The organism is Pseudomonas poae RE*1-1-14, from assembly GCF_000336465.1.
Taxonomy (GTDB): Bacteria; Pseudomonadota; Gammaproteobacteria; order Pseudomonadales; family Pseudomonadaceae; genus Aquipseudomonas; species Aquipseudomonas poae.
In genome coordinates, this window is sequence record NC_020209.1 from 4757481 (window position 1) to 4871614 (window position 114134).

Annotated in this window: 106 protein-coding genes and 1 pseudogene (2 of these 107 cut by a window edge); 52 read left to right on the top strand and 55 right to left on the bottom strand. The window is 58.9% G+C overall.

The genetic code is table 11. The annotated features are described in order from the left end of the window. The 13 genes from H045_RS20970 to rpmH form a co-directional block, all read right to left on the bottom strand. Positions 1-255, bottom strand: partial view of a F0F1 ATP synthase subunit B gene (locus tag H045_RS20970; protein ID WP_003177066.1) — the 5' portion only. The gene continues 216 nt to the left of window position 1, outside the view; only the first 255 of its 471 coding nucleotides appear in the window; the start codon lies at positions 253-255; its stop codon lies off the left edge, out of view. Between the two features lie 56 nt (positions 256-311). Then, complete coding sequence (atpE, locus tag H045_RS20975; protein WP_002555987.1) at positions 312-569, bottom strand: F0F1 ATP synthase subunit C; 258 nt, start codon at positions 567-569, stop codon at positions 312-314. A 133-nt stretch (positions 570-702) separates the two neighbouring features. Then, positions 703-1572 (bottom strand): F0F1 ATP synthase subunit A, encoded by an 870-nt coding sequence (atpB, locus tag H045_RS20980; RefSeq protein ID WP_015373362.1) that lies wholly within the window; start codon positions 1570-1572, stop codon positions 703-705. Positions 1573-1588: 16 nt separating this feature from the next. Then, positions 1589-1996, bottom strand: a complete 408-nt coding sequence (locus tag H045_RS20985; protein WP_003177069.1) for a F0F1 ATP synthase subunit I — start codon at positions 1994-1996, stop codon at positions 1589-1591. Between the two features lie 148 nt (positions 1997-2144). Further along, positions 2145-3017 carry a ParB/RepB/Spo0J family partition protein gene (locus H045_RS20990; protein WP_003233574.1) on the bottom strand — a complete coding sequence of 291 codons (873 nt, stop codon included), beginning with the start codon at positions 3015-3017 and terminating at the stop codon, positions 2145-2147. A gap of 9 nt (positions 3018-3026) precedes the next feature. Next, a complete protein-coding gene (locus tag H045_RS20995) occupies positions 3027-3824 on the bottom strand; it encodes a ParA family protein (RefSeq protein WP_015373363.1) in 798 nt (265 codons plus the stop codon). 18 nt (positions 3825-3842) lie between these two features. Further along, a complete protein-coding gene (gene rsmG / locus H045_RS21000; protein WP_015373364.1) occupies positions 3843-4487 on the bottom strand; it encodes a 16S rRNA (guanine(527)-N(7))-methyltransferase RsmG in 645 nt (214 codons plus the stop codon). Further along, positions 4484-6376: a tRNA uridine-5-carboxymethylaminomethyl(34) synthesis enzyme MnmG gene (mnmG, locus tag H045_RS21005; RefSeq protein WP_003233580.1), complete on the bottom strand. Its 1893-nt coding sequence runs from the start codon at positions 6374-6376 to the stop codon at positions 4484-4486. Before mnmG ends, rsmG begins: the two co-directional genes overlap by 4 nt. Before the next feature lie 550 nt (positions 6377-6926). After that, positions 6927-8297, bottom strand: coding sequence for a tRNA uridine-5-carboxymethylaminomethyl(34) synthesis GTPase MnmE (mnmE, locus tag H045_RS21010; protein ID WP_003233582.1), 1371 nt, complete (start codon positions 8295-8297; stop codon positions 6927-6929). Positions 8298-8376: 79 nt separating this feature from the next. Then, complete coding sequence (gene yidC, locus H045_RS21015) at positions 8377-10059, bottom strand: membrane protein insertase YidC (protein ID WP_015373365.1); 1683 nt, start codon at positions 10057-10059, stop codon at positions 8377-8379. A 2-nt stretch (positions 10060-10061) separates the two neighbouring features. Then, a complete protein-coding gene (gene yidD / locus H045_RS24780; RefSeq protein WP_003233592.1) occupies positions 10062-10307 on the bottom strand; it encodes a membrane protein insertion efficiency factor YidD in 246 nt (81 codons plus the stop codon). Beyond that, a complete protein-coding gene (gene rnpA, locus H045_RS24785) occupies positions 10300-10701 on the bottom strand; it encodes a ribonuclease P protein component (protein WP_197675632.1) in 402 nt (133 codons plus the stop codon). The genes yidD and rnpA overlap by 8 nt, the downstream gene beginning before the upstream one ends. A 16-nt stretch (positions 10702-10717) precedes the next feature. Continuing rightward, positions 10718-10852 (bottom strand): 50S ribosomal protein L34, encoded by a 135-nt coding sequence (rpmH, locus tag H045_RS24790; protein ID WP_003213577.1) that lies wholly within the window; start codon positions 10850-10852, stop codon positions 10718-10720. Positions 10853-11437: 585 nt separating this feature from the next. Between rpmH and dnaA the strand changes: the two genes are divergently transcribed. The 7 genes from dnaA (at position 11438) to H045_RS21055 (ending at position 24737) form a co-directional block, all read left to right on the top strand. Continuing rightward, positions 11438-12958, top strand: a complete 1521-nt coding sequence (gene dnaA / locus H045_RS21025; protein WP_003233596.1) for a chromosomal replication initiator protein DnaA — start codon at positions 11438-11440, stop codon at positions 12956-12958. A gap of 38 nt (positions 12959-12996) precedes the next feature. Then, positions 12997-14100: a DNA polymerase III subunit beta gene (gene dnaN / locus H045_RS21030; RefSeq protein ID WP_003233598.1), complete on the top strand. Its 1104-nt coding sequence runs from the start codon at positions 12997-12999 to the stop codon at positions 14098-14100. A gap of 20 nt (positions 14101-14120) precedes the next feature. Further along, positions 14121-15224 (top strand): DNA replication/repair protein RecF, encoded by a 1104-nt coding sequence (recF, locus tag H045_RS21035; RefSeq protein WP_015373366.1) that lies wholly within the window; start codon positions 14121-14123, stop codon positions 15222-15224. 4 nt (positions 15225-15228) lie between these two features. After that, positions 15229-17646 carry a DNA topoisomerase (ATP-hydrolyzing) subunit B gene (gene gyrB / locus H045_RS21040; RefSeq protein ID WP_003233602.1) on the top strand — a complete coding sequence of 806 codons (2418 nt, stop codon included), beginning with the start codon at positions 15229-15231 and terminating at the stop codon, positions 17644-17646. Between the two features lie 314 nt (positions 17647-17960). Next, positions 17961-20225 carry a type I restriction-modification system subunit M gene (locus tag H045_RS21045; protein WP_015373367.1) on the top strand — a complete coding sequence of 755 codons (2265 nt, stop codon included), beginning with the start codon at positions 17961-17963 and terminating at the stop codon, positions 20223-20225. Further along, a complete protein-coding gene (locus H045_RS24795) occupies positions 20222-21367 on the top strand; it encodes a restriction endonuclease subunit S (protein WP_015373368.1) in 1146 nt (381 codons plus the stop codon). Before H045_RS21045 ends, H045_RS24795 begins: the two co-directional genes overlap by 4 nt. A gap of 25 nt (positions 21368-21392) precedes the next feature. Further along, a complete protein-coding gene (locus H045_RS21055; RefSeq protein WP_015373369.1) occupies positions 21393-24737 on the top strand; it encodes a type I restriction endonuclease subunit R in 3345 nt (1114 codons plus the stop codon). A 36-nt stretch (positions 24738-24773) separates the two neighbouring features. On the opposite strand, the gene H045_RS21060 is transcribed toward H045_RS21055, so the two are convergent. From H045_RS21060 to H045_RS25585, 4 genes and pseudogenes are all read right to left on the bottom strand, one after another. Continuing rightward, the gene (locus H045_RS21060; RefSeq protein WP_341844152.1) at positions 24774-27128 is read right to left on the bottom strand and encodes a S8 family peptidase; all 2355 of its coding nucleotides are present in this window, start codon (positions 27126-27128) and stop codon (positions 24774-24776) included. A 157-nt stretch (positions 27129-27285) separates the two neighbouring features. Next, the gene (locus tag H045_RS21065; protein ID WP_015373371.1) at positions 27286-28281 is read right to left on the bottom strand and encodes an AAA family ATPase; all 996 of its coding nucleotides are present in this window, start codon (positions 28279-28281) and stop codon (positions 27286-27288) included. Positions 28282-28426: 145 nt separating this feature from the next. Further along, positions 28427-28658, bottom strand: a pseudogene (locus tag H045_RS21070) (hypothetical protein). A 165-nt stretch (positions 28659-28823) separates the two neighbouring features. Then, a complete protein-coding gene (locus tag H045_RS25585) occupies positions 28824-29609 on the bottom strand; it encodes a hypothetical protein (RefSeq protein WP_244159684.1) in 786 nt (261 codons plus the stop codon). Positions 29610-29802: 193 nt separating this feature from the next. Here H045_RS25585 and H045_RS21080 point away from each other — a divergent pair, with 193 nt between their 5' ends. Next, positions 29803-29991, top strand: coding sequence for a hypothetical protein (locus H045_RS21080; protein ID WP_015373374.1), 189 nt, complete (start codon positions 29803-29805; stop codon positions 29989-29991). Positions 29992-30303: 312 nt separating this feature from the next. Here the strand turns inward: H045_RS21080 and H045_RS21085 are convergent, their stop codons facing one another. Further along, a complete protein-coding gene (locus H045_RS21085; RefSeq protein ID WP_157225371.1) occupies positions 30304-31221 on the bottom strand; it encodes a hypothetical protein in 918 nt (305 codons plus the stop codon). A 120-nt stretch (positions 31222-31341) separates the two neighbouring features. Here H045_RS21085 and H045_RS21090 point away from each other — a divergent pair, with 120 nt between their 5' ends. From H045_RS21090 to H045_RS21115, 6 genes are all read left to right on the top strand, one after another. Further along, complete coding sequence (locus tag H045_RS21090) at positions 31342-32058, top strand: TnsA endonuclease N-terminal domain-containing protein (protein WP_041931546.1); 717 nt, start codon at positions 31342-31344, stop codon at positions 32056-32058. After that, complete coding sequence (locus tag H045_RS21095; protein ID WP_015373377.1) at positions 32048-33979, top strand: Mu transposase C-terminal domain-containing protein; 1932 nt, start codon at positions 32048-32050, stop codon at positions 33977-33979. Before H045_RS21090 ends, H045_RS21095 begins: the two co-directional genes overlap by 11 nt. Further along, the gene (locus H045_RS21100; RefSeq protein ID WP_041931547.1) at positions 33976-34884 is read left to right on the top strand and encodes a TniB family NTP-binding protein; all 909 of its coding nucleotides are present in this window, start codon (positions 33976-33978) and stop codon (positions 34882-34884) included. Before H045_RS21095 ends, H045_RS21100 begins: the two co-directional genes overlap by 4 nt. Positions 34885-34896: 12 nt before the next feature. Next, entirely contained in the window at positions 34897-36819 is a 1923-nt protein-coding gene (locus H045_RS21105; protein WP_015373379.1) for a TniQ family protein, read from the top strand. Between the two features lie 85 nt (positions 36820-36904). Further along, on the top strand, positions 36905-37303 hold the full coding sequence (locus H045_RS21110) for a DUF6957 family protein (protein ID WP_015373380.1): 399 nt from the start codon (positions 36905-36907) through the stop codon (positions 37301-37303). Between the two features lie 46 nt (positions 37304-37349). Next, positions 37350-37703, top strand: a complete 354-nt coding sequence (locus H045_RS21115) for a hypothetical protein (protein WP_015373381.1) — start codon at positions 37350-37352, stop codon at positions 37701-37703. Between the two features lie 93 nt (positions 37704-37796). On the opposite strand, the gene H045_RS21120 is transcribed toward H045_RS21115, so the two are convergent. The 4 genes from H045_RS21120 to H045_RS21135 all read right to left on the bottom strand — a co-directional run bounded on the left by H045_RS21120 (position 37797) and on the right by H045_RS21135 (position 42526). Beyond that, entirely contained in the window at positions 37797-38768 is a 972-nt protein-coding gene (locus H045_RS21120) for a plasmid partitioning protein RepB C-terminal domain-containing protein (protein WP_015373382.1), read from the bottom strand. Further along, entirely contained in the window at positions 38768-39676 is a 909-nt protein-coding gene (locus H045_RS21125) for a plasmid partitioning protein RepB C-terminal domain-containing protein (RefSeq protein WP_015373383.1), read from the bottom strand. The genes H045_RS21120 and H045_RS21125 overlap by 1 nt, the downstream gene beginning before the upstream one ends. After that, positions 39673-41229, bottom strand: coding sequence for a recombinase family protein (locus H045_RS21130; protein WP_081602908.1), 1557 nt, complete (start codon positions 41227-41229; stop codon positions 39673-39675). The genes H045_RS21125 and H045_RS21130 overlap by 4 nt, the downstream gene beginning before the upstream one ends. Positions 41230-41803: 574 nt before the next feature. Next, a complete protein-coding gene (locus H045_RS21135) occupies positions 41804-42526 on the bottom strand; it encodes a response regulator transcription factor (RefSeq protein WP_003233604.1) in 723 nt (240 codons plus the stop codon). 372 nt (positions 42527-42898) lie between these two features. Between H045_RS21135 and H045_RS21140 the strand changes: the two genes are divergently transcribed. Continuing rightward, positions 42899-44524, top strand: coding sequence for a sensor histidine kinase (locus H045_RS21140; RefSeq protein WP_041931674.1), 1626 nt, complete (start codon positions 42899-42901; stop codon positions 44522-44524). A 178-nt stretch (positions 44525-44702) separates the two neighbouring features. On the opposite strand, the gene H045_RS21145 is transcribed toward H045_RS21140, so the two are convergent. The 4 genes from H045_RS21145 to glyQ form a co-directional block, all read right to left on the bottom strand. After that, positions 44703-45473 carry a lysophospholipid acyltransferase family protein gene (locus tag H045_RS21145; RefSeq protein WP_003233608.1) on the bottom strand — a complete coding sequence of 257 codons (771 nt, stop codon included), beginning with the start codon at positions 45471-45473 and terminating at the stop codon, positions 44703-44705. Positions 45474-45558: 85 nt separating this feature from the next. Next, a complete protein-coding gene (gmhB, locus tag H045_RS21150) occupies positions 45559-46098 on the bottom strand; it encodes a D-glycero-beta-D-manno-heptose 1,7-bisphosphate 7-phosphatase (RefSeq protein WP_199858469.1) in 540 nt (179 codons plus the stop codon). Continuing rightward, positions 46098-48152, bottom strand: coding sequence for a glycine--tRNA ligase subunit beta (gene glyS / locus H045_RS21155; RefSeq protein WP_003233612.1), 2055 nt, complete (start codon positions 48150-48152; stop codon positions 46098-46100). The genes gmhB and glyS overlap by 1 nt, the downstream gene beginning before the upstream one ends. Continuing rightward, complete coding sequence (glyQ, locus tag H045_RS21160) at positions 48149-49102, bottom strand: glycine--tRNA ligase subunit alpha (RefSeq protein WP_003187265.1); 954 nt, start codon at positions 49100-49102, stop codon at positions 48149-48151. Before glyQ ends, glyS begins: the two co-directional genes overlap by 4 nt. An 81-nt stretch (positions 49103-49183) precedes the next feature. Here glyQ and H045_RS21165 point away from each other — a divergent pair, with 81 nt between their 5' ends. Together H045_RS21165 and H045_RS21170 are read left to right on the top strand one after the other, a co-directional pair. After that, complete coding sequence (locus H045_RS21165; protein ID WP_003233614.1) at positions 49184-49741, top strand: DNA-3-methyladenine glycosylase I; 558 nt, start codon at positions 49184-49186, stop codon at positions 49739-49741. Between the two features lie 40 nt (positions 49742-49781). Continuing rightward, a complete protein-coding gene (locus tag H045_RS21170) occupies positions 49782-50669 on the top strand; it encodes a lysophospholipid acyltransferase (protein WP_003233616.1) in 888 nt (295 codons plus the stop codon). Positions 50670-50800: 131 nt separating this feature from the next. Here H045_RS21170 and H045_RS21175 read toward each other — a convergent pair whose 3' ends face one another. From H045_RS21175 to def, 5 genes are all read right to left on the bottom strand, one after another. Then, positions 50801-51112 carry a hypothetical protein gene (locus tag H045_RS21175; protein WP_003233618.1) on the bottom strand — a complete coding sequence of 104 codons (312 nt, stop codon included), beginning with the start codon at positions 51110-51112 and terminating at the stop codon, positions 50801-50803. An 18-nt stretch (positions 51113-51130) separates the two neighbouring features. Beyond that, the gene (trkA, locus tag H045_RS21180) at positions 51131-52504 is read right to left on the bottom strand and encodes a Trk system potassium transporter TrkA (RefSeq protein ID WP_003233620.1); all 1374 of its coding nucleotides are present in this window, start codon (positions 52502-52504) and stop codon (positions 51131-51133) included. A 22-nt stretch (positions 52505-52526) separates the two neighbouring features. Continuing rightward, complete coding sequence (gene rsmB, locus H045_RS21185; protein WP_015373386.1) at positions 52527-53837, bottom strand: 16S rRNA (cytosine(967)-C(5))-methyltransferase RsmB; 1311 nt, start codon at positions 53835-53837, stop codon at positions 52527-52529. Next, positions 53834-54787: a methionyl-tRNA formyltransferase gene (fmt, locus tag H045_RS21190; protein WP_003233624.1), complete on the bottom strand. Its 954-nt coding sequence runs from the start codon at positions 54785-54787 to the stop codon at positions 53834-53836. The genes rsmB and fmt overlap by 4 nt, the downstream gene beginning before the upstream one ends. Before the next feature lie 69 nt (positions 54788-54856). After that, on the bottom strand, positions 54857-55363 hold the full coding sequence (gene def / locus H045_RS21195; protein ID WP_003233625.1) for a peptide deformylase: 507 nt from the start codon (positions 55361-55363) through the stop codon (positions 54857-54859). Between the two features lie 135 nt (positions 55364-55498). On the opposite strand from def, the gene H045_RS21200 reads away from it, so the two are divergent. The 3 genes from H045_RS21200 (at position 55499) to tsaC (ending at position 58071) form a co-directional block, all read left to right on the top strand. Then, positions 55499-56278: a hypothetical protein gene (locus tag H045_RS21200; protein WP_015373387.1), complete on the top strand. Its 780-nt coding sequence runs from the start codon at positions 55499-55501 to the stop codon at positions 56276-56278. A gap of 59 nt (positions 56279-56337) precedes the next feature. Further along, a complete protein-coding gene (gene dprA / locus H045_RS21205; protein WP_015373388.1) occupies positions 56338-57441 on the top strand; it encodes a DNA-processing protein DprA in 1104 nt (367 codons plus the stop codon). A 72-nt stretch (positions 57442-57513) separates the two neighbouring features. Next, positions 57514-58071, top strand: coding sequence for an L-threonylcarbamoyladenylate synthase type 1 TsaC (tsaC, locus tag H045_RS21210; RefSeq protein WP_003233629.1), 558 nt, complete (start codon positions 57514-57516; stop codon positions 58069-58071). Between the two features lie 97 nt (positions 58072-58168). On the opposite strand, the gene H045_RS21215 is transcribed toward tsaC, so the two are convergent. Continuing rightward, positions 58169-59146, bottom strand: a complete 978-nt coding sequence (locus H045_RS21215; protein WP_015373389.1) for a quinone oxidoreductase family protein — start codon at positions 59144-59146, stop codon at positions 58169-58171. Between the two features lie 161 nt (positions 59147-59307). Between H045_RS21215 and hemF the strand changes: the two genes are divergently transcribed. Together hemF and aroE are read left to right on the top strand one after the other, a co-directional pair. After that, positions 59308-60240: an oxygen-dependent coproporphyrinogen oxidase gene (gene hemF, locus H045_RS21220; protein WP_015373390.1), complete on the top strand. Its 933-nt coding sequence runs from the start codon at positions 59308-59310 to the stop codon at positions 60238-60240. After that, positions 60240-61058 carry a shikimate dehydrogenase gene (aroE, locus tag H045_RS21225; protein ID WP_015373391.1) on the top strand — a complete coding sequence of 273 codons (819 nt, stop codon included), beginning with the start codon at positions 60240-60242 and terminating at the stop codon, positions 61056-61058. The genes hemF and aroE overlap by 1 nt, the downstream gene beginning before the upstream one ends. A 23-nt stretch (positions 61059-61081) precedes the next feature. Here aroE and H045_RS21230 read toward each other — a convergent pair whose 3' ends face one another. From H045_RS21230 to betC, 3 genes are all read right to left on the bottom strand, one after another. Further along, on the bottom strand, positions 61082-62650 hold the full coding sequence (locus H045_RS21230) for a SulP family inorganic anion transporter (protein ID WP_015373392.1): 1569 nt from the start codon (positions 62648-62650) through the stop codon (positions 61082-61084). A gap of 189 nt (positions 62651-62839) precedes the next feature. Beyond that, positions 62840-63754 carry a choline ABC transporter substrate-binding protein gene (choX, locus tag H045_RS21235; protein ID WP_015373393.1) on the bottom strand — a complete coding sequence of 305 codons (915 nt, stop codon included), beginning with the start codon at positions 63752-63754 and terminating at the stop codon, positions 62840-62842. 18 nt (positions 63755-63772) lie between these two features. Further along, positions 63773-65287: a choline-sulfatase gene (betC, locus tag H045_RS21240; protein WP_003233640.1), complete on the bottom strand. Its 1515-nt coding sequence runs from the start codon at positions 65285-65287 to the stop codon at positions 63773-63775. A gap of 103 nt (positions 65288-65390) precedes the next feature. Between betC and H045_RS21245 the strand changes: the two genes are divergently transcribed. The 6 genes from H045_RS21245 to H045_RS21270 all read left to right on the top strand — a co-directional run bounded on the left by H045_RS21245 (position 65391) and on the right by H045_RS21270 (position 71071). After that, positions 65391-66341, top strand: a complete 951-nt coding sequence (locus tag H045_RS21245; RefSeq protein WP_015373394.1) for a choline sulfate utilization transcriptional regulator — start codon at positions 65391-65393, stop codon at positions 66339-66341. Positions 66342-66372: 31 nt separating this feature from the next. Further along, positions 66373-66705 (top strand): DOPA 4,5-dioxygenase family protein, encoded by a 333-nt coding sequence (locus tag H045_RS21250; protein ID WP_003233643.1) that lies wholly within the window; start codon positions 66373-66375, stop codon positions 66703-66705. A 99-nt stretch (positions 66706-66804) separates the two neighbouring features. After that, positions 66805-67770, top strand: coding sequence for a 2-dehydro-3-deoxygalactonokinase (locus H045_RS21255; RefSeq protein ID WP_015373395.1), 966 nt, complete (start codon positions 66805-66807; stop codon positions 67768-67770). A 1-nt stretch (position 67771) separates the two neighbouring features. Continuing rightward, the gene (locus H045_RS21260; RefSeq protein ID WP_003233647.1) at positions 67772-68392 is read left to right on the top strand and encodes a 2-dehydro-3-deoxy-6-phosphogalactonate aldolase; all 621 of its coding nucleotides are present in this window, start codon (positions 67772-67774) and stop codon (positions 68390-68392) included. Between the two features lie 48 nt (positions 68393-68440). Further along, positions 68441-69589, top strand: a complete 1149-nt coding sequence (gene dgoD / locus H045_RS21265) for a galactonate dehydratase (RefSeq protein ID WP_003233648.1) — start codon at positions 68441-68443, stop codon at positions 69587-69589. 177 nt (positions 69590-69766) lie between these two features. Beyond that, on the top strand, positions 69767-71071 hold the full coding sequence (locus H045_RS21270) for an MFS transporter (RefSeq protein ID WP_015373396.1): 1305 nt from the start codon (positions 69767-69769) through the stop codon (positions 71069-71071). Positions 71072-71302: 231 nt separating this feature from the next. Here H045_RS21270 and H045_RS21275 read toward each other — a convergent pair whose 3' ends face one another. From H045_RS21275 to trpB, 3 genes are all read right to left on the bottom strand, one after another. After that, entirely contained in the window at positions 71303-71737 is a 435-nt protein-coding gene (locus tag H045_RS21275; RefSeq protein ID WP_003233651.1) for an anti-virulence regulator CigR family protein, read from the bottom strand. 135 nt (positions 71738-71872) lie between these two features. Further along, entirely contained in the window at positions 71873-72682 is an 810-nt protein-coding gene (gene trpA / locus H045_RS21280; RefSeq protein WP_015373397.1) for a tryptophan synthase subunit alpha, read from the bottom strand. Then, positions 72682-73908 carry a tryptophan synthase subunit beta gene (gene trpB, locus H045_RS21285; RefSeq protein WP_003233660.1) on the bottom strand — a complete coding sequence of 409 codons (1227 nt, stop codon included), beginning with the start codon at positions 73906-73908 and terminating at the stop codon, positions 72682-72684. The genes trpA and trpB overlap by 1 nt, the downstream gene beginning before the upstream one ends. Positions 73909-74018: 110 nt before the next feature. On the opposite strand from trpB, the gene H045_RS21290 reads away from it, so the two are divergent. Then, positions 74019-74918 (top strand): LysR family transcriptional regulator, encoded by a 900-nt coding sequence (locus H045_RS21290; RefSeq protein ID WP_015373398.1) that lies wholly within the window; start codon positions 74019-74021, stop codon positions 74916-74918. Here H045_RS21290 and H045_RS21295 read toward each other — a convergent pair. After that, positions 74915-75241: an ElaB/YgaM/YqjD family protein gene (locus H045_RS21295; RefSeq protein WP_003233664.1), complete on the bottom strand. Its 327-nt coding sequence runs from the start codon at positions 75239-75241 to the stop codon at positions 74915-74917. The genes H045_RS21290 and H045_RS21295 overlap by 4 nt on opposite strands. A gap of 157 nt (positions 75242-75398) precedes the next feature. Between H045_RS21295 and H045_RS21300 the strand changes: the two genes are divergently transcribed. Together H045_RS21300 and H045_RS21305 are read left to right on the top strand one after the other, a co-directional pair. Then, a complete protein-coding gene (locus tag H045_RS21300; RefSeq protein ID WP_003233668.1) occupies positions 75399-75611 on the top strand; it encodes a dodecin in 213 nt (70 codons plus the stop codon). A gap of 115 nt (positions 75612-75726) precedes the next feature. Further along, positions 75727-75951, top strand: a complete 225-nt coding sequence (locus H045_RS21305) for a DUF1161 domain-containing protein (RefSeq protein ID WP_003233670.1) — start codon at positions 75727-75729, stop codon at positions 75949-75951. 59 nt (positions 75952-76010) lie between these two features. On the opposite strand, the gene H045_RS21310 is transcribed toward H045_RS21305, so the two are convergent. After that, entirely contained in the window at positions 76011-77012 is a 1002-nt protein-coding gene (locus H045_RS21310) for an LLM class flavin-dependent oxidoreductase (protein ID WP_003233672.1), read from the bottom strand. Between the two features lie 217 nt (positions 77013-77229). On the opposite strand from H045_RS21310, the gene H045_RS21315 reads away from it, so the two are divergent. Together H045_RS21315 and H045_RS21320 are read left to right on the top strand one after the other, a co-directional pair. Next, a complete protein-coding gene (locus tag H045_RS21315) occupies positions 77230-77661 on the top strand; it encodes an OsmC family protein (RefSeq protein WP_003233675.1) in 432 nt (143 codons plus the stop codon). 162 nt (positions 77662-77823) lie between these two features. After that, entirely contained in the window at positions 77824-78063 is a 240-nt protein-coding gene (locus tag H045_RS21320; protein WP_003233678.1) for a DUF1161 domain-containing protein, read from the top strand. Here H045_RS21320 and H045_RS21325 read toward each other — a convergent pair whose 3' ends face one another. After that, on the bottom strand, positions 78064-78486 hold the full coding sequence (locus H045_RS21325) for a PA0061/PA0062 family lipoprotein (RefSeq protein ID WP_015373399.1): 423 nt from the start codon (positions 78484-78486) through the stop codon (positions 78064-78066). Positions 78487-78596: 110 nt separating this feature from the next. On the opposite strand from H045_RS21325, the gene H045_RS21330 reads away from it, so the two are divergent. Continuing rightward, complete coding sequence (locus H045_RS21330; protein ID WP_015373400.1) at positions 78597-79625, top strand: aminopeptidase; 1029 nt, start codon at positions 78597-78599, stop codon at positions 79623-79625. Positions 79626-79725: 100 nt separating this feature from the next. Here H045_RS21330 and H045_RS21335 read toward each other — a convergent pair whose 3' ends face one another. Both H045_RS21335 and H045_RS21340 read right to left on the bottom strand, forming a co-directional pair. Further along, positions 79726-80385, bottom strand: a complete 660-nt coding sequence (locus H045_RS21335; RefSeq protein WP_003233687.1) for an HAD family hydrolase — start codon at positions 80383-80385, stop codon at positions 79726-79728. Further along, positions 80382-80924: a gamma carbonic anhydrase family protein gene (locus H045_RS21340; protein ID WP_015373401.1), complete on the bottom strand. Its 543-nt coding sequence runs from the start codon at positions 80922-80924 to the stop codon at positions 80382-80384. The genes H045_RS21335 and H045_RS21340 overlap by 4 nt, the downstream gene beginning before the upstream one ends. Before the next feature lie 54 nt (positions 80925-80978). Here H045_RS21340 and prlC point away from each other — a divergent pair, with 54 nt between their 5' ends. The 8 genes from prlC to H045_RS21380 all read left to right on the top strand — a co-directional run bounded on the left by prlC (position 80979) and on the right by H045_RS21380 (position 91145). After that, positions 80979-83078 (top strand): oligopeptidase A, encoded by a 2100-nt coding sequence (gene prlC / locus H045_RS21345; RefSeq protein WP_208597730.1) that lies wholly within the window; start codon positions 80979-80981, stop codon positions 83076-83078. Next, positions 83075-83341 carry a YheV family putative zinc ribbon protein gene (locus H045_RS21350; protein WP_003233693.1) on the top strand — a complete coding sequence of 89 codons (267 nt, stop codon included), beginning with the start codon at positions 83075-83077 and terminating at the stop codon, positions 83339-83341. Before prlC ends, H045_RS21350 begins: the two co-directional genes overlap by 4 nt. 238 nt (positions 83342-83579) lie before the next feature. Further along, positions 83580-84332 (top strand): gluconate 2-dehydrogenase subunit 3 family protein, encoded by a 753-nt coding sequence (locus H045_RS21355; RefSeq protein ID WP_003233695.1) that lies wholly within the window; start codon positions 83580-83582, stop codon positions 84330-84332. A gap of 2 nt (positions 84333-84334) precedes the next feature. Further along, positions 84335-86119 (top strand): GMC family oxidoreductase, encoded by a 1785-nt coding sequence (locus H045_RS21360; RefSeq protein WP_015373403.1) that lies wholly within the window; start codon positions 84335-84337, stop codon positions 86117-86119. A 12-nt stretch (positions 86120-86131) separates the two neighbouring features. Next, positions 86132-87430, top strand: coding sequence for a c-type cytochrome (locus H045_RS21365; RefSeq protein WP_015373404.1), 1299 nt, complete (start codon positions 86132-86134; stop codon positions 87428-87430). Positions 87431-87500: 70 nt separating this feature from the next. Then, complete coding sequence (locus H045_RS21370; protein ID WP_003233701.1) at positions 87501-88559, top strand: PA0069 family radical SAM protein; 1059 nt, start codon at positions 87501-87503, stop codon at positions 88557-88559. 227 nt (positions 88560-88786) lie between these two features. Beyond that, positions 88787-89518 carry a carbonic anhydrase gene (locus H045_RS21375; RefSeq protein ID WP_003233703.1) on the top strand — a complete coding sequence of 244 codons (732 nt, stop codon included), beginning with the start codon at positions 88787-88789 and terminating at the stop codon, positions 89516-89518. A gap of 85 nt (positions 89519-89603) precedes the next feature. Beyond that, positions 89604-91145 carry a SulP family inorganic anion transporter gene (locus H045_RS21380; protein ID WP_003233705.1) on the top strand — a complete coding sequence of 514 codons (1542 nt, stop codon included), beginning with the start codon at positions 89604-89606 and terminating at the stop codon, positions 91143-91145. Positions 91146-91512: 367 nt separating this feature from the next. Here the strand turns inward: H045_RS21380 and H045_RS21385 are convergent, their stop codons facing one another. Further along, positions 91513-92772, bottom strand: coding sequence for an IS256 family transposase (locus H045_RS21385; RefSeq protein ID WP_015372597.1), 1260 nt, complete (start codon positions 92770-92772; stop codon positions 91513-91515). 97 nt (positions 92773-92869) lie between these two features. Beyond that, on the bottom strand, positions 92870-93517 hold the full coding sequence (locus H045_RS21390; RefSeq protein WP_003233708.1) for a hypothetical protein: 648 nt from the start codon (positions 93515-93517) through the stop codon (positions 92870-92872). A gap of 272 nt (positions 93518-93789) precedes the next feature. Between H045_RS21390 and H045_RS21395 the strand changes: the two genes are divergently transcribed. After that, positions 93790-94362: a cytochrome c oxidase assembly protein gene (locus H045_RS21395; RefSeq protein WP_015373405.1), complete on the top strand. Its 573-nt coding sequence runs from the start codon at positions 93790-93792 to the stop codon at positions 94360-94362. Between the two features lie 144 nt (positions 94363-94506). Beyond that, positions 94507-95142: an SCO family protein gene (locus H045_RS21400; RefSeq protein WP_015373406.1), complete on the top strand. Its 636-nt coding sequence runs from the start codon at positions 94507-94509 to the stop codon at positions 95140-95142. 145 nt (positions 95143-95287) lie between these two features. Here the strand turns inward: H045_RS21400 and H045_RS21405 are convergent, their stop codons facing one another. The 3 genes from H045_RS21405 to H045_RS21415 are packed head-to-tail and all read right to left on the bottom strand — an operon-like array spanning position 95288 to position 97791. Beyond that, entirely contained in the window at positions 95288-96058 is a 771-nt protein-coding gene (locus tag H045_RS21405; protein WP_003233715.1) for a MetQ/NlpA family ABC transporter substrate-binding protein, read from the bottom strand. 51 nt (positions 96059-96109) lie between these two features. After that, the gene (locus H045_RS21410) at positions 96110-96784 is read right to left on the bottom strand and encodes a methionine ABC transporter permease (RefSeq protein WP_015373407.1); all 675 of its coding nucleotides are present in this window, start codon (positions 96782-96784) and stop codon (positions 96110-96112) included. Then, positions 96784-97791, bottom strand: a complete 1008-nt coding sequence (locus H045_RS21415; protein WP_003233719.1) for a methionine ABC transporter ATP-binding protein — start codon at positions 97789-97791, stop codon at positions 96784-96786. Before H045_RS21415 ends, H045_RS21410 begins: the two co-directional genes overlap by 1 nt. Positions 97792-98056: 265 nt before the next feature. On the opposite strand from H045_RS21415, the gene katE reads away from it, so the two are divergent. Continuing rightward, positions 98057-100198 (top strand): catalase HPII, encoded by a 2142-nt coding sequence (gene katE, locus H045_RS21420; RefSeq protein WP_015373408.1) that lies wholly within the window; start codon positions 98057-98059, stop codon positions 100196-100198. 99 nt (positions 100199-100297) lie between these two features. Here the strand turns inward: katE and H045_RS21425 are convergent, their stop codons facing one another. The 4 genes from H045_RS21425 to zur are packed head-to-tail and all read right to left on the bottom strand — an operon-like array spanning position 100298 to position 103103. After that, on the bottom strand, positions 100298-101017 hold the full coding sequence (locus H045_RS21425; protein ID WP_015373409.1) for a PA5502 family lipoprotein: 720 nt from the start codon (positions 101015-101017) through the stop codon (positions 100298-100300). A 37-nt stretch (positions 101018-101054) separates the two neighbouring features. Next, the gene (gene znuB / locus H045_RS21430) at positions 101055-101843 is read right to left on the bottom strand and encodes a zinc ABC transporter permease subunit ZnuB (RefSeq protein WP_015373410.1); all 789 of its coding nucleotides are present in this window, start codon (positions 101841-101843) and stop codon (positions 101055-101057) included. After that, positions 101836-102621, bottom strand: coding sequence for a zinc ABC transporter ATP-binding protein ZnuC (gene znuC, locus H045_RS21435; protein WP_003233726.1), 786 nt, complete (start codon positions 102619-102621; stop codon positions 101836-101838). The genes znuB and znuC overlap by 8 nt, the downstream gene beginning before the upstream one ends. Beyond that, positions 102621-103103 (bottom strand): zinc uptake transcriptional repressor Zur, encoded by a 483-nt coding sequence (gene zur / locus H045_RS21440; protein WP_015373411.1) that lies wholly within the window; start codon positions 103101-103103, stop codon positions 102621-102623. Before zur ends, znuC begins: the two co-directional genes overlap by 1 nt. A 58-nt stretch (positions 103104-103161) precedes the next feature. Here zur and H045_RS21445 point away from each other — a divergent pair, with 58 nt between their 5' ends. Then, positions 103162-104091 carry a zinc ABC transporter substrate-binding protein ZnuA gene (locus tag H045_RS21445; protein ID WP_041931548.1) on the top strand — a complete coding sequence of 310 codons (930 nt, stop codon included), beginning with the start codon at positions 103162-103164 and terminating at the stop codon, positions 104089-104091. A gap of 127 nt (positions 104092-104218) precedes the next feature. On the opposite strand, the gene H045_RS21450 is transcribed toward H045_RS21445, so the two are convergent. Together H045_RS21450 and H045_RS21455 are read right to left on the bottom strand one after the other, a co-directional pair. Beyond that, a complete protein-coding gene (locus H045_RS21450) occupies positions 104219-105172 on the bottom strand; it encodes a homoserine kinase (protein WP_003233733.1) in 954 nt (317 codons plus the stop codon). 55 nt (positions 105173-105227) lie between these two features. Then, on the bottom strand, positions 105228-105518 hold the full coding sequence (locus H045_RS21455) for a DUF2782 domain-containing protein (RefSeq protein ID WP_003187366.1): 291 nt from the start codon (positions 105516-105518) through the stop codon (positions 105228-105230). Between the two features lie 74 nt (positions 105519-105592). Here H045_RS21455 and polA point away from each other — a divergent pair, with 74 nt between their 5' ends. Continuing rightward, entirely contained in the window at positions 105593-108376 is a 2784-nt protein-coding gene (gene polA, locus H045_RS21460; protein WP_015373413.1) for a DNA polymerase I, read from the top strand. A gap of 268 nt (positions 108377-108644) precedes the next feature. Here polA and yihA read toward each other — a convergent pair whose 3' ends face one another. Then, positions 108645-109286, bottom strand: a complete 642-nt coding sequence (gene yihA / locus H045_RS21465) for a ribosome biogenesis GTP-binding protein YihA/YsxC (RefSeq protein ID WP_015373414.1) — start codon at positions 109284-109286, stop codon at positions 108645-108647. 296 nt (positions 109287-109582) lie between these two features. Between yihA and H045_RS21470 the strand changes: the two genes are divergently transcribed. The 5 genes from H045_RS21470 to H045_RS21490 all read left to right on the top strand — a co-directional run. Beyond that, positions 109583-110194, top strand: a complete 612-nt coding sequence (locus H045_RS21470) for a c-type cytochrome (RefSeq protein WP_015373415.1) — start codon at positions 109583-109585, stop codon at positions 110192-110194. Between the two features lie 168 nt (positions 110195-110362). Then, positions 110363-110998 (top strand): thiol:disulfide interchange protein DsbA, encoded by a 636-nt coding sequence (gene dsbA / locus H045_RS21475; RefSeq protein ID WP_003233742.1) that lies wholly within the window; start codon positions 110363-110365, stop codon positions 110996-110998. Between the two features lie 10 nt (positions 110999-111008). After that, positions 111009-111887: an endonuclease/exonuclease/phosphatase family protein gene (locus H045_RS21480; RefSeq protein ID WP_003233744.1), complete on the top strand. Its 879-nt coding sequence runs from the start codon at positions 111009-111011 to the stop codon at positions 111885-111887. After that, the gene (locus H045_RS21485) at positions 111884-113887 is read left to right on the top strand and encodes a GGDEF domain-containing protein (RefSeq protein ID WP_015373416.1); all 2004 of its coding nucleotides are present in this window, start codon (positions 111884-111886) and stop codon (positions 113885-113887) included. Before H045_RS21480 ends, H045_RS21485 begins: the two co-directional genes overlap by 4 nt. A gap of 87 nt (positions 113888-113974) precedes the next feature. Further along, positions 113975-114134, top strand: partial view of an N-acetylmuramoyl-L-alanine amidase gene (locus H045_RS21490; protein WP_015373417.1) — the 5' end (the start) only. Its footprint extends 617 nt past the window's final position; 160 of the gene's 777 nt are visible here — the first part of the coding sequence; it begins with the start codon at positions 113975-113977; its stop codon lies beyond the right edge, outside the window.

The following is a 114134-nucleotide window of genomic DNA, read 5'->3' on the forward strand; positions in this document are numbered from 1 at the left end:
CTGGTTACCGCGCTTCTTGGCTTGCTCAATGATTTCAGCTGCCTGTGCTTTAGCTTCGCGCAGTTGATGACCCACTTTCTCTTGGGCCAACTCCAGGTCGCGAGCTGCACGGCTGGCAGCGTCCAAACCATCCGCGATCTTCTTCTGACGTTCGTGCAAAGCCGCGATGACCGGAGGCCACACGAACTTCATGCAAAACACTACAAAAATGAAGAACGCAACGGATTGGCCAATCAGGGTTGCATTAATGTTCACGCCAACACCTCGCTCATTCGTTGTCCATCACTCCAATCACTCGAAAAGTCGAGTGATCAGCCAGCGAGTTGACCAACGAAGGGGTTCGCGAAGGTGAAGAACAGAGCGATACCAACGCCGATCATGGTCACGGCGTCGAGCAGGCCGGCAACGATGAACATCTTAACTTGCAGCATTGGAACCATTTCTGGCTGACGCGCTGCGCCTTCCAGGAATTTGCCGCCCAGCAGGCCGAAACCAATGGCAGTACCCAGGGCGCCCAGGCCGATCAACAGTGCAACAGCGATAGCGGTTAGACCAACTACAGTTTCCATCTTTCCTCCCGACTTTTACGTCGTATGGTTTAGGTTTTTTAGATTTTAAAGCGGTAAAACAAATCGTTTCATAGCCCGTGGGGGCCACCTTCCCGTTTTACCGGGAAGGACATCAGACTGGCCGAGGCTGGTCTTAATGGTTCTCTTCGTGCGCCATCGACAGGTAGACGATGGTCAGCATCATGAAGATAAAGGCCTGCAGGGTAATGATCAGGATGTGGAACACAGCCCACGCCCACTGCAGAACGACGCCCAGGCCGCTAAGCCAGAGCAGACCACTGCCGAACATCACAGCGATCAGAATGAACACCAACTCGCCGGCATACATGTTGCCGAACAGTCGCAGCGCCAGGGAAATCGGCTTGGCGATCAGGGTGACGAATTCCAGCAGGAAGTTCACCGGGATCAGCAGGGCTTGAACGAAGATATTCTTGCTGCCGAACGGGTGCAGGGTCAGCTCGCCGATGAAGCCGCCGATGCCCTTGACCTTGATGCTATAGAAAATGATCAACGCGAACACCGACAGGGCCATGCCCAGGGTAGCGTTCGGGTCTGTGGTGGAAACGGCACGGAATGGAATGTGCGCATCACCGGAGATCAGGATGGCCAACTGAGGAATCCAGTCGACCGGAATCAGGTCGATGGCGTTCATCAGGAAGACCCAGACGAAGATGGTCAGCGCCAGCGGTGCAATCACCGGGCTACGGCCATGGAAGCTGTCTTTCACGCTGCCATCGACGAACTGGACCAATACTTCAACGAAGTTCTGCAAGGCACCTGGCTGACCGGAAGTCGCCTTTTTTGCCGCCATGCGGAAAATCAGGACAAAGATCAGACCCAGTGCGACAGACCAGCCGAGCGTATCGACGTGGAAAGCCCAGAAACCCATCTCTTTGGCTTCTGCTGCGGTGTGGGCGAAGCCCCAGCCGCCGTTGGGAAGCTGACCGAAGGTCAGGTTCTGCAAGTGGTGCTGGATATAGCCCGAAGCGGTTGTTTCTGCCATGGTTGCCTCAAACGCCCTAAGGTTTCGAAAGTCTTGTTTTCATTAGCAGGGGAGCGAACCAGCTGACCAGTTGGGTCAACACGAAGACGCCGAATACAGCCAGCGGCGCCAATGGCTTCACACCTGCAAAGGTCAGTGCGAACAGCACTGCCGTCAAAATCAGTTTGCCCGCCTCGCCGGCATAAAATGACCGGACGATAGCCTGGGCTGCTCGGGCGCCGGAAAACCGAAAGGCCCTGTGAGCAAAATACATATTGGGCAGCAAGGCTATCAGGCCTCCGCAAAGTCCTGAATACCCGGCTACGACTCCATGCCCATACCAAAGCGCCAATGCGGCGATCAGCAGGATGACAAATTGAGCCAATAAAACCGGAAAAACGGCCAAGCGATGGAACGGCAACGTGTTTGGCGTGCGGGTTTCCATCACTCTTGCTCCTCAATGGTCGGCTGCCGCAAATCAATAACTTGGCATAATTTGTGCCGACAAAATGCGCGCAGAGTATAGGGGCGGTTCTGCCCCTATTCAACTGCCGGGTAGTGATTTCCGATCACACGCTACATGAGTAAATGTTTCAGCGAATGTGGGCAAGGACACCTTGAAGCTCATCGAGCGAGTTATATCCGATAACCAATTGCCCTTTGCCCTTCTTGCCGTGTCGAATTTGTACCGCAGAGCCCAGGCGCTCGGCCAGGCGCTGCTCGAGCCGGGCGATATCCGGGTCGGCCTTGGGTGTTTCGACCGCTGCCGGCTTGCCGCTGAGCCACTGGCGAACCAGGGCTTCGGTCTGGCGCACAGTAAGGCCTCGTGCGACAACGTGTCGCGCCCCTTCAACCTGTTGATTTTCCGGTAAACCGAGCAAGGCACGGGCGTGGCCCATTTCCAGGTCGCCGTGGGACAACATGGTCTTGATCACTTCCGGCAGCGCAATCAGGCGCAACAGGTTGGACACGGTCACTCGGGATTTACCCACCGCCTCGGCCACTTGCTGCTGGGTCAGCTGGAATTCCTGCTGCAAACGCTGCAAGGCGATCGCCTCTTCAATCGGATTGAGGTCTTCACGCTGGATGTTCTCGATCAATGCCATGGCGATAGCGGTTTCATCCGGCACATCGCGCACCATCGCCGGGATGGTGTCCTTGCCGGCCTGCTGGCTGGCACGCCAGCGACGTTCGCCGGCGATGATTTCAAAGCGGCCACCACCAATCGGGCGCACCACAATCGGCTGCATCACGCCCTGGGCCTTGATCGAGTTCGCCAGTTCTTCCAGCGCCTGTGGGTCCATGTCGCGCCGTGGCTGATATTTGCCACGCTGGATCAGGTCCAGGGGCAGGTGCTGCAGCTCACGCTCGTCGGCCTGCACCGCTTGTTCTTCAAGCGATGTGACGGTCGGACCACTCAGGAGTGCATCCAGTCCACGTCCGAGACCTCGTTTCTTGACGGCCATGGGGATTCCTTAAGTTGGCTGGGCAGCAGCGGTGCGTGAGTTGCGGCGTTGACGGCGGACCATCTCGCCGGCCAACGCCAGATAAGCGATGGCACCGCGCGATGATTTGTCGTACGCCAGCGCCGGCATGCCGTAGCTCGGGGCTTCGGCCAAACGGATGTTACGTGGGATCACCGTGTCGTACAGCTGCTCGCCAAAGTGTTCCTTGAGCTGGGCAGACACATCGTTCATCAGGCTCAGGCGCGGGTCGAACATGGTGCGCAGCAGCCCTTCGATCTGAAGGTTCGGATTGAGCAGCTCAGCGATGCGCTTGATGTTATCCACAAGGTCGCTCAACCCTTCCAGCGCGTAGTACTCGCACTGCATGGGGATGATTACCCCGTCAGCTGCCACCAGCGCGTTGAGCGTGAGCATCGACAGCGACGGTGGGCAGTCGATCAGAATGTAATCGTAATTCTCACGAATCGGCGCCAGGGCACTGCGCAGACGGCTTTCCTTCATCTGCATTTCCAGCAGCACCACCTCCGCCGCTGTTAAATCGCGGTTGGCCGGCAGCAGTTGATAACCGCCATGCTCGGAATAGTGCATGGCCTGGGTCAGGTCGCACTCGCCGATCAGCAAGTCGTAGACCGAGTTTTCCAGGCCGTGTTTATCCACACCGCTACCCATGGTGGCGTTGCCCTGTGGATCGAGATCGATCAACAGCACGCGGCGCTTGGTCGCGACCAGCGATGCTGCGAGGTTGATGCAGGTGGTGGTCTTGCCCACGCCACCCTTCTGGTTCGCTATCGCGAATACCTTAGCCATTCTTGCTTGTGTTCCCAATCATGCCGTGCGGCGCAGTATCAGCAGATGGCGTTGGCCTTGGCAACCGGGTACGGCCAAGGCGTGTTCGCTATCGAGGTGGAAGTCCGCCGGCAATGCTAACAGCTCATCGCTTGGATGGACGCCCTTCATTGCCAGCCAGCGCGTATCGACGTCGCCCAGATGGCGGGTCCAGTTGCTGAAGTTCTCCATGCTGCTGAACGCCCGGGAAACAATTCCGTTGAATGGCTGTTCAGGCGTGAAGGCTTCGACGCGGCTGTGGATAACCTGGAGGTTGTCCAACTTGAGTTCAAGTTTGACCTGAGTGAGGAAGCGGGTCTTCTTGCCGTTGCTGTCCAGGCAGGTGACCTGCGACTCGGGAAACAGGATGGCCAGCGGAATGCCGGGCATGCCGCCGCCACTGCCTACGTCGAGCCAGCGTCCGTTTTCGATGAATGGCATCACGCTCAGACTGTCGAGCAAATGACGCGACACCATCTCGTCGGGATCACGTACCGCTGTGAGGTTGTACGCCTTATTCCATTTGATCAACAGGGCCAGGTAGCCCAGCAGCAAGTCGTGCTGGGCCTGGGTCAGGTCAACGCCCAACTGGCGTGCACCTGTGGATAACTCTTCGGCGTGTTGCGAGGTGACCAACGAACTCAAGCGCTTTGCTCCAACTGACGGCCCGCGCCGCGTTTTTTCAAATGAATCATCAACAGCGAAATGGCTGCCGGAGTGACACCAGGAATGCGTGACGCCTGCCCCAGGGTTTCCGGCCGAGTTATCCCCAACTTGCCCTGAATTTCCTTGGACAGCCCGGAAATCCCGGTGTAGTCGATATCCACAGGCAGTTTGGTGTTCTCGCTGGCGCGCAGGCGAGCGATTTCGTCCTGCTGGCGATCGATGTAGCCGGCGTACTTGGTCTTGATCTCGACCTGCTCGGCGACCTGCGGGTCTTCTGCGCCCTGGCCGGTCACTTCGACCAGGCCTGCGTAGTCAATTTCCGGACGCGACAGCAGGTTGAGCAAGTTGTACTCATGGGTCAGCGGCGTGCCGAATTTTTCGGCAATCGCATCGCCCTGCTCGGTGCCCGGGCGAACCCAGGTGCTTTTCAAACGTTGTTCTTCGAGCGCAATGCTTTCGCGTTTTTTGCAGAACGCGGCCCAACGCGCATCATCGACCAAGCCCAGCTCGCGGCCTTTTTCAGTCAGGCGCAGGTCTGCATTGTCTTCACGCAGGATCAGACGGTATTCAGCCCGGGAGGTGAACATCCGGTACGGTTCCTGAGTGCCCAGGGTAATCAGGTCGTCAACCAGCACACCGATATACGCCTCATCGCGACGCGGGCACCAGCTGTCCTTGCCTTGCGCACGCAGTGCCGCGTTGGTCCCGGCCAGCAAACCCTGGGCGCCGGCTTCTTCGTAACCGGTGGTGCCGTTGATTTGCCCAGCAAAAAAAAGACCGCCAATCACTTTGGTTTCCAAGCTGTATTTCAGGTCACGCGGGTCGAAGTAGTCGTACTCGATGGCGTAGCCCGGGCGCACGATGTGTGCGTTTTCCATGCCGCGAATCGACTGCACGATCTGGATTTGCACGTCGAACGGCAGGGAGGTGGAAATCCCGTTCGGGTACAGCTCGTGGGTGGTCAAGCCTTCGGGCTCGATGAAGACCTGGTGGCTTTCCTTGTCGGCAAAGCGGTGGATCTTGTCTTCGATCGACGGGCAATACCGCGGGCCGATGCCTTCGATCACGCCGGAGTACATCGGCGAGCGATCCAGGTTGGCCGCGATTATTTCGTGGGTGCGCGCATTGGTGTGAGTGATCCAGCAGCTCACCTGTTTCGGGTGCTGCGCCTTGGAACCCATGAACGACATCACCGGGATCGGGGTATCACCGGCCTGTTCTGTCATCACCGAAAAATCCACGGAACGCCCGTCGATACGCGGCGGGGTCCCGGTTTTCAGGCGACCGACACGCAGCGGCAATTCACGCAGACGTTTAGCCAGGGCAATCGAGGGCGGATCACCCGCGCGCCCACCGGAATAGTTCTGCATGCCGATGTGGATAAGTCCGCCAAGGAACGTGCCGGTGGTCAGTACCACCGATTCTGCGAAGAAACGCAGACCCATTTGGGTAACAACGCCTTTCACCACGTCCTGTTCGACGATCAGATCATCGGCCGCCTGTTGAAATATCCACAGGTTCGGCTGGTTTTCCAGGGTTTCACGTACTGCCGCCTTGTACAGGATGCGGTCAGCCTGCGCCCGGGTGGCACGCACCGCCGGGCCCTTGCGGCTGTTGAGCACGCGAAATTGAATACCACCCTTGTCGGTAGCCATGGCCATGACGCCGCCAAGGGCATCGATTTCCTTGACCAGATGGCTTTTGCCGATGCCGCCAATGGCGGGGTTGCAACTCATGGCACCGAGGGTTTCCACGTTGTGCGTGAGCAGCAGGGTTTTAACGCCCATGCGTGCTGACGCCAGTGCTGCCTCGGTACCGGCATGACCGCCGCCGATGACGATCACTTCAAAACGGGAAGGGAAATCCACCACGCACCTCGTGCCTGCTTATGTAGGTAATCAGGAATTGTTGGTTAAAAGAGTTTTCGAGCTTGGCGGCAAGTATAGGGACTTAGCCTTCCCTAAAGAACCCTTTGCACAAAATTCAACCAGCTGTGGATGAATCACGGACAATAGAAATTAAAAGAGAGAAATTTATTAAATCTTTGTTTTTATGTTTATTTCTACTGAGCCTGTTTTCTGTGGATAGATCGCTACAGACCTTTATTTACAATGTGTACAGCGATTCAAAAGTCTGTGGTCATGTACCAATGAGGCCCTTGGATAACTGGGCTAAGGCTGTGGATTAAACAGCAGGTTATCCACAGAGGGCTTTTTCATCAGCTTTTGAGGCCTGTTATCAACTGGGCACAGGGCCGGTTATTCACAGGGCTTAATCCACAGAAATGCACCTCGAAGCGCAAATAGCGCCCACGAAGATGCCGTGCTCATCGATAAAAAATTCAGATTTTGATAGGGCGTGCTCTGAAACGAGCGAAGCAGACAGGCGCGAATGGCCTGTCTGGAATCGGTGGACGGTTTATTTACCGATGCAAAAGCTGGAGAAGATCCGTCCGAGTAAGTCATCTGAGCTGAAGGCGCCGGTGATCTCACCCAACAGCTGCTGCGCTTGACGCAAGTCCTCCGCCAGCAGCTCACCGGCGCCTGCCAGGGTCAGCTGTGCCCGGCCGTGCTCCAACGCCGCGCTGGCATGGCGCAGCGCCTCCAGATGCCTGCGGCGCGCGCTGAAGCTGCTTTCCGAGGTCTGTTCGTAGCCCATGCAGGCTTTGAGGTGATCACGCAGCAGTTCCAGGCCAGCACCCGATGACTTTGCACTCAGGCTTATGGTGACGTGGCCATCCGCGCTGGTCTCCATTGCAATGGCTTCGCCCGTGAGATCCGCCTTGTTCCGGATCAAGGTGACTTTGGCCGGGTCCGGCCGTTGCTCGAGGAATTCGGGCCACAAGGCAAAAGGATCCACAGCCTCCGGTGCGGTGGCATCCACGACCAGCAACACGCGGTCCGCTTCGCCGATCGCCTTGAGCGCCCGTTCCACACCGATCTTTTCCACCTGGTCGTCGGTGTCGCGCAGCCCGGCAGTATCCACCACATGCAATGGCATCCCATCGATGTGGATATGTTCGCGCAGGATATCCCGTGTAGTACCGGCAATCTCGGTGACGATGGCAGCTTCACGCCCTGCGAGTGCATTGAGCAGGCTCGACTTACCGGCATTGGGACGCCCGGCAATAACCACCGTCATGCCGTCGCGCAGCAAGGCGCCCTGCCCGGCTTCGCGCAATACTGTGGATAACTCGTCACGCACTTTATCCAGCATCGCCAGAACGTGGCCGTCGGCAAGGAAGTCGATTTCTTCTTCAGGAAAATCAATCGCTGCCTCAACGTAGATACGCAGGCTGATCAGTTGCTCGGTCAAGTTATGCACACGCAGGGAGAAAGCGCCCTGCAGCGAGCGCAAGGCGTTCCGCGCAGCTTGTGCGGAACTGGCCTCTATCAGGTCGGCAATCGCTTCAGCCTGGGCCAGGTCAAGCTTGTCATTGAGAAATGCACGTTCGCTGAACTCGCCCGGGCGAGCCAGACGGCAACCCAGCTGCAGGCAACGTTGCAGCAGCATATCCAGTACCACCGGACCGCCATGTCCTTGCAGCTCCAGGACATCTTCACCGGTGAATGAGTTGGGCCCCGGGAAGTAGAGCGCCAGGCCTTCATCGAGGACGCTTTTGTCAGCGTCAAGAAACGGACCGTAATGGGCATAGCGCGGTTTCAGCTCGCGGCCACTGATTAGCTGCGCCGCCCTGCCGGCAAGCGGCCCGGAAATTCGAACGATACCGACACCGCCTCGACCTTGAGCGGTCGCAACGGCAGCGATGGTTTCACGAGGAGCGCTCATCAGCAGGTTCCAGGATAAAAATGACGGAAAGCAAAACGCCCCACTAGGGGGCGTCTTGAGTGGTTACCCACAGAGTAAATTACGCTTCGGCTTTTTTGGTAGCCGCTTCGATTTTACGAGTGATGTACCACTGTTGAGAGATCGACAACACGTTGTTGACCACCCAGTACAGCACCAGACCAGCCGGGAACCACAGGAAGAAGAAGGTGAAGATGATTGGCATCATTTTCATGACCTTGGCCTGCATCGGGTCCGGCGGTGTCGGGTTCAAGCGCTGCTGGATGAACATGGTCGCGCCCATGATGATCGGCAGGATAAAGAACGGGTCTTTGATCGACAGGTCGGTTATCCACAGTATGAACGGCGCCTGACGCATTTCGACGCTTTCCAGGAGCACCCAATACAGCGACAGGAATACTGGCATCTGCACAAGAATCGGCAAGCATCCACCCAGCGGGTTGATCTTCTCTTTCTTGTACAGCTCCATCATGGCCTGCGACATTTTCTGCCGGTCATCACCATGTTGCTCTTTCAGAGCAGCCAGCTTCGGCGCCACGGCACGCATGCGCGCCATCGACTTGTAGCTGGCGGCAGACAGAGGGAAGAAGATCCCTTTGATCAGCATGGTCAGGAAGATGATCGAGAAGCCCCAGTTACCCACAATGCTGTGGATATGTTGCAGCAGCCAGAAAATCGGCTGAGCAATGAACCACAGGATGCCGTAGTCCACCGTTAGTTCCAGACCTGGGGACAACTCTTTGAGCACAGCCTGGCTTTTCGGACCGGCGTACAGGGTAGCGCTGGTTTCAGCCTTGGCACCTGGCGCCACGGTCAACGCCGGGCCGGTAAAGCCGATGATGTAATTGCCCTGACTGTCCTTGCGCGTCTGAACCAGGTTGGCTTCAGCCTTGTTCGGGATCCAGGCGGTCACAAAGTAGTGTTGCAGCCAGGCTACCCAGCCACCCTGGACGTTTTCTTTCAGCGCGCCCTTGTCGATATCTTTCATCGACACTTTTTTGTACGGCTCACCACTTGTCCACAGGGCTGCGCCCAGGTATGTCGCGGTGCCGGTGGCGGTGCTGGAAGAAGGATCGGAGCTGCCATCACGCTTGAGCTGGGCAAACAGGTTGCCGGTCCACGGTTTGGCACTTTCGTTGTCGATCAGGTAAGTGACCTTCAAGTCATACAGACCGCGGGTAAAGCTGAAGCGCTTGATGTAGTTGACGCCGTCGAGGCTGAATTTCAGATCGACATTCAACTGATTCTGGCCATCGGCCAGTTGATAACTCTTCTGTTCGGTCGAATAAACCGGACGACCGGTAGCACGTGCATCCGGACCGTTGGTACCGGTCAGGCCGCTTTGTGCCAGATAGGTACGTTCACCACCGTTATCGAACAGTTGGAACGGCACTTCCGGATGGTCTTGGCGACGTGGATACAGCGGCAGTTTCAACTGCGCGATATCACCACCTTGTGGGTCGATAGCCAGGTCGAGCACATCCGTTTTCACGTGGATGAGGTCTTTGTTGGTGACCACTGGCGTTTCTAGAGGTGCGGCGGTCTCGCCATTCGCGCTGGGAACATCGGCACTCGCGGACGCATTGTTACCCAGCGGGGTGTCCGGAATAGCCGGCGCAGCCTGATTGGTAGCAACATTCTGAGTCGGCAGGGCAGCCTGGCCATAGTCCTGGTTCCACTTAAGGACCATGACGTAGGACACGATTGCCAGGGCGACGATCAGGATCGTGCGTTTAATATCCATGATTACTCGGCCATCGAAGAAGAACGGGAGGTAGGGATAGGTGGAACCGGGTCATAACCACCGGCATTCCACGGATGACAGCGACCTAAACGACGAAAGGTCAGCCAGCCACCGCGCAGAAGACCATGATTTTCTATGGCCTCTAACGCGTAGCAGGAACAACTGGGGTAGAAACGACAGTGGCTGGCCATCAGAGGACTAATGGCATAGCGGTAAAACTGGATCGGAACGATGGCCAGTTTACGCATCAAGGCTGTCTACCCCTACAGTTTCGACGACTGCTGGTGCTGGTTTGTGGGTACGCGCCAGACGCTTCCATAGCTTGCCGAAATGCTGAATCAATTCGGGGTTTTCTACATCCCCCAAGCCTTTGCGCGCGACGATAACAATATCCCAACCAACCAGAGTGTCCTGGTGGAGGCGAAACGATTCGCGCATCAGACGCTTGAGGCGATTGCGCTCAACGGAGAGCTTTACGCTCTTCTTGCCGATCACCAACCCGAGACGGGGATGATCAAGATCGTTGTTACGCGCAAGGAGCAGGAGATTTTTCCCCGGAACCTTGCCGGTGGGGGAGTCAAAGACTGCCTTGAAGTGCCGGGGGGTAAGCAGACGCTTTTCCCGACTGAAGTCCTGACTCACCACCAGTACCGGATTATCAAACTGCCAGACGCGCACGACCTTTGGCGCGACGACGCGACAGGACAGCACGGCCGTTCTTGGTAGCCATGCGAGCACGGAAGCCGTGAGTGCGGGCGCGTTTGATGGTGCTTGGTTGGAAAGTACGTTTCATGGCGTTGTTACCTGGTTCGTCCACAACGGGCCGGAATGGCCCCCGTTTTAAGAGACCGGCGATTCTAGAGAAAGCAAGGCTCTAGGTCAATTTCCAACCAGCTTTTCCTTTAATTAAATCTCGTCAGCCCGTTTGGGCTTTTCTGTGTGAGCGCCGTCGACGGGCAGTGGCATAGATATAAAAATAAAGAAGGAAGTTATTTAAAGCTTTTCTGTAAAGCTTATAAAAGCTAGACAGGCACTTGTCTGTGGATAAGTGCCCTAAAGCCATATTTCACCTGATGTACAGAGGATGACAACTACAGGGGAAAACGGTGTCCTTCCTGTGCTGCACTGTCGGATAAGCTGTGCGTGGAAAGCGCTTTTATCCACAGGACAGTTACCCACAGACTTTCGCCCCCACTTGTACAAGGGGCTCAGGGGCGCTTATCCACAGAGCTTATGCACAGACCATCTGTCGTCTTTTTTACCGATAAGACGTTGATTTTGGGTTGTCTGTGAGCAACCTACATGTGGATAAGTGGGCGGCTGGCCGCTACAATGGCTGCTGTTTTTGCCTCACCGGCTTTCAACTTAGGGGATATCCGTGTCAGTGGAACTTTGGCAGCAGTGCGTAGAGCTTTTGCGCGAAGAGCTGCCTGCCCAGCAATTCAACACCTGGATCCGTCCACTACAGGTCGAAGCCGAAGGCGACGAGTTGCGTGTCTATGCGCCTAATCGTTTTGTTCTCGACTGGGTCAACGAAAAGTACCTGGGCCGCGTACTCGAGCTGCTCGACGAACACGGCAACGGTATCGCGCCCGTGCTCTCCTTATTAATAGGCAGCAAACGCAGCTCCGTAGCGCGTGCTGCACCGAATGCTCCGCTTGCGGCGAGCGCCTCGCAGGCTCAGGCCGCCGCCGCTCCTGTTAATAACTCCCAGGCACCGGTTGCTCAGACGTCGTCAAAACCCGCGTCGCAGAAAAATGCGCCTGTAAATGAAGAGCCGTCTCGCGACAGCTTCGACCCAATGGCCGGCGCCGCGTCCCAGCAAGCCCCGGTACGCGCCGAACAGCGCACCGTGCAGGTCGAAGGTGCGCTCAAGCACACCAGTTACCTCAACCGTACCTTTACCTTCGAGAACTTCGTCGAAGGCAAGTCCAACCAACTGGCCCGCGCGGCCGCCTGGCAGGTCGCGGATAATCCCAAGCACGGCTACAACCCGCTCTTCCTGTATGGCGGCGTTGGCTTGGGTAAGACCCACTTGATGCATGCAGTGGGCAATCACCTGTTAAAGAAGAACCCGAATGCCAAGGTTGTGTACCTGCACTCGGAGCGCTTCGTGGCCGATATGGTCAAGGCCCTGCAGCTCAACGCAATCAACGAGTTCAAGCGTTTCTATCGCTCCGTTGATGCGTTGCTGATCGATGACATTCAATTTTTCGCGCGCAAGGAACGTTCACAGGAAGAGTTTTTCCACACCTTTAACGCCCTGCTCGAAGGCGGCCAGCAGGTTATCCTGACCAGCGACCGTTATCCGAAAGAGATCGAAGGTCTGGAAGAACGCTTGAAGTCGCGTTTCGGCTGGGGCCTGACCGTTGCGGTTGAGCCGCCGGAATTGGAAACCCGCGTGGCGATCCTGATGAAAAAGGCCGACCAGGCCAAAGTCGATCTGCCCCACGACGCGGCGTTCTTCATTGCCCAACGTATTCGCTCCAACGTGCGTGAGCTCGAAGGCGCGCTTAAGCGAGTCATTGCGCACTCGCACTTCATGGGCCGCGACATCACCATCGAGTTGATCCGCGAATCCCTGAAAGACTTGCTGGCACTGCAGGACAAACTGGTGAGTGTGGATAACATCCAGCGCACCGTGGCCGAATACTACAAAATTAAGATTTCCGACCTGCTGTCCAAGCGACGTTCGCGTTCTGTGGCGCGCCCGCGTCAGGTGGCCATGGCCCTCTCCAAGGAGTTGACCAACCACAGCCTCCCGGAAATTGGTGATGTGTTTGGCGGTCGCGACCACACGACCGTCCTGCACGCCTGCCGAAAGATCAATGAACTTAAGGAATCCGACGCGGATATTCGCGAGGACTACAAGAACCTGCTGCGCACGCTCACAACGTGATGTCACCAGCGCAGCTTATTAAGGCAAGGGACTAGACCATGCATTTCACCATTCAACGCGAAGCCCTGTTGAAACCCCTGCAACTGGTCGCAGGCGTCGTCGAGCGCCGACAGACCTTGCCGGTACTCTCCAACGTATTGCTGGTGGTCGAAGGCCAGCAACTGTCCCTGACGGGTACTGACCTTGAAGTCGAGCTGGTGGGACGCGTGCAGCTTGAAGAGCCTGCCGAACCTGGCGAGATCACCGTGCCCGCACGCAAGCTGATGGACATCTGCAAAAGCCTGCCGAACGATGCACTGATCGACATCAAGGTTGATGAGCAGAAGCTGGTGGTGAAGGCGGGCCGCAGCCGCTTTACCCTGTCGACGTTGCCAGCCAATGACTTCCCCACTGTGGAAGAAGGCCCGGGTTCGCTGACGTGCAGTCTGGAGCAGAGCAAACTGCGCCGCTTGATTGAACGCACCAGCTTCGCCATGGCTCAGCAGGATGTGCGTTACTACCTTAACGGCATGCTGCTGGAAGTATCGGAAGGCATCATCCGCGCCGTGGCCACCGACGGCCACCGTCTGGCAATGTGCTCGATGCGTGCCGATATCGGTCAGCCCGATCGCCACCAGGTCATCGTGCCGCGTAAAGGTATTCTGGAGCTGGCGCGCCTGCTGACTGAGCCGGACGGCAACGTCAGCATCGTCCTCGGTCAGCACCACATCCGCGCCACCACCGGCGAGTTCACCTTTACCTCCAAGCTGGTCGACGGCAAGTTCCCCGACTATGAGCGTGTACTGCCTAAGGGCGGTGACAAGCTGGTGCTCGGTGACCGTCAGGCCTTGCGTGAAGCATTCAGCCGCACAGCGATTCTGTCGAACGAGAAGTACCGCGGTATCCGTCTGCAATTGGCCAACGGTCAATTGAAGATCCAGGCCAACAACCCTGAGCAGGAAGAAGCGGAAGAAGAAGTGGGCGTAGATTACAACGGCGGTTCGCTCGAGATCGGTTTCAACGTGAGCTACCTGCTGGACGTGCTGGGTGTGATGACCACCGAACAGGTTCGCCTGATTCTTTCTGACTCCAACAGCAGCGCCCTGGTGCAAGAATCCGATAACGACGACTCGGCTTACGTTGTCATGCCGATGCGTCTGTAATCATGCTCAGCGCAAGCTAGATGTCCCTCAGTCGCGTCTCGGTCACCGCGGTGCGCAATCTGCACCCGGTGACCTTCTCTCCCTCCCCCCGCATCAATATCCTCCATGGCGCCAACGGCAGTGGCAAAACCAGCGTGCTGGAAGCCATTCACTTGCTGGGGCTTGCTCGATCCTTTCGCAGTGCTCGCCTGCTGCCGGTGATCCAATACGAGCAATTGGCGTGCACCGTATTTGGCCAGGTTGAATTGGCGGAAGGTGGACATAGCGCCTTGGGGATCTCCCGTGATCGCGGCGGCGACTTTCAGATTCGTATCGATGGACAGAATGCACGCAGTGCCGCGCAACTTGCGGAAATTCTGCCATTGCAATTGATCAACCCCGACAGCTTCCGCTTATTGGAAGGTGCACCAAAAATACGGCGACAGTTCCTCGACTGGGGAGTGTTCCACGTGGAACCACGTTTTATGGCTACGTGGCAGCGCCTGCAGAAGGCCCTGCGGCAGCGGAACTCATGGCTGCGGCATGGTACACTTGACGCCGCTTCGCAAGCGGCCTGGGACCGGGAACTGTGCCTCGCCAGCGACGAAATCGATGAATACCGCCGCGCCTATATCAAAGCCTTGAAACCAGTCTTTGAGCAAACCTTGAGTGAGTTGCTGGACCTCGAGGGGCTGACGCTGAGCTACTACCGTGGTTGGGACAAAGAGCGCGAGCTGAGTGCAGTGCTCGCAACCTCCCTACAACGTGATCAGCAAATTGGCCATACCCAGGCCGGCCCGCAACGCGCTGATTTGCGCCTTAGATTAGGCGCACATAATGCCGCAGATATCCTGTCGCGGGGTCAGCAGAAGTTGGTGGTGTGCGCACTGCGTATCGCTCAGGGGCACTTGGTCAGCCAAGCCCGACGCGGGCAGTGTATTTATCTGGTGGATGACTTGCCGTCCGAACTCGACGAGCAACACCGCCGCGCGCTATGCCGCTTGTTGGAAGACTTACGCTGCCAGGTGTTTATCACCTGTGTAGACCACGAATTATTGAGGGAAGGCTGGCAGACGGAAACGCCAGTCGCTTTGTTCCACGTGGAACAAGGCCGTATCACCCAGACCCACGACCATCGGGAGTGAAGGCATGAGCGAAGAAAGAACGTACGACTCGACCAGCATTAAAGTGCTGAAAGGTTTGGATGCCGTACGCAAACGTCCCGGTATGTACATTGGCGACACCGATGATGGCAGCGGTTTGCACCACATGGTGTTCGAGGTGGTCGACAACTCCATCGACGAAGCTCTGGCCGGTCACTGCGACGACATCAGCATCATCATCCACCCGGACGAATCCATCACCGTGCGTGACAACGGTCGCGGCATTCCGGTCGATGTTCACAAAGAAGAAGGCGTATCGGCAGCTGAAGTCATTATGACTGTGCTGCACGCCGGCGGTAAGTTCGACGACAACTCCTACAAGGTTTCAGGCGGTTTGCACGGTGTGGGTGTATCGGTCGTTAACGCCCTGTCCGAAGAACTGATCCTGACTGTTCGCCGTGCCGGCAAGATCTGGGAGCAGACCTACGTCCATGGTGTTCCTCAAGAACCGATGAAAATCGTTGGCGACAGTGAAACCACGGGCACGCAGATCCACTTCAAGCCGTCTGATGAAACCTTCAAAAATATCCATTTCAGCTGGGACATCCTGGCCAAGCGGATTCGTGAACTGTCTTTCCTGAACTCCGGTGTAGGTATCGTCCTCAAGGACGAGCGCAGCGGCAAGGAAGAGCTGTTCAAGTACGAAGGCGGCTTGCGTGCATTCGTTGAATACCTGAACACCAACAAGACTGCGGTCAACCAGGTGTTTCACTTCAACATTCAGCGTGAAGACGGCATCGGCGTTGAAATCGCCCTGCAGTGGAACGACAGCTTCAACGAGAACCTGTTGTGCTTTACCAACAACATTCCACAGCGCGATGGCGGTACTCACCTCGTGGGTTTCCGTTCCGCACTCACGCGTAACCTCAACAACTATATCGAAGCTGAAGGTTTGGCCAAGAAGCACAAAGTTGCCACCACCGGTGACGACGCGCGTGAAGGCCTGACCGCAATTATCTCGGTAAAAGTGCCGGACCCCAAGTTCAGCTCCCAAACCAAAGACAAGCTGGTGTCTTCCGAAGTGAAGACCGCCGTGGAACAGGAGATGGGCAAATACTTCTCCGACTTCCTGCTGGAAAATCCGAACGAAGCCAAGCTGGTTGTCGGCAAGATGATCGACGCTGCGCGTGCTCGTGAAGCGGCGCGTAAAGCCCGCGAGATGACCCGTCGCAAAGGCGCGCTGGATATCGCCGGTCTGCCCGGCAAACTGGCGGACTGCCAGGAGAAGGACCCTGCCCTCTCCGAACTGTATCTGGTGGAAGGTGACTCTGCTGGCGGTTCCGCCAAGCAGGGTCGTAACCGTCGTACCCAGGCCATCCTTCCGTTGAAGGGCAAGATCCTCAACGTTGAGAAGGCGCGCTTCGACAAGATGATTTCCTCGCAGGAAGTCGGCACCCTGATCACGGCGTTGGGTTGTGGTATCGGCCGCGACGAATACAACATCGACAAGCTGCGCTATCACAACATCATCATCATGACCGATGCTGACGTTGACGGTTCGCACATCCGTACCCTGCTGCTGACCTTCTTCTTCCGTCAGTTGCCTGAGCTGATCGAGCGCGGCTACATCTACATCGCTCAACCGCCGCTGTACAAGGTCAAGAAGGGCAAGCAAGAGCAATACATCAAAGACGACGACGCCATGGAAGAGTACATGACGCAGTCGGCCCTGGAAGATGCGAGCCTGCACCTGAACGACGAAGCACCGGGCATCTCGGGCGAGTCGTTGGAGCGCCTGGTTAACGACTTCCGCATGGTGATGAAGACGCTCAAGCGCTTGTCGCGCCTGTACCCTCAGGAGCTTACCGAGCACTTCATCTACCTGCCATCGATCAGCCTTGAACAGCTGGGTGACCACGCGCACATGCAGGCGTGGTTGGCACAGTACGAAGTTCGTCTGCGCACCGTCGAAAAGTCTGGCCTCGTGTACAAAGCCAGTTTGCGTGAAGACCGTGAACGTAACGTCTGGCTGCCGGAGGTGGAACTGATCTCCCACGGCCTGTCGAACTACGTCACCTTCAACCGCGACTTCTTCGGCAGTAATGACTACAAAACCGTAGTCACCCTGGGCGCGCAACTGAGCACCCTGCTGGACGATGGTGCGTACATTCAACGCGGCGAACGCAAGAAAGCGGTCAAGGAGTTCAAGGAAGCCCTGGACTGGTTGATGACTGAAAGCACCAAGCGTCACACCATCCAGCGCTATAAAGGTCTGGGCGAGATGAACCCTGACCAATTGTGGGAAACCACCATGGACCCGGCTCAGCGTCGCATGTTGCGCGTGACCATCGAAGACGCCATTGGCGCGGATCAGATCTTCAACACCCTGATGGGTGATGCGGTCGAGCCTCGTCGTGACTTCATCGAGAGCAATGCACTGGCGGTTTCTAACCTGGACTTCTGATCAGGTGTAGGTGGGCAAAGTTAACCGCCACTTCGGGCAAAGTTAAGCGGTTCGGCCTAAGATAATGGTCACCTCGGTTTAAAACAAAACCCCCGACAGTTGCAGATCTGTCGGGGGTTTTGCGTATTCAGCTGTGGAATTTCGCATAAAGGTTAAGTTATGAGCTGGCCCTGCAAACGCACATTTTGGCGACGCCACCTTGCTACAATCAACGCATCACATTCCTCTTCAAAGGGTGCGAGTGAAACTTTGAATCGCAGGTCAGCACCTGTGCATTCATCATGGCGAATTCGAAACAAGGCACGTGTTTGAATATGGATTATCAGGAACTCAAGCAGCTCGAATCCGATCTTTGGGAGGCTGCTGATCAGCTACGAGCGAACTCCAAGCTAACCGCCAGCGAATACTCGATGCCTGTGTTGGGGCTGATTTTTCTACGGCATGCTACGACTCGTTTTTATGCTTTGCTCGATGACGTGGAAAGCAGCATTCCGGCTCGGGCAACCGGCCAGTTGCGTGAAGACCGCATCAAATTGGGTTTTCAGGGTAAAGCGGCAATCTACCTGCCGGAAATCGCCCGCTACGAATATCTAGCTAGTTTGCCCGCCAGTGAAAACATTGCAGCAGCCATCCATGAAGCCATGCAGGCGATTGAAGATAGTGTCACCGACCTGGATGGCAACAGACTGCTGGCAGGTGCTCTACCCAAGAACTATCACGGGCTGGAGCGCGACCTACTACCTGACCTGATCAAGATTTTTAACCGCCCCGCCCTGCAAAATGCCAGTGGCGACGTGTTCGGGCGGATCTACGAATACTTCCTTAATCAGTTTGCTCAAAGCGGTGCTCAGGAAGGTGGTGAGTTCTTCACACCACCTAGCTTGGTGCGGATGATCGTCAACGTGATCGAGCCTGACCACGGTACCGTGCTTGATCCGGCATGTGGTTCGGCGGGCATGTTCGTGCAGACTGGCCACTTCATGGAGGAAGTGCGGCACAAGCTTACCCATGATGCGGACATCACTTTCTACGGTCAGGAGAAAGCCGAGGTCAACAGCAAGCTGGCGCGTTTGAACCTCGCGGTACATGGCCTGGAAGGTAAAATCCTGCTGGGCAACACCTTCTACGAAGATCAGCATCAGCTGGTTGGCCAGTGCGACTTTGTCATGGCTAACCCGCCATTCAACGTTGATGGCGTGCAGGTTGCAAAGATCAAGAGCCAGGTTGGCACTCTCGAAGACAAACCACCCAAGCGTTTGCCGTTTGGTTTACCTGGCACCGCTGGCAAGAGTCGAGGCAAGGACGCCAGCGAAACCATTTCGAATGGCAACAGCCTGTGGATTCAGTATTTTTACAGCTACCTGAATGCCTCTGGCCGGGCCGGATTTGTCATGGCAGCTAGTGCCTCGGATGCTGGTAATAAAGACAGAGACATCCGCCAGCAACTGGTGGAAACCGGCCATGTGGACGTGATGATGTCCATTGGCCCCAAGTTCTTCTATACCCGCAGTCTCCCTTGCTCTTTATGGTTTTACGACAAGAGCAAGCCAAAAGAACGCTTGGACAGTGTGCTGATGATTGATGCACGTAATGTCTACACTGTGGTCTCGGCGCGTTCCCATGTGTTCACTGAAGAACAGCTGAGTAACTTGTCGGCTATTACGTGGCTGTACCGTGGTCAGACCGAGCGATTTGTTGAGTTACTGGGCCATTACCAACAGCAGCTGGCTGAGCATCTGCAACAGTTGTCCGAGCGGGTTAGCGCTGACAATCAGCAGATCAGCTTTTTAGAGAAGGCCCTAAGCGATCTTGCCGACGCTACCTTGCAAACGACTCCTGTTGCCATTGCCCGTACCAAACTGGGTGAAGGCCATGAGTTGACGGATGAGCTATTGGCCAGTTTTCGCGATGAGTTGAAGCAGGTGCAGACGGAAAGCCATGCATGGCAACAGCTCATAGATAAGGCGCTGGCGGAGGCTAAGTCGTTATTGGGATATTTGCCTACCCTTGGAGACTTAACCGCTCGCAAAACAGCGCAAGGTAAGGCGGAAGCAGGTAACACCATTCTCAAGGCGGGCCTTGCCGCGCTTGAGACCCGTCACAAGACCTGGCTGAAACTGCTTGATATGGCGGACAAGCAACTGCGCAGCCGCCAATGGGCCTCTGCTGGCTACACCTTTGCCTACGAAGATTGCCGTGAAGTAAAAAAAGCCCTGCAACACCGCGATGTGAAGAAACGGGAGCAACCTACGGTGCGCGACCTGGCGGTTGAGGCTTTCAAGCGTGCCGGTTACTTTATCACTCAGGGACACTGGCTACTGAGCCGTTTTCCAGATGGCGTTTATGCAAACGTACCGGGTTTGTGCGCTGTGGTCAGCCGCGCGACCATCGCTGACAACGGTTACTCGCTGACGCCAGGGCGCTACGTGGGTGTGGCGCTTGGCGTTGAAGATGACGATGAAGGTGAGGCATTCCGAGAGCGGATGAAGGAAATCCACTCCGAGCTGGCGGAGTTGAACGACAAGGCAGCGGAGTTAGCTTCTCAGATTCAATGCGCACTCGCGGAGATGTGCGAATGAGCTGGAGCAGTTGCCAACTGGATGATTTGCTTTCATGTGTCATCGACTATAGGGGGAAAACACCCCCAAAAACGGATTCAGGCATACGACTAATTACCGCAAAGGTCATCAAGAAGGGGCGGGTCATCAACGATGGGGCGCAAGAGTATATTGACCCCTCGATGTATGGGGAGGTTATGCGACGGGGAGTGCCGGTCAAAAATGACATTTTAATCACTACGGAAGCTCCACTCGGGGAACTCGCCCTATGGAACTCCGAGGAGCAAATTGCACTCGCACAGCGTGTGATTCTGCTTCGTCCAGACCCTGATAAAATCGATCCGAACTATCTTTTTTATTATCTTCAATCTGCGGCTTTTCAAGCCCAGCTCCATGCAAATTCGACGGGCACAACTGTACCTGGGATTAAAAATCCTGTGCTGAGGTCGCTTTTTGTCAAGTACCCTCATAGGCTGGAAACTCAAAGAAAGATAGGCATTTTTTTGGCTAGATACGATGCTTTTATGGAAGCTAATCGTCGTCGTATTGCCTTGCTCGAAGAGTCGGCTCGCCTATTGTATCGAGAGTGGTTCATCAATCTACGCTTCCCAGGCTTTGAGCTAGTGAAACGTACCGAGGGAATTCCGGAGGGCTGGAGTCGAGAGCGTCTCGACTCGGCTTTGCTATTACAGCGTGGGTTCGATTTGCCGAATGGTGTAAGAAAGCCAGGTAGCATACCGATCTATGCATCGGCTGGGATCAACGGCTATCACTGTGAGGCAAAGGTTAAGGGCCCCGGTGTTGTGACGGGTCGAAGCGGAACACTAGGCCTGGTTCACTATGTACCCTGTGACTTTTGGCCTCTAAATACTTCCTTGTGGGTCAAAGAATTTCGTCGTGTCACGCCCCTCTTTGCCTATTTCATGTTATCGGAGATGAATTTGGCACAGTACAACTCTGGTGCATCGGTGCCATCGTTAGACCGGAAGGTTGTGCATCCCGTTGAGATACTAATCCCGCCGGGAAGAGTCATTGGGCAGTTTGATGAATATGTTGGGCCGCTATTTGAACAGGTAGAGTATTTGCGCGAGGCTAATCTGCAAGCCGCAGATGCTCGTGATGCGTTGTTACCTCAATTAATGTCAGGAGCGATCCGGGTCTAAAGCACCTGAGCAGGGAGAGTGCAGTATGGCCAAGGCCAGTTATTCGGAAGACAAGAATGTCCAGGAACCCGCCGCTAAATTGCTGGCTGAGGAGTTGGGGTGGCGTTCGGTTTATGCCATGGACGAAGTCCATGGTTTGCCATCTGATCCAAACTCCACGCTCGGGCGTAAGGATCGCAACGAGGTGGTGCTGGTTCGCGAACTGGACAAGGCCTTGGCCCGGCTTAACCCCAGGTTGTCGCCCGCAAAATTGGGAGAGGCACGTGAACTGCTGCTGGATGCCGACCCAACCAAGACCCTGCTGCAACACAACGAAGAAAAGTGGCGAATGTTGCGTGATGGCATAAGCCTCAAGGCACCCAGCGGTCGTCCCGAAGAAGACGTTCACGTAAAAGTCATCGAGTTCACCGAGGGTAAGCAGGACGAGAATGACTTTTTGGTGGTGCGCGAGCTTTGGGTCAAGAGCGGCCCCTATACCAAGCGCTGCGATCTGGTCGGCTTCGTCAACGGCCTGCCCTTGCTGTTTATTGAGCTGAAACGCCACGACAAAGGGTTGAAGGCGGCGTTCGACGAAAACTATATTGACTATCGCGGTCGACCTGACGACAGCCATCCCGGCACCATTCCTCTGCTATTTCACTACAACGCTCTAGTGATTGTTTCCAATGGCCTGGATGCGCGCTATGGCGGTATTACTAGCAGTTGGGATCACTTTTACCGCTGGAAGCGTTTGGCTGAGGAAGATGTCGACCCGGCCCCGAAACCGGACACGGCGCCACTCAAGCCTATTTTGCCGATTCTGTTGCGTGGCATGTGTGCAAAAAATCGTCTGCTGGATATCGTCGAGAACTACACACTATTCGACCATAGCGAAGAGCACACCGCCAAGGTGATTGCCCGCAACCACCAGTACCTTGGGGTGAATCGTGCCATCGACAATCTGCGCGAAGGCGGCCCGGCGGTTCTGGCCGGTAAGCTTGGCGTGTTCTGGCATACCCAGGGCAGCGGCAAGAGCTACTCGATGGTGTTCTTCTGCCAGAAGATTCATCGCAAGATGTCCTCCCGCTACACCTTCGTGCTGCTCACCGACCGTAAGGAACTGGATAATCAGATTTTCAGTACCTTTGTGGGCTGCGGCATTTCCACTAACAGCCGCGACAAAGCGGCTGGGGCTGAAGGTCTGGAGCGTTTGCTGAAAGATGAAAACCGCCGCTACGTCTTTAGCCTGATTCATAAGTTTCGGAATCGTGTGACTGAGCCCTGGTCGCAACGCGATGACATCATTGTGGTCTCCGATGAAGCTCACCGTACCCAGTACGGACGTCTGGCAACGCAAATGCGCATGGCCTTGTCGCGGGCCAAATTTATTGGTTTTACCGGTACACCGCTGATCGATGGGCAGGAGAAAAGTGAAACCGAGCGGGTCTTTGGTAGCTATGTCTCGGTTTATGACTTCCAGCGTGCCGTCGCCGATGGCGCCACCCTACCCCTCTATTACGAGAGCCGGGGTGAAAAGCTCCGCATTGTCGACGAGGAGCTGAACCGGCGAATTGAAGAGCGTATTGATCAAGCCCGCGATGATGGTGATTTGACGGAAGAGCAGGAAGAGAAGCTTTACCGCGAGCTGGCTCGTGATTACCCGGTGTTCACATCTGATACCCATCTAAATGATGTCGCCACTGATTTTGTCGAGCACTTCCACAAGCGCTGGCGATTGATGGAAGTACCACCAAGAGCTGGTCAACCGATCAAGTTTGGTGGCAATGCCAAGGCGCTGCTAGTCTGCATCGACAAGGTTACTTGCGTGAAGATGGCCATCCGCATCAAGAGCAAATGGGCCGAGAAGATCCAGGCGCTGGAGATCAAGTTGCAAGACGATCAGGCGCTGTTCAATGCCAAAGGTAAGCCCTTTTCCGAGGGGCTACGTCGCGATGCTGCGCTGATCGCGTGGATGCAGGCAACACAAATCCACCCAGTGTTCAGCTCAGACCAGAACGAAATCCAAGATTTCAGCCGGGAAGGAATCGAGGTTCAACCCTATCGGGAAGTCATCAACGGAGGCATTGATAGCCGCGATGTAGAGGAATGCTTCAAGGACGGTAAGCATCCATTCCGAGTCGCCATCGTCTGTGCGATGTGGTTGACCGGGTTTGACGTGAAGTCGCTGGCGACCCTGTATCTCGATAAACCCATGAAGGGTCATACCCTGATGCAGGCCATCGCTCGGGTTAACCGTGTAGCCGCACACAAGAAAAACGGCCTAATCATTGATTACAACGGCATGCTTAAAAGCCTGCGCAAGGCGCTAGCTGTCTATGGCCAAGGTGAACAGGGCAACGCTCAAAACGATGGCAATGATCCCTTGCTTGATGAAGAGCAAGCCCTTGTTGAGTACGCCGCAGCTATTTTAAAAGTCCGGGCTCACCTCACCAGTGCAGGCTTTGAGTTGGATGATCTGGTTCAGGCTGGAGAAGGTGAAGATCGCTGGCAAGCACTGCTGGATGCGCAGAATGCCCTTTCTGTTTCGGCTGAAATCAAGAAGACCTTCCAGGTACTTGCCGAGGATGTAGCCGACCGTTATCGCGGGCTGTTTCCACGGGACGAGCTGCGCCAATACGAGCCTCAAGAAAGCGCTATCGCAGCTATCTACAACATGCTGCAAAAGCCTAAGGGTAAAGTTGATGTCAGCTCAATTATGCAGGAACTACGTGGACTGGTGGATAACGCCCTTGATGTGGCGCACATCAACACTATCCGCGACACCCCGACCCAGCCTTACAACTTGTCCGGTATTAACTTTGAACGACTGCGGGCCGAGTTCTCCAAGTCGACTCAGCAGCAAACGGTAACCCTGAGTTTGCAGGAGCGGATTCAGGCACGTATCGAAATGATGCTGAGAAACAACCCGACACGCGTTGATCTGTATACGCGTTACATGGAGATCATTGAGGAATACAACCGCGACAAGGACAAAGCCGAAATTCAGAAAGTTTTTGATCAGTTGCTCCAGTTCCACGACTCATTAGATCAGGAGGAGCAACGTTACGTCCGAGAAGGTTTCTCTACCGAGAAAGAGCTTGCCGTATACGACCTGCTCTGCAAGGACAAGTCAGCGTTGACCAAGGGTGATATTGATATGGGCAAGCTCAAGAAGGTAGCCATGGATCTGCTGGCAACCGTTGGTGTTCGTCGGGCTGAGCTGGGCAATCTGCGTGATAAAGCATCGACTCAGGCACAGCTCAAGACCTCAATCATTGACCAGATGCTGAATGGAATGCCGAAGGAATTTTCCAACGAGGACATCGTGGCCCGAGCAGAAATGGTTTTTCGGTTCCTACAGCAAGGGTCAGTGGGGCAGGTATTGCACTGACAGTTTAACTACGAGAGCTCTCGTAGATCGTTGATCTCAGACTTGAATGATGTTTTCAGGCGCAATTTTAGCGGCCACAATATCGTATATATCTATGTCGACCTCTGGAGCCTTGATCGAGATAATCAGGGCGTAGCGTGCGGGGGTATCGTAACGCGCGAGGGACGCTCTCGTTTTCCACCATCCCAATGATGGATAAACGGCGAGATAGCCACGGCTTGCTAGCTCGGCAGCGGTACCTTTCCAAGTGTCTTGATGCAGAGAGCCACGATGCCGCTTTTGCTTACCCAAAGTCCATGCCGGGTCATTGTCTCTGTTGGATGTACCACTCTCGTCATCAAGTGCTGCGGCGTTGATCCTAGCTTTAAAACGAGCAATATCTTCGGTTGGACGCTTTACATCGAAACGGAGTCCATGTGACTCATAGCGATAGCGAGATCGACCACGTGAAGAGGGATTGGGTTCGATAAAGTAAGACAGTGTGACAGTCATCTCTACTGGGGTTGCCCCCAGGGCTTCCAGTTCGTCCTTTGGCCATGGCAATTCGTGGAGGTGCATCTCGCGCGGAGAAGGATCTTTCCCTTTCAGTTTTTTGAAGGGGTGCAGAGTGTCCTCGACCGCCAGGGTGAGCGAATTGGAGGCACTCCACATGGCTTTCCCAAGGCTGGGAACCCCAAATCCACAGTGCCTAACCAGGTGTTCGTAATCCTGCTTGGTTGGCGAGCGATCAACTGGAAGAAACATATTCTTCATTGCATCAGTCCACTCTGCTGAATGAACGATCAAGGCTCTGATACTTTCTGGCCAAAGCTGTGGATAGGTTGCCATCAGTTGCGCCGCCATTCGAGAACAAAGCGATGTTGCCGCGCTCGTTGCGGTTACCAAGGTGAGAGGTCTCTCAACAGGCAGGTGATGTGTCGTAAGCAATGACAACTCACCTGCTGTTGCGGGCCCCATGAGGTCATCGTGGATTAGGTTTCCGCCCTCGAAGAGGACGTCGGGCTTCAAGGGATAATAATTTACCCATGTTTGAGACGTGGTACTGAATGGGCTCAGCGCGCCCTGTTCGGCCACTGCATTCAGTCCATGTGGAAGTTCTACCAGATCAGTGAAAGCGCCTACCGTAAGTGCATTCCAGGACTGTGCCGGGTCACAAATGCCCATCAGGGTATTGCTTTCAGGGTAGGCAGCCCAATCAGTGGGATTTCGGATATTTCCTGCTGACACAACAAAAAGTCTAGGTGTGGCGCCCTGATCGTCTGCATCGGAGGCCAGCCGGTCAAGGGCCGATGACCACGATGAAGGGCGGCCTCGGTCTCGGCCATCAATAGTTGTAACCGCCATGCTGAACACACGTGCTCTAAAAGGAGCGGTTATTTCAGATCGAGCAACAGCTTCGACGGTATTGACACCATATTGCTTTTCGTCGCCAGTATTAGCGCCGTTGTACGGGAGTAGCTTTACCGACTCAAGACGATGTCCAATAACCAGCGGATCTGCTGAGCGAAGAGTGTTAGAGAGATCACCATAAAGGGCCAGTCCGGCCATGTTGGTTCCATGTCCATTACGATCATCTATACCCCAATCGGGTTCAATAGTATGAAGATCGAGAATGGTTAAAGCCGGAGCTAACAATGGGTGCCCATGGTTCACTCCGGTATCTATGATACAGACATGCGGGGCATTTTCTGGGGCAGCAAAGGTTGTTCTTTCCAGCAGTTCTTCAGCCCATTGATGTTGTTCTGCTGGGGTAAAAGAATCGAAAAAATCTGCCGTTTCCTTTGCCCTGCGTAGTTCGGCAATGCAATTGAGGGCCAGAACTGAACTTTGTAGCTGCGCTTTACTGCTCTGGATTAACAGGATTGTGCGTTCCGGAAACCTAAGCGCTCCATCCAATACTCGAATGCTGAGCATTTCAGCAACCATGGTAAAAGTCGCGACAGTGGCTTCACGGTTCTCTCTGACCGGTAACCATGCCTCCCACCAAATAAGCTCATCGTCATCTATCGGAAGGAGTTCGGGATCATCTGTCCAAAGTGCTTCGAGTTGAGCAACATGGATAGATTGGATTGTATTGATTAAAGCTTTGTGATCAAGACTTTGACCCTGAGCCCCTTTACGATCATTGAGGTATTCAACGATGACTTTTTCAAAATAATCAAGTTTTCCATCTGGGACGAAGACAGTTGCGAAACCCTGCCCTCCCTCTTCTTTATAATTGAGAAGTTCGATGCCTTTAGGTTTGTTAGCCAAGCTTTCAAAAGCTAATTTGACATCATTGAAGCTTTCAAACTGAATTCGGAGGCCAATTCCGTCTTGGATCCCCAGCGCCTGTTGCGCCTCTTTGGCTTGTTCGGCGATAGGCCTGAGCTGCTGAATTTGCCCCTGCAAGGCGTTGCCGTGCTGAGCTCGGTCTCGATCCGGGAGTGGCGCTTGCCTGACCGGAACCCGGTGTGATGTAAAGGGGTCTGTTGATGAGGTGTTTTTTGGGAATAGATGGGGGAGGTTGGCTCGGCGTTGATCCGTCATCGCGATACAGCTCTTTGAGTTAGGTTTCGATTACGAGGCTTTTGCTGATCAGCTTCCGCTCTTCCAACATCCGAAAGACATCCGCATCGGTGATTGATGCCCGGTCATGAATGATGGCGTCTTTAAGAGTGTCGTCAGCCGCACGAGAAATATCCGCATAGCTTAAGCCTTTGGCTTTTTCGGCAAGCTTCGTCCAAGACAATCGCTTGGGCTTGAAGCTGGCTAAACGGTTCTTGAGGACAGCGATGATTTGCTCTGCTTCGGGCAGTCCATATTGGATCATGTCATCAAAGCGGCGGAACAAGGCGTAATCCAGAATCTCAGGGTGATTCGTGGCCGCGATTACCAAGCTGTGCGATTGATCCTGTTCAAGCATCTGCAAGAAGCTGTTTAGTACGCGGCGGATCTCGCCAACATCGTTAGCCAATCCCCGTTGTGAGCCAATGGCATCGAACTCGTCGAAGAAATAGACACCACGTACCTCGGTAATGGCATCAAAGACTTGGCGAAGTTTAGCGGCGGTCTCACCCATGAATTTGGTGATCAAGGCATCCAACCGCACTACGAATAGAGGAACACCCAATTCACCGGCTAACGCTGAAGCAGTCAGGGTTTTGCCCGTCCCGGGTGGGCCGACCAAGAGTAGTTTTCGTCGTGGGGACAGCCCATGCGCCCGAATCTTCGCGTGGCTCTGCTGCTCTTTGATGATTCGGTGCAAGCGCATCGCAACCTGCTCGTCCAAGATCATGTCGGACAGTCGAGCTTGAGGGTAGGAGGCTTGGAGGAGACCAGCCAGTTCGCCACGAGGTTGGCTGATGGGAACTGTCTTATTGGCTATTTTCGACGATGGGCGAGCCTTCGCGGTATCGATGAGGGCTTTTAGTTCTTCGGCAAGTTTTCCATGGCCTAGCTTGGCCTCATGCGCTGCGACCTGCATAGCCACTGAGAAAAAGTGGCTGTCATCACCTGTGATATGTGATTTCAGCAGTGCTTTGAGCTGTTCTGCGCTTGCCATTATTTGACCTCATACAAGCCGAGCATTATAGGCATCATTAGCCGTCGCTTGCAGAAAACTAGCTTCATTTTAAAACCCTGCAGCAGGCACTCACTCAATCACCCTGTGACGCCGCTTCAGCTTTGAGTGTACCGGATAGGTGGGATTAGAGCTCGACCGTCAGGGTCTTGGATTCCCTGTCCCTCACAGAACCGCCCCACCGCCGTCAGTGAGCGCCACACCCGCACGGGTTCACGCCGCGAGCGCACCGGCAGCCACTTGCTGCCGAGCCGCAGTTCCAAGCGCCAGACCTCGCCCTCGCGCAGCACGCGAAACTCCCGGGCCGCCCCGGTCTCGACCAGCGTCTGCAACGTCTCCAGCTCGATGGCTCGTTTCATGTTGATCCCCTGCGCTCGCGTCCAACCAGTCCCCAGGGTATTGGTATAGCGCAGTCGCGGAGTCCGGCGACCAGATTGCCTATGCAGTATCACCAGATGGTGGTTCACGGTTGGGGGGTGATTGACCATAACGTTCAATTACGCGCAGCTCGAATCGTAGGGAGGTTATGAAGGGCCCTGCCGTTCCTGAGCCTTGCGAAAGGCTAAGGCCATGGTCGTGGTCGCTGGCGCGCGCTCAGTCGGTTTCTTCGGCTCACGCTGGACGTTGGGCCGGCGTGGACTGGACGGCTTAATCAACGAGGCGGTTCGCTTATCTGCAGGGGTGGGTTTCGCCGACTCAGCCGGTGTACTTCGCCCATCTCTCGCTTGAGCAAGCAGACTGTAGACGTCGAGGGTGACCGGCGAGCCCTGCGGGAGCAGGATCGACAGCTGAAAGTGGCCGTCGCTTACGGCTTTAATCTGCGCCAGGTTGTGCTCGGACAGCACCTGATGATGTTGATGGTGCGCCACGACCCGCCGCAGGTAGAGGGACAGGTGCTGTCCCTGACGAGTTCCGGTCAGCTTGAGGTAGCTTTTGTCGATGCCTGTGACCGCTTCGATAATGAACGGTTGCCAGCCGGCGCGCTGCCAAGCATAGGTGATTGGCTCACCTGTGGCTGGAGCTTTACCTGGTCGGCTGCTAGTGTCGGTGCAGGGATGTTTAGGCCAAGGCGGGCCCAGCTCGTCGAAGAAAACTCGGCCCCCCCTGGCCGATTGATAAAAGAACACCGCCGCCCCGCACACTGGGCAGCTGGCGTTGGGATTGACGTAGCTGTGGTAGGTATTGGTAAGTGAAATGAACCAGCCGCTGGGTGCCAATGGCGCGCTAAAGGTATTGATGGATCGCCCCATATGTCCATCACCGCCCCAACCACAACTGCAGTTTTTAGGATGATTCCAGGCATTACACATCAGCACCTCCTTGTGGTCGCGAATGGCGGTATTTTCCTAGTCACGCTCAGCTTTTCAATCGGCTCCTATTCAAGGGGCGTAGGCTGCTTGTATAGCACTCGACCGTTCTGGTGGAGTCCTAGTAACTGACGACCGGTGTGTCGCCGGGGGCTGGCAATGCTACGTTGAATGAAATCGTACGGAGGGTCTCAGTATGGGCTGGTTCAGAAAACCTCGACAACTCACCTACTGGGAGCGCCGTGAACAAGCGTTCATTGATGCCGTGAACAAGCTAAAAACCTTACACGTTACCTCTGAAGGGGCGATGTACATCGATCCTGAAGAGATTCGCGAGCAAATCATTGCTTCTCGAGAACAATTAAAGCAATTCGTCGTTAAGTAGGCGAATAGGTGAGCGGCTGCTAACTAGCTCTACACCCTCCCTATTAACCTTATGGCTAGTACACAGATTGCCATTACTATGTCGAGCTGTTGAGTTCTTCGCAGGGTCAAACTTTGATGGCTTCAGGTGCGTCGTAAATCTACTTGTGACTTCACTCATCAGACGAGCCTAGGTCTCAATCCAGCATCTGAGCTTGTGTTCGTCGGCGGAAAATCGTTTATTCCGGTGTTGAGGTCGTCACCGGTTCATAACATGCCAGCGTTTGTTCATTCTGGTTGCGGTTCTGATGAACTCATGCGGCTAACCTGGTAATCAAATTTTCTCTGCGATTTCATCAATGACTGGACGAAACGAACCATGAGCCTTGCGTCGAGTGCTTACCTTGACTCCGTCCCACCTGAGAGGATCGACGCCATCAATCAGCTCTCTTTCCAGTGCCCTTCCGCGATTCTGAAAGGGAACGATTGATTGACTATCCTGGCTTAAAGTACCTAGGTACAACCACTTTCCCAGTGCTTTAACACTATGAGCATAGAACGCCAGTTCATGGGCAAGCGATGAGCCATTTGGAAAGATGTACCAAACTTTTTCAAAGTAAGTCCGAGCGAAACTAGCCAACTTAAGCAAGTCTGCCGCAGCTCTCTCCTCTTTTCGCGAAGTGTCTCCCACCCGTATAAATATGGCAGCCTTGGGGTGCCCATTCACTTGGATCATGAAGAACTGATTGAATAAATCAGAGTGACCGACCTTTATCATTTCGCCTTCGGGATAACCGAAAAAGTCTGGCCTCGATATCTCCAGCACCTCGCCGCACCGACGTTCGTGCTCGGCGACTCGGGAGCGAGCGCGGGCGCGACTGGTAGTGGTGGGCGTGCCCACGCTTTTCGCATGACCTTCTGTAATATTGCGAAGGTCGAGCAAAGTCTGTTGGTTAGCGAGCGTGCTTTGCACAAGTGACAAAGCTACTTCACTGTTGAGCTGGTGTAGTCGTTCAAGCTGTTCAATGTGAGCGTAACCGCAGCCCACCTGTTCAGAGGAACATGGCCCTGCAATACGATCCAGGAAATTGCCGGCTTTCAGCATTCGCGAAACGACCTTGGCGTCGTACCCCTGCTCGTCTGCGAGTTTTCGGATCAGCAGGTTGATGCTGTCGTTTCCCTGGTAGGCATCCAATTGCGCCTGCACATTTTTGTATAGCGTGTACCAGTGTTGGCGTGCCTGCCTACCCATTTCAATCCCCAAGCTAACCGTGTAGTCCAGATGTGTCCTTTGAGTACACATCACCAAATCTTGACAGTCTATCGACCTCGGGCTATACCTAACAGCTCAATTATTTGGTGAAGTGTACCAATGAAGTCTGACAGTAAAAGCCATGCTTTCAGCCGAGACGTTGCAAAACGGGTCAGGCGTTCGCGCAGGGCATATGTCATGTGCTCGGCAAAAAATGGCAATGTCGAAATCCGAGTGGAGTCTCGGCTTGAGCAATCCGTTGCTCAGGTGTTCGAGCTGGATCCCCGAGTTCGCTCCTACCGGGCACAACCGTTCACACTCGATTTATCAACGGGTGATCTGTTACCAGAGAAGCACCTGATCAAACCTCAGGGCACGATGTATTACACGCCTGATTTTTCCGTCCTCCTGGACGAGCTACAGGTTGTCGTGGAAGTAAAACCTCGTCTTTTTGTGGAGGAGCAAACTGAGTTCCTGAGGTTGGTGAGAAGTGCCCTGCTGAGTAAAGGCATGCGCTTCATCGTTATTTCTGAAGATGACTTTAAGGGTCACTACCTCAGAAATGTTCAGCTGTTCATACCCTATTTAACACAAGCATCGGCTGCTCTCTCGCAGTGGGCCGCTCCTTTGCAAACACTTACTCCCGACCGCCTCAAAGGCCCTGTCCGCCAAATCCTGGATACAGGCTTACCGGCGAACTACCAGCTCGCAGCGGGGGTGCTACTCGGGGTTGTCAAATTTGACCTTGAGATACACCAGTTCGAGCTGATGGATTTTGAAATTGCGCCTGCATTTGGCTCGTTGGAAGCCTTTGAGGTGATTCGTTATGAACTCTAATTTAGAGGCAGGGCAAGCTGTCGTATGGCAAGACACCTGCTACGTTATCAAGGCCATCAAGCCACTGTTGGGGGACATCGTTCTCGAGGCGAAGGGTGGTGTTGAGCGCGCTGTCGATATTCGAGCCTTTTATAATCAGGTCGCCTCTGGTGACATTGCATTGCCTGGTCGGAAAGTCGAGGCTACAAAGCGCTCTTGGTCTAAAACCGAGCAAGAGGAAGCCGACTTTCGTCAGAAACTGATCGAGCTACAGGTATCACTTGATGCCCAATCTCTGGATGATCAAGCGTGCAATGAGCGTGTGGATGCATTTTGTTTACTCCACCAGCACAAAAGGCCTTCGAACAAAAGCATCCAGAATTACCGGCGCAAATTCAAATGTCATGGGTTCGAAGGACTTATCCCAAATTTCAGTCGCAGGGGCGGTTCCGGGTGGGCGAAAAAATCCGGAGCAAAGGAGGTCGCAGAACGTGTCCTGATTCAGACGTTCATGAAAGACGATAAGGTGAATCTGTCGTCCGTGACGACGATGATCAATCAAGAGTTGAAAGACCTCTGCCAAGAATCAGGGGCTGAAGAACAGATTGATCGAAAGACGATCAGTCGTCTTCTCCAGAAATTGCCCAGCTCTTTGGTGAAAGAAGGGCGCCTTGATCCTCGTACGTTCAATCTTTGGAATCGTCAGGCTGTCCGGCGTTATGACGTGAAGCAGCCCTTTGAGCGTGTTGAAATCGACGCTAAGACATTGGATGTGTATTGCCGCGACGAATTCGGTAACCGCTATACCGAGCTGACCATGTACGCCATGGTTTGTGCACACGCTTCATACCCTGTCGCCGTATATGTAAGCGGCGGTAAGCCCAGCGAATACACCTTGTTGAAAGTGTTCGAGTTCTTTCTGGCGCCGAAAGACCAGGCGTTCAAAGACCGTTTCGGCATCGTAACGGACTGGGTGCAGCCTTGCGGCATCTCCACAGTGGTTCTCGACAATGCGTCAGAGAATTTCTCCGACCTATCTTTGGGCATCGTACGGCGCTTGGGGATTCAGATCGAGTACGCTCGGATTGCCCGAGGCGACGACAAGCCGCACGTGGAGTCATTCTTCAAGGCATCCGACGAGGGTGTTTTCACCAAAATGCCGGGTGCTAAGCAGAGCCAGGACAAACGAATCAAAAATCGTCATGCCAAGGCCGAGGCTGAGGCCTGTTACTCAATCGAAGAGATCTACCGGCACATCGTGACATTCGTTGCCGACGTCTACATCCACCGTCCAAATCAGAAGCTTGGCTTTCGATATGGCAAGCCCATGACCCCCAAAATGGCGATGGATGAGGCCTTGTCTAATTTCCTGCCAGTGCCGCCACCCTCCCTCGATCAACTGAAGAAGTTGCTTCTTGAGGTGAACAGGGATACTCGCCAGCTTCAACACTACGGCGTCGACTTTGAAGGCTTTCAATTCCATAGCCAAGCTATGGCCGCATTGGCGCGCGAGCGTGCCATCAGCACCATCGACATCTTGTACAACCCCGAAGATTGCACCGCGATCTTCGCTGTGCATCCTGACGATGGCAGCCTGATCCGACTTCACAATAAAACCGTCGGTATCCCAGAGGTGTCATTCGTGGTGGCCAAGATGTTGAAGAAGGCTTATTCGGGTGGCAACGCTGAGATGAATGGACACGACTATCAGCGCGTGTATGCCCGAATGCTCGCCCAGTTCACGGCTGACAGCCAGCGGCGTCCAAAAATCAAGGCTAACAACAAGGCATTGCGTGAGCGCGAAAAAGTCTCGGAGAAGGCCGAAATAGCAGGCCAGCTCGAAAAGTACACGTCCCAACCACGAGATGCTTTCGTATCGCCAAAGGCGGACGACTCCAGTGAGGATGATTTTGAACCCGCGCCGCGCAGGGCACAACCATGAACCAAGTGATGAACCCTTTAGTCTGTCATCACCGTTTTAACGTCGTACAGACTGAAATTGAATCAGCCTTGGCGCGCACGGAGAGCGGTGATCCACAGATCCTGCCCATCGTCGGGCCCACCCGCGTCGGCAAGTCGAAGTTGTTGGCAAGTATCATCGCTAGCCATACAACCAGCGAACCTTTGGGACACCGCAAAATTATCTATGTGGTAAGTCCCAAACATCTCACCGGGCGTGCTTTGCCGGATGCCTGTTTGGTCAGCATCGGCATGAGTACCGCGCTGTTCAGGAATCATGTGTTGGCGACCGATGCCTTCATCAAAGCGGTCAACAAGCAGTCGACGCGGCTGCTCATTTTCGACGAGACGCAACACATGCTGGAGCGCAGTGGACGCACGACAGTGCGTGCGGCTGCTGACTTCATCAAGCTGATTTTTGATCAGACGCGAGCCAGCATCGTGCTGGCGGGACTACCGACCCTGCTCGGGCTGTTCAAGGAAAATGAACAATTGGCTGATCGAGCCCTGAGCCCCATCGAATACTACCCATATCAATGGCAGGGCACAGATTACAAGCATTTCCGCAGCGCGCTGGGCAGCGCACTGGAGCACCTGTCTGAGAATGGCTGGGACACGTTTGCGTTTAATGATGCGGAGTTTGCTCGCCGCATGTACTTGGCCTCTGCAGGTCGGTATGGGCTGATCCACAAGCTTTTCGGCGAGGTGCAACTGGTTGGGCAAGCCGACAAGGTAGCAGGCTATGAAGCGTTTACTTTGGCCTATCAACGCGCCGTGATGGGTAGGCTGATCGACTTCAATCCCTTCGAAATTCAGCAGCCTGTATTGGTTGAACACATGGCCTTGGTTTATGCGAAGGTCATGCAAGAAGCCGGCGTGCGCATCTAAGGGGAAAAAACCATGCTGGCGTTCATACCAAACGATGACATATCTGACGAAAGCCTAAACGGCTATCTGTTGAGACTGACAGAGGAGAACTTTCTTGGGTCTACCCATGCCCTTTTGCGACCGCCCGGTGTCCGGCTAAAAAGCCGTTACACCGATGGGGAGCGGTCTGCCATAGCGCAGTACCATGGGCTAGATGCGCAACGGCTTGATCGTTTGGCAGCGTTTCCTGCTGTAGAAGGATCGATGGCTGCTGGGCTATTCCTGAGAAAGCTTGTCCCCGTCTGTCCGGAGTGCCTGCAGCTATCAGGTCATATCCGCCAGGTGTGGCATCATCAGCTATTTACGGCCTGTCCGCTGCATCAGGTATTGCTCATCGCCGAGTGCCCGGAATGTGAATCGTCGTTGGAATTAAATCGGGGGGCCGTGTCTCAATGCGGTTGCGGATGCGATCTGTCACTAGCGACCGCGCTGCCAGCCGATGCCGCCAACCTCCTGATTTCATCGATCCTCCTGCGCACCGGCGAGAATCAGCAGGTGCTTTCAGGTTTGAACCATGCGCCGGGTGTCCCGCAGGACATCGACAAATTCCTGCTGTTTCTCGCCAATCTGACCTTGAAGGTGCCACACAGGAAAAATGTGGCGATTGATTTTAAACGTGCCGTTGAGATCAATCAGGCTTGTTATGTGATGGCTCAGGATTTATTGACTGGATTTCGGACATTTGTGCTAGCAAAGGTACAGGCAGCGAACCAGGCAGACTCCAGGCAATTCATTCGTCATTTGGGGGCTTGGTACAGAGAGCTGAACGCCTCGTTCAACTCCGCAGCTTACGCACCCTTACGGGCCATCGTTACCAATATCATCCTCGGCCATGCCCATACTCCGATCAACCGAAAAATGAAGTATATCGGCGCAGAGCTATTGGGCTTAAAGGCTACGTTTACCGCTAATGAAGCTGCCCGTTTGCTTGGTTCTTCACCCGACCGAATCATGTCGTACGTGAAGACTGGCCAGTTGCCTGGGAAGGTTATACAGGGGGCGTTGGTTGACTTCTGCCTAATCGACCGCGCAGCAGTTGAGGCGCTCCAGCAGGCTGCAGAAGGTCTCGTCACCAGCAAGGATTTGCTCCGTATCCTCAACATCACTCGTCGGGTGCGCGCACGCCTACTGGAATCGGGAACCCTAAATCGAGTGCCGGAAAGCGACAGGCCCTTGTTCGCTAAAGGGGAATTTCTAAAGAGGGATGTCCAGCGCCTGATCGACGTGCTCGCTGAAGCGCCGGTGCCTGTGGTTTGCCACACAACCCTCGGGATTGAAGACATCAGCGCTAAGCGCTTCTCCTACCACCAAGCCTGTGAACTCTATCGACTGATTTTCACTGGTCAGATCAAGCCAGTATCAAGAACTCCTGAAGTACAGGGGTTAGCAGCCTTTGGATTCGATCAGGAAGAAATCCTGAGGCATCTGCGGCAAGACTCTGCCTTGTTTGAGCTGACCATTACGGATCTCACCAAGATGACTCGCTGGAAGCACGAGAACATCAAAGCCTGGGTGGAACAAGGTCATTTGGGGGCCCGCGTTGAGTTCTTGGGCAGAAGCCGCAGGGTGTTCATTTCGGTAGTGGATCTGCTGATGTTTCTCTCCACGCACATTGTGGTCGCAGAAGTTGCCGAGCGCTTGGGCAGTAAGTCAGTACACCTAACCAACTCTTTGGCAAGTAAAGGCGCCATGGTAAGAGGCGGCCACGTGACGTCTGAAGGTACTCAGCGCGGTGCCTTGATATCAACAGATGCCCTGATCAAATTAGCGTTGGGGCGTGCTGCCGGCGAAAGTCCTCGAAAAGCTAGCGGCGCGAGTATGGGGACGACAACTCGTTGTTTGACTATGGCGGATCTCGCGGACGGGTTGTTCGGTGTGGAGAATCGGCCCGGCTAAGGTAGTCGTGCTATCAGATCGAGTGCTAAACGTATGCGCCGGGCAGGGCGTCGACGATGCACATGCTCAGCGGAGGTTAGCTGTCATGAAAAACCTGGATGCGATCACAGAGCTGTTGTATGGCGAGGGCATTTCGATGCTCGGCCACAATGCTTCCGATGAAGATGCCATAGCACTCGCCCAGCGGCGTTTCGGTCATGCGCCGTATTGTCTAGTCAGGCAATGGATCTGGATTGATCTGGTGATGCCGCCATCACTATTGGAAGCGCTGGAGCGTGAGGCTCGTCTCCCAGTCATGATCTATGCGCACGAGGTGGTCATGGACAGCCAAGGACGGCTTAAGCCGGGAGACTGGGTGCGTACTACTCCAATGGTGTCGTTCTCGGATGGTTTCTGCTTTCAGACACGCAATACCGCGTATTTTCTGCTGGGCCCTGGCACTCGTAAATCAGCAGAGCTGGCGACAGTGGTTAAGGTTTTCTAGACCCGGCCTTGCCTGGCCTACCTACCTCATTGGCAGGGAATCTGACATGACAACCTCAAGAGGTTTCGGTGAACTTCGGCTCGCGGCGGCAGAGCGGCATTTCAGCGGTATGGCAGTGACTGCCTTCCTGACAGAAGTCGAGATTGTGGCGTGTTCTGCGGTCGGTGTGGTGCATAAGCACACTCGTGCAGGTGCAGGACGGTTTGAAGACGGGCGTCGCATTCGTACCTCTGATATCCACCTGATGGCGCACAGGAGCCCTTACTGGATACTCCTCACCGCCAGCGGCAGTTGCTATGTCATCGTCACGTTCAAAGGTAACAATGGTCGGCAGTCACTTAACGACTTTTTGAAGGTGCTGAGCGGTGGCTTTTATCCCACCCCCAGGCACTTACAATAGGAACCGCGCTGGCGCAAATAGGCGATCATCACCACTCACTACCTTGTATCAGCATGTCGATGTAAAAAACCACCGTCAGCTTGACCTATGAAATTATTCTTTTGTCTCGACAGCTTGCTCTAGTTGCGCAGCATCTGATTCATGACTTCCCCAAGGTAGCTCGGTCAACTCGGCGATGGATTGGAATTCTTTCAGGAACTCAGGTTGATGCCTAGCCAGCCACCGGACGACGGCAGCGTTAGCAAGAAGCTTGGTCAGGTATCCTTTAATGACTGTGAGATGAAGGACATCAGGCCCGTAGTCTTCTTCCACTGTTTTGATCTGCATCTGCAGAGCGGCCAGCTCTCGCTCAAGGCGAGCGATTGATTCGGCAGAGATTTGATCAGGTTGGTTTTTTCTGGGCACTGCCAATTGGTCTGAAGGTGTTGCAGCCAAAAGTGCCTTAGCGAGTAGTACAGAGAGATTTTTATTCCCAATCATCAATTCAGCCGCTTCAATTTGCCTCAATGGTTTCATCTGACGCAGATGATGGAAAACATTCGCTGGGCAGTCCGTATCACCCAGAAGCGAAATGGCCTCAGCGCAAATGCCATTCAGTAGCCGGAATTTTTGCTTGATGGTCTGCGGTGATAATCCAAGCGCTTTGCCAAGACGCTCCGCAGAGACTCCACGCTCCATTGCCCGCACTATCATTTTGTTGCTTTGTACGGCTGATAATCTGTTGGTACGTTTGTTGTAAGAGTAGGTGTCGTCGTCGGTTGCCACGAGGCAGTCGACTTCCAACTCTCCCAGGTCTTTCAGCGCCTCAATGCGTAGATGGCCATCTAGCAGAAAGTATTGCCCACTACGTCCAGGTACTGGTGTTACAGCGGGTGGCTCGACGAGGCCGACCTCCTGGATTGATGCTAAGATTTGTTGGTACTTAAGGCTTTCTTTTACCGCTGGCCTTGAGATTTTCAGGGGTATGATATTGGCCACTTCGACTCGAACGCAGTCATCCAAAAAAGCCTTTTTTGGAAGATGAGGCTGCTGAGCGCCAGTAGGCTCAAGTCTTTGCTCAGACATCACAACTGCCCTCCGTTCCCAAGAAGCCGAGTCTGTATCAGTTTCGGCATCAAATTCAGATGCTCTGTAGAGAGCAGCTTTTCGAAGTCACTGACGGACAAGAGTTCTTTGATAGCTTGAATGGCGAAAACAACGCGGTCGTGTGTAAAGGCGGCCTTTTTTACCATTAAGCGCTGTCGTTCGGCTTCCTGTTCGAATAGTCGTCTCAAGTCTGCGGGCGTCATTCTTTTCTTTTTATTCTGGCTGACACCTAATGAGCTCCCGCGCACAAATTTGTCCTTCTTGGCACGGAGCTCTAGGATGTGCCGCAGCTTGGTTATTTTCTTTCCTCTTATTCCACGCTCGTAGGCATCAGTGAGCACATTCTGGATGTCGCTTTCACTGCTTCGGGCGATGTCGGTTGCCATGCTTAAAGGGATCAAACCGGTTTCGACAGCTGACAGGAGTTTTTCTTCACCTCGCTCAAGTAGCCCAACGATCATGTTGACCCATGATGCTGTGCTACCAATTACTATTGCGATCTCTGCATCAGTCTTGCCCCTTTCCTTCAAACGTCCAACCTCGTTCATGAGATCTATCGGGCGATGTTGCCTTCGAGCAACGTTCTCTACCAAACTCATTACAAGGCAATCTTCTTCGACAGCATCAATCACAAATGCTGGAATCTCTGTGGCCTCCAGAGCTAGGAACGCCTCGAGCCGGCCTTGTCCGCACACAAGGTCATAGTTGAGCGCGCCTTGCGGCGAGGCTTTTCGACTTAATGTGATGGGGCGTTTGAGTCCCACCGTTTTGATATTTTCGATGAGCTCACGGTGAACCTTTTTATTCCTCGTTCGAGGGTTCAGGATATGAATTTGTGCTATTGGAATTAATGTGACACGTTCGCGTGAAGTTGATGGGACGGTCATTGGCAAGCCTCCTTCAGGGAGCAACGGGCAGCAAGCCCATCAAGAACATCCAGCGTTGTGAAGCGGTAGCTGTCGATTAAAGGGCTATTTTCCTCGGCCATTTTTTGTGGCCATGCCCCCATATCTATTCTGGGAACCAGGTAATAGTCCCGCACCTGCAGATTTGTGTGCTCCATGCGAACAGCAATCGTGATATCTGGCGCCAAGCTGTTATCGAATCTGAGCTTCCAGCGAAGAGTTCCTATAGGTGTCGCCTGGCAGCGCGCTATGACCACTGACGCCGTCCACTCACCGTTGATGGTCAGTAGGTCATTTTTAGGATTGGGTTCGACCTGGGCTCCGACTTGCTTCAGGTGTTTGACAACATCTTCAAGAACCGTCGGATGCAACTGTCTTATGGAGCGATTGATCTCCAAATATCGATAGTCTCTGTCGGGTGTATAACCGATAAGTGTGTATGCACGTAAAAGCCCGCCGAATCTGCTTATATAGGTAGTGCTAGACGGCATGTTGTCCTGCTCATCGATAAGCATTCCGGACAATAAACCCGCCCGTTTCAACAGAGTACGAAGCAGTTCCAACATTTGCGCATCGTCCAGGCGATGTGAGCGCTGCAAGATTATTTCGCGAACGACCGCAAACACCTCCAGCGAGACAATTCCCTGGAATGCTCCATCACAGCGAACCCACCTGTCGGGTGGGTTGCGACTGATGCGGTTACGTAGCTTGGAGGACGTTTTGTTGTAGACATTGTTACCGATGTATTTTTCGTTGGTCAGCACTTGGTGGATGCTGCCCCGGCTCCAAGGACGGTTAAAGTCGGTGATCAGCCCTTCAGCGTTGAGTGCGTTGGCGATCTCACGTTCGTTCATTTTGTCGTGGACGAATTGATGGTAGATGCGCTGAACTACCTCAATTTCCGCCTCGGGCCCAGGAATCAAAATGACCCTGTCGGTCTGGATGCTCTTCTGCTGGCCCCTTGATAGTTCTGCCTTGAATTCGTTTTTCTCGTCGATCAATGCACGACGTAATCCATATCCTGCTGGCCCACCTTGGTGAAACCCCTTTTCGACCAGGCGGCACTGACCAGCGAAAACTTTTTGGGATAGCTCTCGGCTGTACTCCCCTGCCATTGATCGTTTGATGCCTTTGTAAATTGTTGCCAAAGGCGAACCGTCGTTTTCGAATGGCTCTGCGCAATAGACAACCTTGATGCCTGAGCTAGTGCAAAGATACTCATAGTGGGCGCTTTCGTCCGTGTTCTGAAAGCGTCCCCACCGACTGACGTCATAGACAAGAATGACTTGGAATTGGGTATGTCCGGTCTGGACGTCGTCGAGCAGCCTACGCAGAGCATCACGACCGCCGATGTCCAGGCCGCTTTTCCCTTCGTCTCGGTAAGTTGTGATGATTTCCATGCCATGGCTCATTGCGTATGCATGGATGGCTGCTGATTGGTTTTCGGTAGAGTACCGTTGGTGATCAGTGGACATGCGAACGTACTCTGCAGCCGGTACCAAGCTATCAGAGCGGTCTGTTGAATTTGTCCGCATGGATGGAGAGGGCAATAGGCCTCCTCTAGACCAGAGAAGGCTGGCCCATTCGATTCAGCCTAGCGACGCTTTATTACGTGATGGTGACGGAGCAGGAGTATCTGCCCAGACTGAGCAGCGGCTCCTCTTCTATGCTTTCGGCCAGCGTAGATCGTCATGGATTAGCTGACATGGCTGTATTTATGTACAGTTATGGGGTGGAGGTGAGTGTCAGGGCTGACAGTTACAAGTTGCCGAAAGAGACTTGTATTAACTCAATAAGACGTACTTGAACAAGTGAGTTATATAGTTTAAATTTATATTCTCTTTTGACAAATTGTCAATTCACCGAATTTTAAAATCGTTGTTCATTTCCATGGCGTCTAACTTTGGCCAAAAATAGGTTTCCGCACTTTAACTTCTTCCAATAGGAAGATTAACTTTGCCCAAACGTGCCGTATACCTCTGATATTTCAATCTGTCAAAGTCGGTTAACTTTGCCCACCTACATCAGGCGAACCCGCAATAAAAAGGCCAACGCTCAGCGTTGGCCTTTTTTATTACCTCCAATTTGCCAAATGCTCCACGTGGAACATTACCCCTCGGCTGCCACTCCCACACTCTCCAACCGATACCCGTACCCATAGATCGTCAACAGCTGCCAACCCCGATCCGCCGTCAGCCCCAGCTTGTTCCTGAGGCGATAGATGTGGGTATCCAAGGGCCGTGACGACACCATCTCTTCATGGGTCCAGAACCGCTCATACAGATACTCGCGAGACAACGGTCGTGCCAAGTTGGCAAACAGGCAGCTAGCCAGGCGGTATTCACGCTCGGTCAGGTTGATGGGTTTACCCGCGCGGGTCACGGTGAGTTCGGCATCGTCGAAGGTCAGGTCGTTAAAGCTTTGCACTTCAGGCGTCATGGGCTTTTGCAGACCATGGCGGCGCAGCACGGCGGTGACTCGTGCTTTAAGCTCGTTAGGGCGAAAGGGCTTACTCAGGTAGTCATCGGCTCCGCTGTTGAGCGCAGCGACGATATCGCTCTCGGCGTCGCGACTGGTGAGCATAATCACCGCTGGCGGTGATTCCAGATGTTCACGGGTCCAGCGCAGCAATGCGATACCGCTGATATCGGGCAATTGCCAGTCGAGTATCAACAGGTCGAAGTTTTCCCGGCGCAGTTGGCGCAGCAGGTCTTCCCCTCGCTCGAAGCAATGCACAGACCAGGGCTGGTCCGATGTGCCGGGGATCTGTCGCAGTGTCTGTTCGACTCGGCGCAATTCAGCGGGTTCGTCATCCAATATCGCGACACGCATGGTGTGGGTCCCTTCACGAGAAATATGGCAACTGACGGCCCATCCAAACAAGGGCACTTACTGCGCAGATGCCAGCCGCTGAATCTGAACAATTGTGGTCAGATTCAACGGCTCTTCGCTTCTGGCTATACGCTGAGCTGAGGAATATATGCTTGAGCGCATGTAGGAAAGATACCGGCTACTGCTGGCAAGTAAAAGGCCACGCCGACACATTCCCGGTACGCTACGTTGAGCCTCTATCCAGTGACTTCAAAATAAGTTTCACTGAGCCCAAATCACGTCTATTGGTTGGCTTGCGACGAGCATGGCCTGGAAGGAGAAACCAAGGTCTATGACATCTTTAATCACGTGCCGGCCTGCGGTGGCTCCCTGATGAAGCTATGGGGCCAGCCGGAAAAGCGCCAACCTACCCACGCCCAGCATCTGTTCAATGGCCTTGTTCGCGAGTGGCTGTGGATAGGCTTGCTGTTGTTGCCTGTCACCGCCTATCTGTCCCTTAACCCATTCCTTGCCCTTGATAATCCTTTGTATGACGGCCTTCGCAAGCTCAACGCGCTATCCTCTGCCGACATGCAAATCCAGGCTGACGCACTGAGCGGCCTGCTGGGAGGGCAAGATACCGCGCAGGTGTCAGGTTGGTTGGCTGCGCTGCTGTCGACCACGCTCGTAGCCCTGCTGCTCGGCTTGCTGCTTTACCGACCGCGTTACGCGTCGTGGATGACATTGGGTTGCATGGCGGCCGCCGTGTTGGGCTCATTGACCCTGATGCGCCTGGGCCAGTGGTGGTCACCTGCCGCCTGCCTGATCGGTTTACTGCTCGGCTACCTGATCTGGAATTGGCGCCGCTTGAGTGCGGTCCTCGCTTATTTCGGCTGGGAGCTGGCGCGGCTGGATGACGAGCCCAAAGTCTTGCCGGAGCGCCGGCGTGCACCGGCGAGCAAGGGCGATGTGTTGCAGGGACGGATCTTCGCGTTGGAGCGAGCCGTCAGCCGTACGCGCGACACTCGGCGTTTTATGGCCGATGGCCTGGAGTGTCTGCCGGTGGCGACGCTGATTACTGATCCTCGCGGCAATATCCTGCTGGCCAACCGGATTGCCCGCGAGGTATTCGGCAATGAGCTGGTCAGCCACAACGTGTTGGAGCAACTGGCCGACCTGGGTTACCCGCCTCTGCACAATGGCGTGCGCCCTGCCCTCTCGGCGCTCGAGCTTATTGAGTTTCGCGATATCCATCAGCGCAGTCTGCGCATGGAGATTGCGCCTTTGCTCCCGGCAGAAGGTGATGTTGCCCTGGGCTGGTTGCTGAGCCTGACTGACCTGAGCAAAGAACGCTATGCTCAGCAGCACCGGGAAACCATGCTGCGCTTCTTGTCCCATGATCTACGTGCGCCCCATTCGGCGATTCTTGCGCTGCTGGATATACACAGCGACGATTCCCCGGTGTTTGCCCAAATTGAACAACAGGTGCGACGCGCCTTGAACCTGACCGAGTCATTCGTGCAACTGGCCAAGGCCGAGGCTGATGGCTATCACTTCCAGCCGACCCTGTTCGCCATGCTGGTGATGGACGCCTTCGATCAAGTAGCGGTGATCGCTCATCTCAAAGGTATTCACCTGGTCCATGATCTGGATGAGGCCGACGAAGGCATGGTGTCAGCCGATCAATCGCTGCTGACCCGCGCGTTGTTCAATGTGCTGGAGAACGCGATCAAATATTCTGCGTCTGGCACCACCGTAACGTTGCGCCACAGCAGCGCCCAGGGCTGGCTGGAATGCAATATCAACGATCAGGGTGCAGGTATCGCGGCCGAAGATCTGCCTGAGCTGTTCAGTCAGTACCGACGCTTCGATTCCGCTCAGGGCAGCGAGGGGCTGGGCTTGGGACTCACCATGGTCAGGGCGGTCGTGGAGCGACATGACGGGCATGTCAGGTGCGAAAGTACCCTTGGCAAGGGCACTACGTTCAGTCTGCGACTTCCCTTGTTGGATGACTGCTGAGACAGCTTTTGTCCTGTGCATAAAAAACCGGTCACCAGGACCGGTTTTTTAATGCCGAAAAAACTTATGCACGTTTTTCGAAATTTTATAGGCTAATGAAATATGCATATAAATCAGTCGGTTATAAGCATAAAAAGCCAATTAGCCAACAATCCGTGCACAGGTTATCCACAGAGCCTCATATCACCGGCGTGTCCACCACGATGGGCTCCGGTGGCAACGAACCCATTGCCCTCTGTTGCGCCTGATTCCAGGCTTGCGCGCGGTCATTCAGCGCCGCAATGGCGCGTGGTCCCTCGCCTTCGGCATACATCGGTTCACCGATCACCACAGTGATGGTGCCTGGACGCTTGGCCCAGCCAGTCTTCGGCCAGAACTTCCCGGCGTTATGCGCAATCGGCAGCACCGGCAGGTTGGCGTTGACCGCCAAGGCGGTGCCACCCCGTGAAAATTTGCCCACGGTGCCGTAGGGCACGCGAGTGCCTTCGGGGAAGATCAGTACCCACACGCCATCCTTGAGCAGCTCGTCACCTTTTTTGGCCACATGCTTGAGCGCCGCCTTGGGGTTGTCACGGTCGATGGCGATTGGACGCAGCATGGCCATCGCCCACCCGAAGAACGGTACGTAGAGCAACTCACGCTTGAGTACCTGGCTCAACGGTGAGAAGTACGCCGACAGGAAGAACGTCTCCCAGGTACTCTGATGGTTCGACAGAATCACGCACGGCTGGTCCGGCACATGCTCGGCGCCCTTGACCTCGAAACGGATGTTGAGGAACACCTTGGACAGCCACAACGCGCAGCGACACCAATAGACGTTGATGAAGCGATAGCGCGCCTTGAATGGCAGGAAAGGCGCGATAAAAAAGCTCAGGGTGCACCAGAGAAAGGAACTGGTGCCCAACAGCAGGTAAAAGAAAAAGGTTCTGATGGCCTGCAAAATCGACATGGCGGCATTTACCGTTGCGGGACATGGCCCGCCTGTTTAAAGCGCACTCCCGAACAGTCCTTGGCCAGGAAGTCGAGGGCTGCTGCTAGTTGTTGATAAGTTCTGCGGCAACCGCCGCCAGATCGTCAAAAATCAAGGTGCCCACCGGCAGGTTTTTCGCCTGGGTCTTTTCGCCTTTTCCGGTCTTGACCAAAACTGGCTGAGAGTCGACGGCCTTGGCCGCCTCCAGGTCACCGAGACTGTCCCCGACGAACCATATCCCAGCCAACGGTACCTTGTAATGTTCTGCAATGATTTTCAACATGCCAGGCTTGGGCTTACGGCAATCGCAGTCCTCATCCGGCCCGTGAGGGCAGTACACCACCAGCCCCACGTCACCGCCCTGCTCGGCCACCAGCGTGCGCAAGCGCGCGTGCATGGCGTCCAGGGTAGCGATGCTGTAATAGCCGCGGGCGATGCCGGACTGGTTGGTGGCAATTGCCACTGTCCAGCCGGCTTTGCTCAACTGCGCGATGGCCTCGATCGACCCGGGCAGTGGTATCCATTCCGCCACCGACTTGATGTAAGCGTCGGAGTCGTAATTGATCACCCCGTCCCGATCGAGAATCAGCAGTTTCAACATGATCAGCTCAGCGTCGAAATGTCAGCGATGTTGACGAACAGGCCGCGCAGACGCGCCAGCATGGCGTAGCGGTTTTTCCGCACGCCAGCATCTTCGGCATTAATCATCACCGCTTCGAAGAACGCATCCACCGGCTCACGCAGGGTGGCCAGGCGCGCCAGGGCTTCGGCGTAGTTGCGTTCGGCGATCAGCGGCTTCACTGCGTTTTCTGCCTTGGCGATAGCCGAGTTCAGCGAGAACTCCTTGGCATCGGCAAACAGGCCCGGGTCGACGTCGGCGGTGCCGAGGGTGTCGGCCTTGCCCAGCAGGTTGGACACCCGCTTGTTCACGGCAGCCAAGGCATTGGCTTCCGGCAACTTGCGGAAGGCCTGCACGGCTTGCACACGCTGATCGAAGTCCAGCGCCGAACCAGGCTGCAGGGCACGTACGGACAGGTACACGGAGACGTCCACGCCTTCGTCTTCGTAACGCGCGCGCAGGCGGTCGAAGACGAACTCCAGCACTTGCTCAGCCAAGCCAGCCTGCTTGACCTTGGCACCGAACTGGCCGACCGCGAACACCACGGCTTGGGCGAGGTCGAGGTCCAGCTTCTTGTCGATCAGGATACGCAGCACGCCCAAGGCTGCACGGCGCAGGGCATACGGGTCTTTGCTGCCGGTGGGCAGCATGCCGATGCCGAAGATGCCGACGAGCGTGTCCAGCTTGTCGGCGATGGCCACGGCCGCACCGGTGAGGGTGGTCGGCAGCTCGGCGCCAGCGCCGCGCGGCATGTACTGCTCGTTCAGCGCCAGCGCCACATCGTTGGGTTCGCCGTCGTTAAGGGCGTAGTAGTAGCCCGCCACGCCTTGCATCTCGGGGAACTCGCCGACCATCTCGGTGGCCAGGTCGCACTTGGACAGCAGGCCGGCACGTGTCGACCAGGCTGCATCGCCACCAATGCGCTGGGCAATGTAGGCCGCCAGCTTGGAGACGCGCACGGCTTTGTCGTAGACGCTGCCGAGTTTTTCCTGGAACACCACGTTCTGCAGGCGCAGGTTGAAATCTTCGAGCTTCTGCTTCTTGTCTTGCTTGAAGAAGAATTCGGCGTCGGTCAGGCGCGGGCGAACGACTTTCTCGTTGCCGGCGATGATCTGCTGCGGGTCGGTGCTTTCGATGTTAGCCACGGTGATAAAGCGCGGCAGCAACTTGCCGTCCGCATCCAGCAGGCAGAAATACTTCTGGTTGTCCTGCATGGTGGTGATCAGCGCTTCCTGTGGCACATCGAGGAAACGTTCCTCGAACGAGCACACCAGCGGCACCGGCCATTCCACCAGCGCGGTCACTTCGTCGAGCAGGCCTGGCGGCACGATGGCGGTGCCTTCCTGCAGACGGGCCAGCTCCTCGGTGCGCTTGCTGATCAGCTCGCGACGCTCATTGGCATCGGCCAGCACGTAAGCGGCGCGCAAGTCGGCAGCGTAGTTGGCCGGCGAAGTGATGCGTACAGCTTGCGGGTGGTGGAAACGGTGACCACGGGAATCGCGCCCGGCTTGCTGGGCGAGGATGGTGCAGTCGATCACTTGATCACCGAGCAACATCACCAGCCACTGGGTTGGGCGCACGAACTCTTCCTTGCGCGCACCCCAGCGCATGCGCTTGGGAATCGGCAGGTCATTCAAGGAGTCTTCAACGATGGTCGGCAACAGGCTGGCGGTCGGCTTGCCGGTGATCACCTGGCTGAACCGCAGTTTCGGGCCGCTCTGGTCGATCTCGCTGAGCTCGACGCCACACTTCTTGGCGAAGCCGAGGGCGGCTTGAGTCGGATTGCCTTCAGCATCGAAAGCGGCCTGACGCGGCGGGCCGTCGAGGTTGATGCTGCGGTCCGGCTGCTGGGTTTCCAGCGCGGTCAGCAACACGGCCAGACGGCGCGGCGCGGCGTAGACCTTCTTCGCTTCAAATTTCAGGCCGGCGCTTTGCAGGCCTTTTTCGATACCGGCCAGGAACGCGTCGGCCAGGGTATTGAGTGCCTTGGGTGGCAGCTCTTCGGTGCCCAGTTCAACCAGGAAATCTTGAGCACTCATTGTGCAGCCTCCAGCTTAGCCAACACTTCATCACGCAGGTCCGGGGTTGCCATCGGGAAGCCCAGCTTGGCGCGAGCCAGCAGGTAGGCTTGGGCGACGGAACGCGCCAGGGTGCGCACACGCAGGATGTATTGCTGGCGCGCGGTCACCGAGATGGCACGGCGGGCGTCCAGCAGGTTGAAGGTATGGGACGCCTTCAACACCATTTCATAGCTTGGCAACGGCAGCGGCTGGTCGAGTTCGATCAGGCGCTTGGCTTCGCTTTCATAGAAGTCGAACAGTTCGAACAGCTTGTCGACGTTGGCGTGTTCGAAGTTGTAAGTGGATTGCTCCACTTCGTTCTGGTGGAACACGTCGCCGTAGGTGACCTTGCCGAACGGGCCGTCAGCCCACACCAGGTCGTAGACCGAATCCACGCCTTGCAGGTACATGGCCAGGCGCTCAAGACCGTAGGTGATCTCGCCGGTCACCGGGTAGCACTCGATGCCGCCGGCTTGCTGGAAGTAAGTGAACTGCGTAACTTCCATGCCATTGAGCCAGACTTCCCAGCCCAGGCCCCAGGCGCCCAGGGTTGGCGATTCCCAGTTGTCTTCGACGAAACGGATGTCGTGCACCAGCGGGTCCAGGCCCACATGCTTGAGCGAGCCCAGGTACAGTTCCTGGAAGTTGTCCGGGTTGGGCTTCAATACCACCTGGAACTGGTAGTAATGCTGCAGACGGTTCGGGTTTTCGCCGTAGCGGCCGTCAGTCGGGCGGCGACTGGGCTGCACATAAGCGGCGTTCCAGGTTTCCGGGCCGATGGCCCGCAGGAAGGTAGCGGTGTGGAAAGTGCCGGCGCCTACTTCCATATCGTAGGGCTGAAGTACCACACAACCTTGCTCGGCCCAGTATTGCTGGAGGGCGAGGATCAAGTCTTGGAAGGTACGCACGGCTGGCGTAGGCTGGCTCACGAAATTCACCTGTTACTTGGGCTGCGATTTAAAGAGCGGGAGTATACCCGATTCGGCCGCGCCACCATCCCCTGGAGCCTTATGCCACGCTGCTTTTGGTGTTCTGAAGATCCGCTGTACATGGCTTATCACGATCAAGAGTGGGGAACGCCGCTGCGCGATGCGCAGGGCTTGTTCGAGTTGCTTTTGCTCGAAGGGTTCCAGGCCGGCCTGTCCTGGATCACCGTTTTGCGCAAGCGCGAGCATTACCGCAAGGTGTTGTTCGGCTTTGACGCGCCGCGTTTGGCGCAGCTCACCGATGTCGAAATCGACGCGCTGATGCTCGACCCGGGCATTGTGCGCAACCGTCTCAAGCTCAACGCCACCCGGCGCAATGCCGCGGCCTGGCTGGCGCTGGAAGACCCGGTGCAGTGGTTGTGGTCGTTCGTTGGCGGCGTGCCCAAGGTCAATCATTTCAAGGCCCGCAGTGAGGTCCCGGCGATTACGCCCGAGGCCGAAGCCATGAGCAAAGCCTTGAAGAAAGCCGGTTTTACCTTTGTCGGGCCGACCATCTGCTACGCGTTCATGCAGGCCAGTGGCATGGTCATGGACCACACCGTGGACTGCGATCGTTACGCGGACCTGGCCAACGCCGGTTAGAATGCCGGTTTTGCGCACCACACACGATCAGGAGTGACCTGTGGAAAAGTTTAAAGGCGCCTTGCTGGTAGGCGCTCTGCGAGTATTTGCCCTGCTGCCCTGGCGCGCTGTCCAGGCTGTCGGCACGGCCATCGGCTGGATCATGTGGAAAACCCCGAACCGCTCCCGCGACACGGTGCGGATCAACCTCGCCAAGTGCTTCCCGGCCATGGACCCTGCCGAGCGTGAGCGCCTGGTGGGCCGCAGCCTCATGGACATCGGCAAGTCCCTCACCGAAAGCGCCTGCGCCTGGATCTGGCCGGCGCAGCGCTCCATCGACCTGGTGCGTGAAGTCGAGGGCCTGGAGGTGCTGCATCAGGCGCTGGCGTCGGGCAAAGGCGTGGTTGGCATCACCAGCCACCTGGGCAACTGGGAAGTGCTCAATCACTTCTATTGCAGCCAATGCAAACCGATCATTTTCTACCGTCCGCCCAAGCTCAAGGCGGTGGATGAATTGCTGCGCAAACAGCGCGTGCAACTGGGCAACCGCGTGGCGGCCTCGACCAAGGAAGGCATTCTCAGCGTGATCAAGGAAGTGCGCAAAGGCGGCCAGGTCGGCATCCCCGCCGACCCGGAACCGGCCGAGTCCGCCGGGATTTTCGTGCCGTTCTTCGCCACCCAGGCGCTGACCAGCAAGTTCGTGCCGAACATGCTGGCCGGCCACAAAGCGGTAGGCGTATTCCTGCACGCCCTGCGCCTGCCGGATGGCTCGGGCTACAAAGTGATCCTGGAAGCGGCGCCCGAAGACATGTACAGCACCGACACCGCCACGTCCTGCGCGGCGATGAGCAAGGTGGTGGAGCGCTATGTCGGCGCCTACCCGAGCCAGTACATGTGGAGCATGAAGCGCTTCAAGAAACGTCCGCCGGGCGAAGCGCGCTGGTATTGATGCAGCCTTGATCTCCCGGCCAATGGAGATCAAATGTGAGAGCTGGCTTGCCTGCGATAGCATCACCTCGGTGCCCCTGAAAGACCGAGTCGCCCGTATCGCAGGCAAGCCAGCTCCCACAGAGGGCTGCATCAAGCCTGGCGGTCGAGTTTCTTCAGGAACACGGCCATCTCTTTTTCGGCCTGCTTGTCGCCATGGGCCAGGGCCGCCTCGATGCCCTTCTCCCACGCCAGCTGTGCTGCGGCGCTATCACCCAAGCCGGCATGGGCCTTGCCCAACAACTTCCACGCCGCCGAATACGTCGGATCGAACTCAACGCACTTGTGCAGATGCTCGGCCGCTCTGGCGTTGTCCTTCCTATCCAGATAACCCTTGCCCAAGCCAAAGCGCAGCAGTGAATTATCCACGCCCTTGGCCAGCATTTTTTCCAGGGATTCGAGCATCGCACCCACTCCGTTCGATCAGAAAAAGCTCAATCCCACGTGGAACAACTTCTCCACGTCACGGATATGTTTTTTATCCACAAGGAAAAGGATGACGTGGTCACCGGCGGCAATGACCGTGTCATCGTGGGCAATCAGCACTTCCTCGTCGCGAATGATCGCGCCAATGGTAGTGCCCGGCGGCAGGCCAATGTCGCGGATGGCCTTGCCGATCACCTTGCTCGACTTCGAATCACCGTGGGCAATCGCCTCGATGGCCTCCGCCGCCCCTCGGCGCAGAGAGTGCACGCTGACGATGTCGCCACGCCGCACATGGGCCAGCAAGGTGCCGATGGTCGCCAGTTGCGGGCTGATCGCAATGTCGATATCGCCGCCCTGAATCAGGTCGACATATGCAGGGTTGTTGATGATGGTCATCACCTTCTTTGCCCCCAGTCGCTTGGCCAGCAGCGAGGACATGATGTTGGCCTCGTCATCGTTGGTCAGCGCCAGGAAAATATCGGCATCGGCAATGTTCTCTTCCATCAGCAGGTCGCGATCCGAGGCGCTGCCTTGCAGCACGACGGTGCTGTCGAGGGTGTCGGACAGATGCCTGCAGCGTGTAGGGCTCATCTCGATGATCTTGACCTGATAGCGGCTTTCGATGGCCTCGGCCAGGCGCTCGCCAATCTGCCCGCCACCGGCAATCACGATGCGCTTGTAGGTCTCATCCAGCCGCCGCATTTCGCTCATCACGGCACGAATATTCGCCTTGGCCGCGATGAAAAACACCTCGTCATCGGCCTCGATCACCGTGTCGCCCTGGGGCAGAATCGGTCGGTCACGACGGAAAATCGCGGCCACGCGGGTTTCCACATTGGGCATATGCTCGCGCAACTGGCGCAGTTGCTGGCCCACCAGCGGCCCACCGTAGTAGGCCTTCACGGCTACCAGCTGCGCCTTGCCTCCGGCGAAGTCGATCACCTGCAGGGCGCCCGGAATTTCGATCAGGCGCTTGATGTAGTGGGTGACCACCTGTTCCGGGCTGATCAGCACGTCCACCGGAATCGCGTCATTGTCGAACAGGCCGGCGCGGGTCAGGTAGGCCGCTTCGCGCACGCGGGCGATCTTGGTTGGTGTATGGAACAGGGTGTGGGCGACCTGGCAGGCGACCATGTTGGTTTCGTCGCTGTTGGTCACGGCGACCAGCATGTCGGCATCGTCGGCGCCGGCCTGGCGCAGCACCGTCGGAAACGACGCACGCCCCTGCACCGTGCGAATGTCCAGGCGGTCGCCGAGGTTGCGCAGGCGCTCGGCATCGGTATCGACCACGGTGATGTCGTTGGCTTCGCTGGCCAGATGTTCGGCCAGGCTGCCACCCACCTGCCCTGCCCCGAGGATGATGATTTTCATCCGCTCACTCCCTTAAAACCGTTCAGCCGCGTGCGGCGGCGATCTTGATCAGTTTGGCGTAGTAGAAGCCATCGTGTCCGCCTTCCTGCGCGAGCAGTTGACGGCCGTGGGGCTGCTTGACGCCGGCCGTGGTGGCCAGGTCCAGCTCGCGCGCACCGCTGGTGCGCGCGAGGAAGGCCTGGATGACCTCGGTGTTTTCGGTCGGCAACGTGGAGCATGTGGCGTAGAGCAGAATGCCGCCCACTTCCAGGGTCGGCCACAGCGCGTCCAGTAATTGGCCTTGCAGCACGGCCAGGGCGGTGATGTCGTCAGCTTGTCGGGTGAGCTTGATATCCGGGTGACGGCGGATCACACCGGTGGCCGAGCATGGCGCGTCGAGCAGAATGCGCTGGAACGGCTTGCCGTCCCACCAGGTGGCAGTGTCACGGCCATCGGCCGCGATCAGCTCGGCGCTCAGGCCCAGGCGCGCGAGGTTTTCCCGTACGCGCACCAGGCGCTTGGCCTCAAGGTCCACCGCGACGACACCGGCCAGGTCCTTTTCGACTTCGAGGATGTGACAGGTCTTGCCGCCAGGCGCGCAACAGGCGTCCAGCACGCGTTGGCCGGGGGCGAGGTCGAGCAGGTCGGCGGCCAGTTGCGCGGCTTCGTCCTGCACGCTGATCCAGCCTTCGGCAAAGCCCGGCAGGCTGCGTACATCGGCAGCCGCTTCGAGCACGATGCCATCCACGCTATACACACAGGCGGCGGCTGCAATGCCGGCATCGGTGAGCCGTTGCAAATAGGCGTCACGGCCGTGATGGCGACGGTTGACCCGCAGGATCATCGGCGGGTGTGCATTGTTGGCGGCGCAGATCGCTTCCCAATGCTCGGGCCAGAACGCTTTGAGGGATTTTTGCAACCAGCGCGGGTGGGCGGTGCGCACCACCGGGTCGTGCTCAAGCTCGACCAGCAGGGTTTCGCTTTCACGCTGGGCGCGGCGCAGCACGGCGTTGAGCAGCGCCTTGGCCCAGGGCTTTTTCAGCTTGTCGGCGCAACCGACGGTTTCGCCGATGGCGGCGTGGGCCGGCACGCGGGTGTACAGCAGTTGATAAAGGCCCACCAGCAACAGCGCCTCCACGTCCGCATCGGCAGCCTTGAACGGCTTTTGCAGCAGTTTGGCCGCCAACGCCGACAAGCGCGGCTGCCAGCGGGCAGTGCCAAAGGCCAGATCCTGGGTGAAGCCGCGGTCGCGGTCTTCCACCTTGTCCAGTTGGGGCGGCAGAGAACTGTTCAGCGAAGCCTTGCCGTTGAGGACGGCGGCCAGGGCCTTGGCGGCAGCCAGACGTGGGTTCATTGCGCGGCCACCCCAAGGAGGGTGCCCAGGGAAAACTTCTCACGACGGCTGTTGAAAAAATCGCTGAAATTCAGCGCCTTGCCACCGGGCAGTTGCAGACGGTTCAGGCACAGCGCTTGTTCACCGCACGCGACCACCAGACCGTCCTTGCTGGCGCCGATGATTTCACCCGGCGCGCCCTCGCCTTCGGCCAGGGTGGCCGCCAGCACTTTCAAGGCTTCGCCGTTCAACGTGCTGTGGCAGATCGGCCACGGATTGAACGCACGCACCAGACGCTCCAGTTCCACGGCCGGGCGGCTCCAGTCGATGCGCGCTTCGTCCTTGTTCAGTTTGTGGGCGTAGGTGGCCAAGCTGTCGTCCTGCACCTCGCCTGGCAGGGTGCCGTCGGCGAGGCGGGCGATGGCCTGGATCACAGCGGGCGGGCCCAGTTCGGCCAGGCGGTCGTGCAGGCTGCCGCCAGTGTCTTCGCCGGTGATGGGCGTGGTGACCTTGAGCAACATCGGGCCGGTGTCCAGGCCTGCCTCCATGTGCATCACGGTGACGCCGCTCTCGCGGTCACCGGCTTCTATTGCGCGCTGGATCGGCGCGGCACCGCGCCAGCGTGGCAGCAGCGACGCGTGGCTGTTGATGCAACCCAGGCGTGGGATATCCAGCACCGCCTGCGGCAGGATCAAGCCGTACGCCACGACCACCAGCAGGTCGGGCTTGAGTGCGGCCAGTTCGGCCTGGGCCTCGGCGTTGCGCAACGTCGGCGGTTGCAGCACGGGAATGTTGTGCGCCAGCGCCAGTTGCTTGACCGGGCTCGGCATCAGTTTTTGCCCGCGCCCGGCCGGGCGATCCGGCTGGGTATACACCGCGACGATCGCGTGAGGGCTGGCAAGCAGCGCCTTCAAGTGTTCGGCGGCAAATTCGGGTGTACCGGCAAAAACAATGCGCAGTGGCTCGGTCATGGGAAGTCTCGGTTAAAAACAGTCACAAAAGAAAAAGGCTTGCCGCAGCAAGCCTTTGGAAGGAGGGCATCAAGCTTGCTGGCGATGCTTTTTTTCCAGCTTCTTCTTGATCCGGTCACGCTTGAGCGTGGACAAATAGTCGACAAACAGCTTGCCGTTGAGGTGGTCGCATTCGTGCTGGATGCACACCGCCAGCAGGCCTTCGGCAATCAGTTCGAAGGGCTTGCCGTCGCGGTCCAGGGCCTTGATCTTCACACGCAGCGGGCGCTCGACGCTCTCGTAGAACTCCGGCACCGACAGGCAGCCTTCCTGGTACTCGCCCATCTCGTCGGTGAGCGGCTCGAACTCGGGGTTGATGTACACCTTCGGTTCGCTGCGGTCTTCCGACAGGTCCATGACCACCACGCGCAGGTGAACATTGACCTGGGTCGCGGCGAGGCCGATGCCCGGTGCTTCATACATTGTTTCAAACATGTCATCGACCAACTGACGAACCTTGTCGTCCACTACGGCCACCGGCTTGGCGATCGTGCGCAGGCGCGAGTCGGGAAATTCGAGGATGTTCAAAATAGCCATAAGCGTAATTGCTGCACATGTGAGGTAGAGGCAAATCGGCGGTGGGATGGACCCAGACAGCCGGTGTGAAACGTTCGAAAGCCGCGAAGGCCCTGACGTTTCACGCGAACGCACATAATAAAGGAGATTCACCCCATGAGGAAATCGCTACTCGTCTTGCTGCTCTGGGCCCCGCTTGCCACGGCCCTGATCCCGCCGCCAGGCCCACGCCTGGATCACACCACGCAACAGGCCATCCAGCGTTTTTTGTTGCACAACCGCATTTTCGACTCACCCCAGGACCTGGACAACGCGCCCTATATCATCGCGGCGGGCACCGGTCGTGTGCTGGGTGCCAACGATGAACGCGTGCATGCCAGGGGCAACCTGGATCCTTCGCAGCCCATTTACGGAATATTCCGACGCGGTAAGGCCTACACCGATCCTCGCACCCAGGAGTTGTTGGGCGTTAACGCCGATGACATCGGCACTGCGCGTTTCATCACCGCCGGCGACCTCAGCACGCTTGCCGTTCAGCGGATCACTCAGGAGATACGTCCCGGCGACCGCCTGTTCCGTGCGCCCTCGCCCATTGCGCTGCATAGCCTGGACGTTGCGCAACCCGGGCCTTTCATCGAAGGCACGATCATCGATGTCCCCAAGGGTGTGACCCAGATCGGCGTGCTGGACGCCGTGACGCTGAACAAGGGGCGCCGGGATGGCTTGGCCGAAGGCCAGCTGCTCAACGTGATCAAAGCCGGCGCCCGCGTGCGTGACGCCCTCACCGGCGCGTTGGTGACACTTCCTGATGCTCGCGCCGGCACCCTGCTGGTGTTTCGCACCTACGAAAAACTCAGTTACGGCCTGGTGCTCAATGCCTCCCAACCGTTGGCGGTACAGGACCGTTTCGAGACTGCCGCCAAACACAATGAGTAGGTTGCTAAATAAGTTACCAACAGAGTTATCCACAACTTGTTCCGATCAAGGATGATCCTATGCTTGCGCCAAACCACCACGAAATATCCCCGTCCGAACTGGAAGCAAGGCTGCGCCTGCACAGGTTGCCTGAACTCGGTCCGAAGCGTTTTCGCTTGCTGATCGAAGCGTTCGGATCGGCCTCCAGCGCCATCAGTGCGCCGGCCAGTGCCTGGCGTTCACTCGGCTTGCCGGCCAGCAGTGCCGACGCCCGGCGCAGCCCCGAAATTCGCGAGGGCGCCGCTGTGGCATTGGCCTGGCTTGAGCGTGCGGGCCAGCATTTACTGATGTGGGACCAACCCGAGTACCCCGCGCTGCTTGCCGAGATCGATAACGCGCCACCGCTGTTATTCGTCGCCGGCGACCCGCTGATCCTGGAAAAACCACAACTGGCGATGGTCGGCAGCCGGCGTGCCTCGCGTCCCGGCATGGACACCGCTGCCGCGTTTTCCCGCAGCCTGGCGAGCGCCGGTTTTGTCATCACCAGCGGCCTGGCCCTGGGCATTGATGGCGCTGCGCATCAGGCCGCGTTGGACGTGGGTGGTCAGACAATCGGTGTACTCGGCACAGGCCTGGAAAATCTTTATCCACAGCGCCATCGACGGCTCGCCGCAGCGATGATTGACCAGGGCAGCGCCGTGGTTTCCGAGTTTCCGCTGGACGCTGCGCCCCAGGCCGGCAACTTCCCGCGACGCAATCGCATCATCAGTGGTCTGTCGCTGGGGGTGCTGGTAGTGGAAGCGAGCATGGCCAGCGGTTCGCTGATCACGGCGAAACTGGCGGCCGAGCAAGGGCGTGAGGTGTATGCGATTCCAGGGTCCATCCATCATCCCGGGGCCAAGGGCTGTCACCAGTTGATCCGCGATGGCGCGGTGCTGGTGGAGACCATCGAACATATCCTCGAAGCATTGCGCGGTTGGCAGGCCTTGTCACGCCCTGCACCCCTGCCGGTCACCCATCCGCTGGTGGCGCTGCTGCACGCCGCACCCCACACCAGCGAGGCCTTGGCGATGGCCAGCGGGCGGCCGTTGTCCCAGGTGCTCGCCACCCTCACGGAACTGGAGCTCGAAGGTCAGGTGATCTGCGAAAGCGGGCGCTGGCTTGCGCGCTGCCGGGTTTTATAACAAGGTTTTGTAGCTGGGTTTTGTAGGGAAGATCGGTAAACTGCGCAGAGCTTTTGTCTGGAGAGTGAGCAAATGGTCAACAGGTGGCGTGTGCTGGAAACCGCACGGGATATTCGCGCAGGCGCAGTGATCGCCTATCCAACCGAAGCCGTCTGGGGCCTGGGCTGTGACCCGTGGAACGAAGAAGCGGTGGACCGTCTGCTGGCGATCAAGAACCGCTCGGTGGACAAGGGCCTGATTCTGGTGGCGGACACGATTCGCCAGTTCGACTTTCTGTTCGAAGACTTCCCGCAGGACTGGATCGACCGCATGGCCAGCACTTGGCCGGGGCCTAACACCTGGCTGGTGCCTCATCAGGATTTGTTGCCCGAATGGGTGACCGGTGTGCATGACACCGTCGCGCTGCGGGTCACCGATCACCCGCTGGTACGAGACCTGTGCTCGCTGGTGGGGCCTTTGATTTCCACCTCGGCCAACCCCCAGGGCCGCCCGGCCGCCCGCTCGCGCATTCGCGTGGAGCAGTATTTCCGTGGGCAGGTGGATCGGGTGCTGGGGGGCGCGTTGGGTGGGCGCAAGAACCCGAGCCTGATTCGCAACCTGGTCACGGGTGAGGTGGTGCGGCCTTCCTGAGACCGAGTTGTGCCTATCGCGGGCAAGCCCGCTCCCACACTTGATCGCATTCCAACTCGGTCAACCTGTGGGAGCGGGCTTGCCCGCGATGAGGTCCTCAGGGCAACAAAATAGTCGACCCTGTGGTCCGCCGTCCCGACAACTCCGTCTGCGCCTTCGCCGCCTCCGCCAGCGAATAGCGCTGGTTGATATCAATGCGCACCTTGCCGCTCTTGATCATCGAAAACAGATCATCGGCCATCACCTGCAAGTCCTTCGCGTTGCCAGCGTAGGTCGCCAGCGTTGGCCGGGTGACATACAGCGAGCCCTTCGCCGACAGAATCCCCAGGTTCACCCCGTCCACGGCACCCGACGCATTGCCGAAGCTCACCACCAGACCCCGGGGCGCTACGCTGTCCAGGGACGTCAGCCAGGTATCCTTGCCCACGCCGTCGTACACCACCGGCACCTTTTTGCCGTCGGTCAATTCCAGCACACGCTGTGCGACGTCTTCCTTGCTGTAGTCAATGGTTTCCCAGGCGCCGAGGGATTTGGCCAGCGCGGCTTTTTCCGGCGAGCTGACGGTGCCGATCAACTTCACGCCCAGGGCCTTGGCCCACTGGCAGGCCAGGGAGCCCACGCCACCAGCGGCGGCGTGGAACAGGATGGTTTCGCCTGCCTTCACCTCGTAGGTCTGGCGCAACAGGTATTGCACGGTGAGGCCTTTGAGCATCGCGCCGGCCGCCTGTTCGAAGCTGATATCGTCCGGAAGGTGTACCAGGTTGGCGGCCGGCAGCACATGCAATTGGCTGTAGGCGCCGAGCGGACCGCTGCCGTAGGCCACGCGGTCGCCCACCTTGAATTGGCTGACTTCGCTGCCCACCGCATCGACCACGCCCGCGCCTTCTGCTCCCAGGCCCGATGGCAGGGCCGGCGGGGCGTAGAGGCCGCTTCGGAAATAGGTGTCGATGAAGTTCAGGCCGATGGCCTCGTTGCGCACCCGTACCTGTTGTGGGCCGGGCTCTGCGGGCGTGTAGTCCACATACTCGAGCACGTCGGGGCCGCCATGGGCGCTGAACTGGATACGTTTGGCCATCTGCACATCTCCTCAAGTTCGAATTCGCGTAGCCTCCTATCGGACTCCTAAGCGTGATCTTCGTCAACTGCGGCGGCAGCGGGTGCGGTGTTATCCTGTGCGCCCATTTGCCGCCGACGCCCCATGGCCTCGCGCAGCTTTGCCCGATTCAAGGTGATCTCATGACTACCCGCACCGAGGCTGTCAAAGCCTACCTGCTCGACCTGCAAGACCGCATCTGCAGCGCCCTGGAAGCTTTCGAGACGGACACTCGCTTTATCGAAGACGCCTGGACCCGCCCTGCCGGCGGCGGTGGGCGCACCCGTGTGATCGAGAACGGTACGGTGATCGAAAAAGGCGGCGTCAACTTTTCCCACGTATTCGGCAGCGGTTTGCCGCCCTCCGCCAGTGCCCATCGCCCGGAGCTTGCCGGTCGCGGTTTCGAGGCGCTGGGGGTGTCGCTGGTGATCCACCCGCACAACCCGCATGTGCCGACGTCCCACGCCAACGTGCGCTTTTTCATCGCTGAAAAAGAAGGCGAAGAGCCGGTGTGGTGGTTCGGTGGCGGCTTCGACCTCACGCCCTACTACGGTGTTGAGGAAGACTGCATCCACTGGCACCGCGTGGCCGAAGAGGCCTGCGCGCGGTTCGGCCCCGACGTGTACCCGCGTTACAAGGCCTGGTGCGACACCTACTTCCACATCAAGCACCGCAATGAACCGCGCGGCATCGGCGGGCTGTTCTTCGATGACTTGAACGAGTGGGATTTCGACACCTGCTTTGCGTTCATGCAGGCCATCGGCAATGCCTACATTGACGCCTACCTGCCGATCCTGCAGCGTCGCAAGGCCATGGCGTACACCGAGCAGCAGCGCCAATTCCAGGAGTTCCGCCGGGGCCGCTATGTCGAATTCAACTTGGTCTACGACCGTGGCACCCTGTTCGGCCTGCAATCGGGCGGGCGTACCGAGTCGATCCTGATGTCGTTGCCGCCGCAAGTGCGCTGGAGCTACGACTGGAAGGCCGAAGCCGGCAGCGAAGAAGCGCGCCTCACCGACTACTTTCTGCAGGACCGTGACTGGCTGGGCGTTACGCCGCCCAAGGCAGCCCTGTGATGGACCGTTACGTGGTGTTCGGCAACCCCATCGGCCACAGCAAGTCGCCGTTGATTCACCGGATGTTCGCCGAGCAAACCGGCGAGCAACTGGACTACAGCACGTTGCTTGCGCCGCTGGAGGATTTCGCCGGTTGTGCCCGTGAGTTCTTTCAGCAGGGCCGGGGCGCCAATGTCACCGTGCCGTTCAAGGAAGAGGCATTTCGCCTGGCCAGCAGCCTGACCGAACGCGCCCGGCGCGCCGGCGCGGTGAACACCCTGAGCCAACTGGGCGATGGCACTTTGCTGGGCGACAACACCGATGGCGCCGGCCTGGTGCGCGACCTGACGGTCAACGCCGGGCTGACGCTTCAAGGCAAGCGCATCCTCCTGCTGGGCGCCGGTGGCGCGGTGCGGGGTGCGTTGGAGCCGTTGCTGGCCGAGCGACCGGCCTCGCTGATCATCGCCAACCGCACCGTGGAAAAAGCTGAATCGCTCGCCGAGCTGTTCGACGACCTGGGCCCGGTGTCGGCCAGCGGTTTCGACTGGCTGCGAGAGCCGGTGGACGTGATCATCAACGCCACCTCGGCCAGCTTGTCAGGCGATGTACCACCGATTGCGGGAAGCCTGATCGAGCCGGGCAGGACCTTTTGCTACGACATGATGTATGCCCAGCAGCCTACCGCGTTCTGTCGTTGGGCCACTGAACACCGTGCGGCGGTTGCGATGGATGGCCTGGGGATGCTGGTTGAGCAAGCGGCCGAAGCGTTCTTCCTGTGGCGCGGTGTGCGCCCGGATTCGGCGCCGGTGCTGGCTGAACTGCGCCGACAGTTGGCCTGACACCCCTCCAATTGTGGAGGGGCTCAGCCTTCGAAATGGATGGGGCAACGGTCGGCGCCTTCCAGTTTTTTCAGCTCCTCTACCACCTGTGGCCGAGCCTGGCGCAAGGTCAGGCTACGCCCCAAGCCCTGCAACCGCCGTGCTTCCTGGTGCAGCATCTCCACCCCCGAATAGTCGATGAAATTGATCTGCTGCGCCTCGATCACCACCCGCTTGCCCGCGAGCCGTTGCAGGCGCACCTGCAGGTAATGGCTGGCGCCAAAAAAGATCGATCCGCCCACCCGCAGCACATCTTCTTCACCGTCGCGCCAATGCTGGACGCTGGGTTGCGACGTGCGCTTGAGGTAGAAAAACAGCGAAGCCAGCACCCCCGCGTAAATCGCCGTCTGCAATTCCAACAGCAAGGTCGCCAGCAGCGTCAGGCTCATCACCACGAACTCCGCGCGACTGACCCGGAACAAGGCGCCAATGGCGCGTCGGTCCACCAGGCCCCAGCAAATCAGCAGAATGCTCGCCGCCATGCTCGGGATCGGGATCCGGGCGATCAGCGCTGCGCCAAACAACGCAAACAACGCCACCCACAGCGCCGAGAACACCCCGGCTAGCGGCGAGCAGGCGCCCGCTTCAAGGTTGAGGCCCGAACGGGTGAAGGAGCCGGCTGACAAATAGCCGGAGAAAAATCCGCCGGCCATATTGGATAAGCCCTGCGCACGAACGTCCTGGTTGGCATCAAGCAATTGCTGCGAGCGCGCCGACAAGGCGCGCGCAATCGACAGGCTGGTCACCAGCCCCAGCATGCCCACCGCCACGGCGCTGGGCAGCAGGCGCAGGATCACGTCCAGGTCCAGCGGTAACGGGCTGAATGGCGGCAGCTTGCCGATAAACCCACTCACCCGCGCCACCTGCCCGAACATCGCCGGCCACAGCCATGCGGCCAGGCTGCTCAGGGTCAGGGCGATCAACAGCGTTGGCCAGCGCGGCACCCGGTACTTGAGGAGCGCGCCCAGCAGCAAGGTACTGAGGCCCAGGATGAGCGAGGCGTGGTCCCACTCGCCGCGATGTTCGATCAGTGCCAGCAGGCTGTTGAGGGCGGTGGTCTGGCTCGGCAACTCAAGCCCCAGCAGGTTGGGCAACTGCCCCAATGCGATGACCACAGCAGCGCCAAGGGTGAAACCGAGTACCACGGAGTGCGAGACGAAATTCACCAGCGCACCGAAGCGCAGCAGGCCGAGCAACCACTGGAACACGCCGGCCAGGCATGTCAGCAGCAGGATCAAGCTGATGTAGTCCCGGGAGCCCGGTACGGCCAAAGGGCTGACGCTGGCGTAGAGCACGATGGAAATCGCCGCCGTGGGCCCGCAGATCAGGTGCCAGGACGAACCCCACAGGCAGGCGATCAGCACCGGGAGGATCGCTGCGTACAGGCCGTATTCGGGGGGAAGGCCGGCAATCAGCGCGTAGGCAATCGACTGTGGCAGGGCGAGTACCGCGCCGCTCAGACCAACCAGCGCGTCGCGTCCAACGCTGGCGCGGGTTTGATGTGGCAGCCAGGCGAGGAAGGGAAAGAGTGTGTAACGAGTAGGCCGGGGCATCTGTAACTCGGCTTGAAAGGTTTGACTCAAGATTATCAGCACCCACTGACCCGTGTGGGAGGGGTTATGTGGGAGCTGGCTTGCCTGCGATGCAGGCAACTCGGTATTTCAGTAACACCGAGGCGATGCCATCGCAGGCAAGCCAGCGCCTACACAAGCCCATTCCACAAAGGGGGCAGCGGTGGCGCTTCACAGCTGGGCTTTTACTGCCGCCAGCGCGTCCTTGCCGTCCACGGTCTTCACCCCATCAAGCCATTTGTCCAGTACCGCCGGGTTGGCCTTGATCCACGCCTTCGCGGCATCGGCGTTGCTGACCTTGTCGTTGGCCACCTGCGCCATGATGCTGTTCTCCATGTCCTGGGTAAAACTCAGGTTGGTCAGCAGTTTGCCCACGTTCGGGCACGACTGCGCGTAGCCCTTGCGGGTCAGGGTGTACACGCTGCCGGTGTCGCCAAAGTATTGCTCGCCACCCTTGAGGTAATGCATCTTCAATTGCACGTTCATCGGGTGCGGCGTCCAGCCAAGGAAGGTGACGAAGCGCTGCTTCTTCACCGCCCGCGACACTTCGGCGAGCATCGCCTGTTCGCTCGATTCAATCAGCTTCCACTGACCCAGGTCGAAGTCGTTTTTCTTGATGATTTCCTGCAGCGAGATATTCGCCGGTGCGCCGGAGCCGATGCCGTAAATCTTCTTGTCGAACTTGTCGGCGAACTTGTTCAGGTCGGCAAAATCATGCACGCCCGCGTCCCAGACATAATCCGGCACGGCCAGGGTGAACTCGGTGCCGTCGAGGTTTTTCGCCAGTTGCACCACATCGCCATTGGCCACGAACTTGTCATAGAAGCCTTGCTGCGCCGGCATCCAGTTGCCGAGGAACACATCCACCTTGCCATCCTTGAGCCCGCCGAAGGTAATCGGCACCGCCAGGGTATCGACCTTGGGTTTATAGCCCATGCCCGTCAGCAAAAAACCGGTAATGGCGTTGGTCGCGGCAATGTCGCTCCAGCCAGGATCCGCCATCTTCACCGTTTCACAGCCTGCTTGCGCGTGCGCATTGGCACTGGCCAGCGCCAGAATGCCCAGTATCACCGTCAACTTTTGCATGACCTTCCCTCTGTCTGTTTATTGGTTCTGGCAGGGTTGTGGATAACGTGCCTTGCGCTCCAGGTCGTCGAGGTCGATGTGGTTGCGCATGTATTGCTGGCTGGCATCCACCAGCGGCTGGTGGTCCCAGCTCTTGAGCTTGCCCTGGGTCAGTGCCTCGAACACCAGGCGGCGACGGCGTTGGCTGGCGAGCACCTGCTGGTGGATCGCCGGGATGTCCCATTTGGCCCGCGCCTCTGTCAAAAACGCCTCGAACAGCGGCCGGTGTTCCGGTGACTGGGCAAGGTCTTCCCGCTCGTGCGGGTCGTTGTGCACATTGAACAGCAGACACGGGTCGTCTTCGCTGTAGATGAATTTCCAGGCGCCCCGTCGAATCATCATCAAGGGGCTGATAGTGCCTTCGGCCATGTATTCGCCAAACACCTCGTCGTGCCCGCCCTTGCCTTGCAAATGCGGCACCAGCGAGCGGCCATCCAGCGGCAGACGCGGGTCGAGCTCGCCGCCGGCCAGTTCCACCAGGGTCGGCAGCAGGTCGGCGGTGGACACGGCCGAGGTGACGCGGCCGGCCGCGAACTGCCCCGGCGCACTCACCAGCAGCGGCACGCGAGCGGCCATTTCAAACCAGTGCATTTTGTACCAGAGGCCGCGCTCGCCGAGCATGTCGCCGTGATCGCCGGAGAATATGATGAGGGTGTCGTCGGCCAGGCCGGTGTCTTCCAGGGTCTGCAGGAGCTTGCCGACGTTGCTGTCGATGTAGCTGCAAGCGCCGAAATAGGCGCGGCGCGCATCGCGGATCTTGTCGACCGGTAGCGGCTTGTCCCACAGGTCATACACCTTGAGCAGGCGCTGGGAATGCGGGTCGAGGTCATTCTGCGCAGGCGTCACGGGCAGCGGAATGTCGCTGTCGTCGTAGAGATCCCAGAACGGTTTGGGAATGGTGTACGGGTCGTGGGGGTGAGTCATCGACACGGTCAGGCAGAACGGCCGGTCGCCGTCCTCGCGAATGTGATCGAACAGATACTGCTGGGCCTTGAACACCACTTCTTCGTCGAAATCCAGCTGGTTGGTGCGCACGCAAGGCCCGGCCTGCAGCACCGACGACATGTTGTGAAACCAGCTGGGGCGCACATCCGGTTCGTCCCAGTTCACCGCCCAACCGTAGTCGGCGGGGTAGATGTCGCTGGTCAGGCGCTCTTCAAAACCGTGCAACTGGTCGGGGCCACAAAAGTGCATCTTGCCCGACAGCGCGGTGCGGTAGCCCAGGCGGCGCAGGTAGTGGGCGTAGGTCGGCACATCGGCGGGGAAGTCCGCCGCGTTGTCGTAGGCGCCGATCTTGCTCGGCAACTGGCCGCTGACCAGCGTGAAGCGCGACGGTGCGCACAGCGGGCTGTTGCAATAGGCGGCGTCGAACACCACGCCCTGGGCGGCGAGACGGCTCAGGTGGGGCAACTTGATCGGGGAAGGTCCGTAGAACGGCAGCATCGGCGCGGCCATTTGATCGGCCATGATGAAAAGAATGTTCTTGCGCTTCATGATCTATCGGCATTCCATAGGCGGTGTTTATGCCATTGAGCATGCAGCCCATGAAAAATGGGGTAAAGCCCATGAAAAGCAATGTCTAGGATAAGCACAGCTTATGTATGAAGCCCTCGGCGACTTGTCCCTCGACCTGCTGCGCGCCTTCGAAGCCGCAGCGCGCCACCGCAGTTTTACGGCAGCGGCGATGGAACTGGGCGCCACCCAACCGGCGATCAGCCAGCAGATCAAGCGCCTCGAAGAACAACTGGCGATCCGCCTGTTTGATCGCATCTATCGCGGCATTGAACTGACCGATGCCGGCGCGCTGTTGTTCGAGCATGTACAGGGCGGCTTGCAGGGCATCAATCAGGGCCTCAGCGCGATCACCCAGCAGGACCAGCACGAAGTGCTGCAGGTGGCCACCGACTTTGCCTTCGCCGCCTACTGGCTGATGCCGCGCCTGCACCGCTTTCACGAGGCCTGCCCGCAGGTGGACGTGAGCCTGGTGACCAGCGAGCGCAACCACGCCAGCCTGCGCAGTGATATCGACGTGGCCGTGCTGTTTGGCGACGGCCGCTTCAAGCAGGGCGACAGCCTGTGGCTGTTCAACGAGGAAGTATTCCCGGTGTGCAGCCCGCAGTGGCTCAAGGATCAGACGCGGCCACTGACCGTGCAGACCTTGCCCGAGTACCCGCTGCTGCACCTGCGCCAGGAGACCAACAGCCAGTGGTTCAACTGGGGTGGCGTGTTCCGCGAGCTGGGGATTGCCGCGGCACCCACGCCCGGCCAGCTGCGTTTCGACAACTACACCCTACTGATCCAGGCGGCGATTGCCGGTCAGGGCGTGGCCATCGGCTGGCGACACCTGGTGGATAACCTGCTGGAACAGAACTGGCTGTGCCGACCGATCAGCGACACGGTGATCTCGCGCTTCGGCTATTACGTGGTGCAGCCCCAGCGCAAACGACGCGGGCAGCTGGTGGAGCGATTTGTCGACTGGCTGCTGGCCGAACAGGCCAGCAGCGCACAATCGCTGAGCGGACTGGCCCTGCCCTCGATTGCGGTCTAGCATCTGGCGCACATTCGCTATGGAGGCCGCCATGCAACGCATCAAGGGCTATCACGCCCATATCTATTTCGACGCTAGCACCCTCGAGCAGGCCCGCACGTTGTGCGAAGACGCCGCGGCGCTGTTCCCGTTGCGCATGGGGCGCCTGCACGAACGGCCAGTGGGCCCGCACCCGGACTGGAGCTGCCAGCTGACGTTCGACGTCGAATACATCGGCGTGGTGCTGCCCTGGCTGGTGATTCATCGCAATGGTCTGGTGGTATTCCTGCATCCGGACACTGGCGACGACCTCAAGGACCACACCGACTACGCAATCTGGATGGGGGCGATGCGTGAGCTGAACCTGAGCGCGTTTAATACATAACCGTAAATTCCCTATATATGGGACAGATATTTATATATTGAGATTTGCGCTGCCTTGGGTTTATATTCGCCCATCCGCTCAGAACACTCAGGTGAAGCGATGCAGGCGCAATTGATCGCGCTCGATTGGGGAACCAGCTCCCTTCGTGCTTACAAACTCGGCCCGGCAGGCGTGGTGCTGGAACAGCGTGCGCTGGCGTCGGGCATCATGCATTTGCCCACCGAGGCCCGCGATATCGCCGGCTTGCGCTGCGCCGATGGCTTCGAGTTGGCCTTTGATGCGGCCTGTGGCGACTGGCTCGACGCTGCGCCCCATCTGCCGGTGATCGCCTGCGGCATGGTCGGCAGCGCCCAGGGCTGGAGCGAAGCGGTCTATCGCACGACACCCGTCGACGTCTCCAGCCTGGGCCAGGCCTTGCACCGGGTGCGCAGCCTGCGGGGTGTCGAGGTGCACATTGTGCCCGGTGTGATCGAGCCGGACGGCTTGCCCAATGTGATGCGCGGCGAAGAAACCCAGGTGCTGGGCGTGCTGCAGAGCCTGCCGGCGGGGGGTGACGTCTTGATCGGCCTGCCCGGCAGCCATTGCAAATGGGTCAAGGTGGCCGAGGGTCGCATTACCCATTTCGACACGTTCATGACCGGTGAGCTGTTTGCGATAGTGAGTAAGCACAGCATTCTGGGACGTACCCAAAAGCCCTGTGAACAGTTCCAGGCAGAAGCCTTTGACCGGGGCGTGCACGTGGCGCTGTCGGCCGATGGCCAGCGCGGCTTGCTGTCCACCCTGTTCAGCGCGCGTACCCTGGGCCTCACCGCCGAGCTTTCGCCCGAGCAGCAGGCGGATTACCTCTCCGGCCTGATGATCGGCCATGAACTCGCCGGGCTGCCAGGCAGCGCAAAACACCAGTCAATCATCCTGGTCGGCGCCGCCGCCCTCTGCACCCGCTATCAACGCGCCCTCGCCCTCTGCGGCTTCGCCCACGTCAGCCTGGCGCAGGAAGCCACCGAGCGCGGCCTGTGGCAATTGGCCGTGGCGGCCGGGCTCACTCAACCAGCAACGGAGGCCTGACATGCTCAAGCAAGCACTGGCACAAAACGGTTTGATCGCGATCCTGCGCGGCGTACGTCCGGACGAAGCCCAGGCCATCGGCCAGGCACTGTACGACGAAGGTTTTCGCGTGATCGAAGTGCCGCTCAATTCGCCGGACCCGTACACCAGCATCCGCACCCTGCGCGACAGCCTGCCCGCCGATTGCCTGATCGGCGCCGGCACGGTGTTGACGCCGGAGCAGGTCGAGCAGGTCAAGGCGGCCGGCGGCCAGGTGATCGTCATGCCCCACAGCGATGCCAAGGTGTTGCGTGCGGCAAAAGCGGCCGGCCTGTACCTGTCGCCGGGTGTGGCCACGCCCACCGAAGCGTTCGCCGCGCTGGCCGAGGGCGCCGATGTGCTGAAGCTGTTTCCGGCCGAGCAAATGGGCCCGGCGGTGATCAAGGCCTGGCTCGCGGTATTGCCGGCGGGCACGGTGCTGCTGCCGGTGGGCGGTATTGCTCCGGACAACATGCAGGTGTTCAGCGACGCCGGCGCCAAGGGTTTCGGATTGGGTTCCGGGTTGTTCAAACCGGGTATGACAGTGGATCAGGTCGCGAGCCGCGCCCAGGCGTATGTCGCCGCCTGGAAAGCCCTGAGCTGATAGCAAGTTCCGCGCCCACAGGCGCCGCATCGATAAGAGAGATAACAGATGAAAATCACCAAACTGACGACCTTTATCGTCCCGCCGCGCTGGTGCTTCCTCAAGGTCGAAACCGATCAGGGCGTGACCGGCTGGGGCGAGCCGGTGGTCGAAGGCCGCGCCCACACGGTGGCGGCGGCTGTTGAAGAACTGTCCGACTACCTGATCGGCAAAGACCCACGCAATATCGAAGACATCTGGACCGTGCTCTATCGCGGCGGCTTCTACCGTGGCGGCGCTGTGCACATGAGCGCCCTGGCCGGTATCGACCAGGCGTTGTGGGACATCAAGGGCAAGGCCCTCGGCGTGTCCGTCAGCGACCTGCTCGGCGGCCAGGTGCGTGACAAGATTCGCGTGTATTCGTGGATCGGCGGCGACCGCCCGGCCGATACCGCCCGTGCCGCCAAAGAGGCCGTGGCCCGTGGCTTTACCGCCGTGAAAATGAACGGCACCGAAGAACTGCAGTTCGTCGACAGCTTCGACAAGGTCGACCTGGCCCTGGCCAACGTGGCGGCCGTGCGCGATGCGGTCGGCCCCAACGTGGGTATCGGCGTCGACTTCCATGGCCGCGTGCACAAGCCCATGGCCAAGGTGCTGATGAAAGAGCTGGACCCGTACAAGCTGATGTTCATCGAAGAGCCGGTGCTCAGCGAAAACTACGAGGCCCTCAAGGAACTGGCACCGCTGACCAGCACGCCGATTGCCCTCGGCGAGCGGCTGTTCTCGCGCTGGGATTTCAAGCGCGTGCTCAGCGAAGGCTACGTCGACATCATCCAGCCGGACGCCTCCCATGCTGGCGGCATCACCGAAACCCGCAAGATCGCCAACATGGCCGAAGCCTACGACGTGGCGCTGGCCCTGCACTGCCCGCTGGGCCCGATCGCCCTGGCGGCCTGCCTGCAGCTGGACGCGGTCTGCTACAACGCGTTTATCCAGGAACAAAGCCTGGGCATTCACTACAACGAGAGCAACGACCTGCTCGACTACGTGCGCGACCCGGGCGTGTTCGACTATGACCAGGGCTTTGTGAAGATCCCCAATGGCCCGGGCCTGGGCATCGAGATCAACGAGGAATACGTGATCGAGCGCGCGGCCATCGGCCACCGCTGGCGCAACCCGATCTGGCGCCATGCCGACGGCAGCTTTGCCGAGTGGTGATGTCCCTCTGACGGAACGCAGTAAAAAAATGTGGGAGCTGGCTTGCCTGCGAAAGCGGTGGGTCAGTGCCAGAGATGCAAGCTGGCTCACCGCCATCGCAGGCAAGCCAGCTCCCACATTGACCGTGGTTCCGTCAGCAAGATTTGTCCTCAATAAACATAAAAAGAGGCACGCCCCATGCAACCTGAATCCCTCACCGGACAGGCTTCTCTCGTCACGCCTAGCCGAAAGCGCTACTTCATCGGTTTGCTGCTGTTCATCACCGTGGTGATCAATTACCTAGACCGCAGCAACCTGTCGATTGCCGCACCGGCTCTGACCAGCGACCTGGGGATCGACCCGGTGCATGTCGGGCTGATCTTCTCCGCGTTCGGCTGGACCTACGCCGCCATGCAGATTCCCGGCGGCTGGCTGGTCGACCGGGTGCCGCCGCGCATCCTCTACACCGCCGCCTTGCTGTTGTGGTCGATTGCCACAGTGATGCTGGGCTTCGCCGCCAGCTTTATCGCGCTGTTCGTGTTGCGCATGGCGGTCGGTGCGCTCGAGGCTCCGGCTTATCCGATCAACAGCCGCGTGGTGACCACCTGGTTCCCCGAGCGCGAGCGAGCCACGGCGATTGGTTTTTACACCTCGGGGCAGTTCGTCGGGCTGGCGTTTCTGACGCCGGTGCTGGCCTGGCTGCAACACCGGTTCGGCTGGCACATGGTGTTTGTGGCCACGGGCGGTGTGGGCATCCTGTGGGCGCTGATCTGGTATGCGGTGTACCGCGAGCCGAAGGATTTCAACGGCACCAACGCGGCGGAGATTCAACTGATCCGCGACGGCGGCGGCCTGGTGGACATGCAGGCGCAGACCAAAAAGGCGCCGTTCAGCTGGGTCGACCTGGGCATTGTGCTGAGCAAGCGCAAACTCTGGGGCATCTACCTGGGCCAGTTCTGCCTGAACTCCACGCTGTGGTTCTTCCTGACGTGGTTCCCCACCTACCTGGTGAAATACCGTGGCATGGATTTCATCAAGTCCGGCCTGTTGGCCTCGCTGCCCTTTCTCGCGGCGTTTGTGGGTGTGCTGTGTTCCGGGATTTTTTCCGACTGGCTGATCCGCCGGGGAGCGTCGGTGGGCTTTGCGCGCAAGTTGCCGATCATCAGCGGGCTGCTGATTTCCACCGCGATTATCGGCGCCAACTACGTGGACTCGACGGCGTGGGTGATTGCCTTCCTGGCGCTGGCGTTCTTCGGTAATGGTTTGGCGTCGATTACCTGGTCGCTGGTGTCGACCCTGGCCCCCGCACGTTTGCTGGGACTGACCGGCGGTGTGTTCAACTTCATCGGCAACCTGTCGGCGATTGCCACGCCGATCGTGATCGGCTTTCTGGCCAGCGGCGATTCATTTGCGCCGGCGATTACCTACATCGCCGTGCTGGCGCTGCTTGGGGCGTTGTCCTACGTGCTGCTGGTGGGCAAGGTCGAACGGATCGAGTTGTAAACCCTAACCCGCCTGCGGTGGCGAGCGGAATTCCTGTGGCGAGCGGGCTTGTTGTGGCGAGCGGGCTTGCCCCGCGTTGGGGTGCGAAGCGCCCCCCATCCAGCAAAACGCGGTGTACCTGATACGGCTCAGCGCCTGGTTTTGGGGCTGCTGCGCAGCCCAACGCAGGACAAGCCTGCTCGCCACAAAAGCCTGCTCACAAGAGAAGCCTGCTTGCCACACGAAGTCTGCTCAGTTGAGTACGTTGGCAAGGATCTCGTAGACGATGCCGGTGCCCACCGCGATCAACACCACGTCCGGGCCGGAGCGGCGCCATTCGTAGCCCTCATAGCGCGGCAGGCGCTCCAGCTCGCGGGGGCCGAGGCGTTCGCCGTAGTAGCCGGGGGGCAACGGCCGGCCGCGTTCCAGGCGCACGTCGGGTGGCGGTGGCGCGCCGCGTGCGAACTGGTCGTGGTTGTCGTGGATGATCTGACGCACCGGGCCGAAATCCCGTGGTGGCGGGCCGCCTCGGCGGTCGTCCTGCGGGCCATGTTGCTCATGGGGGCCGGGTGGCCCATCACGGCCGGGACCTTCGCCGCGAGGGTCGGGCGGCGCGGCGTGCACCAGGACGCTGGCGCCAAGTACCAGCACGCCGAGACCTGCAATCACGGATTTGGGCATCTTCATCGGGGATTCCTCAGGGCACACACAAAAAAAGGGACTTCGAACGAGGTTCGAAATCCCTGGATCTTGCTGTTTAGGCCGTGCCCTCGCGGGTTGATTCCTCTGTATCAGGAACTTTACCTCGCGCTGACGGGACGCTTACTTACGCGCGTTACGCACGCCTTCGGCCAGTGCCGCGCAATGGCTCAACACGCCATCGATAGCGTGCTCGTGGCTGCTGGCGTTGGCGATGTGGTCGATCAACGCCGAGCCCACCACCACACCGTCCGCCAGGCGGGCGATGGCCGCGGCCTGTTCCGGCGTGCGGATACCAAAACCGATGCTGATCGGCAGGTCGGTATGGCGGCGCAGGCGGCTCACGGCTTCTTCGACGTGTTCCAGAGTAGCGGCACCGGCACCGGTCACACCGGCCACCGACACGTAGTACACAAAGCCGGAACTGCCGTTGAGCACCGTGGGCAGACGCACATCGTCGGTGGTCGGCGTGGTCAGGCGGATGAAGTCGATGCCTGCGGCCTGCGCCGGGTCGCACAGCTCACCGTTATGCTCGGGCGGCATGTCGACCACGATCAGGCCATCGACCCCGGCGTCTTTGGCGTCGCTGATGAACGTCGGCACACCGTATTTGTGGATGGGGTTGAAGTAGCCCATCAACACCAGCGGAGTGTCGTTATTGTCCTTGCGGAACTCGCGCACCATCTGCAGGGTTTTCGCCAGGTTCTGTTTGGCTTCCAGTGCGCGGATGTTGGCCAGCTGGATCGCCGGGCCGTCGGCCATCGGGTCGGTGAAGGGCATGCCCAGTTCGATCACATCGGCGCCGGCCGCGGGCAGGCCTTTGAGGATCGCCAGCGAGGCGTCATACCCCGGGTCGCCGGCGGTGACGAAGGTTACCAGGGCGGCGCGGTTTTGTTCTTTCAGCTGCGCGAAGCGGGTTTGCAGGCGGCTCATCAGTGTTTCTCCTGCTTGGACTGTTCCATGTGGTGCATCACGGTCTGCATGTCTTTGTCGCCACGGCCCGACAGGTTGACGACCATCAGGTGATCCTTGGGCAGCTTCGGTGCGCGCTTGAATACTTCGGCCAGGGCATGGGCGGTTTCCAGTGCAGGAATAATGCCTTCCAGGCGGCAGCATTTGTGAAACGCTTCGAGGGCTTCGTCGTCGGTCACCGAGGTGTACTGGACGCGGCCGATGTCATGCAACCAGGCGTGTTCCGGGCCGATGCCGGGGTAGTCCAGGCCTGCGGAAATCGAGTGGGCATCGATGATCTGACCATCGTCGTCCTGCAGCAGGAAGGTGCGGTTGCCGTGCAGCACGCCCGGTACGCCGCCGTTGAGGCTGGCGGCGTGTTTGCCGGTTTCGATGCCATGGCCGGCGGCTTCGACGCCGATGATGTCCACGCTCTTGTCGTCCAGGAACGGGTGGAACAGGCCCATCGCGTTGGAACCGCCGCCAATGCATGCCACCAGGCTGTCCGGCAGGCGGCCTTCCTGGGCGTGCATCTGGTCGCGGGTTTCCTTGCCGATCACGGCCTGGAAGTCACGCACCATGGCGGGGTAAGGGTGCGGGCCGGCCACGGTGCCGATCAGGTAGAAGGTGTCGTCGACGTTGGTCACCCAGTCGCGCAGCGCTTCGTTCATCGCGTCCTTGAGCGTACCGGTGCCGGCCACCACAGGGATGACTTCAGCGCCCAGCAGCTTCATGCGGAACACGTTGGCCTGTTGGCGCTCGATGTCGGTGGTGCCCATGTAGATCACGCACTGCAGGCCGAAGCGCGCAGCCACGGTGGCGGTGGCCACGCCGTGCATGCCGGCGCCGGTCTCGGCGATGATGCGTTTTTTGCCCATGCGCCGTGCCAGGAGGATCTGGCCGATGCAGTTGTTGATCTTGTGCGCGCCGGTGTGATTGAGCTCCTCGCGCTTGAGGTAGATTTTGGCGCCGCCGCAGAATTCGGTCAGGCGTTCGGCGAAGTACAGCGGGCTCGGGCGTCCGACGTAGTCGCGCTGGAAGTAGGCCAGTTCCTTATTGAAGGCCGGATCGATCTTGGCCGCTTCGTATTCGCGGGCCAGGTCAAGGATCAACGGCATCAGGGTTTCTGCAACGTAGCGGCCGCCGAAGCCGCCAAACAGGCCGTTAAGGTCTGGGCCGTTGCGCAGGTCGGTCTGGGACTCAATCATGGGACGCTCCAGGAAAAATGGGGTAAGAGACGCAATGAGGTCCACTCTACCCCTCACACTCCAGGCTGAAAACCGATAAGATCGCCGCAACCTGTCAGGAAAACTCACAGATGAGCCGAGACCTTCCCCCGCTCAACGCCCTGCGCGCGTTTGAAGCCGCCGCGCGGCTTAACAGCGTCAGCCAGGCAGCCGAGCAGCTGCATGTGACCCACGGCGCAGTGAGTCGCCAGCTCAAAGTACTCGAAGAGCACCTGGGCGTCAGCTTGTTCGTCAAGGACGGCCGTGGCCTTAAACTCACAGATGCTGGCGCGCGGCTGCGCGATGTAAGCGCCGAGGCCTTCGAGCGGCTGCGCGAGGTGTGCAACGAACTGACCCGCCACAGCGCCGATGCACCCTTCGTGCTGGGTTGTTCGGGAAGCTTGCTCGCGCGCTGGCTGATCCCGCGCCTGGGCCGTTTGAACGCCGACCTGCCGGACCTGCGACTGCACCTCTCGGCGGGGGATGGGGATCTGGATCCCCGTCGCCCAGGCCTCGATGCCCTGCTGGTGTTTGCCGAGCCGCCATGGCCGGCTGACATGCAGGTGTTCGAGTTGGCCAGCGAGCGCATTGGCCCGGTCATGAGCCCGCGTTTTGCCGGTTACGAAAGACTGCGCCAGGCCCCGGCTTCAGCCTTGTGTGGTGAACCGCTGCTGCACACCACATCGCGCCCGCAAGCCTGGCCCAGCTGGGCGCAGCCACACGGCATCGAACCCGGCGCGTTGAAAGTCGGCCAGGGGTTTGAACATTTGTATTATTTGCTGGAAGCAGCAGTGGCGGGACTTGGGGTGGCAATTGCACCGCAGCCACTGGTCGCAGAGGACCTGCGTGCGGGTCGGCTGGTGGCGCCATGGGGCTTCAGTGAAACCCCGGCGCACCTGGCGCTGTGGCTGCCCAAGCGCGCCGCAGACGGGCGCGCAGGGCAATTGGCGCAGTGGCTCAAGGCTGAGCTGGCGCGCCAGACCACGTATTAGTCACCGCGTTTGCACAGCAGGTAGGCTGCCAGCAGACCCAGTGCGCCTACCGCAACACCGGCGGTAGTCCATGGGTGCTCTTGTGCGTAATCACGGGTAGCAACGCCGGTTTCGCGCAGTTTGACTTTGCTTTCTTCGTAGGCGTCGCTGATCAGGTGGCGAGAGTGCTTGAGGGCATTCTCGGCGTTGCTTTTCAGGGCTTTCAGCGTTTTGCGCGACTCATCCGACGCGTCGTCCTTGAGGCTCTCAAGGGACTTGAGCAGGCTCGAAATCTCGGCTTCCATGCTTTCCAGCGACGCTTTGCGTAAAGAAGTGTTGGCCATGTGAACTCTCCTGAAAGTGATTGAGTGGCGTGTGTAGATACCGACTGCGCCCGTTTCAGAAAGTGCAGTAATTCTGAACTTTCTCCTGCCAATGGTCGCCTCAAGCAGTACGAACATTCACTGCTAGTCTTGATTGACGACCTTTAGGAGAAACGCCATGAGTAATCACACCTACAAGAAAGTCGAACTGGTTGGTTCGTCCACCACCAGCATTGAAGATGCGATCAACAACGCATTGGCTGAGGCCAGCAAAAGCCTGACGCATCTGGAGTGGTTCGAGGTGACTGAAACCCGTGGTCATATCGAGAACGGCAAGGTTGCCCATTATCAGGTCACCCTCAAGGTAGGCTTTCGCATTGCCAGTAGTTAATCGGGTGAGTTGAACTTTGCCCGCTGGCCGATTGCCATAACCTGCGCTACACACATTGGGTGCCGACGCTGCATGCGTCGGCACGCTCAATTTGATCAGCGCAAGGAAGTAACGGATGAAAAAGTTTCTGTTGGCAGTAGGTTTGTTGAGCATTGCAGGCACAGCTCTGGCGGCGGGCAAGCCTTGCGAAGAGCTGAAAAGCGAACTCGCAGCGAAGCTTGACGCTAAAGGCGTTCAGCATTATTCGCTGGATGTCGTCGAGAAAGGCGCAGCGGCCGATGCCCAAGTGATTGGCAGCTGTGAAGGCGGCACCAAGGAAATCGTCTACAAGCGCGGTTGATCCCGTGCTTCAGACATAAAAAACCGACGCAGGTGCGTCGGTTTTTTTACGCCTGGGGTTCAGCCCTTCATTACTTGCGCCAGCAGCTCGTAGGAATGAATCCGGTCGGCGTGCTCGTACAGGTCGCTGGTGAAAATCAGCTCGTCGGCGCCGGTCTGCTCGATCAGTACCTCAAGCCTGGCGCGGATTTTCGCCGGGCCGCCAATCATGGCCAGGCCCAGGAAGCTGCCGACCGCGTCTTTTTCGTGGGGCAGCCACAGGCCGTCCATGGTGTTCACCGGCGCGCGCTGCACCAGGCTTTGCCCGCGCATCAACGCGAGGATGCGCTGGTACATCGAGGTGGCCAGGTAGTCGGCCTGCTCGTCGGTGTCGGCGGCCACCAACGGAATGCCGAGCATCACGTAGGGCTTGTCCAGCACGGCTGAAGGCTGAAAGTGATTGCGGTAGACGCGCACTGCCTCGTGCATCAGTCGGGGTGCGAAATGGGAGGCGAAGGCGTAGGGCAAACCGCGCTCACCGGCCAGTTGCGCGCTGAACAGGCTTGAGCCGAGCAGCCACACCGGCACATTCGTACCCGTGCCGGGCACGGCGATCACGCGTTGGTCGGGGGTGCGGGGGCCGAGGTAGGCCATCAGCTCGGCCACGTCCTGCGGGAAGTCATCCGCACTGCCGGAGCGCTCACGGCGCAGGGCGCGGGCGGTCATCTGGTCGGAGCCGGGCGCGCGGCCCAGGCCCAGGTCGATGCGGCCCGGGTAGAGGCTTTCCAGGGTGCCGAACTGTTCGGCAATCACCAGCGGGGCATGGTTGGGCAGCATCACGCCGCCGGAGCCGACGCGGATGGTCGAGGTGCCACCGGCCAGGTAGCCGAGCAACACCGAGGTGGCCGAGCTGGCGATGCCGTCCATGTTGTGGTGTTCGGCCACCCAAAAACGGTTGTAGCCGAATTTTTCAACGTGCTGGGCCAGGTCCAGGGAATTGCGCAACGACTGCGCCGGGCTGCCATCGGCCCTCACGGGCACCAGGTCAAGAGTCGAGAACTTTACGTCGGACAGCGATTTCATAAGCCTGCTTCTCCAATAGGGGCGCAGGCTTTCAAGACGAACCAAACCTGCCGCTTCATGTGCATGCTCTGTAAAATGAGGGCATATACCCGAGATTCAATAGCAGGCTAGGAAATTTCCTACTAAATCGCTAGGTTTTTCCGACAAGATGAACTTTGCCGCGCCGTCTAACCTCAGAATCCTTGACTACGTAAAACCACCGTTCGAGGAGACCGCTATGAGTATCGTTAAAAAAGCATCCGCGCATTGGGAAGGTGATCTCAAGACTGGCCTGGGTTCCATCTCCACGGAAACCGGCGTACTTCGCGAAGCGCCCTACGGCTTCAAGGCCCGTTTCGAGGGCGGCAAGGGCACCAACCCTGAAGAACTGATCGGTGCTGCCCATGCCGGCTGTTTCTCCATGGCATTTTCCATGATCCTTGGCGACGCTGGCCTCAAGGCTGACAGCATCGACACCCAGGCAGAAGTAACCCTGGATCAGGTTGAAGGTGGCTTCGCCATTAGCGCCGTTCACCTGGTGCTGAAGGCCAAAATTCCCGGCGCCAGCCAGGCGCAGTTCGATGAGCTGAGCAAGAAGGCCAAAGAGGGTTGCCCAGTGTCGAAGGTGCTGAACGCCACCATCACCCTGGACGGCACGCTCGTTAACTGACGCAGCCTGCAAAACACTGCAGGTCCGATGTGGGAGGGAGCAAGTCTCCTCCCACCTCTTCAGTTGTGCGTTAAATCAGAACTCCCGTTTCGCAAATGTGGTCCTATAGCCATATGCAGCCTAGGCGCACACCCGTGCGCATGCATTCAGGGAGCTACACACATGAAACGTTTTGCCTTGGCAATCATCTGCGGTGTATTGGCCACATCGGCTGTGGCCGCACCAAAAGATTGTGAAGAGCTTAGAAAAGAGATCGAAGTGAATATCCAGGCCAAGGCGATTCCGTCCTACACCCTGGAAATCATCACGGCCGAAGAAGCCAAGAATCATGACAGCGCCATGATTGTCGGTTCGTGCGAAAACGGCACCAAGCGCATCATCTATCAGAAAAACAACGACTGATCAGAGGCAGTTGACGCTGCGTTCTTCGGCCAGCAGCTGACGCGCAGTGTCATACAGGCGGATGTTGGGCGTGAACCCCAGCGAGCGTCCTTCCAGCACGTAGCGCTGGCCGGCCTTGAAGTGGTTGTACTGCAGCGTCATGAAACAGGTGCGGTACATCATCTGGCTGAGGCCGCCCAATCCGCCACCTGCCGGCACTTCAAAATCAAAGCGCACCATCAGTTCGTGAGGGCCGGGGGGCATTTGGAAGAAGCGACCGTCATCGAGTTTCTCCCCGTCCAGACGCTCTGCCATCACCAGCTTGGCACCGGGTGTGGGGGTGGTGAAATCGACCCACGCCTGCTGCGGGTCGACGGCTGGCAAGGGCGTCAACGCGCAGGCGCTGAGCAATAGAGCGGCGGCGGGAATCAGAAGCTGGCGCATGGTGGGGACTCAACGCGGGACGAGGTTTGAGTATAAACACGTCATCGCGTGGAAAAATCACCTTCAAGCGCGATAGTCTGGCGACCCCATTACTCAGGAGCAGCCGCCGCATGGTCAGGCGTTTATTTCCCGCGATGCTGCTCTTGTTGCTCGGCGGTTGCTCCAGCGTCGGTTATTACAGCCAACTGGCCGACGGCCAATGGCAGTTGTTACGCGCGCGGGAGCCGGTGGCCGCCGTTATTGCCGACCCGTCCCGGCCCCAGGTCTTGCGTGAACACCTCGCCCAGTCGCAAAAAGCCCGCACATTTGCCAGCGAGCACCTGCACCTGCCGGACAATCAAAGTTACCGGCTGTACGCTGACATCCACCGACCGTATGTGGTGTGGAATGTCTTTGCCACGCAGGAATTTTCCCTGTCGCCGCAGAACCATTGCTTCCCCATTGCCGGGTGCGTGGCCTATCGCGGCTATTACAATCAGGGCGCGGCGCGGGGCGAGGCGGCGCTGTTGCGACTACGGGGCCTGGATGTCGCCATCGGTGGCGTCGAGGCCTACTCCACCCTGGGCTGGTTCAACGACCCGATCATGAGTTCGATGATGAGCTGGGGCGATGAGCGCCTGGCCACGTTGATCTTTCATGAGTTGGCGCACCAGCGCTTCTATGTGAAGGACGACACCGAATTCAACGAGTCATTTGCCACCTTCGTCGAGCAGGAAGGCACCCGCCAATGGCGCGCCGCAAGAGGGCTGGCGCCGCTCAGCCTGGCGACGTCGCAGCAGCGCGACCAGTTCATCCGGTTGATCCTCGACACCCGCACGCGCCTGGAGAAGCTCTACGCACAGCCTCTGGCCGCCGATGCCATGCGCCAGGCCAAGGCGGCGGAGTTCGAGCGTCTGCGCAGCGAGTATCGGCACCTGCGCGACAGCCAGTGGGCAGGCGACAAGCGCTATGACGCGTGGATCGACCAGCCGCTGAACAATGCGCGGTTGCTGCCGTTCGGACTGTATGACCGGTGGGTGCCGGCGTTTGCCGGGTTGTTCAGGCAGCAAGGTGGGGACTGGGTGAAGTTTTATGCGGCAGTCCAGAGGCTGGGTGGGTTGCCGGCGGCGCAGCGCAAGGCGGCGCTCAGGCAGTTGTAGGGGGTTGCCAGTGCTGGTCTTATCGGGAGCAAGCCTCTCCCACATTAGCCGGGTGTTCACGGGTCAAAATGTGGGAAGGGGCTTGCTCCCGATAGCGGTCTCACAGGCGCTGCAAAAACCCCTGATGCATCTCATCCAGCGTCTCGAAATGCCAGGTCGGCGCCTCTGCGCTCAGCTCTTCAAAACTGCCAAACCCATACCCCACCGCCGCCGAGTCCAGCCCATTACGGCGCGCGCCAATCAGGTCGTGCTTGCGGTCACCGATCATCAGGGTTGCCGCCGGGTCCAGGCCTTCCTCGCGCATCAGGTGCGCAATCAACTCGACCTTGTCGGTACGCGTGCCGTCCAGCTCGCTGCCGTAGATGACCTTGAAGTGCCTGGCAAAGTCGAAATGTCGCGCAATTTCCCGGGCAAATTCCCACGGCTTGGAGGTCGCTACGTAAAGCTGGCGTCCCTGCTGGTTCAGCGCTTCCAGCAACGGCATCACGCCTTCGAACACGCGGTTTTCATACAGTCCGGTGACCTTGAAGCGCTCGCGATAGAAATTCACCGCCTGCCAGGCCTTGGCCTCGTCGAAGCCGTAGAACTGCATGAAGGCCTGCAGCAACGGCGGGCCGATGAAGTGTTCAAGCCTGGTCAGGTCCGGCTCGTCGATGCCGAGCTTGGCCAGCGCGTATTGGATCGAGCGCGTGATGCCTTCGCGCGGATCGGTGAGGGTGCCGTCGAGGTCGAACAGCACGCTGGAGTAACGAAGACTCACTGGTCGAACCCCTCCGCCAGGTGCAGGTCCTTGAGCTTCACGTAGTTCGCGGCGCTGTAGGTGAAAAACGCGCGCTCCTTGTCCGTCAACGCGCGCACGGGTTTGACCGGGCTGCCCACGTACAAAAAGCCGCTGTCGAGTGTCTTGCCCGGCGGCACCAGGCTGCCGGCGCCGATGATCACGTCGTCCTCCACCACGGCGCCATCCATCACGATGCTGCCCATGCCGATCAACACCCGGTTGCCGATTTGGCAGCCATGCAGCATGACTTTGTGGGCGACGGTCACATCGTCGCCGATCAGCAGCGGGAAACCGTCCGGGTTGAACGGCCCGGCGTGGGTGATGTGCAGCACACAGCCGTCCTGCACGCTGGTGCGCGCACCGATGCGGATGCGGTGCATGTCGCCGCGAATCACGGTCAGCGGCCAGACCGAGCTGTCGGCGCCGATTTCGACATCGCCGATCACCACCGCCGAAATATCGACAAAAGCCCCGGCGCCAAGGGTCGGCGTGTGGTTCTGATAGGTGCGAAGGGTCACGATAGCCTCTCTCTTGTGTGCTGATAGCTGCGATGGGTGTTGATTGTAATTAAGATGGCCCCATCTTTGTCTTATCCGTTTTCTTCAGCCAAGGTGCCCACCGTGAGCGCGAACAACCCGCTTTTGCAGTCCTACGACCTGCCGCCGTTCTCAGCGATCCGTGCCGAGCACGTGCAACCGGCCATCGAACAGATCCTCGCCGACAACCGCGTTGCCATTGAAGGCATCCTGCAAAGCCAGGGTAAAAATCCTACCTGGGCGGGCCTGGTCCTGGCGATGGACGAACTCAATGACCGCCTGGGCGCCGCCTGGAGCCCGGTCAGCCACCTGAACGCCGTGTGCAACAGCGCCGAGTTGCGCCAAGCTTACGAAAGCTGCTTGCCAGCGTTGAGCGCCTATTCCACCGAGATGGGTCAGAACCGCGCGTTATTCCAGGCATTCGAAGCCTTGGCCAACAGCCCGGAAGCCGCCGGTTTCGACGTGGCGCAAAAAACCATCCTGGAGCATTCCCTGCGCGATTTCCGCTTGTCGGGTATCGACCTGCCGCCTGAACAGCAGAAACGCTACGCCGAAGTGCAAAGCAAACTCTCGGAGCTGGGCAGCAAGTTTTCCAACCAACTGTTGGACGCCACCCAGGCCTGGACCAAACACGTTACCGATGAAACCATCCTCGCCGGCCTGACCGACTCGGCCAAGGCGCAAATGGCCGCCGCTGCCCAGGCCAAAGGCCTCGACGGCTGGCTGATCACCCTGGAATTCCCCAGCTATTACGCAGTAATGACCTACGCCCACGACCGCGCCCTGCGTGAAGAAGTCTACGCCGCCTACTGCACCCGGGCGTCAGACCAGGGCCCGAATGCTGGTCAGAACGATAACGGTCCGGTGATGGAGCAGATTCTCGATCTGCGTCAGGAGCTGGCCCAGCTGTTGGGTTTTGCGTCGTTCGCCGAGTTGAGCCTGGCCACCAAGATGGCCGAGTCCAGCGACCAGGTGCTGAGCTTCCTGCGTGACCTGGCCAAGCGCAGCAAACCGTTTGCCGCCCAGGACCTGGAACAGCTCAAGGCTTACGCCGCCGAACAGGGCTGCGCCGACCTGCAAAGCTGGGACAGTGGTTTCTACGGCGAAAAACTGCGCGAGCAACGCTACAGCGTGTCCCAGGAAGCCCTGCGCGCCTACTTCCCGATCGACAAGGTGCTGGGCGGCCTGTTTGCCATTGTGCAACGCCTGTATGGCATCGAGATCGCCGAGCAAAAAGGCTTCGATACCTGGCACCCGGACGTGCGCCTGTTCGAAATCAAGGAAAACGGCCAGCACGTCGGGCGTTTCTTCTTCGACCTGTACGCCCGCGCCAACAAGCGTGGCGGCGCCTGGATGGACGGCGCGCGCGACCGTCGCCGCACCCTCGACGGCGTGCTGCAAAGCCCGGTGGCCAACCTGGTGTGCAACTTCACCCCGGCCGACAGCGGCAAGCCTGCGCTGCTGACCCACGATGAAGTCACCACGCTGTTCCACGAGTTCGGTCATGGCCTGCACCACCTGCTGACCCGCGTCGAGCATGCCGGCGTGTCTGGCATCAACGGCGTGGCCTGGGATGCGGTGGAGTTGCCGAGCCAGTTCATGGAGAACTGGTGCTGGGAGCCCGAAGGTCTGGCGCTGATTTCCGGTCATTACGAGACCGGCGAGCCGCTGCCTCAGGACCTGCTGCAAAAAATGCTCGCGGCGAAGAACTTCCAGTCCGGCCTGATGATGGTGCGTCAGCTGGAGTTCTCGCTGTTCGACTTTGAAATGCACGCCACCCACGGCGATGGTCGCAGCGTCGCGCAGGTGCTCGAAGGCGTGCGTGACGAGGTTTCGGTGATGCGTCCGCCGGCCTACAACCGTTTCCCCAACAGTTTTGCGCACATCTTTGCCGGCGGTTATGCGGCGGGCTATTACAGCTACAAGTGGGCTGAAGTGCTGTCGGCGGATGCGTTCTCCAAATTCGAAGAAGACGGCGTGCTCAACGCCGACACCGGTCGCGCCTTTCGCGAGGCGATCCTGGCGCGCGGTGGTTCCCAGGCGCCGATGGTGCTGTTCGTCGACTTCCGTGGGCGCGCGCCGACCATTGACGCGCTGCTGCGCCACAGCGGCCTGAGTGAGGACGCGGCAGCATGACGGTGATCACCAAGAAGCAATTCATCGCCGGGGCGGTCTGCCCGGCGTGCAGCGAGCCGGACAAGCTGAAAATGTGGACCGAAGACGACGTGCCGCACCGCGAGTGCGTGGCCTGCGGGTATACCGACACATTGAATGACCAGGGCTTGTCGGTGCCCAAGGAACTGGGTACGCGGGTCAATACCTCGGCGCTCAAGGCGCCGGCCGACCCCAAGGTCCAGGCGGTGCAATTCTTTCCCAATCCCAAGCTGAAGAAAGACTAAAACCCTTCGTACCCGATTCAACTTGTGGGAGGGGGCTTGCTCCCGATGGCGGTGGATCAGCTGAAAGACAGGCTGACTGACACGACGCTATCGGGAGCGAGCCCCCTCCCACATTTTTTTGTTCGGCGCTTAACGAGGTCTACGGATGCTTAGCCTGCTATCATTTGTAACCAATGATTGCCCAAGCCGCTCCCCAGAAGCGGCTGACAAACCCGTGACCACATGATGAGGTGCACCCATGTCTGATCAAGATCAAGACAACCCCCGGCGTGATTTTCTGCGCAAATCCTTGACCTTGATCCCGGTGGTCACGGTGGCCAGCACCGGCCTTGGCGGCTCGATGCTGATGGCCACGCCCGCGCCGGTAGAAGCCGCTGCGGCCAAGCCTGTTGCGGCTGGCGACGCTTACGAACCCAGCTATTTCACTGCCGAGGAATGGGCGTTTATCAACGCCGCCGTCGAGCGTCTGATTCCCGCCGATGCGCAAGGTCCAGGCGCCCTGGAAGCTGGCGCGCCGGAATATATCGACCGCCAGATGAACACGCCCTATGCCAGCGGAGCCCTGTGGTTCATGCAGGGCCCGTTCAATGCCGACGCCGCGCCGGAGATGGGCTGGCAGAGCAAATTGGTGCCCCGGGAGATCTATCGCCTGGGCATTGCCGCCACCGATGCCTGGTCGAAGGCGTTCAACGGTAAAGTGTTTGCTGCGCAAGACAGCGCTACCCGGGACGATATGCTCCGGCGCCTCGAAGCGGGCGGCGCTGAAGTGTCCACGCATTTCGACGCGGTGCCGCCAAAGATGTTCTTCAACCTGCTGCTGCAAAACACCAAGGAAGGGTTCTTCTGCGACCCGATCCACGGCGGCAACAAAGGCATGGTCGGCTGGACCATGATCGGCTTCCCCGGCGCCCGCGCCGATTTCATGGATTGGGTGGAACGCAACGAGCAATACCCCTTCCCGGCTGTTTCCATGCGCGGCGAGAGGGCATAAACGTGGCGACCATCATGAAGAAAGTCGATGCAGTGATCGTAGGCTTCGGCTGGACCGGTGCAATCATGGCCAAGGAGCTCACGGAGGCGGGCCTGAACGTGGTAGCGCTGGAACGCGGCCCGATGCAGGACACTTATCCGGACGGCAACTATCCCCAGGTCATCGACGAACTGACCTACAGCGTGCGTAAAAAGCTCTTCCAGGACATTTCCAAGGAGACGGTGACCATTCGCCATAGCGTGAATGATGTCGCCCTGCCCAACCGCCAGCTTGGCGCCTTTTTGCCGGGCAATGGCGTCGGCGGTGCGGGCCTGCATTGGTCGGGCGTGCATTTTCGCGTCGATCCCATCGAGTTGCGCATGCGCAGCCATTACGAAGAGCGCTACGGCAAACACTTCATCCCCAAAGACATGACCATCCAGGATTTCGGCGTCAGTTACGAAGAGCTGGAGCCGTTTTTCGACTATGCGGAGAAGGTCTTCGGCACTTCAGGCCAGGCCTGGACCGTCAACGGTCAATTGGTGGGCGAAGGGCGTGGCGGCAACCCGTATGCGCCGGATCGCTCCAATCCGTTCCCGTTGGCGTCGCAGAAAAATACCGTCTCCGCACAGCTGTTTCAGAAAGCGGCGGCCGAGGTGGGTTACAAACCCTACAACCTGCCGTCGGCCAATACCTCGGGGCCTTATACCAACCCCTATGGCGCGCAGATGGGGCCGTGCAACTTCTGCGGATTTTGCAGCGGCTATGTCTGCTACATGTACTCCAAGGCATCGCCGAACGTGAACATCCTGCCGGCGTTGCGCCAGGTGCCCAACTTCGAGCTGCGGCCCAACTCCCACGTGCTCAAGGTCAATCTCGACAGCACTAAAAGCAAAGCCACCGGCGTGACCTACATCGACGCACAGGGCCGCGAATGCGAGCAGCCGGCCGATCTGGTGATCCTCGGTGCTTTCCAGTTCCACAACGTGCGGCTGATGCTGCTGTCGGGCATTGGCAAGCCCTACGACCCGATCACCAACGAGGGTGTGGTGGGCCGTAACTTTGCGTACCAGAACATGGCCACCATCAAGGCGTTCTTCGACAAGGACACCCACACCAATAATTTTATCGGTGCGGGCGGCAATGGCGTGGCCATCGATGATTTCAACGCGGACAACTTCGACCACGGCCCCCATGGCTTTGTCGGCGGCTCGCCGATGTGGGTCAACCAGGCGGGCAGCCGGCCGATTGCCGGCACGTCCAACCCACCTGGCACACCGGCCTGGGGCAGTGCGTGGAAGCGCGCCACCGCTGATTACTACACCCATCAGGTGTCGATGGATGCTCACGGCGCCCATCAATCCTACCGGGGCAACTACCTCGATCTGGACCCGGTGTACCGCGATGCCTACGGCCTGCCGTTACTGCGGATGACGTTTGACTGGCAGGAAAACGACATCAAGATGAACCGCTTCATGGTCGAGAAAATGAGCAAGGTCGCCGAGGCGATGAACCCCAAGTCGATTGCCCTGCTCGGCAAGAAAGTCGGCGAGCATTTCAATACGGCGTCTTATCAGACCACCCACCTCAACGGCGGCGCGATCATGGGCACCGACCCGAAAACCAGCGCGTTGAACCGCTATCTGCAGAGCTGGGATGTACACAATGTGTTTGTCCCTGGCGCATCTGCTTTCCCACAAGGCCTGGGCTACAACCCTACCGGTCTGGTGGCCGCGTTGACCTATTGGTCGGCCCGGGCGATCCGCGAGCAGTACCTGAAAAACCCCGGCCCACTGGTTCAGGCATAAGGAGCGATGAGCATGAAAGCATTTGTGATCGCGACCCTGGCGCTTTTCAGCAGTTGCTCGGTGAGCGCTGCCGAAACCGACCTGATCAAGCAGGGCGAATACCTGGCCCGCGCCGGTGACTGCGTGGCCTGCCACACCGCCAAGGACGGCAAGCCGTTCGCCGGCGGCCTGCCGATGGAAACCCCCATCGGTGTGATCTATTCCACCAACATCACCCCGGACAAGACAGGCCTGGGCAACTACAGCTTCGAAGACTTCGACAAGGCCGTACGCCATGGCGTCGCCAAGAGCGGCAGTACGCTTTACCCGGCGATGCCCTACCCGTCTTATGCGCGTGTCAGCGAAAGCGACATGCAGGCGCTGTATGCCTACTTCATGAAAGGCGTGGAACCGGTCGCCCAGGAAAATCGGGACAGCGATATTCCCTGGCCCCTGAGCATGCGCTGGCCGTTGGCGGCGTGGCGCTGGATGTTTGCCCCTGAGGTGGCGGATTACCAGGCGCCGGCGGATGCCGATCCGGTGATCAGCCGTGGCGCCTACCTGGTGGAGGGCCTCGGTCATTGCGGCGCGTGCCATACGCCGCGAGCGCTGACCATGCAGGAAAAATCCCTCAGCGCTGCCGATGGCAACGCGTTCCTGTCTGGCAGCGCGCCGCTGGAAGGCTGGATCGCCAAGAGCCTGCGCGGCGATCACAAGGACGGCCTCGGTAGCTGGAGCGAAGAGCAACTGGTGCAGTTTCTCAAGACCGGTCGCAGTGACCGCAGCGCGGTGTTTGGCGGCATGAGTGACGTTGTAGTGCACAGCATGCAGTACCTGTCGCAAGACGACCTGACCGCTATCGCCCGCTACCTCAAGAGCCTGCCTGCAGTCGATTCCAAGGACGCGCCGCACCAATACGACAAGCAGGTGGCCGAGGCGCTGTGGAAGGGTGATGACAGCAAGCCGGGCGCGTCGGTGTACATCGACAACTGCGCGGCCTGTCACCGTACCGATGGTCATGGCTACACGCGGGTGTTCCCGGCGCTGGCGGGCAATCCGGTGCTGCAGACGGCGGATGCCACGTCGTTGATCAACATCGTGTTGAAAGGCGGCACCCTGCCGGCCACCCACACGGCGCCATCGACCTTTACCATGCCGGCGTTTGCCTGGCGTTTGTCGGATGAGGAAGTGGCACAGGTGGTCAGTTTCATCCGTGGCAGCTGGGGCAATAAAGGCGCGCCGATCACCGCCAGCGAGGTGGCCGAGTTGCGCAAGAGCGATATGCGCAGCACCTCGGGCGATGATCTGGGGCAAGTCACGCAAAAGCACTGACCGCCGGACGGCACTGGTCATAACCTTCTCGTCTCGATACTGTACATAAAAACAGTATCGAGGCATTTTCATGACCACTGCGCTGCCGCCCCGTGGCCGGGGTACGGCCACCAATCTGCATAATCGCTTTGCGCCCACCGTCAGCGTGGCCGAGGACGACGGCTGGCATCAGGAAGTCCCGCAGACCCAGGGCACCGAAGTGCGCATCGAAACGGCCAAAACCATCATCACGCGCAACAACTCGCCGGATCTGCCGTTCGATCGTTCGATCAACCCGTATCGCGGGTGCGAGCATGGCTGCATCTACTGCTACGCGCGGCCCAGCCATGCCTATTGGGACATGTCGCCAGGGCTGGATTTCGAAACCCGCCTGATCGCCAAAAGCAATGCGGCCCAGGTACTCGAGCAGCAGCTGTCCAGGCCCGGCTATGTGTGTGCGCCGATCAACCTGGGCTCCAATACCGACCCGTACCAGCCTATTGAGCGCGAACATAAAATCACTCGGCAACTCCTCGAAGTGCTGCTGCGCTATCGGCACCCGGTGACCATCATCACCAAAGGCTCGCTGATACTGCGCGACCTTGACCTGCTCACCGAACTGGCCCGGCAACGGCTGGTGGCGGTGATGATCAGCCTCACCAGCCTGGACGATGAACTCAAGCGCATCCTCGAACCGCGCGCGGCGGCGCCCAAGGCGCGGTTGCGGGCCATCCGCGTGATGCGCGAGGCCGGCATTGCGGTGGGTGTGCTGTGCTCGCCGATGATCCCGATGATCAACGACAGTGAGCTGGAAAGCCTGCTCACCGAAGCCCACGCCGCCGGGGCGCAAAGTGCGGCCTACATGATGCTGCGCCTGCCGCTGGAAGTGGCGCCGCTGTTCGAGGAGTGGCTCGCGGCGCATTATCCGCAGCGCGCGGCCCACGTAATGAGCCTGGTGCGCCAGGTGCGCGGCGGTGAGGTGTACGACAGTCGATTCGGCGTGCGCATGCGCGGCGAGGGGCCGTTTGCCGATCTGTTGGCGCAGCGGTTCAGCAAGGCGATCAAGCGCCTGGGCATGGACCGTCGGGAGGGGTATAACCTCGATTGCACGGCGTTCTGCCCACCGGGCAGACAGATGGCGCTGTTATAGACTGATCAGGTGAGGTACACCGTTACTGTAGGAATGGTCGCGTTTTGACATCACTGAAACCCGCGATCTAGAGCGGTTCATTCAGTTTGAGTTAAGTTTCGATGGTTACCTTGTTCAGCGAGTGACCAATGAGTCGGTGACCTGGTTGTGGCAGTTGCACAACTATTTCACGGCTCTGGCGTCGAACTGAGCTGAACCCTGCCCTGCATAAAGTATGAGGATCAATCATGAGTGATAACGATAAACAGCCGTTGGCTGCGTCGGCTTCAGCCCCTCAAGTGGCGGAGTCCGCCGATGCAGCGCTGCAGCACATCGTCGACGGTTTTCTGCATTTCCATCACGACGTCTTCCCCCAGCAGGAAGAACTGTTCAAGAAACTCGCCACGGCCCAGAGCCCACGTGCGATGTTCATTACCTGCGCCGACTCGCGCATCGTGCCCGAGCTGATTACCCAAAGCTCGCCCGGCGACCTGTTCGTGACCCGTAACGTGGGCAACGTGGTTCCGCCTTATGGCCAGATGAATGGCGGCGTATCCACCGCCATCGAGTACGCGGTACTCGCTCTGGGCGTGCAGCACATCATCGTATGCGGCCACTCCGACTGCGGCGCCATGCGCGCAGTGCTCAACCCTCAGAGCCTGGAGAAGATGCCGACGGTCAAGGCCTGGCTGCGTCATGCCGAGGTCGCCAAGACCATGGTCCATGACAACTGCGACTGCGCCAACGAAGGCGAAAGCATGCAGGTGCTGACCGAAGAAAACGTCATCGCCCAGTTGCAGCATTTGCGCACCCACCCTTCCGTGGCTTCGCGCATGGCCAATGGTCAGTTGTTCATCCATGGCTGGATCTACAACATCGAGACCAGCGAGATCCGGGCCTATGACGCGGATCAGTCGGCGTTCCGACCGTTGGGCGGTGAAGGTCCGATTCCATCCGCGACGCCTAAAGCGCGCTTCTAACACACTTCCCTGCCGGGTAAAGCGGTGGCTGCCATGGATGCAGCCAGGCTTTACCGCGCCCGGCGAATGCCTCGGGAGAGTCATCATGCGTGCTGCTCAATTGAAAGCTGTATTGCCGCGGGAGCTGCTCGCTTCCGTGGTTGTGTTTCTGGTCGCCCTGCCCTTGTGCATGGGTATCGCGATTGCGTCCGGCATGCCGCCAGCCAAGGGCCTGATTACCGGGATCATCGGCGGGCTGGTGGTGGGCTGGCTGGCGGGGTCGCCGCTGCAGGTCAGCGGTCCGGCAGCGGGTCTTGCGGTGTTGGTGTTCGAACTGGTGCGTCAGCACGGCATGCTGATGCTCGGGCCGATTCTACTGCTGGCGGGCTTCCTGCAACTGGTGGCCGGGCGTTTGCGCCTGGGCTGCTGGTTCCGCGTGACGGCGCCGGCCGTGGTGTACGGCATGCTCGCAGGTATCGGCGTGTTGATTGTGCTGTCGCAGGTGCATGTAATGCTCGACGGTGCGCCCAAGCCTTCGGGTCTGGACAACCTCACGGGCTTCCCGGCGGCGCTGGTTGAAGCGATTCCGACCCTGGGTGGCGGCCTTGGCTGGCAGGCCGGCCTGCTGGGTGTGTCGACCATGCTGGTGATGTACCTGTGGGACAAATTGCGCCCGCAAACACTGCGCTTTGTGCCCGGTGCCCTGCTCGGCGTAGGCCTGGCGACGGTGACCAGCCTGGTGCTGGCGTTGCAGGTCAAGCGCGTGGAAGTGCCGGAAAACCTGGCGGACGCCATCGATTGGCTGCGGCCCAGCGACCTGCTCAACCTGGCCGATCCGCAGTTGCTGATCGCGGCGTTCGCGGTGGCGTTCATCGCCAGCGCCGAAACGCTGTTGTCCGCCGCTGCGGTTGACCGTATGCACAGTGGGCAGCGCTCGGACTTCGACAAGGAATTGTCTGCCCAAGGCGTAGGCAACATGCTCTGCGGTCTGGTCGGCGCCCTGCCGATGACCGGCGTGATCGTGCGCAGCTCGGCCAACGTTCAGGCCGGCGCCACCACGCGCCTCTCGGCGATGTTCCATGGTGTCTGGCTGCTGGGCTTCGTGCTGCTGCTGTCGAGCGTGCTGCAAAGCATTCCGGTGGCGAGCCTTGCCGGCGTGCTGGTGTACACCGGGATCAAGCTGGTGGACATCAAGGCGTTCAAGGCATTGGGACGCTATGGGCGGATGCCGATGTTCACCTACGCGGCCACGGCCCTGGCGATCATTTTCACCGATTTGCTGACGGGCGTGCTGGTGGGCTTCGGCTTGACGTTGCTCAAGCTCGCGTTCAAGGCCTCACGCTTGAAGGTCAGCCTGATCGACCTGCCGCAGGACGGCGAGATGGAACTGCGTCTGACCGGTGCGGCGACCTTCTTGAAGGTACCGGCGCTGACCCAGGTGCTGTCGACTGTTCCGGCGGGGACCACCGTGCATGTGCCGCTCAATAACCTGAGCTACATCGACCATTCGTGCCTGGAATTGCTGGAGGAATGGGGTCGCGCAAATGCCGCGAAGGGATCGAAGCTGGTGATTGAGGCGCGAGGGCTCAAGCGTCGTCTGGAAGGGCGGATAAGGACCACGACCGGCATTGGATCCGCCCCGGCTTGAACACAAGGGAGGTTCCGCCAAGTTGAGCGGGCTTGTTGTGGCGAGCGGGCAAGCTCCAATGCCGTTCAGTTAAGCGCAGATTCCCTGTGGCGAGCAGGCTTGTCCTGCGTTGGGCTGCGCAGCAGCCCCAAAACCAGGCGCTGAGCCGTATCAGGTATACCGCGTGTTGCTGGATTGGGGGCGCTGCGCACCCCAACGCGGGGCAAGCCCGCTCGCCACAGGGAGGTGGTTGACTGAAAAAGCTCGGCTGGGTGAAATTTCAGGCTTTAAAATCAACACGCTATTTTTGTTTGATAAGAAGGCGTTGAGAGTGTCAGATTTTTTGTGTTCGGGCCGGTTACGGCCTGCCGTCAGGCAGGCCCTATCTTTACCAGGTCGGCCTGATAAATCGATCTCCGTACAGAATCGCAAATTGATTCATTGCGTTCTTCCAATCATGAGCTGCACTGCCCCAGTTCGCGGTGATATTTCGTAATGCCAGCCAGATTAGCTTTGTCGCGGCTTCATCCGTTGGGAAGTGGCCTCGCGTCTTGATGACCTTGCGCAACTGGGCATTGATACTCTCGATGGCATTGGTTGTGTAGATCACTTTGCGTATCGCCGGGGGAAACACGAAGAACGGGATAACTCGATCCCAAGCACGCTTCCAAGCCGATACGACTGTCGGATATTGCTTACCCCAAGGCCCGGCTTCGAAAGCCAGTAGCGCTTGTTCTGCGGCGTCAGCATTAAGTGCTTGATAGATCGGTTTCAGTGCCTTGGCCAGCTCACGGCGCTTATCCCACGGGGCGTAATCGAGGCTGTTACGGATCAGGTGGACGATGCAGGTCTGCAACGTCGTCTCAGGAAACACAGCACTCAGCGCTTCGGGCATGCCTTTGAGACCGTCAGTTACGGCGATCAAGACGTCTTCGACGCCTCGGGTTTTCAGGTCGTTAAAGACCTTCATCCAAAATTTGGCGCCTTCGGTTGTTTCAATCCAAATGCCCAGAATATCTCGCGTTCCGTCCGGCAATACTCCCAGTGCCAAGTAGATCGCTTTGTTGCGAACCAGGCCTTCGTCGCGAATTTTGACTCGCAATGCATCGAAGAAAATTACCGGGTACATCGGTTCAAGCGGTCGCTGTTGCCAGGCGGTAACCTCCTCCAACACTGCGTCAGTGACGGAGCTGATGAAATCGTGAGAGACGTCTGTTCCGTACTGTTCAGAGAGAAACGCCCGGATTTCGCGAACCGTCATGCCTCGGGCATACATCGCGATAATCTTGTCATCGAAGCCGGTAAAACGCCGTTCGTGTTTGGGGATCAGAATCGGAGCAAAGCTTCCATCACGGTCTCTGGGAATGTCCAAACGCAGCGGACCGTCATCGGTTAGCACCGTTTTTCCGCTCTTGCCGTTGCGCTGGTTACTCGATTCCTCAGGGCGCTCCGCGCCCTGAGGATAGCCAAGGTGGTGGCCCAACTCGGCACCAAGAGCTCGCTCGATCAGCGCCTTTTTGAACGCCATCGAGGCATCCTGAATGGCTTCGGCACTCATCGGGCCGCTGACGAACTGGTCGATCAGCTCTTGGGGAATGGATGGAAGGTCTCGCGGGGCCTCACGGGCCGGTTTCTTTTTGGTCGGCATACATGCACCTCTATCAACATGTTATGCCCGAACACAAAATTTATGACAGTCCCAAGGCGTTTGCTCCCGCCCACATTTGATCTTCTGGCTGGAGAGGTCAGGCAGGCTGATCCAGTGCCAGTTCAACGCCCAACTGCCGCGACAGGCACGGCCAGCGCTTCCACGCGGCTTCCGTGTTCGGGCTTCTGAGCTTTTCCCGGTAGCTCTCCACCGATTCCAGCGCAAAACTCTCTTCGTTTAGCATTTCATCCACCGCCAGGTGCACGGCCTCGTCCAACTGGTTGGCAAAGGCTTCGCCGATCAACTGGTGGGCAATCAGGTTGGCCACGGTGGTATCCGCCGGAATCAATGGCTGACCGAAATGCTTGATATACAGATCGTTTACTTCTTCCACCAAGCGATGCGCCAGGTAGGCCTCATCGAGCAAACCTTCCAGGCCTTCGTGCCCGGCCAGGATTGACGGAGGCTGCAGGAAGAAATGCTCGGCAATCTTCAGTACCGGTTTGATCTGGCTTTCGATACCGGCTGCGCGCGCTACGTCATTGGCGGCGTCCAGCAGGTCCGGGACGAGGTCAATGTAGGCGGTGACGAAACGCGTCATGACTGCGCTGCGATCACCTTCAGCCAGGGAAATGGCCGAGTGCAGATGCGGCAATTGTTTTTCCAGCTGCAGGGCCAGCTGGCCCGTGCTGGCTTCGTGGTGATGGGCACGGGAAATCTGCTCGCGCAATGCGGCGGTATTCATGGTGGCTCCAGTGAAACAGGTGTAGGAAAAAGGAGAAGTTAGCTCGTTTATACGAGCCCCTAAGATGCATTTGTCATAATTAATTCAGGGTTATGCGCAGGGGCTATAACCAGTTGCAAATTTTAGTCGCAAAAACGTTTCTGCTCCTGACTTTATTGGGTGGGATTGATCGTTTTTCACTGATTTCCTGTGCCCATCGCGAGGCTGCCGGTGCTGTCTATACTCGACGATGTTCCGGATCGTGTTGCCCTTGCTGATACTGGGTGGGTGTTATGGCTGAATCTGTTCCGCTCAAACGGTTTATCGCTCGACTGCTGATTCTTGCGGTGGCGATGTTCGCGTTGAGCTTCGCTTTGGTACCCATCTACGACGCGCTGCTCAACGTGTTCGGCGTCAATGACAAGGCCACCGGGCACTATGAGGGATCACAGGCCGTGGACTCGATGCGCCAGGTACGGGTGCAGTTTGTGTCCACCAATGCCGCCAATATGGTGTGGGAGTTCCATTCCAAGGCTGACGACGTCGTGGTCCACCCAGGCGCCGTCACCGAGATGCTGTTCGTGGCCTACAATCCCACCGACAAACCCATGACCGCCCAGGCGGTGCCGAGCATTTCCCCGGCGCAAGCCGCGCCGTACTTTCACAAGACCGAGTGCTTTTGCTTCACCCAGCAAGTGCTGCAACCCGGCGAGCGCATAGAAATGCCGGTGCGGTTTATCGTCGACCGCGACATGCCCAGGGATGTGGCGCATATCACGCTGGCTTACACACTGTTTGATATCACTGCGCCTTCATCCCCCGTAGCCCTGCGTGGAGACGGCCAGCTACTGTTTGCCCCCCGATAACGAAGTCAGATACATGCCGAAGCATGATACGTACTACGTATCCTGGTGCGGCATTACACCCAGCTGCTTCTCCTGCTTTACACTCCGGCACCTGTTGCTGCCGCTTATCGCCGCGTTCGTAAACCATTAACGACTGTTGAACCTATGACTCGAACTCAAAAAACCGTTTTCATGCTGATTGCTCTGGTGGCGCTGATCCTGGGCCTGATGGTTAACAAGGCGCTCTCGGGAAGGGGTCAGGTCGACTCTGTGGCGTTGATCGACGCGGGCATCATCCTGCTGCCGCAAAGTCGCCAATTACCGCCGGTGACCTTGCAAGACCAGAACGGCCAACCGGTGCTCGTCAACGCGTTGAAAGGCAAGTGGAGCCTGCTGTTCTTCGGCTATACCTTCTGCCCGGACATCTGCCCCACCACCCTCGCCCAGTTGCGCCAGATCAAGAGTGAATTGCCCAAGGAGGCTGTGGACACGTTGCAGGTGATCCTGGTCAGCGTCGACCCGCACCGCGACACCCCGGCGCAGCTCAAGCAGTATTTGGGCTACTTCGATCCGCAGTTCCGCGGCTTGACCGGTGCGACGGTGGATGAGGTGCAGACGCTGTCGAATGCCGTGAGCATCCCGTTCATCCCGGCTGACACCAGCAAGCCCAACTACACCGTCGACCACAGCGGCAACCTCGCGATTATCGGCCCGGACGGTACTCAGCGCGGGTTTATCCGCGCGCCGTTGAACAGCAAGAAGCTGGTGGCACAGTTGCCTGGGTTGTTGCAGCGCAAATAAAGCAGGCACAAAAAAGTGGAAGGGGGCTAGCTCCGATCGCGGTGAATCAGTCGACCTATGAGTTGACTGAAACACTGCGATCGGAGCTAGCCCCCTCCCACTTTTTGACCTCCATCAGACCGGAGATCGGGTATTCAGGGCCGGATCAGAACGCCGGCTTGATCGCACCCTTGTATTTCTCTTCGATGAATTGCTTCACTTCAGGGGTATGCAAGGCGGCTACCAGTTTCTTCACGGCGTCCGAGTCCTTGTTGTCTTCGCGGGTCACCAGAATGTTCACGTAAGGCGAGTCGCTGCCTTCGATCACCAGCGCGTCCTTGGACGGATCCAGCTTGGCTTCCAGGGCGTAGTTGGTGTTGATCAGCGCCAGGTCAACCTGGGTCAGCACGCGCGGCAGGGTGGCGGCTTCGAGTTCGCGGAATTTCAGGTTTTTCGGGTTGGCGGTGATGTCCTTGATGGTCGACAGGATGTTGGTCGGGTCCTTCAGGGTGATCAGGCCGTTTTTGGCCAGCAGCAACAGGGCGCGGCCGCCGTTGGTGGCGTCGTTGGGGATGACCACGTTGGCGCCGTCCGGCAGCTCGTCGAGCTTCTTGTACTTGCTGGAGTACGCGCCCAGGGGTTCCAGGTGCACGCCGCCGACGCTCACCAGGTGAGTGCCCTTGGCTTTGTTGAACTCATCCAGATACGGCTGGTGCTGAAAGAAGTTGGCGTCCAGGCGTTTTTCCGCCACCTGCACGTTGGGCTGCACGTAGTCGGTGAAGACCTTGACCTGCAGGTCCACGCCTTCTTTGGCCAGCGCAGGCTTCACGAACTCGAGGATTTCCGCGTGCGGCACCGGCGAGGCTGCGACGGTGAGGGTTTCGGCGTGGGCGGAAAACGCCGCAACGGCGGCGAAAGCAACCAGTAGTTTTTTCATGCAGCAAGCTCCTTGTTCGGTTAATTGCCGGCTTCTGGCCGTCAATGGCCGTTATTTTCGAGAATAGTGTGTCACCAGCTTGTCGCCGATGGTCTGCAGAATTTGTACCAGCACAATCAGCATGATTACGGTAACGACCATGACATCGTTCTGGAAACGCTGGTATCCATAACGGATCGCCAGATCACCCAAACCACCGGCGCCCACCACGCCTGCCATGGCGGTGTAACCCACCAGAGCGATAGCGGTGACGGTGATTGCCGCAATGATGCCGGATTTTGCCTCCTGCAGAAGCGCCTTGACGATGATCTGCCGAGTGGTGGCGCCCATGGCTTGGGTCGCTTCGATGATGCCGCGATCCACCTCACGCAATGCGGTTTCCACCAGCCGCGCGAAGAACGTCGAAGCACCTACCACCAGCGGTGGAATCGCGCCGGCCACGCCAAGCGAAGTGCCAGTGATGAAGACCGTCGTCGGGATCATCACAATCAGCAGAATGATAAACGGCAGAGAACGTATAGCGTTGACGATAAATGCCAGCACGCTATAGGTGGCTTTTTGCTCAAGCAGCTGCCGTGGGCTGAACAGAAACAGTAGAATGCCCAGCGGCAGGCCCACCAGTATGGTGAACAGCAGCGAGGTGCTGAGCATCAGCATGGTGTCGCCAGTGGCAACCCATATGTCAGCCCAGTCAACCTTATCGAAGTAATGCAGTAGTACGTCCATCAGCGCAGCACCTCCATATGGACATCGGCAGCGGTAAATCGCGCAAACGCGGCGTCCATGTCACCGCCGGTCACGGCCAGGGTCAGTTGACCGTAGGGAATATCTTTGATGCGGTCGATCCGACCGGCGAGGATGCTGTAGTCCACCCCCGTTTCACGGGCGACGGTCCCCAGCAATGGCGCGTAGGTCGCCTCTCCCTGGAACGTCAGGCGCACGATGCGGCCTGGCACGTGGGCGAAATCATCGCGCTGCTCGCTTTCGTCGATCTGGTCGGCTTCCTGCACGAAACGCTTGGTGGTCGCGTGCTTGGGGTGCAGGAACACCTCGGCCACCGAGCCTTGCTCGACGATGACGCCGGCGTCCATCACGGCCACCTGGTCGCACACGCGGCGGATCACGTCCATTTCATGGGTGATCAGCACGATGGTCAGCTTCAGCTCGCGGTTGATCTCGGCCAGCAATTGCAACACCGACGCCGTGGTTTGCGGGTCAAGGGCGCTGGTGGCTTCGTCGCACAGCAGGATTTTCGGCTTGGTCGCCAGGGCGCGGGCGATACCGACGCGCTGTTTCTGACCGCCGGACAGTTGCGCCGGGTATTTTTTGGCGTGGTCCGACAGACCCACACGGGCGAGCAATTCAGCCACGCGCAGGTCGATGGCCTTGCGCGACAACTCGCCGGCCAGGGTCAGCGGCAGTGCCACGTTGTCGGCGACGGTCTTGGACGCCAGTAGGTTGAAGTGCTGGAAAATCATCCCGACCTGTTGGCGGAAGCGGCGCAGGCCGTTGGCGTCCAGCGCGGTGACTTCCTCGCCGTCGACGGTGATCTGCCCGCCACTCGGTTCTTCGAGGCGGTTAATCAGGCGCAGCAGGGTACTTTTTCCCGCACCCGAGTGGCCAATGAGGCCGAACACCTGGCCATTTTCGACGCGCAGGCTGGTGGGGTGCAGGGCGGGAATATCCTTACCGGCGACGCGGTAAGTTTTATGGACGTTTTGAAACTCGATCACGTAGCGAACCTTGTGGGGCGCATGGAAAAGGGATCAGCGGTTAGCCGGGCGCGCATTTTAGCCTGTCCGTATAGCGTTTCTTAGCATTTATTTCGCATCCATTCAGCGATTTGGCAATAACGAGACCAAAGGTCATAAAAAAGGAACGGCTCAAAACCCTGTCAGTCACTACCTAAGCAATTCGATCTCCCGGGTGCCGTGTCCGGGGTTTCGCTCAAACGAGCCGGGGACCGCTCTGGCCACTTTGACTAAGGAGTTTTGACTGATGAGTACCAAGAAGCCAGCCACCCCGCCGAAGAGTGAACTCGCGGGCACTGATACCCTGGACCGAGGCAATACCAACGCCAAACTGCAGGCGCTGGAAGAATTCCGTTCCGATGCGACCGGCCAGGCCCTGCGCACCAACCAGGGCGTGAAGATCTCTGATAACCAGAACACCCTGAAGGTCGGCGCGCGTGGCCCGTCGCTGCTGGAAGACTTCATCATGCGTGAAAAGATCACGCACTTTGACCATGAACGCATCCCCGAGCGCATCGTGCATGCCCGTGGTACCGGCGCCCATGGTTACTTCCAGACCTACGAAGACCACTCGGCGTTGAGCAAGGCCGGTTTCCTGCGTATCCCGGAGCACAAGACCCCGGTATTCGCGCGCTTCTCCACCGTGCAGGGCCCGCGCGGCTCCGGCGACACGGTACGTGACGTGCGTGGTTTTGCCGTGAAGTTTTTCACCGAGGAAGGCAACTTCGACCTGGTGGGCAACAACATGCCGGTGTTTTTCATTCAGGACGCGATCAAGTTTCCTGACTTTGTGCACGCCGTAAAACCTGAGCCGCATAACGAGATTCCTACCGGCGGTTCGGCCCACGATACCTTCTGGGATTTCGTGTCGTTGCAGCCGGAATCGGCGCACATGGTGATCTGGGCCATGTCCGACCGTGCCATTCCAAAAAGCCTGCGTGCCATGCAGGGTTTTGGCGTGCACACCTTCCGGTTGATCAACACCGAAGGCAAGTCGAGCTTCGTCAAGTTTCACTGGCGGCCAAAGGTCGGCACCTGCTCCCTGGTGTGGGACGAAGCGCAGAAGCTGGCCGGTAAAGACACCGACTACCACCGTCGCGACCTGTGGGAAGCGATTGAGGGCGGCGATTACCCTGAATGGGAACTCGGCGTGCAGATCGTTGCAGAAGAAGACGAGCATAACTTCGACTTCGACCTGCTCGATCCGACCAAGATCATCCCCGAAGAGCTGGTGCCGATCACCCCGCTGGGCAAGATGGTGCTTAACCGCAACCCGGACAACTTCTTCGCCGAGGTCGAGCAGGTTGCCTTCTGCCCAGGCCATATCGTGCCGGGTATCGACTTCACCAACGACCCGCTGCTGCAAGGCCGTCTGTTTTCCTACACGGACACGCAGATCAGCCGACTGGGCGGACCAAATTTTCACGAGATCCCGATCAACCGTCCGGTTGCGCCGTTCCATAATGGCCAGCGCGACGCGCAGCATCGCACCGTGATCGATAAAGGCCGCGCAGCCTACGAGCCCAACTCCATCGACGGCGGCTGGCCGAAGGAAACACCGGCGGGCCCGACTGACGGCGGTTTCGAAACGTATTACGAGCGCGTCGACGCCAACAAGGTGCGTGAGCGCAGTGAGTCGTTCGGCGATCATTTCTCCCAGGCCACGCTGTTTTTCAACAGCATGAGCCACCATGAGAAAGAGCACATCATCGCGGCCTACAGCTTCGAGTTGGGCAAGGTCGAGCGCGAGTACATCCGTGCCCGTCAGGTCAACGAGATCCTCGCCAACATCGACCTGGAACTGGCCAAGCGCGTTGCGCAGAACCTGGGCCTGCCTGCGCCGACCAAAGGCACCGTGCCTGTGCGTGAGGCGTCGGTGAAAAAATCGCCGGCCTTGAGCCAGGTGAACCTGCTGTCAGGTGATATCAAGACGCGCAAGGTGGCAATTCTGGCCGCCAATGGCGTGGACGGCGCAGCGATTGATGCGATGAAAAAAGCGTTGGAGGCCGAAGGTGCCCACGCCAAGTTGCTGGGGCCGACCTCGGCGCCTGTGACCACGGCGGATGGCAAGACGCTGCCGGTGGATGCGTCGATGGAAGGCATGCCGTCGATTGCCTTTGACGCGGTGTTCATCCCGGGCGGTAAAGCTTCGGTAGACGCGCTGAGCACTGACGGTGTGGCGCTGCACTATGTGCTGGAGGCGTACAAGCACCTGAAGGCGATTGCGGTCGCCAATGACGTGAAACCACTGCTGGATCTGCTGAGACTGGAAGCGGACGAGGGGCTGATCGTGGGCGCGGATGCGAAGGCGTTCAAGGCGTTCTTTGCGGCGATTGCCGAGCATCGGGTTTGGGATCGTGAGGCCAAGGCCAAGGCGATTCCGGCTTAAGTCCTTCGCTGTTTGTCAGACCGCTATCGCAGGCAAGCCAGCTCCCACATTTGAAGCGTGAATACATTCACGTGTGAGAGCTGGCTTGCCTGCGATGCTTTAGTCCGCCTTGCGCGGAATCAGCACTACCTGCGCCGGAATGTGTTTCAGGATCTGCCGGTGGATCTTCAGCTCATACCCCGAATCAATCCGTTTAACCCGTTTGGTCAGCAACGTGGCCAGCCACGGGTAATCTTCGGTGCGCGGCGCCTGGATGCTCACGTCGCACTGGTAATTCACCACATCGGTGGCAATCGCATCCAGTTGATGGCGCAGCGCCTGGATATCGGTGAGGTTCAACGCCACGGTGGTGCTGGGCGCGGCCGGGTCGATGACCTTGGCAGGCGGCTTGGCTTCGGCGGCTTTCAAGGCCGCCTCGGCTTTGTCCAGCTCGGCTTTGCGCGCATGGCTGATGGCACTGTTGACGCCGCCGGTGAGGGCCGGTGCCTTGGGCATCAGCGCGCGGGCACGGCTCAGGGCGGTGGCAGCGGCGTTGACGTCGCCTTTTTGCAGGACGATCTGGCTGCGCTGCAAGTAGGCTTCGGCCAACTGGCGTTGGTAAGCTTCCAGCGCCGGGTCGTTGGGCGTTTGCGCCTGCAAGGCCACCAGTTGATCCTCGGCGGTGGCCAGCTCGCTGCTGGCCAGGTTTTGCTCCAGCTGCGCGATGGCCGCCGCGCGAGCGTCCGGCGTCGCGAGGGCGGCGGGCGGTGTGCTTTGACAGGCGCCCAGCAGCAGGGAAAATGCGGCAAGGAGCAGATAACGGGAGGTGAACGGCTTCATTCCTGCGACTCTCTAATTGCGCAAAAAGCGAGCAAGTCTACACCCCTCGACGGGGCAGGACAAAACTCAGCAAAAACAGGGCAGCGGCCGCGACCACAATCGATGGCCCGGCCGGCGTGTCCTTGAACCAGGACAACGCCAGGCCCCCACAGACGGCGAGCATTCCCAACAGGCTGGCGCCGATTGCCATCTGCTCCGGTGAGCGGGCATGGCGCTGGGCGGCGGCGGCGGGAATGATCAGCAGCGACGTGATCAACAATACGCCGACAATCTTCATCGCGACAGCAATCACCACCGCGATCAATAACATCAGAGCCATGCGCAGGGCCGGTACCGGCAAGCCTTCGACCGTGGCCAGTTCTTCATGCACGGTGATCGCCAGCAGCGGGCGCCACAGCGTCACCAGCAGCACCAGCACGGCAGCGCTGCCGCCGAGGATCCACGCAAGGTCGGTCGGGCTGATCGCCAGCAGATCACCGAACAGGTAGGTCATCAGGTCGATGCGCACTTCATGCATGAAGCTCAGCACCACCAGGCCCAGCGATAAAGTGCTCGGTGCCAGGATGCCCAGCAGGGTGTCGGAGGCCAGTGGCTGGCGCTGTTGCAGGGTCACCAGCAGCACCGCCAGCAGCAGGCAGCCCACGGTGACGGCAATGGTCGGGCTCACGTCCAGCAAAAAGCCCATGGCCACGCCCAGCAGCGCGGCGTGGGACAAGGTGTCGCCAAAATACGCCATGCGTCGCCACACCACGAACGAGCCCAGCGGGCCCGCCACCAACGCCAGAGCCAAGCCTGCCAGCAGGGCGTAGAGCAGAAAATCAGCCATGCTTGCAGCTATCTCCGTGAACGTGCACGTGGGGTGCAGAAGGATCATCGACCACGGCGCCATGCAGGTCGTGGGCGTGGTCGTGATGGTGGTGATAGATCGCCAGGCTCTGCGCGTTCTTGCCGAACAGCTCGACGAAGGCCGGGTCGCCGCTCACCTGTTCCGGGTGGCCCGAGCAGCACACGTGGCGATTGAGACACACCACCTGGTCGGTGGTGCTCATCACCAGGTGCAGGTCGTGGGACACCATCAGGACGCCGCAGCCATGGCGGTCGCGCAGGCGGGTGATCAGGCTGTACAGCTCGGCCTGGCCGGCCACGTCGACGCCTTGCACCGGTTCATCGAGCACCAGCAGCTCGGGCTCGCGCAGCAAAGCGCGGGCCAGCAGCACGCGCTGCATTTCGCCGCCGGAGATGCTTTGCACCGGGCTGTCGATCACCTGCTCGGCGCCGACTTCCTTGAGCGCGGCCTGGGCGCGGGCGCGATCAACGCCGGGCACCAGGCGCAAGAAGCGCAGCACGGATAACGGCAAAGTCGGATCGACGTGCAGTTTTTGCGGCATGTAGCCCACCCGCAGTTTGGGCTTGCGCCACACGCTGCCGGTGTCGGGCTTGAGCAGGCCGAGCACGGCGCGCACCAGGGTGGTCTTGCCGGCGCCGTTGGGGCCGATCAGGGTGACGATCTGCCGTGGCTGGACACTCAGCGCGATGTTATCCAGCACGGTTTGCCCGGCGAACGTGACCCCGACCTGCTCCAGGCGGATTAACGCGTTGCTCATCAAGCCCCCTGGCAGCCCGAGCACAGGCCGACCACTTCGACCGTTTGCCCTTCGACCTGAAAGCCCACCTCGGCAGAACTCTTGATGATCGCGTCGCTGATGCTTTTTTGTTCAAGCTCGATGGCGGCGTGGCATTCGCGGCAGATCAGGAACTGGCCCTGGTGTGCGTGTTCGGGATGGTTACAGCCGACGAAGGCGTTGAGCGAGGCGATGCGGTGCACCAGGCCGTTTTCCAGCAGGAAATCCAACGCGCGATACACCGTAGGCGGCGCAGCGCGGCGGCCGTCCTGTTCGCTGAGCACGCCGAGGATATCGTAGGCGCCCAGCGGCTTGTGGCTCTGCCACACCAGCTCCAGCACGCGCCGACGCAGGGCGGTCAGGCGCAGACCTTTTTGTGCACACAGGGTGTCGGCTTCCGCCAGCGCGCTGTGCACGCAGTGAGAATGGTCATGGGGACGGCTGGCAAGCGGTGTTTTAGGCATGAGCGGCGACAGACATTTGATAGAGACGTTATTATGTTACCCGTTCCTACGCCATTGAGTGGTCATCGTGTCCCGACTTTTTCCAGTTTTTGTCATATTTGTCGCCAGTTTTTTCGTTGCGGGGGCCGCTCAGGCCGAGGTCAAGGTGCTGACCAGCATCAAGCCGTTGCAGCTCATTGCCGCTGCTGTGCAGGACGGCGTGGCGGTTCCCGAGGTGTTATTGCCGCCGGGCGCATCGCCGCATAACTTCGCGCTGCGACCATCCGACGTACGGCGCGTGCAGTCGGTGGACCTGCTGTACTGGATTGGCCCGGACATGGAAAGCTTCCTGCCGCGCGTACTCAAGGGCCGCAGCGCGCCAACAGTGGCGGTGCAGGACCTGCCAGGCATGAAGCTGCGTCGCTTCGCCGAAGATAGCCACTCTCACGCCGATGATGCCGACGAGCATGATCACGATCACCGTCCGGGCAGCCTGGATGCGCACTTGTGGCTGTCCACGGTCAATGCGCGGGTGATCGCTGCGCGCATGGCGGCGGACCTGAGTGCCGCCGACCCGCAGAATGCCGCTCGTTATGAGAGCAACGTGAAGGCTTTCGACGAGCGTCTGGACGCATTGGATGCGCGTCTGAAGAAGCGCCTGGCGGGGATCGCGGGCAAGCCTTACTTCGTGTTCCACGAAGCCTTCGATTACTTCGAAGAGGCCTACGGACTCAAGCATGCCGGCGTGTTCAGCGTTGCCGCCGAAGTGCAGCCGGGCGCCCAGCATGTGGCGGCGATGCGCACGCGTCTGCAGGAAGTGGGCAAGACCTGTGTATTCAGCGAGCCGCCGCTGCGCCCGCGTTTGGCCGAGACGCTGGTCGCGGGTTTGCCGGTGAAACTGGCTGAACTGGATGCGTTGGGCGGTTACACCCCGGCCACAGCCCAGGGTTATGAGCAGGTGCTGGACAAGCTGGGTAACGACCTGGCGGGCTGCCTGGATTCGCTCTAAAAATCGGCGCTCAACCCAAGTGGGAGCGGGCTTGCTCGCGAATGCAGTGCGTCAGTAGGTACATCCTTGACTGATACACCACATTCGCGAGCAAGCCCGCTCCTACATTTTCTGACCGAGTGGGTCTCTAAAGCGCGAACGGCAGGTGCGCAGTGACCTGCTGGCGTTGCGCCAAGCGGTGTTCGAATTCCGCTGGATCGTGAATCAGCACATCCTGCCCGGCAAACGACTCAGCGGCGATCAGGCGCGACAGCCAGAACCGTACGCACGCCACCCGCAGCATCGTCGGCCATAATTCGGCTTCCTTCGCAGTGAACGGTCGCAGTCCCGCGTAGGCGCCCAGCAAGGCACGGGCACGCGGCCCATCGATTGCGCCATCCGCGTTCGAGCACCAATCATTCAGCGCAATCGCGACGTCATACAGCATCGGCCCGGAGCAGGCGTTGTAGAAGTCGATCAAGCCGGTCAGGTGCGTGCCTTCGAACATCGCGTTGTCGCGGAACAGGTCACCATGCAGGTTGGCGCGCGGCAGGGCCAGGATGTCGGCCTTGTGCACCTGGATCTCGGCCAGCGCGTCCTGCAGCAGGCGTTGCTGCGCGGCGTTCAAGTGCGAAACCAGCTGCGTCCCTTCACTGAGCATCCAGTCCAGCCCGCGATCGGTCTTGCGTTCCAGCACTTTATCGCCATGAGTGGCCAGATGCAGGTGGCCGAGCAGTTCGCCGACCTGGGCGCAATGCTGCGCGTTGGCGTGCGTGATGTGCTTGCCGGCCAGGCGCGGTTGCAGCAGCGCCGGTTTGCCGGCCAACTCGCGCAAGGCGGCGCCGTCGGTGGTGCGCAGCGCGTAGGGCACTGGCAGGTCGGCGTCGTGCAGTACGTCGAGCAGCTCGATGAAAAACGGCATTTCTGCCACCGGGCCGCGCTCAACCAGGGTCAGGACGAACTCGCCCTGTTCCAGGCTGATGAAGAAATTGGTGTTTTCGCTACCAGCGGCAATCCCCTGGAAGTCAAGCAGGCGGCCGAGCCCGTAGGGCGCGAGAAAGGTTTCCAGCTCGGGCCGAGCCAGGGGGGTGAACACAGACATGGGTAAACTGCCGTTACGGACGCTGCGGATTGCAGCGTCGATTAAAGTGGGGAAATCATTTCCATTCGAAGATCTTCCATGACGGGATCAGCATATCCGGCTGGTCAGAACGGATGAAGTTCGCGTCGGTTCCGTCCGCGCGCACCAGGAAATACGGCGGCGCACCTTTGGGGGTGACCTTGATCGCGTACAGGAAGCCATTCTGGCGGTACTCCTGGATGGTCTTGTCGCCTTCCGTGCGAATGGTCACCTCCGGGTCGGCCGACGGCGCATCGTCTGCTGCCATGGCAGCCATCGGAGCGAGTGCAATCAAGCCAGTCAACAGCAGGCGATTGAATGTACGCATGATAACCTTGTCCCTTTGTTTTCATTGGTCCGGCTATTCTAGCGCCTGACCCGCCGAAAAGGTTGATCCTGCTCATGAGCCAAGCGCCCCTCGTCCTGGTGGACGGTTCTTCTTATCTGTACCGCGCCTTCCATGCACTGCCACCGCTGACCACTTCCAAGGGCCTGCCGACCGGTGCGGTCAAGGGCGTGCTGAACATGCTCAAGAGCCTGCGCCGGCAGTATCCGGACAGCCCGTTCGCGGTGGTGTTCGACGCCAAGGGTGGGACCTTTCGCGATGATATGTACGCCGATTACAAGGCCAACCGCCCGAGCATGCCCGACGACATGCGCCTGCAGATCGAGCCGCTGCACCAGAGCGTGATCGCCCTGGGCTTTCCGTTGCTGTGCGTCGAAGGCGTCGAAGCCGATGACGTGATCGGCACTCTGGCCCGCAGCAGCGCAGCCGCCAGCCGGTCAGTGGTGATTTCCACCGGTGACAAGGACATGGCGCAGCTGGTGGACGGGCACATTACCTTGGTCAACACCATGACCGGTAGCGCGATGGACGTAGAGGGCGTGAAGGAGAAATTTGGTGTCGCTCCGGAGCAGATCATCGACTATCTGGCGTTGATGGGCGATTCGTCCGACAACATTCCGGGCGTACCGGGCATTGGTCCGAAGACCGCGTCCGGCTTGCTGGTGGGCGTCAATGGTGGCCTCAAAGAGCTCTATGAGCAGTTGGACATTGTGCCGAGCCTGCCGATTCGCGGCGCCAAGACCCTGCGCGCCAAGCTGGAAGAGCACCGCGAGATGGCGTTCCTGTCTTACCGGTTGGCCACCATCAAAATCGACGTGCCGCTGGATATCGGCCTGGACGACCTGCACCTGATCGAGCCGGACCGCGAAAAGCTGCTTGAGCTGTATACCCTGCTCGAATTCAAGAGCTGGTACGACGAGATTCAGCGCGATGCCAAGCGCGTCGAACTGAGCGCCGCGCCGGTGGTGGCCGAGGTCGTCGAAACTGCACTGACAGCCCCCGTGGAAACGACCTACACCACCATCCTCGATCAGCCGACCTTCGAACGATGGCTGAAAAAGCTTCAGGACGCGCCGTTGTTCGCGTTCGACACCGAAACCACCGGCATCGACGCGCAAAAAGCGCAATTGGTCGGGGTTTCCTTTGCCGTGCAGCCCCATGAAGCAGCCTACATCCCGTTGACTCACTCCTACATCGGCGTGCCGGACCAACTGGACCGTGACACCGTGCTGCTGGCCTTGAAACCTCTGCTGGAAGACCCCGCCAAGCTCAAGGTCGGCCAGCACGGCAAGTTCGACATGAACATCCTGGCCAACTGCGCCATCGGCGGCGACCCTGAGCAAGGCATCACCGTGCGCGGTATCGCCTTCGACACCATGCTTGAATCCTATGTGCTCAACGCCACCGCCACTCGGCACGACATGGACAGCCTGGCCAAGAAGTACCTGGACTACGACACTGTCAGTTTCCAGGACATCGCTGGCAAGGGCGCCAAGCAGCTGACTTTTGATCAGATCGCGCTGGAACAGGCTGGCCCGTATGCAGCCGAAGATGCCGACGTGACCTTGCGGCTGCACCAGGCGCTGCACGCGCAATTGGCCGCGATCCCGAGCCTGGCCAGTGTGCTGACGGATATCGAAATCCCGTTGGTGCCGGTGTTGGCGCGCATCGAGCGCCAGGGTGCGCTGGTGGACAAGGCGCTGCTGGGTATCCAGAGCATCGAGCTGGGCAACAAGATGGTCGAGCTGGAGCGCCAGGCATTCGAGATCGCCGGTGAGGCGTTCAACCTGGGCTCTCCCAAGCAGCTCGGCTCTATTCTCTACGACAAGCTCGGCATGCCGGTGTTGAAAAAGACTGGTAAAGGGCAGGCCTCGACGGCGGAAGAAGTGCTGGCCAAACTGGCCGAAGATGACTATCCGCTGCCCAAGGTGCTGATGCAGTACCGCAGCATGAGCAAGCTCAAAAGCACCTACACCGACCGCCTGCCGGAACAGATCAACCCGCGCACCGGGCGTATCCACACGTCTTATCACCAGGCGGTGACGGCGACCGGGCGTCTGTCCTCCAGCGACCCGAACCTGCAGAACATCCCGGTGCGCACCGCTGAAGGGCGACGCATCCGCCAGGCGTTTGTTGCGCCCAAGGGTTACAAGCTGCTGGCAGCGGACTATTCGCAGATCGAGCTGCGCATCATGGCGCACCTTTCCAGGGACGAAGGCTTGATGAATGCCTTCCGCCACAATCTGGATGTGCACACCGCCACTGCGGCCGAGGTGTTCAAGGTGGAGTTGGACGATGTCACTTCCGACCAGCGCCGCAGTGCCAAGGCGATCAACTTCGGCCTGATCTATGGCATGGGCGCGCAGAAGCTGGGCAAGGACATTGGCGTCGATACCAAGACCGCCAAGGCTTATATCGATGTGTATTTCGCCCGCTATCCCGGGGTGCGCGAGTACATGGAGCGCACCCGCGCCCAGGCGGCCGACCAGGGTTACGTGGAAACCTTCTTTGGCCGCCGCCTGTACGTGCCGGATATCAATTCCAACAAACCCCAGGAACGTGCGGCCGCCGAGCGCACGGCCATCAACGCGCCGATGCAGGGCACCGCCGCCGATATCATCAAGAAGGCCATGGTGCGCGTGGATAACTGGCTGACCGACTCGGGCCTGGATGCCAAGGTGATCCTGCAGGTACACGATGAATTGGTGCTGGAGGTACGTGAGGATCTGGTCGCCGAGGTCAGCGAGAGGATTCGTGAGCACATGAGCGCCGCCGCGCAACTGGACGTGCCACTGCTGGTGGAAGTAGGCGTGGGCAACAACTGGGACGAAGCGCACTGACGGCGGGCGTTTGCCACCGGCGATGAACGGTGGCACAGCGTCTGGCGTGGGAAATGGACTTCAGTTATTTCAGAGTTTTTCGAGCGAGCCGGAACTTAACCTGTGAATTGTCACTCAGAGTCTCTGAATGGGTGGTGAAGCCCTTCAAAGCTCCTATGTTGTGTTAAGTGTTGGCAGATATCCGGGCCCCGCCCTAGCGGTCCGGAACTTGAACCCCGAACTTCCCCTCCCCATACGAAGTCCGGGGTTTTTTTTGCCCGCAGAAAAGCTATTCGGCGATTTCTGCGCCCTTGTCCGCCAATTCCATCCAGCCGGCCAGCACGGTGTACGCATCTTCCAGGCCCATTCGCTTTGGCGCCGAGAACAGCTGGATGGTGATGGTGTCACCCCACCCTTTGCGGATTTCGGCCTGCACCTTGAGCAAGGTGTTCTTCGCCGCGCCGTAGGTGAGCTTGTCGGCCTTGGTCAGCAAGATATGCATCGGCATGCCGCTGGCGACAGCCCAGTCGAGCATCAGCAGGTCGAAGTCGGTCATTGGATGACGGATGTCCATCATCAGAATCAACCCTTTCAAACTTTCACGGCCACCCAGGTACGCCTCCAGGTGACGCTGCCAGTGCAGCTTCAGCGGGATAGGCACTTTGGCGTAACCGTAACCCGGCAAGTCGACCAGACGACGCTCGTCGTCCAGTTTGAAGAAGTTGAGCAGCTGCGTGCGGCCTGGGGTCTTCGAGGTGCGCGCCAGGCTGGCGTGGGTCAGCGTGTTCAGTGCGCTGGACTTGCCAGCGTTGGAGCGGCCGGCAAAGGCGACTTCAAAGCCTTCGTCATCCGGGCATTGGTCCACTTTGGCGGCGCTGAGCATGAAGGTGGACTGTTGGCACAGACCGAGGATGGGATTCTTGAGTTGCATGAGATTTCCGATGTGAGCGGTGCCGAAAAAGGGCGCGGCAAGCGGTGTCGTTTCCGTTTAAGTAGCGCGAGTATATGATGCCGCAGATTTTGTGTGTGCTTTCATGGCGCTCAGGCTACACAGGAACCCCGGGCGCTGTACAACCGAGTTTGTGTTCAAAGGCAATGCCGCGCGTGGTTTTGTGCAGGAGCCGCAAGGCTGGAGATCACCAGGTCATCGATCCGTTGATGATGAGTAAACCGGTGGATAACGTTTAAAACCTGTGGTCGCCGTTGGATGAATAATTGGATTGGCTGATGAACAAACTGATCGTGAGTCTGCTGTTGACCCTGGGCATCACCGGTGTTGCCCATGCGGCGGGTGACGCTGCCGCAGGCAAGGCAAAATCCGCTGTATGCGGTGCTTGCCACGGGGTCGATGGCAACAGCCCGGTGCCAAACTTTCCCAAGCTGGCAGGTCAGGGTGAGCGCTACCTGGCCAAGCAGATGCACGATATCAAGGACGGCAAGCGCACGGTGCTGGAAATGACCGGCCTGCTGGCCAACTCCAGTGACCAGGACATCGCCGACCTCGCGGCGTACTTTGCCGGCCAGAAAGGCAGCGTGGGCGCCGCTGACCCCAAGCTGGTCGCCCGTGGCGAAAAGCTGTTCCGTGGCGGTGACCTGAGCAAGGGCCTGCCGGCCTGCACCGGTTGCCACGCGCCCGATGGCACAGGCAATGCCGCCGCCGGTTTTCCGCATCTGAGCGGTCAGTACGCACAGTACATCGCCAAACAGCTGGCTGATTTTCGCAAGGAAGACGCAGGCCGGGCCAACGATGGCGATGCGATGACCATGCGCACCATCGCCCGCAAGCTCAGCGATGAGGACATTGCGGCCCTCTCCAGCTACATCCAGGGTCTGCACTGACGGGCTACGACGTTAACACTCGATTAATCGCGCGATGCAAGCATAAAAAGGGTGGCCCAGGCCGCCCTTTTTTGTGGCCGCTGCCGTTACACTAACGAACTCATGTCCGCGTAGACCTGTCACAACAAAGGGTCGCGTGAGGCGACTTTATTTGTCCAGGAGTAAAGCATGCGTAATCTGATCCTCAGCGCCGCTCTCGTCACGGCCAGTCTTTTCGGCATGACCGCTCAGGCTGCCGATGTGCCGCTTGAAGCCGGTAAAACCTACGTAGAGCTGGCCAACCCGGTGCCGGTTTCGGTGCCAGGCAAGATTGAGGTGGTGGAGCTGTTCTGGTATGGCTGCCCGCATTGCTACCAGTTTGAACCGACCATCAACCCGTGGGTTGAGAAACTGCCCAAAGACGTGAACTTCAAACGCATCCCCGCCATGTTCGGCGGCCCTTGGGATGCCCACGGTCAGCTGTTCCTGACTCTGGAAGCCATGGGTGTCGAGCACAAGGTGCACAACGCCGTATTCAACGCGATCCAGAAAGAAGGCAAGCGCCTGACCAAGCCGGACGAAATGGCTGACTTCGTTGCCACCCAGGGTGTCGACAAGGACAAATTCCTCGCCACCTTCAACTCCTTCGCCATCCAGGGCCAGATCAAGCAGGCCAAGGAGCTCGCGCAGAAGTACGGCGTGCAAGGCGTGCCTACCATGATCGTCAACGGCAAATACCGTTTCGACCTGGGCACTGCTGGTGGTCCTGAAGCGACCCTCAATGTCGCTGACCAGTTGATCGCCAAAGAGCGTGCAGCCAAGTAAGGGGCTCGTCATGCGCCGCTGGGGAACCGAACGTGGCATTGGCCTGCACGAACCGCGGGTCAATGAACATCACCTGGAATCAACGGGCCTGCCAGCGGACAGCCGGCTGCGCCTGCTCAGCTTCAATATCCAGGTGGGCAACAGTACCGAGAAGTATCGGCACTACCTCACTCGTGGCTGGCAGCACTTGCTGCCCCACAAGGGACGTACCGGCAACCTGCAGAAAATCGGCACCCTGCTCAACGACTTTGATCTGGTCGCGTTGCAGGAGGCCGACGGCGGCAGCATGCGCTCGGGCTATATCAATCAGGTGGAACACCTGGCCCAGCTCGGTGGCTTCCCCTACTGGTACCAGCAGCTCAATCGCAACCTCGGGCGTCTGGCGCAGCACAGCAATGGCGTGCTCAGCCGCCTGAAGCCAACGGCCATCGAGGATCACCCGTTGCCAGGTCCTAAGGGGCGTGGCGCAATCCTTGTGCGGTTTGGCGAAGGCCCGGAAGCCCTGGTAGTGGTGATGATGCACCTCGCCCTCGGCGGGCGAACGCGCAATCTGCAACTGGCCTACGTGCGCGAGCTGATCGGCAACTATAAGCACCAGGTGTTGATGGGGGACATGAATACCCACGCCAACGACCTGCTGCTCAATTCACCGTTGCGCGACCTCGGGCTGCTGGCGCCGCAGGTCGAGGCGACGTTCCCCAGCTGGCGCCCGCAGCGCTGCCTGGACCATATCCTGCTCAGCCCGACCCTCACGCTGGAAAGTGTGCAGGTGCTGGCGCAGCCCATTTCCGATCACCTGCCCGTCGCGGTAGAGATTCGTCTGCCGGGTTCGCTCACGGTTGATGCATTGCCCGCGTTGAGCACCAGCCCTCGCGGACCCCTTGCATGAGCGACGATGCCGAGCGGTGGAAAGAAAAATACCTGTTAAGTATCGAGCAGCAAGACAAGCTCGAACGTCGTTGGGCTGCCCGCCTCGACCTGCTGCGTCGCGGCCTGGTGCGCAGCACGCTGGCCGCTGAAGGTACCGACCGCGCCGTCGACCAATGCATGAAGGAAATGCGCGATGTGGTGCGCACCGACGACATGGACGCTGCCCTCGCCGCCCTGCTGCCGCGCCTGGAAAAAGCCGTACTCGATTCAGAACAGCGCCGCGAAACCCGGGTTGACCAGATCAGCACCGCGCTCACCGCTCTGGTCGGGCAGTTGCAGCAATTGCCACTGCCGCGCGAGGTAGCGCGTCCGCTCAAAGCTTTCGCCAAGCAACTGGACAGTCGTGTGGGGCAGGCGCGTGAGATTCCGTTGCTGCTCAGCGAATTGAGCAGCCTGCAAGGGCAGGCGTTGAATAACCTGGAAGCTGACGGCGAAACCCCACGGCCTGGTCCAGGTTTGTTGCAACGCTTGTTCGGGAGCGCCAGGGAGGTCGCTCCCGAGACGGCGGCCGATGAGCCTGCGGCAAAGCAAGCGCCAACACCGGCCACCCCCGAGCCTGTCACTGAAGAGCAGGCTGCTGCGTCATCCGAAACGCCACCCCAGGTCTCGCCGACGCCGCAAAAGCTGGCGGCGGCGCCTCCGGTTGATGTCAACGTACAACCGAAGGTCGAAGCGGCGGTTGCAGAAAGCGCCGTCGCTGAACCCACCGTTGATCCTGAACCCGAACCTCAAACCGAACAGCCGCGCGAAGAAAGCGCACTTGCGGCCTTTATCGAAACCCCCGAAGTGCCGGTTGAGACACCCGATGAGACCAGCATCGGCAGCCTGTCGCTGCCACCCGTTCTTGAAAACGAGGAAGCCGACGAGCAGCTCGGAGAAAGCGGTTATGCCCTGCCCGACTCGCCGGAGCCTACCTATAGCTCCGTGGCTCGGCACATCGAAAGCACCTTGCTCGGCCTGCTGGAAGACCTGAGCCTGCCCGAGCGCCACCGGCCCCAGGCCGAAGCCATGCGCGAGCGCCTGGCCAATGGCTTGAACTGGTACGAGCTGCTGCCGATCCTCGATGACTTGGCGGTGCTGATGCTGGCGGTCACCGACAGCGGCCAGCATGAGTTCGAAGCATATCTCAAGCACCTCAACGAGCGTCTTGAAGCGTTCCAGGGCCACCTGCAGGTGGCCAGCGATGATCATCTCGACAGCCGCTCCGCTGCCCGCCAGTTGGACACGCAGATACGTGAACAGGTCGACGGCCTGCAAAGCAGCGTGCAGGACGCGGCCGATCTGGACAGCCTCAAGCAGGTATTGGAAAGCCATATCGAAGGCTTGCTCGGCACCATGGACGAACACCGCCAGCAGCGGGACCAGCGCGAGGAGGAAATGGCGGCGCGGCTACAGGGGTTGGCCGAACGCGTCGCCAACATGGAACAGGAAGCCCTGGGCTATCGTGAACACATGGAAGTGCAGCGCCAGAAGGCCCTGATTGACCCGCTGACCCGCCTGCCCAACCGCGCGGCGTGGAGCGAGCGCCTGGACCACGAGGTCAACGCCTGGCATCAGCAGGGCAACAGCCTGTCCCTGGCGATGCTGGACTTGGACCACTTCAAGCGCGTCAACGACGGCTACGGCCATCTGGCCGGCGACAAAGTGTTGAAGATCATCGCCAACGTGCTGCGCAAGCACCTGCATGGCCGCGACTTTATTGCGCGCTTTGGCGGCGAAGAATTTGTGTTGCTGATGCCCGACACCTCACTCACCCAGGCGCTGGCGGTGGGCGAAGTGTTGCGATCGGCCATCGAGGCCTGCCCCTTCCACTTCAAGGGCGAGCCAGTGACGATCACCCTGTCCATGGGCGTGGCGCAGTTCCAGCCGGGCGAGCGCAGCGATCTGGCGCTCAAACGCGCCGACGAAGCGTTGTACCGAGCCAAGGCTGCGGGGCGTAATCAGGTGCAGGCGGCATAAAGATGTTCCATTTTGTAATTTGAGCGCTGCATCACACACGTTACGTTACACTGTTGCATTACCGTCTTCAGCGTGACGTCTCCCGCCATGAAAACCCTGTACTTCGCCTTCCTGCTTGTTCTGCTCGCCGGCTGCTCCAGCGGTCCGCGCTTCGACACCAACCATCCTTCGGTCAACCACGACAATCGCGTGCAGTTCGTGATCGTCCATTACACCTCGACCAACCTTGAACGCTCGCTGGCCCTGC

What these genes read in the sequence shown, in the direction of transcription:
- atpE (WP_002555987.1), bottom strand. Translation starts at nt 569, where the DNA reads ATGGAAACTGTAGTTGGTCTAACCGCTATCGCTGTTGCACTGTTGATC.
- atpB (WP_015373362.1), bottom strand. Translation starts at nt 1,572, where the DNA reads ATGGCAGAAACAACCGCTTCGGGCTATATCCAGCACCACTTGCAGAAC.
- H045_RS20985 (WP_003177069.1), bottom strand. Translation starts at nt 1,996, where the DNA reads ATGGAAACCCGCACGCCAAACACGTTGCCGTTCCATCGCTTGGCCGTT.
- H045_RS20990 (WP_003233574.1), bottom strand. Translation starts at nt 3,017, where the DNA reads ATGGCCGTCAAGAAACGAGGTCTCGGACGTGGACTGGATGCACTCCTG.
- H045_RS20995 (WP_015373363.1), bottom strand. Translation starts at nt 3,824, where the DNA reads ATGGCTAAGGTATTCGCGATAGCGAACCAGAAGGGTGGCGTGGGCAAG.
- mnmE (WP_003233582.1), bottom strand. Translation starts at nt 8,297, where the DNA reads ATGAGCGCTCCTCGTGAAACCATCGCTGCCGTTGCGACCGCTCAAGGT.
- yidC (WP_015373365.1), bottom strand. Translation starts at nt 10,059, where the DNA reads ATGGATATTAAACGCACGATCCTGATCGTCGCCCTGGCAATCGTGTCC.
- yidD (WP_003233592.1), bottom strand. Translation starts at nt 10,307, where the DNA reads ATGCGTAAACTGGCCATCGTTCCGATCCAGTTTTACCGCTATGCCATT.
- rpmH (WP_003213577.1), bottom strand. Translation starts at nt 10,852, where the DNA reads ATGAAACGTACTTTCCAACCAAGCACCATCAAACGCGCCCGCACTCAC.
- dnaN (WP_003233598.1), top strand. Translation starts at nt 12,997, where the DNA reads ATGCATTTCACCATTCAACGCGAAGCCCTGTTGAAACCCCTGCAACTG.
- recF (WP_015373366.1), top strand. Translation starts at nt 14,121, where the DNA reads ATGTCCCTCAGTCGCGTCTCGGTCACCGCGGTGCGCAATCTGCACCCG.
- gyrB (WP_003233602.1), top strand. Translation starts at nt 15,229, where the DNA reads ATGAGCGAAGAAAGAACGTACGACTCGACCAGCATTAAAGTGCTGAAA.
- H045_RS21045 (WP_015373367.1), top strand. Translation starts at nt 17,961, where the DNA reads ATGGATTATCAGGAACTCAAGCAGCTCGAATCCGATCTTTGGGAGGCT.
- H045_RS24795 (WP_015373368.1), top strand. Translation starts at nt 20,222, where the DNA reads ATGAGCTGGAGCAGTTGCCAACTGGATGATTTGCTTTCATGTGTCATC.
- H045_RS21055 (WP_015373369.1), top strand. Translation starts at nt 21,393, where the DNA reads ATGGCCAAGGCCAGTTATTCGGAAGACAAGAATGTCCAGGAACCCGCC.
- H045_RS21065 (WP_015373371.1), bottom strand. Translation starts at nt 28,281, where the DNA reads ATGGCAAGCGCAGAACAGCTCAAAGCACTGCTGAAATCACATATCACA.
- H045_RS25585 (WP_244159684.1), bottom strand. Translation starts at nt 29,609, where the DNA reads ATGTGTAATGCCTGGAATCATCCTAAAAACTGCAGTTGTGGTTGGGGC.
- H045_RS21080 (WP_015373374.1), top strand. Translation starts at nt 29,803, where the DNA reads ATGGGCTGGTTCAGAAAACCTCGACAACTCACCTACTGGGAGCGCCGT.
- H045_RS21085 (WP_157225371.1), bottom strand. Translation starts at nt 31,221, where the DNA reads ATGGGTAGGCAGGCACGCCAACACTGGTACACGCTATACAAAAATGTG.
- H045_RS21090 (WP_041931546.1), top strand. Translation starts at nt 31,342, where the DNA reads ATGAAGTCTGACAGTAAAAGCCATGCTTTCAGCCGAGACGTTGCAAAA.
- H045_RS21095 (WP_015373377.1), top strand. Translation starts at nt 32,048, where the DNA reads ATGAACTCTAATTTAGAGGCAGGGCAAGCTGTCGTATGGCAAGACACC.
- H045_RS21100 (WP_041931547.1), top strand. Translation starts at nt 33,976, where the DNA reads ATGAACCAAGTGATGAACCCTTTAGTCTGTCATCACCGTTTTAACGTC.
- H045_RS21105 (WP_015373379.1), top strand. Translation starts at nt 34,897, where the DNA reads ATGCTGGCGTTCATACCAAACGATGACATATCTGACGAAAGCCTAAAC.
- H045_RS21110 (WP_015373380.1), top strand. Translation starts at nt 36,905, where the DNA reads ATGAAAAACCTGGATGCGATCACAGAGCTGTTGTATGGCGAGGGCATT.
- H045_RS21115 (WP_015373381.1), top strand. Translation starts at nt 37,350, where the DNA reads ATGACAACCTCAAGAGGTTTCGGTGAACTTCGGCTCGCGGCGGCAGAG.
- H045_RS21120 (WP_015373382.1), bottom strand. Translation starts at nt 38,768, where the DNA reads ATGTCTGAGCAAAGACTTGAGCCTACTGGCGCTCAGCAGCCTCATCTT.
- H045_RS21125 (WP_015373383.1), bottom strand. Translation starts at nt 39,676, where the DNA reads ATGACCGTCCCATCAACTTCACGCGAACGTGTCACATTAATTCCAATA.
- H045_RS21130 (WP_081602908.1), bottom strand. Translation starts at nt 41,229, where the DNA reads ATGCGGACAAATTCAACAGACCGCTCTGATAGCTTGGTACCGGCTGCA.
- H045_RS21135 (WP_003233604.1), bottom strand. Translation starts at nt 42,526, where the DNA reads ATGCGTGTCGCGATATTGGATGACGAACCCGCTGAATTGCGCCGAGTC.
- H045_RS21140 (WP_041931674.1), top strand. Translation starts at nt 42,899, where the DNA reads ATGAAGCTATGGGGCCAGCCGGAAAAGCGCCAACCTACCCACGCCCAG.
- H045_RS21145 (WP_003233608.1), bottom strand. Translation starts at nt 45,473, where the DNA reads ATGTCGATTTTGCAGGCCATCAGAACCTTTTTCTTTTACCTGCTGTTG.
- glyS (WP_003233612.1), bottom strand. Translation starts at nt 48,152, where the DNA reads ATGAGTGCTCAAGATTTCCTGGTTGAACTGGGCACCGAAGAGCTGCCA.
- H045_RS21165 (WP_003233614.1), top strand. Translation starts at nt 49,184, where the DNA reads ATGCCACGCTGCTTTTGGTGTTCTGAAGATCCGCTGTACATGGCTTAT.
- H045_RS21175 (WP_003233618.1), bottom strand. Translation starts at nt 51,112, where the DNA reads ATGCTCGAATCCCTGGAAAAAATGCTGGCCAAGGGCGTGGATAATTCA.
- trkA (WP_003233620.1), bottom strand. Translation starts at nt 52,504, where the DNA reads ATGAAAATCATCATCCTCGGGGCAGGGCAGGTGGGTGGCAGCCTGGCC.
- rsmB (WP_015373386.1), bottom strand. Translation starts at nt 53,837, where the DNA reads ATGAACCCACGTCTGGCTGCCGCCAAGGCCCTGGCCGCCGTCCTCAAC.
- fmt (WP_003233624.1), bottom strand. Translation starts at nt 54,787, where the DNA reads ATGACCGAGCCACTGCGCATTGTTTTTGCCGGTACACCCGAATTTGCC.
- def (WP_003233625.1), bottom strand. Translation starts at nt 55,363, where the DNA reads ATGGCTATTTTGAACATCCTCGAATTTCCCGACTCGCGCCTGCGCACG.
- H045_RS21200 (WP_015373387.1), top strand. Translation starts at nt 55,499, where the DNA reads ATGAGGAAATCGCTACTCGTCTTGCTGCTCTGGGCCCCGCTTGCCACG.
- dprA (WP_015373388.1), top strand. Translation starts at nt 56,338, where the DNA reads ATGCTTGCGCCAAACCACCACGAAATATCCCCGTCCGAACTGGAAGCA.
- tsaC (WP_003233629.1), top strand. Translation starts at nt 57,514, where the DNA reads ATGGTCAACAGGTGGCGTGTGCTGGAAACCGCACGGGATATTCGCGCA.
- H045_RS21215 (WP_015373389.1), bottom strand. Translation starts at nt 59,146, where the DNA reads ATGGCCAAACGTATCCAGTTCAGCGCCCATGGCGGCCCCGACGTGCTC.
- hemF (WP_015373390.1), top strand. Translation starts at nt 59,308, where the DNA reads ATGACTACCCGCACCGAGGCTGTCAAAGCCTACCTGCTCGACCTGCAA.
- aroE (WP_015373391.1), top strand. Translation starts at nt 60,240, where the DNA reads ATGGACCGTTACGTGGTGTTCGGCAACCCCATCGGCCACAGCAAGTCG.
- H045_RS21230 (WP_015373392.1), bottom strand. Translation starts at nt 62,650, where the DNA reads ATGCCCCGGCCTACTCGTTACACACTCTTTCCCTTCCTCGCCTGGCTG.
- choX (WP_015373393.1), bottom strand. Translation starts at nt 63,754, where the DNA reads ATGCAAAAGTTGACGGTGATACTGGGCATTCTGGCGCTGGCCAGTGCC.
- betC (WP_003233640.1), bottom strand. Translation starts at nt 65,287, where the DNA reads ATGAAGCGCAAGAACATTCTTTTCATCATGGCCGATCAAATGGCCGCG.
- H045_RS21245 (WP_015373394.1), top strand. Translation starts at nt 65,391, where the DNA reads ATGTATGAAGCCCTCGGCGACTTGTCCCTCGACCTGCTGCGCGCCTTC.
- H045_RS21250 (WP_003233643.1), top strand. Translation starts at nt 66,373, where the DNA reads ATGCAACGCATCAAGGGCTATCACGCCCATATCTATTTCGACGCTAGC.
- H045_RS21255 (WP_015373395.1), top strand. Translation starts at nt 66,805, where the DNA reads ATGCAGGCGCAATTGATCGCGCTCGATTGGGGAACCAGCTCCCTTCGT.
- H045_RS21260 (WP_003233647.1), top strand. Translation starts at nt 67,772, where the DNA reads ATGCTCAAGCAAGCACTGGCACAAAACGGTTTGATCGCGATCCTGCGC.
- dgoD (WP_003233648.1), top strand. Translation starts at nt 68,441, where the DNA reads ATGAAAATCACCAAACTGACGACCTTTATCGTCCCGCCGCGCTGGTGC.
- H045_RS21270 (WP_015373396.1), top strand. Translation starts at nt 69,767, where the DNA reads ATGCAACCTGAATCCCTCACCGGACAGGCTTCTCTCGTCACGCCTAGC.
- H045_RS21275 (WP_003233651.1), bottom strand. Translation starts at nt 71,737, where the DNA reads ATGAAGATGCCCAAATCCGTGATTGCAGGTCTCGGCGTGCTGGTACTT.
- trpA (WP_015373397.1), bottom strand. Translation starts at nt 72,682, where the DNA reads ATGAGCCGCCTGCAAACCCGCTTCGCGCAGCTGAAAGAACAAAACCGC.
- trpB (WP_003233660.1), bottom strand. Translation starts at nt 73,908, where the DNA reads ATGATTGAGTCCCAGACCGACCTGCGCAACGGCCCAGACCTTAACGGC.
- H045_RS21290 (WP_015373398.1), top strand. Translation starts at nt 74,019, where the DNA reads ATGAGCCGAGACCTTCCCCCGCTCAACGCCCTGCGCGCGTTTGAAGCC.
- H045_RS21295 (WP_003233664.1), bottom strand. Translation starts at nt 75,241, where the DNA reads ATGGCCAACACTTCTTTACGCAAAGCGTCGCTGGAAAGCATGGAAGCC.
- H045_RS21300 (WP_003233668.1), top strand. Translation starts at nt 75,399, where the DNA reads ATGAGTAATCACACCTACAAGAAAGTCGAACTGGTTGGTTCGTCCACC.
- H045_RS21305 (WP_003233670.1), top strand. Translation starts at nt 75,727, where the DNA reads ATGAAAAAGTTTCTGTTGGCAGTAGGTTTGTTGAGCATTGCAGGCACA.
- H045_RS21310 (WP_003233672.1), bottom strand. Translation starts at nt 77,012, where the DNA reads ATGAAATCGCTGTCCGACGTAAAGTTCTCGACTCTTGACCTGGTGCCC.
- H045_RS21315 (WP_003233675.1), top strand. Translation starts at nt 77,230, where the DNA reads ATGAGTATCGTTAAAAAAGCATCCGCGCATTGGGAAGGTGATCTCAAG.
- H045_RS21320 (WP_003233678.1), top strand. Translation starts at nt 77,824, where the DNA reads ATGAAACGTTTTGCCTTGGCAATCATCTGCGGTGTATTGGCCACATCG.
- H045_RS21325 (WP_015373399.1), bottom strand. Translation starts at nt 78,486, where the DNA reads ATGCGCCAGCTTCTGATTCCCGCCGCCGCTCTATTGCTCAGCGCCTGC.
- H045_RS21330 (WP_015373400.1), top strand. Translation starts at nt 78,597, where the DNA reads ATGGTCAGGCGTTTATTTCCCGCGATGCTGCTCTTGTTGCTCGGCGGT.
- prlC (WP_208597730.1), top strand. Translation starts at nt 80,979, where the DNA reads ATGGCCCCATCTTTGTCTTATCCGTTTTCTTCAGCCAAGGTGCCCACC.
- H045_RS21350 (WP_003233693.1), top strand. Translation starts at nt 83,075, where the DNA reads ATGACGGTGATCACCAAGAAGCAATTCATCGCCGGGGCGGTCTGCCCG.
- H045_RS21355 (WP_003233695.1), top strand. Translation starts at nt 83,580, where the DNA reads ATGTCTGATCAAGATCAAGACAACCCCCGGCGTGATTTTCTGCGCAAA.
- H045_RS21365 (WP_015373404.1), top strand. Translation starts at nt 86,132, where the DNA reads ATGAAAGCATTTGTGATCGCGACCCTGGCGCTTTTCAGCAGTTGCTCG.
- H045_RS21370 (WP_003233701.1), top strand. Translation starts at nt 87,501, where the DNA reads ATGACCACTGCGCTGCCGCCCCGTGGCCGGGGTACGGCCACCAATCTG.
- H045_RS21375 (WP_003233703.1), top strand. Translation starts at nt 88,787, where the DNA reads ATGAGTGATAACGATAAACAGCCGTTGGCTGCGTCGGCTTCAGCCCCT.
- H045_RS21380 (WP_003233705.1), top strand. Translation starts at nt 89,604, where the DNA reads ATGCGTGCTGCTCAATTGAAAGCTGTATTGCCGCGGGAGCTGCTCGCT.
- H045_RS21385 (WP_015372597.1), bottom strand. Translation starts at nt 92,772, where the DNA reads ATGCCGACCAAAAAGAAACCGGCCCGTGAGGCCCCGCGAGACCTTCCA.
- H045_RS21390 (WP_003233708.1), bottom strand. Translation starts at nt 93,517, where the DNA reads ATGAATACCGCCGCATTGCGCGAGCAGATTTCCCGTGCCCATCACCAC.
- H045_RS21395 (WP_015373405.1), top strand. Translation starts at nt 93,790, where the DNA reads ATGGCTGAATCTGTTCCGCTCAAACGGTTTATCGCTCGACTGCTGATT.
- H045_RS21400 (WP_015373406.1), top strand. Translation starts at nt 94,507, where the DNA reads ATGACTCGAACTCAAAAAACCGTTTTCATGCTGATTGCTCTGGTGGCG.
- H045_RS21405 (WP_003233715.1), bottom strand. Translation starts at nt 96,058, where the DNA reads ATGAAAAAACTACTGGTTGCTTTCGCCGCCGTTGCGGCGTTTTCCGCC.
- H045_RS21410 (WP_015373407.1), bottom strand. Translation starts at nt 96,784, where the DNA reads ATGGACGTACTACTGCATTACTTCGATAAGGTTGACTGGGCTGACATA.
- katE (WP_015373408.1), top strand. Translation starts at nt 98,057, where the DNA reads ATGAGTACCAAGAAGCCAGCCACCCCGCCGAAGAGTGAACTCGCGGGC.
- H045_RS21425 (WP_015373409.1), bottom strand. Translation starts at nt 101,017, where the DNA reads ATGAAGCCGTTCACCTCCCGTTATCTGCTCCTTGCCGCATTTTCCCTG.
- znuB (WP_015373410.1), bottom strand. Translation starts at nt 101,843, where the DNA reads ATGGCTGATTTTCTGCTCTACGCCCTGCTGGCAGGCTTGGCTCTGGCG.
- znuC (WP_003233726.1), bottom strand. Translation starts at nt 102,621, where the DNA reads ATGAGCAACGCGTTAATCCGCCTGGAGCAGGTCGGGGTCACGTTCGCC.
- zur (WP_015373411.1), bottom strand. Translation starts at nt 103,103, where the DNA reads ATGCCTAAAACACCGCTTGCCAGCCGTCCCCATGACCATTCTCACTGC.
- H045_RS21450 (WP_003233733.1), bottom strand. Translation starts at nt 105,172, where the DNA reads ATGTCTGTGTTCACCCCCCTGGCTCGGCCCGAGCTGGAAACCTTTCTC.
- H045_RS21455 (WP_003187366.1), bottom strand. Translation starts at nt 105,518, where the DNA reads ATGCGTACATTCAATCGCCTGCTGTTGACTGGCTTGATTGCACTCGCT.
- polA (WP_015373413.1), top strand. Translation starts at nt 105,593, where the DNA reads ATGAGCCAAGCGCCCCTCGTCCTGGTGGACGGTTCTTCTTATCTGTAC.
- yihA (WP_015373414.1), bottom strand. Translation starts at nt 109,286, where the DNA reads ATGCAACTCAAGAATCCCATCCTCGGTCTGTGCCAACAGTCCACCTTC.
- H045_RS21470 (WP_015373415.1), top strand. Translation starts at nt 109,583, where the DNA reads ATGAACAAACTGATCGTGAGTCTGCTGTTGACCCTGGGCATCACCGGT.
- dsbA (WP_003233742.1), top strand. Translation starts at nt 110,363, where the DNA reads ATGCGTAATCTGATCCTCAGCGCCGCTCTCGTCACGGCCAGTCTTTTC.
- H045_RS21480 (WP_003233744.1), top strand. Translation starts at nt 111,009, where the DNA reads ATGCGCCGCTGGGGAACCGAACGTGGCATTGGCCTGCACGAACCGCGG.
- H045_RS21485 (WP_015373416.1), top strand. Translation starts at nt 111,884, where the DNA reads ATGAGCGACGATGCCGAGCGGTGGAAAGAAAAATACCTGTTAAGTATC.